This is a genomic window from Hydrogenophaga sp. T66 (assembly GCF_057219855.1).
Genome location: NZ_JBXVVX010000001.1, coordinates 212,505 through 323,000, shown reverse-complemented (window position 1 = coordinate 323,000; position 110,496 = coordinate 212,505). Strand labels below are relative to the sequence as shown.

Genomic DNA, 110,496 nt, shown 5'->3' with positions numbered 1-110,496 from the left:
GTCACGTACAGAGCGGTGCGCTTGGACAGGTCGTAGATGTAACCCACGGCGAACTTGCTCACCTGCGGATCCACCGCCAGGGCGGCCACGTCCACCTTGGTGCGGTTGTACGACACGCGGAAGCGGCCCGGGCCCACCGGCGCCACAGCGCCGATTTCGAAGTTGCTGACCTTGGCGATCGCAGCGCCGGTGGCCTGCACGCTGGCCTTCTCCTGGCCGAAGTTGGCCATCACGCGGGCCACGCCGAAGTTGTAGGACACACCGCCCACCACCGACTTGTGCTTGGCAGAGGTGGTCAGACCCAGCAGCGGGGTCGCGGCCACGGTAGCGCCACCGTCGGTGGTGCTGTAGGCCAGCTCGGCCATCAGCGGACCCTGGGTGTAGTTCAGGCGCAGGCCGGTGCTCTTGCCAGCGTCGTTGCCGACGGCGGCGACTTCGTCCAGAGCGTACTGGGCGTGGGCCTGGAAGCCCGAGATGCGCGGGGTGCTGTAGGTGATGGCGTTGTTGTTCCAGATCTGGTTGGTCTGGCCGGTGGCGCCGTGCGTGTTGGAACGCATGATGAAGCCATAGCCGTTGCCCACGCCGCCGGTGCCGAAGGGCGAGAACAGGAAGCCGGACCAGAAGCTCATGGTGTACTCACGGCCCAGACGGACTTCACCGAAGCCACCCTCGATGCCCACCCAAGCGCCACGATCGCCGATCGACGAAGCGGCCGGCGCGTCAGCGGCCAGGCTGGTTTCCACCTGGAACTTGGCCTTCAGACCGCCACCGAGGTCTTCGGTGCCGCGGAAGCCGAGGCGGTTGGTGGTCATGTTGCTGCTGGTCAGACCGGTGTTGTCGGTGCCAGTGCCGCTGTTGTTGACGCTGGTGTAGCCGACGTCCACCACACCGTAGATGGTGACGGACGACTGGGCCATGGCGGCGCCGGTGGCGGCCAGGGCTGCCAGGGCGATCAGGGTCTTTTTCATGAAAAGGTTCTCCAAGGGTTGAAAAAAGGCTGAAGGTCTGAAGCCTTCAGGCCAACCTCCGGCGAGGAAGCTCCGCGGATTGCATCAGAAAGCCACCCCGAAGGCCATGCTCGTATGCCCTTGAAGGGCCCATCGGTGGTGCGTTTGTTGCACCATTGCGACGCCCTCCGTATTAACCCTTAAGACCAAGGAATCCGGTTTCAGTTTTTGACGCTTGACCGAGGTCAAGCGCGGCGCGGCTCCTTGTGCCAGCATTCGTGCCATCTCTGCACCCCTATCCCTTGACCGATGCGCCCCACCTCCCCTGCCGATGCCTGGCTGACCGCCGCCGACGCGGCGCTTCGCACCTTGTTTGTGCGCCCGCGCGCCTCGCGCCCCTGTCCCACCGTGCCCGAACGCGACGAGACCGCGAACCTGAGCGACGCCGACCGCGCGCTGGCGGGAGCGCTGATGCGGGTGAATCACGTGGGCGAGGTGTGCGCGCAAGCGCTGTACACCGCGCAGGCGCTGGCCGCGCGGCAACCCGGACGGTCTCACGAAGCCGTGGCCCGGCAGCTCGAAGAGGCCGGTCGGGAAGAAACCGACCACCTGGCGTGGACGCAGGAGCGCCTGGACGCGCTGGGCGCTCGCCCCTCGTTGCTGAATCCGCTGTGGTACGCGGGGGCGTTCGGGCTGGGCTTGCTCGCCGGGCGGCTGGGGCCGGGCGTGAGCCTGGGTTTTGTGGTGGAAACCGAACGTCAGGTGGAAGCCCATCTGGCCAGCCACCTGGATCGTCTTCCGGCTCAGGATCACGCCTCGCGCGCGGTCGTGGCGCAGATGAAGGATGACGAAGCGCGTCATGCGCGCGAGGCGCAACACGCCGGTGCGAGCGAACTGCCGGCCCCGGTCAAGGGCCTCATGCGGGCGGCGGCCAAGGTGATGACCACGGTGGCGCACCGGATCTGACCACCGGCGCCCTGGCGGAAGGGACTTCAGGCTTCGACGAGATCGAAACCGGTGGTGATGTCGGCCGTTTTGGCCATCATGATGCTGGCCGAGCAGTATTTCTCGTGACTCATGGCGATGGCCCGCTCGACCGCCGCCGGGGGGATGCCTTTGCCGGTGACGGTGAACTGCATGTGGATGCGGGTGAACACCTTGGGGTCGGTTTCGGCACGCTCGGCGGTGAGCTTGACGCTGCAGCCGCGCACATCGTGGCGGCCGCGCTTCAAAATCAGCACCACGTCGTAGGCAGTGCAGCCACCCGTGCCGGCCAGCACGGTCTCCATGGGCCGTGGCGCGAGATTGGCGCCGCCGTTTTCCGGGCGGGCGGGATCGGGCGCGCCGTCCATGACCAACACGTGGCCGCTGCCGGTTTCGGCCACAAAGCCCATGGGGGACCGGGTGCCGGCAGCGCCGGTCCAGCTGACGGTGCATTCCATGTGGGGTTCCGTTCGTCTGCGCGGCCCCACCGCTGGGGAGGCCACTCTAAAAAAGGGAGCGGGATCCGGGCGCAGGGTTGTTGCAATGCAGCATGCGCTCGGTACAATCGCACCATTGTATTGACGGTTGTCTCCTCTACCCTCCACGGGTGGATTCAAGCCCGGACTGGAACCCCAGCCCGGGCTTTTTTTCGCCCCCCGATAATCGGGCGCATGACCGCCTCCGCCCGCCCCGCCCCGCGCCCGGCCAAGCGCGCCCCGTCCGCGCTGACGCCCGCCGACTACCTCAAAAAGATCCTGACCGCCCGGGTGTACGACGTGGCGGTGGAGTCGCCGCTGGAGCCGGCGCGCCAGCTCAGCCGCCGGTTGCACAACACGGTGCTGCTGAAACGGGAAGATCAGCAGCCGGTGTTCAGCTTCAAACTGCGTGGTGCCTACAACAAGATGGCCCATCTCAGCGCCGAGCAACTCCAGCGCGGCGTGATCTGCGCGTCGGCCGGCAACCACGCGCAAGGCGTGGCGCTGAGTGCGCGCAAGCTGGGCATCCGCGCCGTGATCGTGATGCCGACCACGACGCCGCAGGTGAAGATCGAGGCAGTGCGCGGCTTCGGCGGCGAGGTGGTGCTTCACGGCGACAGTTACTCGGACGCCCACGCCCACGCCCTGCAGTTGCAGAAAAAGCAAGGGCTGACTTTCGTGCATCCCTTCGACGATCCGGACGTCATCGCCGGCCAGGGCACGATCGCCATGGAGATGCTGCGCCAGCTGCAGAGCCTGGGCAGCGACCGTCTGGACGCGGTGTTCGTGGCCATCGGCGGCGGCGGGCTGGTCAGCGGGGTGGCCAACTACATCAAGGCGGTGCGGCCGGATATCCGGGTCATCGGTGTGCAGATGGCCGACTCGGACGCGATGATCCGTTCGGTCGCGCAAGGCGAGCGCGTCACGCTGGGCGACGTTGGCCTGTTTTCCGATGGCACCGCGGTGAAACTGGTGGGCGAGGAAACCTTCCGGGTGGCCAGCGGGCTGGTGGATGAGTTCGTGCGCGTCGACACCGACGCGGTGTGCGCCGCGATCAAGGACATCTTCGTGGACACCCGCAGCATCGTCGAGCCGGCCGGGGCGCTGGCGGTTGCCGCCATCAAGCAGTACGTGGCGCAACACAAGACCAAAGGCGAAACCTACGCGGCCATCTTGTGTGGCGCCAACATGAACTTCGACCGGCTGCGCTTCGTGGCCGAGCGCGCCGAGGTGGGCGAAGAGCGGGAGGCGCTGTTCGCGGTGACGATCCCCGAGGAGCGCGGCAGCTTCCGCCGCTTCTGCGAAACCATCGGGCAGCTGCCGGGCGGACCGCGCAACGTCACCGAGTTCAATTACCGCATCCACGATGGCAGCCAGGCGCATGTCTTCGTGGGCATCACCACGCACGGCAAAGGCGAGTCGGGCAAGATCGCCGCCAACCTCAGGCGCCACGGGTTTGAGACCCTGGACCTCACCCACGACGACCTGGCGCAGGAACACATCCGCCACATGGTCGGCGGCCACTCCCCGCTGGCGCAGGACGAACGGCTGCTGCGTTTCGTGTTCCCGGAACGGCCGGGCGCCCTGCTCAAGTTCCTGAGCCTGATGCGCCCGGGATGGAACATCAGCCTGTTCCACTACCGCAACCAGGGAGCCGATTACGGGCGGATCCTGGTGGGGCTGCAGGTGCCGGCCAAGGACGGCAAGGCCTTCGACAAGTTTCTCGACACGCTGGGCTACCCGTACGTCGAGGAAACGCAGAACCCGGTGTACCGGCTGTTCCTCAAGAGCTGAGATGGCGCTGGACCCGGCCCTGTTGCCGCTGCACCGCCGCGGCCACGCGCCCCCGCCGGGTCTGGCGGTGCCCGCCATCGCGCCCACGGCCGACACCCTGCTCGACCACCGGCTGGCGCAGCGGCTGGCCTGCGCGCCCGATGGGCAGCGCCAGTTCGGCCGCCTGCAGGACCTGGCGCTGCAGCTGGCGCGCGTCCAGAACGGACCCGATCACGCCTTTGACACGCTGACGCTGACCGCGCCCCAGCTGCTGGTGTTCGCCGCCGATCACGGCATCGCCGATCAGGTGCAGGGACCCGACGACCACCGGCGCACGCAGGCGCGTGTCCTGGCCTTGCTGGCTGGGGCAGCTCCAACCTCCGCGCTGGCGCGGCTGCACGGCGTGGCGGTGACGGTGGTCGACGCGGGTCTGGCCACGCCGGTGACGCCGCCGGCCCGCTCGCCGGTGGGCTGGCAGGCGCGCAAGATCGGGTTCGGCACGCGCAACCTGCTCCTCGGACCGGCGATGTCGGTGGCTCAAGCGTCGGCGGCGCTGCAGGCGGGCATGGACGTGGTGCGGCAGACACCAGGCAACGTGGTGGCGGTGGCCGGCGTGGGCGAGGCCAGCAGCGCCTGCGCCGGGCTGCTGTTGTCGCGGCTGTGCGGGGTGCCGGTGGCCGACGCCTGCGCCCGCGCGCCGCGCGAGGCGGCCGGGTTTGACGAGGCGGACGACACCGAGCGTCTCGACGCGCTCACGAACGCCGCCCTGCGCCACCGGGCGCTGCACAACGCCACCGATGTCCTGGCCGCGATGGGCGGGTTTGACCTCGCCATGATGGCCGGCGCCATGCTGCAGGCCGCCAGCGAGCGGCGCATCGTGCTGGTGGACGGATTTGCCGCGGGCGCGGCGGCGCTGGTGGCGCGCGCCCTCAGTCCGGCGGTGACGGACTACCTCGTGTTCAGCCACCGCGCGCCCGACCCGGGTCACCGGCTCATGCTGATCCACCTGCAGGCCGATCCGCTGCTGGACCTCGGCCTGACCGCGCACCAGGGCACGGGGGCTTTGCTCGCGTGGCCGCTGGTGCGCGCGGCGCAGGCGCTGCTCGACCTCTGAGCCGCTTCAGCGCGCGCCGAGCCAGCGCCGCTGGTCGGCCAGCCGCTGCACATCGCGCCAGCGCCGGCTCTGCGCGGCCACGCGCGGCCAGACCCGCAAAAGCAGCTCGCACTCGGCCAGCGTGTCGGCGGCGGCTTCGTGGCGGCGGGCGCAGGTGATGCCGAAATGGGCCATCCACTCGTCCAGCGAACGCGCGAGCACCCGCTCGTGGGTCACCGCGCAGAGGTGTTCGATGTCCACCCACGGGTTCGGCAGGTCCAGGCGCAGGTGCTGCTTCACATGGCGCTTGATGAGGGTTTCGTCAAAACCGCTGTGGAAAGCCAGCAGCGGCGCGCTGCCGATCCAGTCAAGAAACGCGCGCAGGGCCACCGCCGGCGCCACGCCGTCGCGCTGACTCTGCACGCCGATGCCATGGAGCAGGATGTTTTCGCGGCTCGTGGCCACTTCGTCCTGCCGCAGCACGATTTCGAAGCTGTCGCCCAGGCGAAGATCGAGCCGCCGCGTGGCCCAGTCGACCCGCAGGCCGATGGCGGCGATGGCCAGCAGGCAGTCGCGGTGCGGGTCAAGGCCGCTGGTTTCCACATCGAGCACCACCCAGCGCGCGGGTTCGTCGGCGTCCGCCGGGCCGTGGCCGGTGAGGCGCTGCCACCAGCTCACCGGCTGTAGTCCAGCTTGACGCGCTGCTGCAGCGAGCGCAGCACGCGCAGGGTTTCTTTCAGGATGCGGCGGTCGATGTCGTTGAGCGACGCGATCGCGATGCGGTTGGGGTTATCGTCGACCGTGGTGCCGTCGAGCTGGGCGCGCAGGCGCAGCATCTGCAGGAACTCGAAGCCGCCGATCCAGGCATCGCGCTCCCCATTGGGCACCCCCAGAAGCGGGCCGACGGCCTCGATGCGGGCGCGGGTGCCGGTGGCCGTGACGCCATGCGCCAGCGCATACAGGCGCGCGACGTCGACGAAGATCGCCGTGCCCTGCAGCTTCAGGTCGAGCGTGTCGCGGTCGTCGGTGTCGATGTTGCCCAGCCAGTTCAATGGGGCGGCCTGCTGCAGGCCATTGAGCGCCAGCTGTTGGAGGAAGCGCGGGGTGGTGCGCGCCATGCGGGTGACGCGCTCGCGCAGGCGGTGGGCCAGGGACTCGTCGCCGGCCAGCGGGCGAAAGTCGAACCAGATGCTGGCGTTGAGTAGGTCCTGGGGTGAGCCGTGCTCCACCCAGAGGGCGAATCGCGCTTCCCACTGCGGCAGGGTGCGGCAGCACTCGGGCTGGCCGGCCATGATGCCGCCCTTGCACAGCGGAAAACCGCAGTCGTCCAGCGCGGCGTTGACCGCGGCGCCGAAGGCCAGCGCCCGGCCGGTGTCCAGACCGTCGCCAACGATCAGCGCGTTGTCCTGGTCGGTGGCGATGGTCTGTTCGCTGCGCCCCTCGGAGCCCAGCGCGAGCCAGCAGAAACGATCCATCGGGATCGCATGCTCGGCGGCGAGGATTTCGACCAGCCGCGCGGTCAGCACGTCGTTGAGGTGGCTGATCAGCGCGGTGAGCTGCTGGGCCTGCACGCCCTGGCCCAGCAGGGTGCGGGCGAAACCGCGGATGTCGTGCGCCACCACGCGCAGCGTGGCCACGTCGGTGGCGTTGCGGATGCTGCTGCTGACGTGCTTGAGGCTCAGGCGCTGCAGCGCGAACAGATCGCGCTCGGACACGATCCCGCGCACGAGGCCGTCCTGCGTGACCGGCACGTGGCGAATGCCCTGGCTGGACATCATGAGGGCGGCATCCTGCGCGGTCTGGTCGGCGCGCAGGCTGTGCACCGGCGAGACCATGACGCGTTCAATGGGGGCGTCAAGGTCGGCGCCGGCGAGCGTCACGCGGACGAGCACGTCGGAGCGGGTGAGGATGCCAGCCAGCGCGCCGGCCGCATCGACCACCAGCATGGAGCCAATGCGGGCCTCGTGCATGCGCTGCAGCGCCGCGCGCAGCGGTGTGTCGGGCGTGCAGGTGATCACCGGGCGGTTGCCGACCAGGCGCGACAGCGGGGTCTCCAGGGACTGCTCGGCCAGCGCCTGCGAGGAATAGGCCACCTGCAGGGCGGCGCGCGACAGTTCCAGGAAACGCAGGATGCGGCGGTTGAGAAAGTCGCCAAACACCGCGCTTTGCTCCGCCAGCGCGCGCACCGCTGGTGCCGGCACGGCCAGCACAAAGGTGTCGCCGGTGGCGCTGTAGCGGGTGGTGGGGGCGCGCTGCGCCAGCACGGCGCTGATGGGGAAGAGATCGCCGGCCTCGTACTGGAACGCGCCGCCCGAGACATCAGACAGGCCGCGCTGCCCGGTGATGGCGCCGCGGCGGATGAAGAACAGCTCCTGCACCGGCCCGTCTTCGGGCGTGACGACCACCTCGCCCGGCGCAAAGTAGGCCTGCCGCGCCGCCGCCAGGAAGGCCCGCACGTGCGCCGGCTCCATCTCGTGGAAGGGCGGGTGTTTTTGAAGCTCCTCGGTCAGGTGACCGAGCAGGCTGCCGGAGGGCGTGGCGACGCTCGGATCGGGGGCGGGATCGGCGGCGGCGCGCGGCGGCATGGATCCCGGGCGAGGCTCAGAAGGCGCGCGGCGGCGCCGGCAGGTTAAGTTCGACCGCGGCCGGGCCGCCGGCCGGTCCGAGGCGCACCTGGCGCGCGGACACGCTTTGCAGCACGACGCCACCGTCCAGCGTGGCGCCCACGCGGAACGGCCGGGCGGGTTTGCCGTCCACCGCGATCAGCGCGGCGCCGCCGCCGTCGGTGCTGATCACCCCCAGCAGCACATAGCGCGACGCCGGAGCGGCCACCGGCGCGTCCGACGCCCCGGCGGGCGTGGCGCGCGCGCCGAGGGCCCGGGCCACGGCCGCCGGATCGGCCGCCGCGACCTCGGCCGGGGGCGGCGGCAGCGCGGTGGCCGGGGCGCGCCCGAGCGCGCCCATCAGCCAATACCCGGCGCTCAGGCCGGCCACGAGCCACAGGACAACCGCGGTGATCTGCGGCGTGCGGGTAGGCCGGGTGACCGGGGCGAACACGCCCGCCTCGGTGAGGAAACCGGAGTGTCCGAAGGTGGAAGCGCGTGCCATGCGGGGATTATGATCCAGCGACGCTGCGCCGGGCACCCCTTGTCCCGACGTGAAAGCCCCGGGAGAACCCCTTGAACCGCCCCCTTTTCCAGCCCTTGCGGGCCGCCGTGCAGCGCGGCTTCACCCTGATTGAATTGATGGTGGTGCTGGTGATCATCGGCCTGCTGGCCGCGCTGATCGTGCCCAACGTGCTGGACCGCGCCGACGACGCCCGCGTGACCGCCGCCCGCACCGACGTGAACAACCTGATGCAGGCGCTCAAGCTGTACCGGCTGGACAACCAGCGCTACCCCACGACCGAGCAGGGCCTGGGCTCGCTGGTCAACAAGCCCACCACCGGGCCGGTGCCTCCGGCGTGGCGTCGTTACCTCGACAAGCTGCCCAACGACCCCTGGGGCCGCCCCTACCAATACCTCAATCCCGGCCTGAAGGGCGAGGTGGACGTGCTGTCGCTGGGTGCCGACGGTCAGCCTGGCGGCGACGGCCAGAACGCCGACGTCGGCAGCTGGCAGTAAGCGCGCCCCGCGCCGGACGCCCCGCCGGCCCCGCCGCCATGACACCGCGACGCGCGCTCGGATTCACCCTGCTGGAGCTGCTGGTCGTGGTGGCGCTGTTCGCCCTGGCCAGCGCCGGCGTGTCGCTGGCCCTGCGCGACAGCGAGGCGCAGCGGCTGGAGCGCGAGGCTGCGCGTCTGGGCGCGCTGCTGGAACAGGCCCGGGCGCAATCGCGCACCAGCGGTCAGCCGATCGTCTGGCGCCCCACGCCGCAGGGCTTCGAATTCGTGGGCAAACCGGGCGATGTGGCGGCAGCGGCCAACGCGCCCCGCCGCGAGCCGTGGCTGCACCCGACCGTCGACGCGCGCATCGACCAGCCGCCCGGTGCTTCGCTGCTGGTGCTCGGCCCGGAACCGCTGATCCCGGCGCAGCGCGTGGCGCTGGCGCTGGGCAGCCACCGGCTGGTGCTGGCCACCGACGGGCTGGGGCCGTTCCGGGTGCAGACCGGACCGATGGAGCCGGGCCAATGAAACGCTTCACGCTGCCCACCGCCCGCGCCGTCCGCGGGGGCGGCTTCACGCTGATCGAGGTGCTGGTCGCGCTGGCGGTGGTGGCCATCACGCTGGCGGCCGGGTTGAAGGCCAGCGCCACCCTCACGCGCAGCGCCGAGCGGCAGTCGGACCAATGGCTGGCGCAGCTGTGTGCCGAGAACGAGCTGATCCGCCTGCGGCTGCAGCAGCAGCTGCCGGGCGTGGGCGACAGCGAGGTGGCGTGCGAGCAGGGCGGTCGGGCGATGCGGGTGCGGCTGTCGGTGCAACCCACGCCCAACCCCAATTTCCAGCGCATCGATGCCACGGTGGTCGGCCCGGTGGACGGCGTGGACGTGCGGCTGCTGTCGCTGTCCACCGTGATGGGGCGGTACTGACGATGGCGGCACGGCGCGTTCGGGGCTTCACGCTGGTCGAGGTGCTGGTGGCGCTGTCGGTGATGGCGCTGATCGCGATCCTGAGCGTCAACGCCATCGGTGGCATGAGCACCACGCAAAGCGTGACGCGCGATCGAAGCGAGCGCCTGCTTCGGCTGCAGGCAGCGCTGGGTCAGTGGAATGCCGACCTGGATGCGGTGGTCGACACGGGCGAGGTGGCGCCGCTGGACTTCAACGGGCAGGCACTGCGCCTGACCCGCCGGGACAGCGTGGACAACCCGCTGGAGAGCCGCGGCCTGCGGGTGGTGGCCTGGGCGCGGGTGGGCACCGGGGCCGACGCGGTGTGGATGCGCTGGCAGTCGGGCCCGGTGGTGCGGCGCGACGAGCTGGCCCGCGCCTGGCAACGCGCCGCCGACTGGGCGCGCGGCAGCCTGCTCACGCCCGGCGAGACGGCCGGCAATCCGGCCGCCGACAGCGCGATCCGCCTGGTGCCGGTGGCGGACTGGCAGGTGTTCTTCCACCGGGGCGACGGCTGGAGCAACCCCCAGTCCTCAGCCCCCCGCGGTCCGCTGCCCGGCCTGGTACTCGACAGCGGCAAGATGCCCAACGGCGTGCGCCTGGTGCTGGGCCTGCCGACGGCCGAGGGCCTGGGCGGCACGATCACGCGCGACTGGGTGCGCCCGTCGCTGGAGGCCGGCCTGTGAACGCGCGGCGCCAGCGCGGGGCCGCGCTGCTCATGGCGATGCTCACCGTCACGCTGGTGGCCACGCTGGCCGCCGCGGCGCAGTGGCAGCAATGGCGGGCGGCCGAGCTGGAGCGGGCCGAGCGCCTGCGGGCGCAGGCCGGCTGGATCCTCATCGGGGCCCTCGACTGGGCGCGGCTGATCCTGCGCGAAGACAGCCGCGGCAACCAGAACAGCGGCAATGCCGACCACCTGGGCGAGCCCTGGGCGCTGCCGCTGGAAGAGGCCCGGCTGGGCAGTTTCCTCGCCGCCGACCGCAACAACAGCGCCGACAGCCTGCTGCAGGCCTTCCTCTCCGGGCAGGTCACCGACGCCCAGTCGCGCCTGAACCTGGGCAACCTCGTGCGGGTCGAGGGGGGCGGCGCGAACGCCACGGTGCAGGTGTCCGAGGCGGACCTCGCGACCTTCCGCCGCCTCTTCGCCCAGCTTGGCCTGCCGCCGGGCGAACTGGACGTGATGGTGGCCGAACTGCTGCGCAGCACCCGCCTCGGCCTGAACGATCCCCAGCCCTCGGCCACGGCCCTGCTGCCACGCCGCTACGCCCACCTCGGCTGGGCCGGCCTGTCCACCGCCACGCTCAACGCCCTCGCGCCGCACGCCACCTGGCTGCCCGAACGCACCGCGCTGAACCTCAACACCGCCGGCGCGGTGGCGATCCAGGCGTCGGTGCCGGGGCTGGACGCGGCGCAGGCCCGGGCGCTGGTCACCGCCCGGGAACGCGCGCCGTTCCGCGATCTGTCGGCTGCGCGCAACATCCTGCCGCCCGCGCTGGGCGCGGCGCTGGTGGAAAGTTCGCACGATGTGCGCACCCGGTATTTCGAGGTCCGCGGCCGGCTGCGGCTCGATGAAGCGGTGATCGAGGAGCGCTCGCTGGTGGTGCGCAACAACCTCGACGTGCGGGTCGTGTGGCGCGAGCGGGCGGCCTGGCGGTGAGCGCCCCCGGCCACCCCCGGTGTCGCATGTCACCCGCCCTCTCTAGAATGGGGCGCTCATCCTTGCCCTGACCCACCCCCACCGTGCTCGTAGCCACCCCCACCGACTTTGCCTCTGGCGCCCCCCAAGGGCCGGCCAGCGAACTCGGCTGGGTGCTGACCGACGAGCGCGGCGCCATGATCGACCAGGGCTTGTGCGCCGCCTCGCTGCTGCCACGCGACGACGACACGGTGCTGGTGCTGCCGCCGCGGGCCGTGTCGTGGCACCGCATCGACCTGCCCCGGGTATCGGCCAACCGCCTGCGTGCCGCGCTCGAAGGCCTGCTCGAAGACCGGCTGCTCGGCGACATCGGCGAACTGCACTTTGCGCTCGAACCCGGCGGCCAATCGGGTCAGCGCGTGTGGGTCGGGGTGTGCGCGCTGGCGCCCCTGAAATCCTGGCTGCGCGCGCTGGAAGCCGCCGGTCGGCCGGTGGCCCGCGTCGTGCCTTCGCTGGCGCCCGCGCTGTCCAGCGCCGCCACCGGCGCGATCGCCGCGGGCCTGTCGCGCGCCTTTGAACTGGACACCCCGCCCACCCTGCACTGGGCTTTCCTCGAAGGCGACGACGCCTGGCTTGGCAGCGCCGGTCCCGGCGGCGTGACCTGCATCCCGCTGCGCGAAGGCACCACCGCCCTGGAGGCGACTGCGGCGCTCACACCCCCGCCGGCGATCGGCGAGAGCGACACCGAACTCGATGTCTGGCTGGCCGACCCGGGCGTGGCCGCGCTGGCCGAGCGCGCGCTGCGCCGGCGCGTGGACCTGCTGCCGCAAACCGACTGGCTGATCCGCTGCGGTCAGTCCGACTGGAACCTCGCCCAGTTTGAGCTCAGCCTGTCCCACGGCGCCCGACGGCGCCAGCGCTGGCGCCGCGCCTGGCGGCTGTTTTCCACCGCACCGGCGTGGCGCGGGGCGCGCTGGGGCGCCGCGGCGCTGGTCGGCATCCAGCTGCTGGGCCTGAACACCGCCGCCTGGCAGGAACGCCGCGCCCTGGAGCGCAAACAGGCGAGCATCGAACAAACCCTGCGCAGCGCCTTCCCGGCGGTCACGCTGGTGATCGACGCGCCGGTGCAGATGCAGCGCGAGGTCTCGCGCCTGCAGCAGGCCAGCGGCGCGCTGGCCCCGGGCGATCTCGAGAGCCTGCTGGCCGCGCTCGACCGCGCCGCGGGCGGTGACGCGCTCACCGCGACCCAGTGGAATTACGCCGCCGGCGAACTGCAGCTGGCCGGCTGGCGGCAAAGTGAAGACCAGGTCCGTGCCTTGCAGGTGGCGCTGGAACGCGCCGGCTGGCGCGCCCGCTTTGACGGCAGCCGCCTGAGCGTGCGCCCGCCGGAACCCTGACCCATGAAAACCGCCCTGCCCCCCGCTCTCACCCAAGCCCGCGCCCAGGCGCGGGCCGCCTGGGCACGCCTGTCCGGCCGCGAGCGCGCTGCCGTGGGGGCGGCCGTGGCGGTCACGGCGCTGGCCGCGGTGTGGTGGCTGTTGGTCGCCCCGGCCTGGAGCACGCTGCGGGCCGCCCCGGAACGGCACGAGCGGCTCGATGCCCAGCTCGGCCACATGCAACGCCTGGCCGCCCAGGCCGAGGGCCTGCGCGCAGAAGCCAGCGCCGCGCCCGGGCGCGACCAGACGCTCAAGACCCTGGAGGCCGCCACGCAAAGCCTCGGCGCACAGGCGCAGATCGCGGTGCTCGGCGACCGCGCCACGCTCACGCTGCGCGGCGCGCGGCCGGAGGGCGTGGCCGCGTGGCTGGTGCAGGTGCGCCAGAACGCGCGGCTGGTGCCGGTCGAGTCGCAGTTGACCCGCGACGCGGAAGGCGGCTGGAGCGGCACGGTCATCGTGGCCGGCCCTGGACTGGGGGGCGTCTGAGATGAGCGGACGGCTGCCGTGGATGGCGGGTTTGATCGGCGCTGTCGTGGCGCTCGTGGCCTTTGCGCCCGCCCGCTGGCTGGCCGAGCCGCTGGGCGCGGCCACACAAGGCCAGCTGCAACTCGTCAACGCGCAAGGCACCGTCTGGAACGGCCGGGCCGACGTGCTGGTCAGCGGCGGCGACGGCAGCCGCGACCGGGCGACGCTGCCCCAGGGCGTGCGCTGGCGGCTCGCACCCACGCTGGTGCGTGGCTGGCCGGCCGCCTCCCTCGCGGTAAGCCTGCCGTGCTGCAGCTCCGCGCCGGTCGCGATGCGGATCACGGCGCGGCCGGGCACCAGCGAACTGATCGTTGACCGCTTTTCGTCCCGCTGGCCGGCCGCCCTGCTGGCCGGTCTGGGCACGCCGTGGAACACGCTGCGCCTGGAAGGCGCGCTGGAACTGAATTCGCCCGGCTTCACCCTCAAGCGCGACAGCGGCCGCCTGCAGCTCGACGGCAGCGTGGTGGTCGACGCGGTGGACATGGCCTCGCGGCTGTCCACGCTGCGCCCCCTGGGCAGCTATCGCGCCACCCTCCAGGCCGCACCGGACGGCAACACCGCCACCCTCAACCTGCAGACCGTGCGGGGTGAATTGCTGCTGCAGGGCGAAGGCCTGTGGATCGGCGGGCGGCTGCGCTTCAGCGGTGACGCGCGCGCCGCCGCCGGGCGCGAGGAGCCGCTGTCGAACCTGCTCAACATCGTGGGCCGCCGCCAGGGCGACCGATCCATCATCACCCTGGGCTGACGCCAGCCGAACCCCGAGGATTCCGCCATGAACCGCCCCCAGCCCCTGCCCCCCGGCCGCCGAACGCGTCCTGCGCGGGCGGCGGCCGCCCTGCTGAGCCTGTCGCTGCTGGCCGCCCTGCCCGCGTGGGCCCAGGGCCGCGCCAGCGAGCCGGTGCAGCTCAATTTCGTGGGCGCCGAGATCGAAGCCGTGGCCCGGACGATGGCCACCATCACCGGCCGCAGCGTCGTCGTTGACCCGCGCGTCAAAGGCACGATCAACCTGGCCACCGAACGGCCCGTGCCGCCCGCGGCCGCGCTCAACCAGTTCGCCGCCGCGCTGCGGCTGCAAGGCTTCTCGCTGGTGGACACCGGCGGCCTGTACAAGATCGTGCCGGAGGCCGACGCGAAGCTGCAGGGCAACGTGGTGAGCGCCGGCAACGTGGCCGCGCTGCCGGCCACCAACACGGTGGTGACCCAGATCTTCCGGCTCAACCACGAGAACGCCAACAACCTGGTGCCCATCCTGCGGCCGTTGATCGGCGCCAACAACACGATCAACGTCAACCCGGGCAACAACTCGCTGATCATCACCGACTACGCCGACAACCTGCAGCGCATCGGCCGCATCATCGCCACGCTCGACGTCTCCGGCGCCACCGATGTGGAGATCATCCCGCTGCAGCACGCGGTGGCGACCGACATGGTGCCCATGATCACCCGCCTGATCGATCCGGCGGGGGCCAGCCCCGGCCAGGTGAGCGGCGAGGCGGGCTTTCGCACCACCATCGTCGCCGAGCCGCGCAGCAACGCGCTGGTGGTGCGCGCCGCCAATCCGGCGCGGCTGGCGCTCGTGCGCTCGCTGGTGGCGCGGCTGGACCAGCCGTCGGCCGCGGCGGTGAGCGGCAACATCCACGTCGTCTACCTCAAGAACGCCGACGCGGTCTCGCTGGCCACCACGCTGCGCGCCGCGATCGCCGGCGAGGGCGGTGGCGGCGGCGCCGCCCCGGCCACGGGGCGGACCACGACCGCCGCGGCGCCGGCCGGCGCGGCCGGCAGTTCCCCCGCCACCGCGCCGGTCACCCCCAGCGCCCAGCCCTCCACCGGCGGCCAGATCCAGGCCGACCCGGCGACCAATTCGCTCATCATCACCGCGCCCGAGCCGGTCTACCGCCAGCTGCGCACCGTGATCGACCGCCTCGACTCGCGCCGCGCGCAGGTCTATGTCGAAAGCCTCATCGCTGAGGTCAACGCCGACAAGGCCGCCGAGTTCGGCATCCAGTGGCAAGGCGCCTCGGGCAATTCCGGCGACCGCGTGATCGGCCTGCTCGGCACGAACTTCGGCAGCGGCGGCAGCAACATCCTGAACCTGTCGCAGGGCAACACGGTGCCGGACCCGGGCCTGAACCTCGGCCTGGCCCGGCGCACCAACGGCGTGTACGTGCTCGGCTTCCTGGCCCGCTTCCTCCAGCAGAACGGCCAGGGCAACATCCTCTCCACGCCCAACCTGCTGACGCTGGACAACGAAGAGGCCAAGATCGTGATTGGCCAGAACGTGCCCTTCGTCACCGGCCAGTTCACCAACACCGGCAGCAACAACGGCTCGGTCAACCCGTTCCAGACCATCGAGCGCAAAGACGTGGGCCTGACGCTGCGGGTGAAGCCGCAGATCAGCGAGAACGGCACCATCAAGATGACCATCTTCCAGGAGGTCAGCAGCGTGGCGCCGCAATCCGTCAACAGCGCCACCGGCCTGATCACCAACAAGCGCAGCATCGAAAGCACCGTGCTGGTGGAAGACGGCGCCATCGTCGTGCTCGGTGGCCTGTTGCAGGACGAATTCGCCGGCAACCAGGACAAGGTGCCTGGGCTGGGCGATGTGCCGGTGCTGGGCGGCCTGTTCCGCAGCGAGACACGCAGCCGCCGCAAGACCAACCTCATGGTGTTCCTGCGCCCGGTCGTGCTGCGCGATGGCCGCGAGAGCAGCAGCCTCGCACTCGACCGCTACGAGCAGATGCGCGCGGTGCAACAGGAGTCGCAACCCGCGACCAGCGGCGTGCTGCAGATCAACGAGAGCCCGGTGATGCCGGCCAACCCGGCGGCCGCGCCCCTGGGGAGCACACCCGCCCCGGCCCCGGCGCCCGCCGCCCCGACCCGCTGACCGCCGTGCGATACCCGCTCCCCTACGCCTTCGCGCGCGAACACCAGTGGCTGCTGGAGGACGACGGCCAGGCGTTGACCCTGGTCGGCTCCCGGCAGCCGGCGCCCGAGCCGGCCGCGCAATCGCAGCGCCTGTCGGCGCTGTCGGAAATCCTGCGCTGCCATGCGGTGCGCGAGATCGTGTGGGAAGCGCCCGAGGCACTGCGCCAGCGCATCAGCGCGGCCTACGCGCAGGGCGAGTCGAGCGCCGCGGCGGTGGTCAGCGAGGTGCAGGGCGAGGCCGACCTGAGCCGCATGATGCAGGAGCTGCCGGCGATCGAAGACCTGCTGGAAACCGCGGATGACGCGCCCATCATCCGCATGCTCAACGCGCTGCTCACCCAGGCCGCGCGCGACGGCGCCAGCGACATCCACATCGAGCCCTTCGAGCGCACCTCCAGCGTGCGCTTCCGCGTCGACGGCACGCTGCGCGAGGTGGTGCAACCCAACCGCGCGCTGCACGCCGCGCTGATCTCGCGCCTGAAAATCATGGCCGAGCTCGACATCGCCGAAAAGCGCCTGCCGCAGGATGGCCGCATCTCGCTGCGCATCGGCACCCGCGCGGTCGATGTGCGCGTGTCCACCCTGCCCGGCGCCCACGGCGAGCGCGCGGTGCTGCGCCTGCTCGACAAGAGCGAGAGCAAGCTCAACCTCGAGTCGGTGGGCATGCAGGGCGACGTGCTGTCGCGCTTTGAGCGCCTCGTCACCCAACCGCACGGGATCATCCTGGTCACGGGGCCGACCGGCTCGGGCAAGACGACCACGCTCTACGCCGCGCTGCAGCGCCTCGATGCGGGCACGCAGAACATCATGACGGTCGAAGACCCGATCGAGTACGAGCTGCCCGGGGTGGGCCAGACGCAGGTCAACCCGAAGATCGACCTGACCTTCGCCAAGGCCCTGCGCGCGATCCTGCGCCAGGACCCCGATGTGATCATGATCGGCGAGATCCGCGACCACGAAACGGCGCAGATCGCCATCCAGGCCTCCCTCACCGGCCACCTCGTGCTGGCCACGCTGCACACCAACGACGCGCCCAGCGCCGTCACCCGCCTCACCGACATGGGCGTCGAGCCGTTCCTGCTGTCGAGTTCGCTGCTGGGCGTGCTGGCGCAGCGGCTGGTGCGCAAGCTCTGCCCACATTGCCGGCGCCTGGACAGCCACGGCCAGTGGCACCCGGTGGGTTGTCCGCAATGCAACCACACCGGCTACCGCGGCCGCACCGGCATTTACGAGCTGATGGTGGCCGACGAAGGCGTGCGCACGCTGATCCACGAACGCGCGCCCGAGGCCGACCTGCGCGACGCGTCGCGCCGCGGCGGCATGCGGGCCATGCGCGAGGACGGCGAGCGGCTGGTGGCCGCCGGCATCACGTCGGCGCAGGAAGTGCTCAGCGCCACGCGCGACTAGGGCTTGACGTGCCGGCCTATACCTTTGAAGCCCTGGACGCGCAGGGTCAGGTCCAGAAAGGCCTGATCGACGCCGACACCGCCCGCGCCGCGCGCAGCCAGCTGCGCGCACGGGCGCTGGTGCCGCTGGTGGTGGAGCCGGCCGCGGCGTCGGTGCAGGACACGCCCGCCGGCGGTCTCAACCCCGTCCTGTGGCGCGCGCGGGTGTTCAGCGCGATCGCGCTGGCGGTGTGGACGCGCCAGCTCGCCGGGCTGGTGAGCGCGGGCATGCCGCTGGAGCGCGCGCTCAGCGCGCTGGCCGACGAAGCGGAGGCCGAGCGACCGCGCAACCTGGTCGCCACGCTGCGCGCGGAGGTCAACGCCGGTTCGCCCTTCGCCCGCGCCCTCAGCCAGTTCCCGCGCGAGTTTGCCGGCGATTACGTCGCCGTCGTTGCCGCGGGAGAGCAAAGCGGGCAGCTCGGCGCGGTGCTGGAACGGCTGGCCGACGACCTGGAAGCCCGGGAAGCGCTCAAGAACCGGCTCATCGCCGCCTCGCTGTACCCGGCGATCGTGACCGCGGTGGCGGTGGTCATCGTGGTGTTTCTGGTGGCCTATGTCGTCCCGCAGGTGGCCAGCGTGTTCGAGGGCAGCCAGCGCGCGCTGCCGCTGCTGACCGTGGTGATGCTCGCCGTCAGCGGTTTCGTGCGGGCGTGGGGCGTGGCGCTGCTGGCGCTGCTGGCGCTGGCGGTGGTCGCTCTGGTGTTCGCCCGGCGGCAGCCGGCCCTGCGGCTGCGCATGGACGCGCTGTGGCTCACGCTGCCGCTCGTGGGTCGTCTGGCCCGCGGCTACAACGCCGCCCGCTTCGGCGCCACGCTGGCCATGCTCGCCGGCGCCGGCGTGCCGATCCTGCGCGCCCTGCAGACCGCCGCCGACACGCTGAACAACCGCGCCCTGCGCAACGACGCGCTGGACGCGCTGGCGCTGGTGCGCGAAGGCGCGCCGCTGGCCAGCGCGCTGGCCCAGCAGCGCCGCTTCCCGCCGCTGCTGGCCATGTTCGCCCGGCTGGGCGAGCAGACCGGCCAGCTCCCGGCCATGCTGCAACGCGCCGCGCAACAGCTGAGCAACGACGTGCAGCGCCGCGCCATGCACCTGGCCACGGTGCTGGAACCGCTGCTGATCGTGGCCATGGGCCTGATCGTGATGCTGATCGTGCTGGCGGTGCTCATGCCCATCATCGAACTCAACCAACTGGTGACCTGACGGCCCATGGTTTCCCGCGCTCCTTCCGTCGCGACATCGCCGCCCCCCCGGGCGGCACACACCGCCCTGGCGGCGGCCCGGTGGAGGATCTGATGGCGGTCACCCTCGACGGCAAGCTGGTGGTCGCGATTTCCTCGCGCGCGCTGTTCGACTTTGAGGAAGAAAACCGCCTGTTCGATCAGGGCGACGACCAGGCCTACATGCGCCTCCAGCTCGACCGGCTGGAGGAGCCGGCGCACCCCGGCGTGGCGTTTTCGCTGGTGAAGAAGCTGCTGGCCTTCAACGACGCGCAGGCGCAGCGGGTCGAGGTGGTGATGCTGTCGCGCAACGACCCGGTCTCCGGCCTGCGCGTGTTCCGCTCGATCAAGCAGCACCAGCTGCGCGTCGAGCGCGGCGTGTTCACCCGCGGGCGCGATCCGTACCACTACCTCACGCCGCTGCGCGCCAACCTGTTCCTCTCCGCCAACGCGGCCGACGTGCGCAAGGCCCTGGAGCTGGGCTTCCCGGCTGCCACGGTGGCGACCCACGCCGCGCGGGCGACCAATGCCTTCCCCAATGAAGTGCGCATCGCCTTCGACGGCGACGCCGTGCTCTTCTCCGACGAGGCCGAGCAGGTGTACCAGCGCGACGGTCTGCCGGCCTTCCAGCACCACGAGGCCAGCAAACGCACCCAGCCGCTGCCCGCCGGGCCGTTCAAGCCGCTGCTCGAAGCCCTGCACCGCCTGCAGCGCGAAGGCACGCCCGCCATGCGCATCCGCACTGCGCTGGTGACCGCCCGCAGCGCGCCGGCCCACGAGCGCGCCATCCGCACGCTCATGGACTGGAACATCGAGGTCGACGAAGCCATGTTCCTGGGTGGCCTGGCCAAGGGCGAGTTCCTGCGCGCGTTCGAGCCCGACTTCTTCTTCGACGACCAGACCGGCCACATCGAGTCCGCCGCGCGCCACGTGCCCGCCGGGCATGTCGCCGCCGGCATCGCCAACCCCTGACCCAGCCTGGCGGCGGTCCGCCCGGCGCGGAACCGCCGCGGCCGTCGGGCCGTCGAAGTCGTGCTGTCCGCCGGCCCTGTCGTCCCAACACGATTGGCGCCACCGTCCCCGCCCTGCCACCCGCACCGACCGCGCATGAATCCACCGATGACCAAGCTGCAAGCCTTCCGCGCCTTCGCGGCGCAAGCCTGGCGCCTGTCCAGCCCCTACTTCCACTCCGAAGAGAAGTGGAAGGCGCGCGGGCTGCTCGCCGCCATCGTCGCGCTCAACCTCGGCGCGGTGTACATGCTGGTGCTGATCAACGACTGGAACCGCGTGTTCTACGACGCGCTGCAGAACAAGGACGCGCCCGTGTTCTGGCGCGAGCTGGGCCGGTTCACCTACCTCGCCTTCGGCTTCATCCTGATCGCCGTCTACCGCTTCTACCTCACCCAGCTGCTGGAGATGCGCTGGCGCGCGTGGATGACCCACCACTACCTCGACCGCTGGCTGGCCCACAAGGCCTTCTACCAGATGGAAATCGCGCGCTTCGCCCGCGGTGGCGACGCCCCGCCCGACAACCCCGACCAGCGCATCGCCGAGGACGCCAACCTGTTCACGAGCTACACGGTGAGCCTGTCCATGGGCCTGCTCAACGCGGTGGTCACCTTCGTCTCCTTTGTCGGCATCCTGTGGTCGCTCTCCGGCAGCTTCACCGTCCCCCTGGGCGGGCAGGACATCACCATCCCCGGCTTCATGGTGTGGATGGCGGTGGTGTACTGCGTGGTCGGCAGCGTGATCACGCACTACATCGGCCGCCGCCAGATCGGCCTGAACTTCCGCCAGCAACGGCTGGAGGCCGACTTCCGGCACCACCTCGTGCGCGTGCGCGAGTCCAGCGAATCCATCGCGCTCGACCGGGGCGAGGCCGTCGAGCGCCAGCAACTCGGCCTGCGCTTCGGCGATGCCCTGGCCAACTACTTCCGCCTGCTCACCGCGCAAAAGCAGCTCACCTGGTTCACGGTGGGCTTTGGCCAGGCCGCGGTGGTGTTTCCGTTCATCGTGGCCGCGCCGCGCTTCTTCAGCGGCGCCATCCAGCTCGGCGAGCTGATGCAGATTGCCTCCGCCTTCGCGCGGGTGCAGGACTCGCTGTCGTGGTTCGTCGACAACTACAGCAGCCTGGCCGCCTGGCGCGCCACCACCGACCGCCTGACCAGCTTCGAGGCCAGCTTCGCCGCCCTGCCCGCCGCCGGCGCCGACCAGCGCACCGGCGCCGCGCCCGACGCCGACACGCTGATCGTGGACGCCGTGCGCGCCGACCGGCCCGGCGGTGGCGTGCCACTGCTCGCCGCCGCCGGCCTGGCCCTCCAGGCGGGCGACACGGTGCTCATCAGCGGCCCGTCGGGCAGCGGCAAGTCCACCTTGCTGCGCCTGCTCGCCGGCATCTGGCCCTGGGGCCAGCGTCACCTGCGCCTGCCCGCCGCCTTCGAGGCCGACGCGATGTTCCTGCCGCAGCGCGCCTACTTCCCCACCGGCCGCCTGCGCGACGCCCTCGCCTACCCCGAGGCCGCCGACCGCCACACCGACGACGAACTCCGCCAGGCCCTGCGCGACGCGCTGCTGCCCGAGCTCGTGGACCGCCTGGACGAACAGGGCGCCTGGGGCCAGACCCTTTCCGGCGGCGAGCAACAACGGCTGGCGATCGCGCGCGCCCTGCTCAAGCGGCCCCGCTGGCTGTTCGCCGACGAAGCCACCAGCGCCCTCGACGAGGCGGCCGAGACCCAACTCGTGGAGCGCCTGCGCAATCTCGTGGCCCAGCGCCACGGCGCGCTCGTCTCCATCGCCCACCGCCCGGGCGTCGCGGCTTTCCACCGCAGCCGCTGGACGCTGGAGCCGGCCGGGGAGGAGGCGCGTTACCGGGTGGTGCCGGTGCCCGCCGGGACAACGTAACGCGCCCAGCCCGCCGCGCGCAGTTCACACGCCGGGCAACGGCCGCAGCCGTAGCCCCAGGGGTGGCGGTGGTCGCGGTCGCCGAGGTAGCAGGTGTGGCTGTGTTCGACGATCAGGTCGACCAGCGCGGCGCCGCCGAGGTCGCGGGCGAGCTGCCAGGTGGCGGCCTTGTCGATCCACATCAGGGGGGTGTCGATGAGGAAGCGGTGGTCCATGCCGAGCGACAGCGCCACCTGCAGCGCCTTCATGGTGTCGTCGCGGCAGTCGGGGTAACCGGAAAAGTCGGTCTCGCACACGCCCGTGACCAGCACGCTCAGGCCCCGCCGGTAGGCCAGCGCGGCGGCCAGCGTGAGGAACAGCAGGTTGCGGCCGGGCACGAAGGTGTTGGGCAGGCCGCTGGCCTCCATGCGGAAGGCCATGTCGCGGGTGAGCGAGGTCTCGCTCACCGCGCCGAGCACGGCCAGGTCGAGCACATGGTCCTCGCCCAGCCGCGCGGCCCAGTCCGGCCAGCCGGCGCGCAGCCCGTCAAGCACCGCCAGCCGCGCCTGGAGTTCGACGCGGTGGCGCTGGCCGTAGTCGAACCCCATGGTCTCGACATGGTCGTAGCGGGTCAGGGCGTGGGCCAGGCAGGTGGTGGAGTCCTGCCCGCCGGAGAACAGCACGAGGGCGCGGCGGTGGGTGGCGGTGGGGGCGGCGGTCATGGCGCGATTGTCGCGCCGGGCCGGCGGCGGCGCGTCAGATCCGCCGCATCACGTCAGGCGCTCGGAGCGGCGGCTGGTGTGGCTGTGGCTGGTGGCGAGCATGCGCAGCAAGGCGCGGTTGGCCTGCTCCAGCGGAATCTCGTGGCGGCGTGCGAGGGCGGGCAGGCGCTCCATGCCGGCGACATCGGCCAGCGCGCGGGCCATGTCCACCAGCGGGAAATATGGGCCGTCGCGGCGCAGCACGGCGTCAAACATGCGCCCGGGCAGCGGCAGCTTGGTGAGCAGCTCGCCCAGCGGCCGGTTGAGCAGGCGGTCGAGCTGCCCCAGCAGCGCGGTGGTGTAGACCTCCGAGCGCAGGCTGTCGTCGGAGCCGGTGGCCAGCAGGTGTTGCGCCAGCCGGGCGCGCATGACCATGGACAGGCGCACCGGGTGGAGATCGCCGTCGGGTTCGCCCTCGGGCAGCTGCTCGCGCAACCAGCGCCCCAGTTCGCGCAAGCCCAGCATCATGAGCGCGTGGCGCAGCGAGTCGATCTCGCGGCGCAGGCCATAGGCGGCGGAGTTCACCAGGAGCAGGATGCGATAGACCAGGACCGCGTCCTGGCGCACCACGCGCTCGAGGTGTTCGACCGAACACTCCTCGTCGTCGATGGCCTCCAGCACCTCGCGGATCACGCCCACGTCGTAGGCCACCGCGTGGTGTCGGTGGGAGGCCAGCACGTCGGCGTCCGGCCAGCCGACCAGGCCCCAGACACCGTGCTGCTCCAGGCAGGCGGCGGCCAGGGCCCGCGTGGTCACGCCCTGCATCAACAGGCCGGCCGGCATGCGCAGGCGCCGCTGGCCGGGCCGTTCGGGTTCGGCGAGCAGGGCGGCCTCGTCCTCGCTGGGCGTGGCCAGGCTGCGGGTGTCGATGGGCGGCATGGCCTCCGCGCGCAACGCGCCCAGGGGCGCCACGCGCAGGAGCTGGTGGCCGCGGCGCACGGCGTGAGCCAGGCGCGCCAGCGATTCCGCACCGCGGTACAAGTCGTTGGGCACCTCCAGCCAGGTGTTGCCCACCGGATCGCCCTGCAGCGCCCCATGCAACAGCCGCGGGTGCTCGATGGAGAGGATCAGCACCGGCGCGCTCGCCGGCCAGTCTTCACCGATCGCCTGCAACAGATGCCCCGCGTCCACCGCATCGATCAGCTGCGGCCGCACGTGCAGCCGCACCGCGGCGAGGCCGCGTTCGCGGTCGAACACCGGCTCGTAGGCCAGGCAGACGCTGTCGAGAACGCTTTGGGCCATGCCGCCAGTCTCCGTTCAACCGAGCGCCGAGAACAGCGACAGGCGCTGGATCTGGGCGTACGACTTGATGGCCGCCTCGAAGGCGGTCTGCTGTTTCTGAAAGTCGGAGATGCCCTCAACCATGTCGAGGTCCTCGTACGACGACTTCTCTTTCTTGAACGCCAGGTCGCGGTCGGTGAACAGCGATTCCAGCGAGTCGGCGCGGTTGAGCCATTCACCCACCCGGCCGCGCGCCAGCAGCACGCGGTCGTGCCCCGCGTCGATTTCGGCGATCGCGCGCTCCAGGCCGTGCCGGCGCACCGCCGTCTCGTTGCTGCCCTCGGACCGCAACACCTCGATCGCGCTCTGAACCACCGCGAAGATGTCGGTGGCCGGCGGGTTGGCGGTGATCTCCAGGGTGTCGCCGGTGGCTGGTGTGCCTTGCAGCTGCAACTGGATGCCCTCGAACTCGATCGTCATCTCGGGCGTGTAGGCCACGCCGTTGTGTCCCGCCACCGGCGCGGCCGGCACCGCGGTCGTGTCGATCACCGAGTAGGTCATGCCGCCCGGCGTCTGGGTGAATTCGATGCGGTAGTTGCTGCCGGTGAGCGCGGTGGCGTCGCTCACCTGCCCGAGGTTGGCGCTCGCGCCCCCGGTGTTGCCGGCGCCCAGCGACACGGCGAACGCGCCGTTGCCCTGCGGCACGCGCATCCAGATGGCGTCGCCGTCCAGGGCCGCGGGCAGCGCGTTGTCGCCCGGGGCGACCTGGCCGCGCTGGCCATCGAAACGCACGCCGGCGCCGGTGGCGGTGTAGAGGTCCACGAACGGGCGCGGCGAGCCGCCCAGGCCGCCGAACAGCGTGCGCCCGGCGTTGTCGGTGCGGTTGGCCACGGCGATCATCTGCTCGCGCAGGCCTTCGAGCTGCTTGGCGATGTCGGCGCGTTCGGCGTCGGTGAAGGTGCCGTTGCCGGCGGACACCAGCAGCTCGCGCACCCGCATGATCAGTTCGCCGGACTCCGCCAGCCCGCTCTCGGCCTGCTCCAGGCTGGTGCGCGAGGCGTCGAGCGCGCGCTGGTCGGCCTGCACGCGGGTGAGGCGGTTCTGCGCGGTTTCGGCCAGCGTGGCGGCGACCGGGTCGTCGCTGGCCTTGAGCACGCGCTTGCCGCTGGAGAGCCGCTCCTGCTGGCGCGCCATCTCGGTCTGGCGCTGCATGAGGTTGTCGACGGTGCGGTCGAAGGTGTTGGCGGTGGCGATGCGCATCATGGCGGTCTCCCGGTGGCTCAACGGCCGACGGTTTGCAGCAGGCTGTCGAAGGTGCTCTGCGCGATCTGCAGGAACTTGGCGGACGCCTGGTAGGCCTGCTGGTACTGCAGGAGCCGGGCGGCTTCCTCGTCGAGGTTGACGCCGGCCACATTGGCGCGGGCGGTTTCGGCGGTGGCGGCCACGTTGCCGGAGAAGCGCGCGGCGAACTGGGCGCTCTGCACCCGCGTGCCGACGTCGGAGAACAGGCTCACATAGCCGTCGGACAAGGGCACGCCCTCGAAGGTCTGCAGGTCACGCAGGGCGAGGATGCCGGCGGCGTTGCCGGCGTTCTGGGCGAGCGAGTTGCTGGGGGCGGCGCTGACGGTGAAGCGGTCGCCCGCCGTCGGGCTGCCGCGCAGCGTGAGGCTCCAGCCGTTGACCTCGATGGGCTGGCCAGGCGCGAAGGCCTGACTGGGCAGCGCGCCGTTGACGGTGTAGGTGCCGTCGGCGAGGAATTCGATGTCCACGCTGGGGATCGGGCTGCCGACCGGCCCGGTGGCGTACAGGCGCTCGATGCTCAAACCCCCGGCGTTGGTGGTCGCGGGGCTGACCATCACCGGGCTGGCCGCGGCGAGGCGGTCCGGCGCGCCGATGGCCACCGACAAGTTGCGCGCCACGGCCTCGAACGGGCGCAGGCGGTAGCGGTCGCCGGACGCGACGGCGCCGCTGTCGAGGGTGAAGCGCAGGCCGTCGATGTCGACCGGGAAAGCCGCCACCGACGTGCTCTGGTTGTCGGACAGGCGCACGATGCTGGTGCCCGTGGCGTCGGTGCGGATCTCGTAGTCGGAGGCGATCAGCGCGGTGGCGTCGATCACGGTGGCGGTGAACTGCCCGGTGCCGGCGTTGGACGGCGCGGCCAGCGAGGCCGCCGCGGCCGGTGGCACGAAGAAGTCGGCGCCGGGGGTGCCGGTCAGGTCCACGCCCAGGCGGTGCTGCTCATTGACCAGCGTGGCGGTGGCCAGGGCCAGACGCCCCACCTGCGCCTGCACCGAACCAAGGTCCTCGTTCAGGAAGGTCATCAGGCCGGCGAGTTCGCCGCCGCCCAGTGCGGCGGGGTCGATCGGCGTGCTGGCGCCGCCCTGCACGAAGTTGAGCGCAATGCGCGAGCTGTCCACCGGGTCGCGCCCCACCGCCAGGCGGCTGGGCTGCTGGCCCAGCACCAGCGGCTGGCTGCCCGCCACGAAGACGTTGACCGTGCCGCTCTCGCCCGGCACGGTGCTGATCTGGACGAACTGGCTCATCTGGCGCAGCAGCTGGTCGCGTTCGTCGAACAGGTCGTTGGGCGTGTGGGTGCCGCCGGCCGTTTCGATGATGCGCTGGTTGACCGCCGCCAGGTCCTGGGCGAGGCGGTTGATGTTGTCCACGGTGCCGCCGACCTGAAGTTCGGTGGCCTGCTTGATGGCGTCGAGCTGGCCGGCGGTGTTGCGCAGGCGGCTGGCGAACTCGTCGGCCCGGGTGAGCACCACCACGCGGGCGGTCAGGTTGCTCGGCGAGGTCGACACGTCGTTCCACGCGTTGAGCATGTCGTTCATCGCGGCGCCGAGGCCGCCGCTGCCCGTGGGGAACACGGCCTCCAGCTGGTTGAGGCGGTCCAGGCGCAGCTGGTCGGCCGCGGCAACCGAAGCGGTGGCCTGCGCTTCGCGGGTGAGGTAGGCGTTGTGGGCGCGCTCCACCGTGGCGAGCTCCACGCCCTTGCCGATGTAGCCGCTGCCGAAGGACTGGTAACCGGCCGAGCGCAGCTGCACGGTCTGGCGCGAGTAGCCCTCGGTGTTGACGTTGGCGATGTTGTGGCCGATGACCTGCAGCGCCGCCAGGTTGGTGTTGAGCGCGCGGGCGCCGATGTTCAGGGCTGACATGGCTGGGGCTCCAGGGTCGGACGGATCGGGTCAGGGTGGGTCATGCCTGGGCGCGCTGCAGGCTCAGCGTGGTGTTGATGGCGCGGCTGAGTTTGGCGGCGTACTGCGGGTCGGTGGCGTAGCCGGCGCGCTGCAGGCTCTGCGCAAAACCCTGCACCGAATGCAGCTGGTCCATGACCGCGTCGTAGCGCGGGCTGTTGCCAATCAGGCGGGCGTAGTCGCGGAAGGCGTCGTCGTAGCTGTCGTAGGCGCGGAAGCGCGCCGTGACCTTGCGCGGCTCGCCGTTGATGTATTCGGTGGTGATCACCTCGGCGGTCTTGCCCTTCCAGCCCGGCCCGGCCTTGATGCCGAACAGGTTGAAGGAGTTCGAGCCGTCGCGGTGGCGGATCTCGCTGCGGCCCCAGCCGGTCTCGTGGCCGGCCTGGCCGATCATGAAGCTGGCCGGGATGCCCGTCTCGCGCGACACAGCCGCGGCGGCGGCGCTGTGCTGCGCCACGAACGCGGCCTGGCGCGGGCCCGCGCCCACGCGCTCGACGGTGGACGTCACCGGCGGCGCCACGGGTGTGGCGGGCTGACCACTCATCTGGCGGGCCAGCTGGCGCTCAATGGCTTCGGCCAGGCCGCCGGGCATGCCGGCGAGGCTGACCGCGAGCTGCTGGTCGAGCAGGTCGGTGCCCAGGTTCTCGCCCGCGCTGTCGGTCAGGCCGCTCTTCTGGGTCGCCTCGCGCATGCTCTTGATCAGTTCGCGCATGAACAGCGACTCGAACTGGCGGGCCGCTTCTTTCAGCGCGGCGCGGTCGTTGCCGCCGGCCTTGAGCGCGCCCAGCGCCGACGGGTCGGCGGCGAGGCCGCGGGGCATGAGGGGAGAAGCGTTGAGCATCGGGGCGTCCTCCGGGGGTCCTCAGATGATCTCCAGCTCGGCGTTGAGCGCGCCGGCGGCCTTGATGGCCTGCAGGATGGCCAGCAGGTCCTGGGGCGTCGCGCCCAGCGCATTGAGCGCCTTGACGACGTCGGCGAGCTTGGGGGCGGTGTCGAGCTGGATCAGCGAGCCCTTGTCCTGGCTGATCTGGATGTTGGTGCGCTCGGTGACCACGGTCTCACCGCCCGACAGCGGGTTGGGCTGGCTGACCACCGGGGTCGAGCTGATGCTCACCGACAGGTTGCCATGCGCCACCGCGCAGGCACCCAGCGTGACGGCCTGGTTCATGACGATGGAGCCGGTGCGCGAATTGATGACCACGCGCGCGGCGGGCACCGCGGCGTCCAGCCGCACGTCCTCCACCCGCGCGAGGAACGCCACGCGGGCGTTGGGGTCGGCCGGCGCGCGCAGGCGCACCACGCGGCCGTCCACCGCCGCGGCGGTGCCCGGGCCGATGGCCTTGTTGATTGCCTCCGTGACGCGGCTGGCGGTGGCGAAGTCGTTGCTCTGCAGGCCGAGGTCGATGGTCTCGCCCAGGGCAAAGGGCGTGGCCACCGCGCGCTCGACCTGACCGCCGCCGGGGATGCGGCCGGCGCTCAGGTGGTTGATCTGCACCTTGCTGCCACCGGCCGAGGCGCCGGCGCCGCCGACCAGCAGGTTGCCTTGGGCGAGGGCGTAGATCTCGCCGTCGGCGCCTTTGAGCGGCGTGGTGATCAGGGTGCCGCCGCGCAGCGACTTGGCGTTGCCGATGGACGACACGGTGACATCGAAGGTCTGGCCGGGCTGGGCGAAAGCCGGCAGCTGGGCGGTGACGAGCACGGCCGCCACGTTCTTGAGCTGCGGGTTGACGCCCGGCGGCAGGCTCAACCCGAGCTGCTGGAGGTAGTTGGCCAGGCTCTGGCCGGTGTAGGGCATCTGGGTGGTCTGGTCGCCCGTGCCGTCCAGACCCACCACCAGGCCATAGCCGGTGAGCTGGTTGGTGCGCACGCCCTGCACCGCGGCGACTTCCTTCACCCGGATGCTTTGCGCCAGGGTCGGCAGCGCCGACGCGGCGAGGATCAGTGTGGCGAGGGCCATCCACACCCGGCGCAGCGCGCGGGCGGCAGAAGCGGGGGTGGCGCGGGTGTTCATGGGAGCGCAGGGGATGTGGCGGTTCATGGTGGCGGCCTTCAGAACGGCAGCACCGTCAAAAAGAAGCGGGCGAGCCAGCCCATCGACATGACCTCGCCCTGCTGGCCGCGGCTGCGCGACTCGATGCGGGCGTTGGCGACCTGGGTCGACGAGACCACGTTGCCCGGGCGGATGAAGCGCGGGTCGATGGTGCCGGAGAAGCGCAGCACGTCCACGTTGGCATTCACGCCGGTCTGCTTCTCACCCACCACGAGCAGGTGGCCGTTGGGCAGCACTTCCTGCACGGTGGCGGTGATGCTGCCGGAGAAGGTGTTGTTGCTCTGCGTGGCGCCGTCGCCGCTGAAGCTGTTGTCCGACTGGGCACCCGCGTTCAGGCGGCCCAGGGTGCCGGCGTTCAGGAAGGGGAAGGCCGAGATGCCGCTGGAGACTTCGCCGCTGCGCTCGATGGACGACGAGTTGGTCTGGCTGGCGGTCACGCGCTCGGTGATCTGGATGGTGACCGCGTCGCCGGGCAACCGGGCACGCGGGTCCTCGAAGCCGGGACGGTAGGTGGCGGCCTGGAACAGGCTGCCGGTGGGTGCGGCGGCGGGCGCGGCGGGCTGCACATAGCGCACCGGCTGGGCCGGCACCAGGTCGACCTGCGGCACGCGCTGCAGCGTCTCGCAGCCAGCCAGCAGAAACAGGGGCGCCAGCCAGAGGGCGGACAAACGCGGGCGGGAGGACATGGCGGTCTCGGTGGTGTTCGGGGCGGTGGATCGCTGCATCACAGCTGCGACAGGCGCTGCAGCATCTGGTCGGAGGTCTGGATGGCCTTGGAATTCATCTCGTAGGCGCGCTGCGTCTGGATCATGCTGACCAGCTCCTGCACCACGTTCACGTTGGACGCCTCGGTGTAGCCCTGCATCAGCGAGCCCATGCCGGTGGTGCCCGGCGCGCCGTTGATGGGGTTGCCGGAGGCCACGCTCTCGCGAAACAGGTTCTGGCCCATCGGCTCCAGGCCGGCCGGGTTGATGAAATTGGCCAGCTCGATCGAGCCCACCTGCTGCGGCGTGGTGTTGCCGGGCAGCTTGGCGGTCACGATGCCGTCGCTGGAGATGGTGATGCTGGTGGTCTCGGGCGGCAGGGTGATGCCGGCGGTCAGCGGGTAGCCGCTGGAGGTGACCATCTGGCCCTGGGCGTTGAGCTGAAAGCTGCCGTCGCGGGTGTAGGCGGTGGTGCCGTCGGGCATGGCGATCTGGAAAAAGCCCTGTCCGTTGATGGCCACGTCCAGCGCGTTGCCGGACTGCTGCACACTGCCCTGCGTGAACTGGCGGGCGGTGGCCACGGTGCGCACCCCCAGACCGACCTGCAGGCCGGTCGGCAGCTCGGCCTGCTGCGCAGCGTTGGCGCCGACCTGGCGCAGGTTCTGGTACATCAGGTCCTCGAACACCGCGCTGGAGCGCTTGAAGCCGTTGGTCGAGACGTTGGCCAGGTTGTTGGAGATGACGTCGAGCTGCGTCTGCTGCGCCGTCATGCCGGTCTTGGAAATCATCAGCGAGTTGATCATGGTCGCTCCTGGGGCCGGCCTCAGCCGTTGATGTTGAGCAGCTGGGCTGCGGTGCGGTCATTGGTTTCGCCGTTCTGCAGCATGCGCATCTGCACCTCGAACTGGCGTGCCACGGCGATCATGTCGACCATGGCGGAAATCGGGTTGACGTTGGAGCCTTCGAGCGCGCCGTCCTGCAGCCGCGCGGTCTCGCTGGCGGGCAGCGGGTCGCCGCCGGGACCGCGGAACAGGCCGTCGTCGCCGCGGCGCAGCGGGTTGTCGGCGTCGGGCTCGACCATCTTCAGCCGGCCCACCGCCTGCGCCGGCTCGTTGCCCACCCGGGCGCTGACGGTGCCGTCGGCGGCGATGTCCACGCGGGCGTTGGCCGGGATCGTGATCGGGCCGCCGTCGCCCAGCATCGGCAGGCCGTTGGCGCCGACCAGCGTCCCTTCGGTGTTGATCTGCAGGCCGCCCGCACGGGTGTAGGCCTCGGTGCCATCGAGCGCCTGCACCGCGAACCACGCGCTGCCCTGGGCGGCCACGTCGAGGTTGCGGCCGGTCGCCGTCACGCTGCCGGGCAGCTCCGAGTGACCCGCGGTGGCCTCGATGGCAAACACGCGCGTGCTGGCGCCGTCGCCGCGCACCGGCACCGCGCGAAACGCAGAGAGTTCGGCGCGGAAGCCGGGCGTAGACAGGTTGGCCAGGTTGTTGCTCAGCACCTGCTGGCGGTGCTGGGCGGCGCTGGCGCCGGTCATGGCGGTGTAGATGAGGCGGTCCATGCACAAATCCTTCCAAACGCCGGAGCCCCATCAGTCAGGCTGAGGGGACGGCGTGAACGGATTGTGGAAATTCTTAAGGGGGAACAAAGCCCTGAATAACGCGCAGCGGGTGGCGCTATTCACCGCTTCCCGGTGCAGACCGGGAGGGCTCGCGCATCAGTCCGGGGTGCGCCGCCGCCAGCGAAAGCCAGGCAAATGGATGCGCTCGTTGTCAGTGCCGCTCCAGACGGGCTGCAGCCCACGCTGCCGAAGCGCTTCGACCACACGCGTGCCAATGGCCACGTAGTCGTCGGCATCCTCGCTGTACAGATGCAGAAACGCCACTCTCAGGCCCTCGCCGTCAAAGGCGTGGTCCATATCCTGGGTGTGGAAGAAGCAGGCCCCTTCGAACTTCTCGACGTTCGGGTCCAGCTCGTCGGTGCGCTCATGCACCAGCTCGGCCCCTTCGTCCAGGCAGTCGCCTGCGTATTGCATGGCAAAAACGTCTCCTTCGGTCAGATCGGCAAACGCATCGTCGAGTCGGTCGTTGTCGGTCTCTTCAGGCCACGTGGCCTCGGCCGCGCGCTTCTTGGCGAGCACATGGGCTGCAAAGGCGTGAAGGACATCGGCATCGATGTCTTCATCTTCATCGGCGCGCTCTTTAATCAGCGCACCGATCTGTTCGGGCGAGTGGTAGCCGTACCAGATCCAGCGAACCACCTCGGCACGCAGATCGCTCTCGGCGCTGTCGACATCCTCGCTGTCTTCGTAGTCGCTCAACGGATTGGGTTCATGTTCCACGTATGCCTGACGACACAGGGCAGCGATGTCGTCTACCGGCCACGGCTTCGCAAAACGCTTGTCTCCATGTCGGCGCACACCCACCTGCCGCAAACGGGCATCGAAGCAGAGAAAGTGATCCCGGCCGTAGGGGTAGAGAAGCTGGTATTCCCGGTAATGGGAATCGGCGCTGGGCAGCCATTCGGCATCGAGGAACACATCAAACGAACTGTCGCGCGCCGCTGCGAAAGCGGCGCACTCGCGAAGGACTCGGTCCACTGTCTCGCTCGACGGCTTGACGCCTGCGAACCACACGGTGACAGAAAGGATGTGATCCGAGCGATTGAGAGTAGCGCTGACCCTGGCACCGACGGCGCGCGCTGGCAACCAGTCGTCAGAGAGGTTGTGGAAGGACCACGAATCATTGGCGGAAGACATGGGCGCGACATTCGGTCGGGTAAGAACCCAACGATGCTAAGAGCCCACCCCTCGCGCGCAATACTTCCACGGTGCTATTTGAGATCACGCCTCTTGACGGCTTCAACGCATGTTGAGCAGCGTGCTCATCACCTGGTCCTGGGTCTTGATGGTCTGTGCGCTGGCCTGGTAGGCGCGCTGCGCGGTCATCATGTTCACCAGCTCGGCGGTGATGTCCACGTTGGAATCTTCGAGCGCGCCGGAGCGCAGCGCGCCGAAGTTGCCGCTGCCGGGTTCGCCGCGCAGTGGCTCGCCGGAGGCGAAGCTGGCCTGCCAGTTGCCGCCGCCGGTGGGCACCAGGCCTTGCGCGTTGCGGAAGTTCACCAGCGCAATCTGGCCCGCGGCGCGGGACTGGCCGTTGGAGTACCGGCCGGTGACCACGCCGTTTTCGTCGATCTTCAGGCTGGTGAGTTCACCCGGGCGGTAACCGTCCTGGGTGAGGTTGGTCACGGCAAACGAGGTGCCGAACTGCGTGACCTGATCGAAATCCATGGTCGCAGTCCAGGTCAGCGTGGGGTCGTTGGGCGAGGCCAGTGTGATGGGGGGCACCACGGTCGCCGGGTCGAGGCTGCCGTCGGCGAGGAAGTTGACGGTGAACGGCGTGGAGGTGGCGGGATCGGCGCCGTTGACGCCGGTGTAGACCTCCCAGCTGTTGTTGGCGACCTTGCGGAAGGCCAGCGTGACCGGCACTTCCACGCCCTGCGCGTCGAACGCGACGAGCGAGGTGCCGTAGGTGGACAGCGGCACGTTGGGCGTGACGCTGTTCCATACCACGGCGCGGGCGTCCAAATTGAACTCCGCGGTGATGGCGCTGGTCTGCTGCGCGGGAATCGGCCCGCCGGTGGGCAGCACGAGGGGGCTGCTTTCGAAACTCAGCCGGTTGCCGGCGGGGTCGGTCGGGTAGCCCATCAGGCGGCTGCCGTCGTTGGTGGTGACGAAGCCGTCGCGGTCGAGCTTGAACATGCCGGCGCGGCTGTAGGCGGTGGAGCCGTTCGGCATGGTGAGCTCGAAGAAGCCGTTGCCGTTGATGGCCACATCGAGCTCGTTGCCGGTGACGGTGATGTTGCCCTGCGTGAAGTTCTGCGCGACGTTGGCCACCGTCACGCCGATGCCGGTGGCCACGCCGCCGGCGGCGTTGACCGAGCTGGCGTAGAGCTCGGCGAACTCGGCGCGCGAGCTCTTCATGCCCACGGTGTTGCTGTTGGCGATGTTGTGGCCGATGACGTCGAGGTTGCGGCTGGCGCTGTTCAGGCCAGAGAGTCCTTGTTGAAAGCCCATGGCGGTGTCCTGTGGTGAGAAAAGGGAGGGAGGGGCGTCACATGAAGGTGCTGACCTGGTCGTAGCCGAGCTGACGGCCGTCCTGCAGCTGCAGGTTCATGGCGCCGTTGGCAAAGCCCACGCCGGTGACGGTGAGGCGGGTGAACGGCGTGGCGGTGACGGGCGAGCCGCCGTTGGCCGCGCGCACGCGGAAGCCGGCCACCTGCGACGGGTCGGTGCCGCTGCCGTTCCAGTTGAAGGAATGCTGGCCGGCGGTCAGCGCGCCGAAGTCCAGCGTGTCGATCACGCCGCCGGCGCGGTCGAGGATGTCGACCTGCACCGAGCTGGCTGCGCCGCTCAGGCGCATCGCGCCCTTGCCGGTGGTGCCGTCGAAGCCGAGGGCGTTGCCCTGCACCAGCGCCTCGCGGCCGATCAGCGTGGTGCCCTGCAGCTGCTGCATGGCGCCGAACTGCCCGGCCATGCCCTTGAGCGTGCTGTTGAGCTGCTCGATGCCGCTGACCGTGTTGATCTGCGCCATCTGCGTGGTCATCTGCGCGTTGTCCATCGGGTTGAGCGGGTCCTGGTTGTTGAGCTGCGCGACGAGCAGCTTGAGGAACCGGTCCTGCGAGGCCTCGGAAGCACTGGTGGTGCGCCCGCCGTTGGCGGTGGTGCTGCCGGCGGTGGTGCCCAGGCCGGTGAGATCGAGCGGTTGGCTGAACATGGGGGCTGGCCTTTCACTGACCCATCTGCAGGGTCTTGAGCAGCAGCGTCTTGGCGGTGTTCATCACCTCGACGTTGTTCTGGTACGAACGGGAGGCGGAGATCATGTTGACCATCTCCTCCACCGGGTTCACGTTGGAGTGGGTGACATAGCCGTCGGCGTCGGCCATCGGGTGATTGGGGTTGTGCTCGCGGCGGCCGGGCTGCTGGTTTTCGGTGATGGTCTGGACCTTCACGCCGGCGTTGCCCGGCGCGCCCAGGGGCACGGTCTGGAACTGCACCTGGCGCGCCTTGTAGGCCTGACCGTCGGGGCCGGCCACGGCGTCGGCGTTGGCCAGGTTGCTGGCCACCACGTTGAGGCGCTGGGCCTGCGCGCTGACGGCGCTGCCCGAGACGTTGAAGATGTTGAACATCGACATGGGCGGACTCCTTCAGGCCGGCGGGCAGCGTTCGTGCGCGCTCACTGGCCGGTGATGGCGCTGAGCATGGTCTTCACATGCCCGTTGATGAAACGCAGCGTGGATTCGTAGCGCACGCTGTTGTCGACAAAGTTGGCCCGCTCGCGGTCGAGGTCGACCGTGTTGCGGTCCTGGCTGGGCTGGGTCTGCACCGCGTAGGCCAGCTCGCCGCTGCGCGGCAGGCCCGGACGCATCGGCAGGTGGCGCACATCGCTGACGGCCACACTGTCCCGCGCGGGCGCGGCCGTGACGTTTTTCAGCGCCTGGGCGAAGTCGAAATCGCGGGCCACGTAGCCCGGGGTGTCGGCGTTGGCGATGTTGCTGGCGAGCAGCTGCTGGCGCTGGGCGCGCAGGTTCAGCGACTGGCCGTGGAAATCCAGGCGGGCGGTCATTTGTTCCAGCATGTCGGCCTCGCGGAGGGTGGGGTGGGTGGACGGGATCGCCATGTCGGGCAAGTCCCGGGCATGGCAGGTGAAACGATTGTGGGAAAGCTTGAGGCGGGCAATGCGGCGAACAACGCGGTCGTGGCCCGGCATTTCGGCGCTTTGGGCTGGCGCGGGCGGGCCTAGAGTGCTGATCTGGAAGCCTGCCCCCTGTCCGTCGGGAGATCACCCATGCGCCTTGCCACCTCTGCCTGCCTGCTGGCCCTGTCTCTGGGGGCGGCGCCGGCGCGCGCCAACCCGGGGCTGGAGCAGCTCGCGCGCGACTGGCTGCAGCCCGCGGTCACGCAGGCCATGGCCACGCAGGAGCTGCCGTTGCGCGCGGAGGTGAGCGTGGGCTCGCTGGACAGCCGCCTGCGCCTGGCGCCCTGCGGCGCGATCGAACCCTACCTGCCGGCGAACACCCGCCTGTGGGGCCGCACCCAGATCGGCCTGCGCTGCGTCGACGGCATGGCCCGCTGGAACGTGTTTGTGCCGGTGACCGTGCGCGCGTTCGGCCCGGCCTGGGTGCTGAAGGCCCCGGTGCCGGCGGGCGAGACCCTCACTTCAGAACACGCTGAGCGCGCCGATATCGACTGGGCGGCCCATCCGTCGCCGGTGCTGGCGCTGCCGGATCGCTGGATCGGCCGGCAGGCGGCCTTCGCGTTGTCGCCGGGGCAACCCCTGCGCGAAAACATGGTCCGCGCGCCGCAGGCCTTCGAGGCCAACGCCCCGGTGAAGGTGCGCAGCGGTGGCGCCGGTTTTTCCGTCACGGTGGTCGGCCAGGCGCTGAGCGAGGGCCTGGTGGGCCAGCCGGCGCGGGTGCGCCTGCCCAGCGGGCGCGTGGTCACGGGCGTGGTCCGGGCCGACCAGACGGTGGAGCTGGCGCTGTGAACGGCGCGCCCGCCGGGAACACCGGGCGGTCGGCGCAGGTCGACAGCCGGTATGAAAAAAGAGGGTCGAAAGGCCTCAAGTTCGCCCCATCGATGTCGATAGTGCTTCCACAGTGCCCCGACTTCGGGGTTTGGAGCGTGACATGAAAGTCGAATCTTCACCGGACTCCTACATCGGATCCGTGGCCGGCGGACCGCAGAAAGCGGCCCAGAACCCGGTCGCGGGTGCCGCCGCGGCCGAGCCGGCCGCCGCCGCCGCGGGGCGTCCGGCCGCGGGTGTGCAGGTCACCCTGTCGGCGGCCACGCAGTCGGCCACGAGCGCCGGCGGTGGCGACGTGTTCAATGCTGAAAAGGTGGCGGCGATGAAGCTGGCCATCGACAACGGCACCTTCCAGGTCAACCCCGAAGCCATCGCCGACAAGCTGCTGGCCAACGCGGCCGAGATGCTGCAAAGCAGCAAAGGCTGATTCCCGGAGACAGCGCATGAACCGCCCGACCCCGACACCCGCCGATCGCCACCCCTGGCTCGCCGCGCTGTCGGACGGGCTCGACGCGCTCGAGCAGGCGCTGCTCGCCGGCGAGGCGCCCGCCGTCGCCGAGGCGAGCGCCGCGGTGCAGGCCGCCCTGGCCCAAGCCCCCACCACCCTGCGGCTGCGCGCCGGCGGGGATCCGCTGGCCCAGGCACTCGCCCACCAGGCCCAGCGCTTCGCGCGCCTGCGCCAGGGCGTGCTGCGCGCCAGCGCCCAGAACCAGCGCGCACTCGGCGTGCTGGTGCCCCAGGCCACCCCCGCCACCACCTACGGCCGCGCCGGCCAGGGTGCGGTGCGCGGCGCGGGCAGCGCCTACCTCGCCGCCTGAACGGCGCGCCCGGGCTGTCCGGGCTTTCTCACACCACCGGGCCACCGCCCACCACCGACCGCTCACCAGCCCAGCCGTCGGGACCCACCGCCCCTGGCAAAAAGCCGATGCGCCCGAGAGCGCACCGGCCTTGATGCGATCCACCCGCCACCGCGGGTCGCCAGGTGGTCAGTGCTCGCGCAGCTTGGCGCGCAGCCGGGCGATCGACTGGCTGTGCAGCTGGCAGATGCGCGACTCGGTCACGCCGAGCACCGCCGCGATCTCCTTCAGGTTCATGTCGTGCTCGTAGTACATGGACATGATCTGCTGCTCCCGCTCGGGCAGGACCTTGATGGCCTCCACCAGCGCCATGCGCATGCGCTGGTCCTGCAGCAGGCTGGACGGATCGACCTCGTGGTCGCCCATGTGGCGGTCGAGGAAGCTGTCCTCGTCGTCACCGCCGCCGCTGATGTCTTCGAGGTACACGAGCTGGGTGCCACGCACCTTGGCCAGCAGGTGCTGGTAGTCGGCCAGCGTCATGCCCAGCTCCTTGGCGATTTCGCTTTCCATCGGCGCGCGGTGCAGCTTCTGCTGCAGGCGGTGCACCGCCTGTTCGATGTCTTTCTGGCTCTTGCGCGAGCCGCGGCTCATCCAGTCGCCTTCGCGCAGCTCATCCAGCATGGCGCCGCGGATGCGCTGGCTGGCGAAGGTCTCGAACTGCACGCCCTGCGACGGCTCATAACGCGCGATCGCTTCGGTCAGGCCGATCATGCCGACCTGGATCAGGTCATCGAGCTCCACGCTGGGCGGCAGCTTGGCGATCATGTGATGCGCCAGCCGGCGCACCAGCGGGCTGTACTTGCGCAGCTGCTCGTCGCGGTTGAGCGTGCCTTTGGCGGTGTACATCGTCAACTCCACAGGGCGGGGGCGGCCGGCGCGGCGCTCGCGGCCGCGCTCCCCCAGGCTTGAATGTCGGGTCGGGTCAGGGCCGCGTCGGGCAGACGCGACGCCCAGGTCGCCGCCGGCCACACGGCCAGTTCGGCACCGAGGTGGCGGTGCGCGCAGTCCACGACGCTGGCCGTGGTCTGGGCCAGCGGCCCTTGCAGGGTGGCCGGCGCCAGCACCGGGCGCAGGCCATGCAGGTGCAGCAGCTTGGCGGTGGCGTAGGTGTCGATCGCGGCCTGCGGCTGGGCGATCACCGGCACCAGCGCGTGGGCCGGCAACCCGCCGAGCAGGCTCACCAGCGTGACCGGCGCGGCAAACAGCAACACCAGCACCCCGGCCGCAAACGGCGCGAGCAGGCGCGACAGCGCCGCCCCGGCGCCCGCCACGGCCGCGGTGGAAACCAGGCTGCCCAGCCCCTGCGCGCCGGGCATGACGAGCCACTCCGGGTGATCGGCGGGGTGACCCAGGTGGGCCACGGAAGCATCGTTGAGGGCGTGCAACAGGCCCAGCGGGGCGCCGGTCTCGGCGGCGGTGCCGTCGATCACGGCCACCGGCTGACCAGCCGCCTGCAGTTCGGCGGCCAGCGTGCACAGCCAGTCGAAGGCCTGCACCGGCTGCGCCGGGCTGGCCAGCGGCACCAGCGAGGCACCGCCGGCGGGCAGCGCGGCGCGCAGCCCGGCGGCCTGGGAGGCGCCCGGTTCAAACATGCGCGCCACCCAGCGAGATGCCGCGGCCGCTGGCCTGGGCGAAGTAGTAGGCCATGTCATCAGCCACCGGGTCGTGGGCGGCGCGGGTCTGCGCGCCCATGGAGAGTCGGACCAGCGCCGCGGCGTCGGGTGCCTGCCAGTCTTCGGGCACGCGCTGGCCGTTGGCCAGACCGCGCAACACGACCTGGTGGCGCACCAGCGCGTCCACGGCCGGCCCGAGCTTCACGGCTTCATCCACCTTGGACAGCACCACGCCGTGCAGCTGCTGCGCCTTGAACGAGGCCAGCACCTCGTCGAGCGTGTCGCCGTGGGCGCCGGCATTGAGCAGCAGCGTCTTTTTCACGGCCGGCAGGTCCAGCACATCGAGCATGTCCTGGATGCGCTGGTCGCGCTGGCCGAGGCCGGCGGTGTCGATCACCACCAGGCGTTTGCCGGCCAGCAGGTTGAGCAGGTCCTTGAGCGCGGCGCGGTCGTGGGCCAGGTGGGCCACCACGCCGAGCATGCGGCCGTAGGTGCGCAGCTGCTCGTAGCCCGAGACGCGGTAGGTGTCCAGCGTGATCAGCCCCACGCTCTGCGGGCCGTACTGCTTCACGCACTGGGCGGCGAGCTTGGCGGCGGTGGTCGTTTTGCCCACGCCGGTGGCACCGATCAGCGCCACCACGCCGCCCTCTTCCACCAGACCGGCGCCGGGCGCGGCCACCTTGAGGTTGCGGGTGATCACATCCATCAGCCAGCGCACCGCCTCGGCCGGGCCGGCCTCGGTGGGCACGCGCTCCAGCACCGCGCGCGCCATCGACGGCGAGTAGCCGGCGCGGATCATCTTGTGCATGAGCTGCGACTGGATCGGGTTCTGGCGCGACGAGCCGAGCCAGGCCAGGGTGTTGAACCGCTCCTCGATCATTTCGCGCAGCGCCGACAGCTCCACCGCCATGCGCTGGTTGTCGTCGCTGCCAAAGCGCACGGCCGGCTGCGAATCGGCCCAGGCGGGAGCGGCCTCGCGGGTGCGGATCGGCGCCGGCTCGGGCATGTTGAAGCGCTGCACCGGAATGCCGGCGGGCGCGCTGGGCGCCACCGGCGCAGACGGCGCCATGACCGGGGCCGGCTCCACGCGCGGGGCGGGGCGCTGCACCGGCGCAGCGATCGCCACCGCGGGCTGGGCGACGGGCGCCGACGGCGTGGCGGCCGGCACCGGGGCGGGCGCGCCCAGGGCCTCGCGGCGCTTGCGCAGCATGCGCTCGCGCACGTACTCCTGGAAGGACAGCGTGCTCATGGCCAGCTGCTCGGTGTCCTTTTCCACCGAGGCCTGCGCCACCGGAGCCGCTGCGGCAGCGGCGGCCGGGCGCGCCGGCGTGGCGGCGGGCGCGGCGGTCAGGCTGGCCAGGGTTTCCTCGGCGGTGGCCATGACTTCGAAGCCTTCGGCGGTGTTGCGCGTGGACAGGATCACCGCGCTGTCGCCCAGGGCGCGGCGCGCCTTGGCCATGGCTTCACGCGAGGTGGGGGCAATGAATCGCTGGATGTTCATGCGGGCTCTCCAAGGATGGGACCGATGCGGATCAGGTGGGTCTCAGGGATCTCGCCGTGGGCCAGCACCTGCAGGCGCGGGGCGCCGCGGCGCAGCAGGCGGGCGATGGCGGTGCGGATGGCGTCGGGCACCAGCAGGCAGGCGGGCACGCCCTTCTCCTCCTGGCGGTTGGCCACGTCGGCGGCCGAGCGGGTGAGCATGTCGGCCACGCCCGGGTCGAGCGCGCCCTGCCCGCCCAGGGCCTGCATCAGCAGGCGCTCCAGGCCAGGCTCGATGGCGATCACTTCCAGCTCCTTCACCGGACCGTAGATCTGCTGCACGATGGCCGGCGCCAGCGCCAGGCGCACGCGGCGGGCCAGTTCGGCCGCGTCGGTGGTGTGCGGTGCGTGCTCGGCGATGGCTTCGATGATGGTGCGGATGTCCCGCACGTGCACACCCTCTTCCAGCAGCAGCTGGAGGATCTTCTGGAAGGTGGCGACCGGGATCATCTTGGGCACGACTTCTTCAATCAGTTTCGGGGCCAGGCGGGTCACGTGTTCGACCAGGTCCTGGGTCTCCGTCCGGCTCAGCAGCTTGGCCGCCTGGACTTGCATCAAGTGTGAAAGATGGGTCGCCAGCACAGTCTCGGAATCAACCACGGTGAAACCGGCCATTTGCGCGTTTTCTTTCTGGCGCTCGTCGATCCAGTGCGCAGGCAGGCCGAAAGCGGGGTCGGTGGTCGGCGTGCCGATCAACGGGGTGCCCACGCCGCCCGGGTCGATGGCCAGCCACATGCCGGGGAACACCTCGCCCTCGCCCACCACCACACCGCGCAGCGTGATGCGGTAGCCGCTGGGCCGCAGCTCCAGGTTGTCGCGCACATGCACCGGCGGCGGCAGGAAACCCACGTCCTGCGCAAACTTCTTGCGCACGCCCTTGATGCGGGTCAGCAGGTCGCCCTGCCGGGTCTTGTCGACCATGGCGATCAGGCGGTAACCCAACTCCAGGCCGAGCAGGTCGACAGGCTGGAGATCGTCCCAGCTGGCTTCGCCGTCGCCCGCGGGCGCGGCGGCCGGCGCGGCCTCGGGCGGGCGCTTTTCCTGCTGCAGCCGCCACCAGCCCAGACCGCCCAGCAGGGCGGCGAAGGTCAGGAAGAACAGGTGGGGCATGCCGGGCACGATGCCCAGCACGAACAACACGCCGCCGGCGATGAACAGCACCTTCGACGACAGGAACATCTGCTGGATGACCTGGTCGCCGAGGTCTTCGTCCTTGCCCACGCGGGACACCACCATCGCCGCGGCCACCGAGATCAGCAGCGAGGGAATCTGCGCCACCAGCGCATCGCCCACCGCCAGCAGGATGTAGGTGTCGGCCGCCTGCCCGGCCGACAGGCCGTGCTGCACCATGCCGATCGTCAGACCGCCGATCATGGTGACGATCAGGATCAGGATGCCGGCGATGGCATCGCCGCGCACGAACTTGGACGCACCGTCCATGGAGCCGAAGAATTCCGCTTCCTCGCCGACCTCGGCGCGGCGGCGCTTGGCTTCCTTCTCGTCGATCAGGCCAGCGTTGAGGTCGGCGTCGATGGCCATCTGCTTGCCGGGCATGGCGTCCAGCGTGAAACGGGCCGACACCTCGGCGATCCGCTCAGAACCCTTGGTGATCACCACGAAGTTGATCACCACCAGGATGATGAACACGATGAAACCGACCGCGAAGTTGCCGCCGATGAGGAAATGGCCGAAGGCCTCGATCACCTGGCCGGCCGCGCCCGGGCCGGTGTGGCCCTCCAGCAGCACCACCCGGGTGGAAGCCACGTTGAGCGACAGGCGCAGCAGCGTGGTCAGCAGCAGCACCGCCGGGAAGACCGAGAAGTCCAGCGGCCGCTTCATGTAGGCCGCCACCATCATCACGATCAGCGACAGCGCGATGTTGAGGGTGAAGAAAGTGTCGAGCAGCCAGGTGGGCAGCGGCAGCACCATCATCGACAGGATGGTGATGACCAGCATCGGCGCGGCCAGACCGGCGGCCCAGCCAGCGTTTTTCTGCAGCCAGCGCTGCACGGGGAGCAAGGCGTTCATTCCGCGTCCTTGGCGACGGTGGAGGGCTTGAAGTGGGGATCGAGCTCGCGCGGGACCTGCGGCTGCGGCTCAGCGGGCATCGGCATCTCGCCGCGCAGCGCCGCCTTGAGCTGGTACACGTAGGCCAGCACCTGGGCGACCGCGGTGTACAGCGCCGACGGAATCTCCTGATCGATCTCGGCGTGGGCAAACAGCGCGCGCGCCAGCATGGGCGACTGCAGCACCGGCACCTGATGCGCCTTGGCCACGTCGCGGATCTTCAGCGCCAGCAGGTCGGCGCCCTTGGCGATCACGCGCGGTGCCGCCATGCTGGCCTCGTCGTAGCGCAGGGCCACGGCGTAGTGGGTCGGGTTCATCACCACCAGGTCGGCCTTGGGCACGGCGGTGATGCTCTGGCGCATGGCCAGTTCGCGCATGCGCGCGCGGCGGCGGCCCTTGATGTGCGGATCGCCCTCCATGTCCTTGTGTTCGCGGCGCACCTCGTCGTGCGACATGCGCAGGCGTCGCTTGTGGAGAAACACCTGCGTCGGGAAGTCGACCACCGCCACCACGCCCACCACCAGCAACAGCCACAGCAGGCCGTGCATCAGCCAGCGGCCCAGCTGGCCCAGGGCCGCCTCCAGCGGCTGCATCAGCAGGGTGGTGAAGGGTTGCAGGTGGGCGGAGAGAAACATCCAGCCCACCGCGCCGAGGATCACCGCCAGCACCGCCAGCTTGGCCGTCTCCACCAGCTGCTGCGCCGAAAACAGGTTGCCCAGCCCGCTGATCGGGTTGAGGCGGTTCAGGTCGGGGGTGATGGGTTTGCTGCTGAGCGTCCAGCTGCCGCTGGCGAAGGCCACCACCAGCACGATCGCCAGCAGCGCCAGTCCCAGCGGCAGGTAGAGCGCCAGCGCCTGCCACGAGGCGTTGACAAGCCCTTCCATCGCGAGCTGGGGGTTGTGCGCGGTGCGGTGGTCAAAGCGCAGCAGGCTGCGCATCGACTCGGTGAGCCGGGCTGCGGCCAGCGGCAGCAGCACCATCAGCGCCACCGTCCCGACCCCCAGCACCGCAAGGTGCGTGAGGTCCTTGGAGCGCGCCACCTGGCCATCGTCCCGCGCCTGTTTCAGGCGCCGGGGTGTGGCGGGCAGTGTCTTGTCTTGCGCGGAGGCGTCCATGCGTCAGGCTCGGTGGGATGAGCCTGATTGTGGAAAGCGGCGCGCGAAACTAAAGGGCGATAAGGCGTGGAGAACCGGGCTTATTCCGCCCGGCGCGGCTGGGATCGCGGGCGCTCAGAAGCCCAGGCTGGCCAGCAAGTCGTCGACGCCCTTCTGGTCGGTGACGACGTCGGTGCGGCCCTCGGCGTTGACCACCGGCCCCGCCAGTTCGAAGGCCTGGTCCTGACCCGGTTGGCCGGAGGGTGCGCTCTGCAGCAGCAGGCCCAGCAGTTGCTCTTCGATCGTGCCGGCGAGCTGCACCACGCGGGCAATCACCTGGCCGGTGAGGTCGTGGAAGTCCTGGGCCATCATGATGTCGGTCAGGCGGCTGTCGGTTTTCTCGCTCAGCGCCACCACATCCTCTGACCAGGCCAGCAGCTCCGGCATGGCGTGGCGCAGGCCGGGCACCGCACGGATCGTTTCGGCCAGCTGCCGGCCGCGCTCCGTCAGTTGGGCCTGCTCCTGCTTGGCGAGCTCCACCTCGTTCAACACCTTCTCGGCGGCTTCGCCGGTCAGGCGCGCGATGTAGGACAGGCGGCTTTGCGCGTCGGGCAGCTGGTCGACCGTGCCCTTGAGCTTGTCGGTGTAGCCCAGCTCTTTCAGGGCGTCGTGCAGCTGGCGCGTGATGGCGCCAAGCTGGCGGAACATGTCGGGGTTGCCGGTGCCGGTGCCGGCGCTGGGGTCTGTGGTCTGGCTCATGGGGCGCTCCTTCACAGACCGAGCTTCTTGAAGATGTTGGCGAGCTTCTCTTCCAGCGTGGCCTTGGTGAAGGGCTTGACGATGTAGCCCGCCGCGCCGTTTTGCGCCGCCATGACGATGTCTTCCTTGCGCGCTTCGGCCGTGACCATCAGCACCGGCAGGTGTTTGAGCTTTTCGTCCTGCTTGATCGCCGACAGCAGCTCAAAGCCGTTCATGTTGGGCATGTTGATGTCGGTGACGACGAAGTTGAACGCGCCGCTCTTGAGCTTGTTCAGCGCGATGGCGCCGTCCTCCGCCTCGTCGGCGTCCGAGTGACCGATCTCCTTGAGCAGGTTGCGCACGATGCGACGCATGGTGGAGAAGTCGTCAACGATCAGGAATTTCATCGGTGTGGCCATGGAGCCTCCGGGGGAGGGGTGGTCGTTGGCGGTTCAGCCGCCGCTGGGGGTTGATGGAGCTTTCGTCACTTCCGGACGATTCTGTAGGGCCGGTGCGGCCGTTCCCTGGGGATTTGTCGCGGCGGGCGCCGGGGCTGCCGCGCCGGGCGCGCCGGTGGCGTCGGGGGTCGCGGCGGGCGCGGGCATGGCGGCGGACGGCAGCATGCGGTCTTCGGCCTCCTTGGTCATCACCACGATGCTGATGCGGCGATTCGCAGGGTCGAACGGGCGGTCGGGGTAAAGCAGTCGGCTGGACGCCAGCCCCTCCACCCGCCGCAGCTTGTTGTCGGGCAGGCCGCCGGCCACCAGCTCGCGCCGCGACGCGTTGGCCCGGTCCACCGACAGCTCCCAGTTGCTGTAGCCGCGCTCGCCGCTGCCGTACGGCGTGGCGTCGGTGTGGCCGGTCAGCGCGAGATGGTTCTCGACGTCGCCCAGCGCCCGACCGATCTCCCGCAGGATGTCGCGCATGTAGGGTTTCACCAGCGCACTGCCGGTGTCAAACATCGGCCGGTTCTGGGCATCCAGGATCAGGATGTGCAGGCCATCGGGCGTCTTTTGCAGCAGGATCTGCTGGCCGTACTCCTCCAGCTTGGGGTTGGCCTCGATCGCCGCGCGGATCTTGGCCTCCAGCGCGTCGATGCGGGCCTGCTCCTGCTGACGCAGGGCTTCGGCGCGCGCCATCTGCGCGCCCATGAGCTTGGCGGCGCGCTCGGCGTCGCCCGCGTCCTGCTGGCCGAAGGCCTTGGACAGATCGCGCCCCCCGCCCGGCAGGATGCTGTCGCTGTTGCCCGTGCCCTGGCCCCCCATGAGGGACACCTTGACCGGGTTGGAAAAATAGCTGGCGATGCCTTCGAGCTCGCCCTTGGCCGTGGAGCCCAGCAGCCACATTAGCAGGAAGAAGGCCATCATGGCCGTCACAAAGTCGGCGTAGGCGATCTTCCACGCGCCACCGTGCGCGCCGTGACCGCCCTTCTTCACCCGCTTGATGATGATGGGCTGGAGCTTCTTGCCGTCACCGGCCATGACGACCTCCCCGTGGCAGCGATGTCAGCCGTGTCATTTCTTGCCCTTCACGTGGCTCTCCAGCTCGGAGAAGGACGGGCGCACGTCGCTGAACAACACCTTGCGGCCGAACTCGATCGCGGTGGAGGGGGCGTAGCCCTGCATGCTGGCGAGCAGCGTGGTCTTGATGCACTGGAACTCTTTGCTGCTCTCCTCCAGCTTCTGGTCCAAGACACCGGCCAGCGGCTCGGCGATGGCGTAGGCGAGAAAGATGCCGAGGAACGTGCCCACGAGCGCCGAACCGATCATGGCGCCCAGCACCGCCGGCGGCTGACCCACGGCGCCCATGGTCTTGATCACGCCCAGCACCGCCGCGACGATGCCGAAGGCCGGCAGGCCACCGGCCACCCGCGCGATCGCGGCCACGGGCGCGTGGCCCTCGTGATGGTGGGTCTCGATCTCGCTGTCCATCAGCGACTCGATCTCGTGGGCGTTGAGGTTGCCCGAGACCATCATGCGCAGGTAGTCGGTGATGAACTCCACCACGTGGTGGTCGGCCGCGATCAGCGGGTACTTCTTGAAGATCGGCGACTGGTCGGGGTTCTCCACGTCCTGCTCGATCGCCATCAGACCCTCCTTGCGGGCCTTCTGGAGCAGGTCGTACTGCAGCGCCATGAGCTGCATGTAGCGGTCCTTGGTGTGCTTGCTGCCCTTCAAGGCCGCCGGCACGGCCGCCAGCGTCGCCTTGAGCACCTTGGGCTGGTTGTTCACGATGAACGCGCCCAGCGCGCCACCGCCAATGATCATCATCTCGATCGGCAAGGCCTTCAGGATGACGATCATGTTGCCGCCCGCGATCATGTAGCCGCCAAAGATGCAGCCCAGGGCAACGACATAACCAATGATGACAAACATGGTGGTGGCTGGTGGTGGGCCGGTGTGTGGCGCCAGCCAGCACACCCGGGAGGGGTTTGAGTAGGTATCGGTGACTCTAGGACCCTTTGAAGCACCCCATGCACGCGAAAAGGGCCCGCTCAGGGGCCCTTTTCAGGTCTTGACGCCGGGAACCCGGCGGCGCAGGCGTTGGCTGTGGTGCTCAGTGCAGGCGCAGGCTGCCGGAGCTGCTGCCCTTGCCGGCGCGGGCCGGCGGCTGGCACAGGCCACACACGAAGTGGCGGGCGTTTTCGTACGGCTCGGTGACGAAATGGCCACCGCAGCAGGAGCACTTGGTCAGCGTCAGCATGCCGTTGTCCACAAACTTCACGAGGCGCCAGGCGCGGGTGATCGACAGCAGCGGCTCCACGGCGCTGGCCGTCATCTGCTCGCTGTACAGGCGGAAAGCCTTGATCACGGTGTCGATCTCTTCGAGTTCGCTGGTCTTGGACAGGTACTCGTGGATGTTCAGGAACAGCGAGGCGTGGATGTTGGGCTGCCAGGTCAGGAACCAGTCGGTCGAAAAGGGCAGCTGGCCTTTGGACGGGCTCTTGCCCGCCACTTCCTTGTACAAGCGCAACAGGCGCTCGTAGCTCAGGTTGGTTTCCGACTCCAGCACCTGCAGGCGCGCGCCGAGCTGGATGAGTGCCACCGCACGCTCGATGTCGCGGGACTCGTTGAGGATGCTTTTCGTGGCGGCCATGTCGGACTCCCGGGATGCGTGGTGTTCAGTGGGCGGCCATGCTCTCGGCGTACTTGCCGGCCATGAGGATGCTGGCGTGCAGCTGGGTGGTGGTGGTGTTGTCCACCTTCTTCACGTTGTGGCTGGTCAGCAGGTTCCACACCAGGTCGTCGTCCACGCGGAAGCGGCACAGCAGCATGTTGCTCGACGCGATCTTCAGCAACTGCGCCGTCGACAGCATGCCCAGCAGGTCGGCGGCTTCTTCGGTCAGGCCCAGGCGGAACAGCGCTTCAGCGCGGTCCTTGCGGATCAGGTTCTGCGCCAGCATCAGGTAGGTCAGGTTGGCTTCGCGGATCTCGGCCAGAAGTTGTTCGCTGTCCATGTGGTTCTCCTTGGTGGCGGTGGGTGACAGTGGGGGTCGGCGCGGCGGCGTTTGCTGTTGCATTTCTTGACCCGATGTGAGGAATTGTGTCGAGCGGTGAACAAACTTGAATCGGCAAATGGCTGTTCGACGTGTCGGGCGCTCCCTCACACCGTGTCATCCGTTCACCTACAACGGAGGTACACATTCCGGTCCGGCCTCTGGACACGCCAAACCGGTGGGGGGAGCGGATCCGGGCCCCCCTTGAACCCGCTCCACCGCCGCTGGTCAAGCGCTGGTGCGCCTTGGCGCCACCCGGGGCGTTTCCCCAGTCGACGCCGGAGAAAACACCGGGAATCCAGGCGTGATTCCAGCCCCTTGCACAAAAGAACAGCAGGCCAGCCCTAAAGATTCCGCGGGGGTCACCGAAATTCACCTCAACGAACTTCTGAAGGGGTTCGTCGTCCGGCTAGCAGAAACCAAAGCCCCTCTGTCAATCAGGCAGGTGGCGGCGGTCGAAGGCTCCGGTCAAGCCGTCAGAGCTATTTATTTGATAGCAATGACATCTTCGATTGGCAGCAATGCCGGATTACTTTGTCCATCTCTTTAGGAGTGAATCATGACCACCATCAACACCAACGTGATGTCGATGAATGCCCAGCGCAACCTGATCTCGTCGCAGGGCTCGCTGGCCACCTCGATGCAACGCCTCTCGTCCGGCCTGCGCGTCAACAGCGCCAAGGACGACGCCGCCGGCCTGGCCATCGCTGAGCGCATGAACGCCCAGGTGAAAGGCCTGAACGTCGCCGCCCGCAACGCCAACGACGGCATCTCCCTGGCGCAGACCGCCGAAGGCGCGCTGGGCAAGGTCGGCGACATGCTGCAGCGCATGCGTGAACTGGCCGTGCAGTCGGCCAATGCGACCAACAGCGAGGACGACCGCACGGCCCTGCAGGCCGAGGTCAAGCAGCTGACCGATGAAATCGACCGCGTGTCGCGCCAGACCTCGTTCAACGGCAAGAAGGTGCTCGACGGCTCTTTCACCGCCGCCAGCTTCCAGGTCGGTGCCAATGCCGGTGACAACATCACGGTCGGTTCGCTGACGAACACCACCGCCGCCAGCCTCAGCACCGTCGCCTATGCTCAGTCGACCACGGCCAACATCGCCGTGGGGAACGCGGTGATCACGGGGTACAACACCGAGATCGCCGACGGAACGCTGGACATCACGGTGGCCGGTACCACCTACGAGCTCGGTGAGATCGCTGCCGCAAGCTCCGGTCAAGAACGTCTGGGTCAGGTGGTTGAAGCCATCAACCGCAAAACCAGCGAATCGGGTGTGTCTGCCTTCCTGGTGGCCGAAGACGATGGCCAGTTCACCCTGGAACTCGTGTCGTCCCGACTGGATGCCAACGGCGCCGCAGTTGTCCCGACGCTGGCCGGCTTCACGGTGGCTAACTCCGGCTTCACGCCGCCCACCATGGCGGCCGCCACGGCCGAGCTGACTGGCATCGACTCGATCGATATCACCACCGAGAAGGGCGCCTACATTGCCATGAAGAAGATCGACGCTGCGCTGGACGACGTGAACAGCGCTCGCGCCAAGCTCGGTGCCGTTCAGAGCCGCTTCGAGAACGCCGTGGCCAACATCCAGATCGGTGTGGAGAACATCTCCGCCTCGCGCGGCCGGATCATGGACGCCGACTTCGCCAAGGAAACCGCCAACCTGTCGCGCGCCCAGATCCTGCAGCAGGCTGGCACCGCGATGGTGGCCCAGGCCAACCAGGTGCCGCAGGGCGTGCTGTCCCTGCTGCGCTGATCGGAACACGGATCGGGCCGCTCGCGCTGCAGGGCGCCGGGTCCGATCTGGTACCGCTCCACGGGGCGCCAGAGGGTTATTGCCCTCTGGCGCCTTCCTGCTTGATGGGGGTCAATGCACCGAACTGGTCGGCTGAAGCACCGCTTTTCCGGCGGCTGGGTTTTGGGGGGCGCTCAAGAATACGCCAAGGCTACCGAAATCCACCCCAATGGACGTCCTGGAACGCTTCCAACTCCGGCGGGAGAAAACGGCAAAGCCTTCACGACCCGGGCATTTTTCGGCAGGGAGCCATCCCGCCCCGAAGAACGGATGCCCGGTCAGCGTGCCGGTTTGCCATCCCTTCACCTCTAGGAGCACGTCATGACCACCATCAACACCAACGTGATGTCGTTGAACTCCCAGCGCAGCCTCGCGGCCTCGCAGGGCTCGCTGGCGACATCGATGCAGCGCCTGTCGTCCGGCCTGCGTGTCAACAGCGCCAAGGACGACGCCGCTGGCCTGGCCATTGCCGAGCGCATGAACGCCCAGGTCAAGGGCTTGACCGTCGCCGCCCGCAACGCCAACGACGGCATCTCCCTGGCGCAGACCGCCGAAGGCGCGCTGGGCAAGGTCGGCGACATGCTGCAGCGCATGCGCGAGCTGGCCGTGCAGTCGGCCAACGCCACCAACAGCGAGGACGACCGCACGGCCCTGCAAGCCGAGGTCAAGCAGCTGACCGATGAAATCGACCGCGTAGCCCGCCAGACCACGTTCAACGGCAAGAAGATGCTGGACGGTTCGTTCACCGCGGCCACGTTCCAGGTGGGCGCCAACGCCGGTGACAACATCACGATCGCGTCGCTGGCCGACACGACCGCGACCAATCTCAGCAGCATCGCTTACGGTGAATTCACGGTCGCTGCCCTGAACGCCAACACCACGATCACCAACTTCGACGCCGAAGTGACGACCGGCCTGACGATTCAGGTGGGCACCGCGACGGCTGTGGACCTGGGCGAGTTGCCTGCGGCGACCTCGTCGGTGGAACGACTGGGTCAGGTGGTGGAAGCCATCAACCGCAAATCCAGCGAAACCGGCGTGTCGGCTTACCTGGTGGACAACAACGACGGCACCTTCGATGTTGAGCTGCTCTCGTCCCGATTGAACGCGACGACCGGGGTGCCGGAAGCGATCACGTTCGGGGCGGGATTTGTGGCGGCAGACACGGGCCTGACCGTGGCCAACGGCGCCGCCATCGCAGCGGCCACCACCGACCTGACCGGCATCGACTCGATCGACGTCACGACCGAGAAGGGCGCCTACCTGGCCATGAAGAAGATCGACAGTGCCCTTGACCAGGTCAACGGCGCTCGCGCCACGCTGGGTGCCGTGCAAAGCCGTTTTGAGAACGCGGTATCCAACATCCAGATCGGCGTGGAAAACCTCTCCGCCTCCCGCAGCCGGATCATGGACGCCGATTTCGCGAAGGAAACCGCCAACCTGTCGCGCGCCCAGATCCTGCAGCAGGCCGGCACCGCGATGGTGGCCCAGGCCAACCAGGTGCCCCAGGGCGTGCTGTCGCTGCTGCGGTAAGCGACGCTCCCCAGGGCTGCGCGATCGGGCGCGGCCCGCCCCTCCCGGCGGCGGCAGCGGCTTTGATTGCCCTGCCGCTTCCGTGCTTGGGGGATGACCCCAGCGCATGACCGACGTGCGCTGGGGTCATCCTCAACAGGAAGGCAAACCATGGCCATCACCTCCCCGGGCCTCGCCAGCGGCATCGACATCCAGGGCATCGTGTCCAAGCTGGTCGCGCTGGAACGGCAGCCTTTGGTGCCGCTGCAGCAGCAGGCGGCCTCTTTCCAGAGCAAGTTGTCGGTCTTCGGCACCATCAACGGCATGGTCTCGGCCCTCGGCGATGCGGCCAGCAAACTGACCCAAGCGTCCGCCTGGACGGGGGTGCGCGGCACCACCACCTCCGACGCCGTCGGCATCAGCGCCCAGGCGGGCACCACGCCCACCTCCATGTCGGTCGAAGTCCAGGCGCTGGCCCGCGCGCAAACCACCGCGTCCGCGACGATTCCTTCCGGCACGGCGGTGGGCAGCGGCACGCTGACCATCCAGCTCGGCGGCTGGAGCGGCACCACCTTCACGCCCGGCACCGCCGCGGCGGTGAACGTGAGCGTGGTCGCCGGCGACACGCTGACCGACATCGCCCGCAAGATCAACGAAGGCCGGGCCGGGGTGAACGCCACGGTGCTGCGCGACGGCACGGGCGAGCGCCTGCTGGTCCGGGCGAACGACACCGGTGTCTCCCGGGCATTTCAGATCACCGCCACCGACGACGACGGAACCCCCCGCGATGCGAACGGCCTGTCGCGGCTGGCCTACGCCAGCAACGCCGGCACGATGCATGGCATGTCCCTGACGCAGGCCGCCGTCAACGCGCAGGCCACGGTGAACAACGTCCCGATCACCTCCGAGAGCAACTCGGTGAGCAACGCCCTGCCCGGGATCACGCTGACGCTGAACAAGCTGACCACCGCGCCGGTGGAAGTGGGTGTCCAGCAGGACCGGGACAACATCCGCAAAAACCTCCAGACGTTTGTCGACGCCTACAACGCGCTCAACAACATGCTGGCGACCTCCACCCGGTTTGATCCGGACACCAAGGTGGCCGGCTCGCTGCAGGGCGACTCGACTGCGGTGGGGCTGCAAAACGCGCTGCGCCGCATGATGGGGTCGGTCACGCCCGGCGGCGAGTTCGAGCGCCTGAGCGACATCGGCATCACGATGCAGCGCGGCGGCGCCCTGGCCATCGACAGCGCCAAGCTCGACCGCGCCATGGCCAACCCGGCGGCGCTGCAACGGCTGTTTGCCAATAGCAGCACCGTGGCGACCGAGCAGGGCTTTGGTCAAAAGGTGAAGGCGTTTGCCGACGGCATGATCAACAGCGGCGGCGCGGTCACCAGCCGCACCGAGTCGCTGCGCAACGCGATCTCGCGCAACGCCAAGGAACAGGACAAGCTCAACGAGCGGGTCTCGCGCGCCGAGGCCCGCTACCTGGCCCAGTACAACGCCATGGACGCTGCCGTGGGCCGCCTGAGCGGCCTCAACGCCTTCGTGAGCCAACAAGTCACGCTCTGGAACAACCAGAAGTGATGCACGGTCGCATGCCTACAGTTGGCCCGGGGGGTGCCGATACAACCAGGCATCAGCGCTCATCAGGAAGAGATGCCATGTACACCCCCATCAGCACCCGTGCCGCCACCACCTACCGCCGCGTGTCGGTCGAATCCGAGATCACCGGTGCCGACCCGCACCGTCTGGTCGACATGCTCTACGACGCGGTTCTGCAGCAGCTGCGGCTGGGCCACGCGGCCATGCAGCGCGGCGACATCGCCGGCAAATCCGACGCGATGGCCAAGGCGATGCGCATCATCGACGAAGGCCTCAAGGCGAGCCTTAACCCGGCCGGCGGCGAGCTGACCGTCCGGCTCAAGGCGGTGTACGAGTACAGCATCAAGCGCCTCACGCTGGCCAACCTGCGCAACGACGTCGCGGCGGTGAGCGAGGTGATCGACCTCATCGCCCCCCTGGCCGAGTCCTGGAAATCCATCCGCTCTGCCGCGGTCAAGGGAGCCTGAGATGGCCGACGGGCTGCTCGACTACTACAAAGCCATCGAGAAGACCAGCCGCCAGATGCTGGAGGCGGCCCAGCAGGAAGACTGGGACCAGGTGGTTCGTCTCGAAGGGGCCTGCGCGGTCTTGATCGCGCAGCTGCGCTACAAGTCGCGCAGCGCGGAACTGGGGCCGGAGGAGCGCAAGGAGAAGGTGGCGATCATGCAGCGCATCCTGCGCACGGATGCCGAGATTCGCTGCCTGGCCGAGCCGTGGCTCAACGACCTGGCGCAGCTGGTGGACCGCAACAACCCGGCGGCGGTCCACTGAGCGTTTACACGCTCATGTTCATGACATCGGTGTAGGCCTGAACCAGCCGGTTGCGCACATGCAGGGTGGCCTGGAAACCAATCTGGGCCTTCTGCATCGCCACCATGGTTTCCTCCAGGCTCACCTGGGGGTTGCCCAGCTGGACCTGGGTTTGCAGGCGGGAGGCTTCGTTCTGGGCCTGGCTGACGGACTTCAAGGTGTTCTTGAAGCTGTCGGCCAGACCGGCACCCCCCACGGGAGGGCGGCTGGCGGCGGGCTTCAGGCCACCGAGGCTCTGGCTGCTCAGCGGGGCAATACGAACGTCCATGGCGGACTCCTTGTCGGATAAGGCAATGTCCCGCACTGTAGGGAAGTGACGGGTTTCACGGGTGGGGAATAAGGGCCCAAAGGGCGGCCTTTTCCCCGCTATGGCGCGGACGGGCGCTGGCCATACTCGGTCGCATCGGGGGTGACTTCACCCCGGCGAACCGCTGTCACAGCCCTCATGAACACCACCGTTGCCGACGTCGAACTCCAGCCCGCGCGCCGCAGCGCGCTGGGCGACGGCTTTGCCCGCCTGGACACGGCCCAGAAGATCAAGCTGGGCGTGGGCGCACTGGCCTTGCTGGCCCTCGCCCTGGCCGCCTTTTTCATGAACCGCCAGCCCGACTGGCGCGTGCTCTACGCCAACCTCGGCGACAAGGACGGCGGCGCGATCGTGGCGCAGCTGTCGCAGATGAACGTGCCCTACAAACACGCCGAGGGCGGTGGCGCGATCCTGGTGCCGGCCAACCAGGTGCACGACGTGCGCCTGCGCCTGGCCTCGCAGGGTCTGCCCAAGGGTTCGGTGAGCGGCTTCGAGCTGATGGAGGCCAACCGCTTCGGCATGACCCAGTTCCAGGAGCGCCTGACGTTCCAGCGCGGCCTCGAAGGCGAGCTGACCCGCTCGATCCAGTCGCTGGCCTCGGTGCAGGCGGCCCGTGTGCACCTCGCCCTGCCCAACCAGAACGGCTTCTTCCGCGAGCAGCAGAAGCCCAGCGCGTCGGTGCTGCTCACCCTGCACCCCGGCCGCACGCTGGACCGCGCCCAGGTGGCCGGCATCGTGCACCTCGTGGCCAGCAGCGTGCCGGAGATGAACCCGAAGGCGGTGAGCGTGGTGGACGACGCGGGCAACCTGTTGTCGAACCCGCCGGACGGGCAGGCGCAGGGCGCCGATGTGCAGAAGCTGCAGTACGTGCAGCAGATCGAGCAGCTCTACACGCGCCGCATCATGGAGATGCTGGAGCCGCTGGTGGGCGCCGGCAACGTGAAGGCCCAGGTGACCGCCGATGTGGACTTCTCGCTGGTCGAATCCACCTCCGAACAGCACGCCCCCAATCAGGGCGGTGCGCCCAGCGCGGTGCGCAGCCAGCAACTGGTGGAGGACAGCGCAGCGGCCACCGCCCAACCGGCCGGCGTGCCGGGCGCGGTGAGCAACCAGCCGCCCGCGCCGGGCAGCGCACCGATCAACGGCCCGGCGGCGCCGGTGGGCGTGACCGCGCAGGGCGGTACCGACAAGCCCGGCCAGCTGCGCCGCGAGTCGGTGGTGAATTACGAGGTCGACAAGACGGTCAAGGTCGTGCGCGAGGCCACCGGGCAGGTGCGCCGCCTGAGCGCGGCGGTGGTGGTGAACCACCGGGGCGTGGCCGACAAGAGCGGCAAGGTCGTGCCGACGCCCATCCCGGCCGCGCAGCTGGAACAGATGACCGCGCTGGTGCGTGAGTCGATCGGCTTCAACCAGTCGCGCGGCGACTCGGTCAACCTGGTCAACGCCCCCTTCAACGAGGTCAAGACCGCCGAGTCGGCCGCGCTGCCGCTGTGGCAACGCGCCGATGTGCTGGACCTGGCCCGCAGCTTCGCCTGGCCGCTTGCGCTGCTGGGCACCGCGCTGCTGGTGATCTTTGGGCTCGTGCGTCCGGTGCTCAAGCTGATGAAGAACCCGGCCCCGCGGGTGGCGACGCTGCAACCCCAGGCGCTGGACGCCGTGCTCGACGACGCCCCCGAGCGCCCGGGCCTGCCGCAGCCCGTGGCCAATGGCGCCAGCGACGTGATCACGCCCGAGCAGCAGCGCCTGTCCGACGCCAAGCGCCTCGCGCTGGAAAACCCGGCGGCGGTGGCCAACATCGTCAAGGGCTGGGTCAACGGGGAGGCACCGGCATGAGCCTCCTGACCCGCCCCCATCACCCCTTGTTCTCGGAGCCCACCCATGGATGACGATGGCGTGCAGGACGCCGCGATCTTCCTCATGTCGCTCGGCGAGGAAGAGGCGGCCGAGGTGTTCAAGCACCTCAGCCCGAAAGAGGTGCAGAAGCTCGGCGAGACGATCGCCAAGACCCGCGCCGTCTCGCACGAACGGGTCGATCAGGTGATGCAGAAATTCACCAGCGCGGCCTCGTCGCAGAGCCTGCTGGTGAGCGACACCGACAACTACGTGCGCAGCGTGCTCAAGCGCGCGCTGGGCGACGACAAGGCGGCGCTGCTGATCGACCGCATCCTGCAGGGCGGCGATGTCTCGGGCATCGAGAGCCTGAAGTGGATGGACCCGCTGTCGATCGCGGAACTGCTGCGCAACGAACACCCGCAGATCGTCGCGGCCATCCTCGTTCACCTGGAAGCGGACCAGACCGCCGGCGTGCTGAAAAACTTCAGCGAGCGCACCCGCAACGAGGTGATGCTGCGCATCGCCACGCTCGAAGGCATCCAGCCCACGGCGCTGAAGGACTTGAACGAGGTGCTCTACAAGGTGCTGGCCGGTGGCGACAAGATCCGCAAGACCAGCATGGGCGGCGTGAAGACGGCCGCCGAGATCATCAACATGATGGGCACGCAGATCGAGAGCTCGGTGATCGAGTCGATCCGCGAGTTCGACTCCGAACTGGCCCAGAAGATCATGGACAAGATGTTCACCTTCGAGGATTTGCTCAAGCTCGACGGCAAGTCGGTGCAGCTGATCCTCAAGGAGGTGTCGACCGACCAGCTAGTGATTGCGCTGAAAGGCGCCAGCACCGAGCTGCGGGAACTGGTGTTGCAGAACATGTCCAGCCGCGCTGCCGAGGCGCTGCGCGAGGACCTCGAATCGCGCGGCCCGGTGCGGCTGTCCGAGGTCGAGTCCCAGCAGAAGGACATCCTGAAGGTCGTGCGCCGTCTGAGCGACGAGGGCCAGATCGTGCTGGGCGGCGGAGGCGACGATGAAGCCTTTGTCTAAGCTCGATCCCCGCCCGGTGCCCAAGCCGGCCTCCCCGCACTCGCGCTTCATCCCGCGCGAGGAGATTGGCGGCGTGGCGGCCTGGGAGTTCGCCGCGGTGGACGGCAGCGAAGCGGCCGCGCCGCGCCGCGGCAAGCCCGCCGCCGAATCGGTGAGCGCCGAGGTCCTTCAGGCCGCGCGCGAACAGGCCTACCACGAGGGCTTCGCCCACGGCCACGACGCCGGGTCGCAGGAGGTGCGCGACGCCCTGGAGGCCAGCCTGCGCCGCGCCGCCGAGGAAACCGCGGTGCGCCTGGGCCTGGTGCTGAACACCACGCGCGACCAGCTCAAGCGCAATGAAGACGCGATCTCTCGCCATATCCTTGATCTGGCCTGCGAGGTGGCGCGCCAGGTGGTGCGCCGCGAGCTGCAGGCCGACCCGCAGGTGCTGCTGCCGGTGGTGCAGGAGGCCCTGCGCGAGCTGGTCGACGACAGCCTGCCGGCCACGCTGCGGCTGCATCCGGACGATCTGGCGGTGATGAAGGGCGCCCTGCAGGAAACGCTGGGCGACGACGCGCCGGCGCTGGTGGCCGACACGTCGATCACGCCCGGCGGCTGCCGGGTCGAGAGCGCGGCCACCACGGTGGACGCCACGCTGGAGAAGCGCTGGCTGCGCGCGGTCGGCAACCTCGGGCTGGAAACGCCCTGGCACGCGGGAGACGAGGATGTCTGATTCGGTGTCGGGCGACAGCACCTTTGGCCCGGCGAGCCGCTGGGAACACTACATGGAAGACCTGCGTGACCGGGCGGCCACGCGCACCCGGCTGGAGGTGCAGGGCACGCTCACACGCCTGGCCGGGCTCGTGCTGGAAGCGGTGGGGCTGAAGGTGCCGGTGGGATCGCAGTGCCTCATCGAGAACGGCAACAAGCCGCCTGTGCTGGCCGAGGTGGTGGGCTTCTCGCAGGACCGCGCCTTTCTGATGCCGGCCGGCGACACCCACGGTCTGGCCAGCGGCGCGCGCGTCACGCCACTGCCCCCCTACCGCACCGTGCCCCGCCTGGGGCAGGTGAACCCGCCGCCCTCCCCCGACGACCGGGGCACGCTGCGCCTGCCGCTGGGGCGCGGACTGCTGGGCCGCGTGGTGGACGCCCACGGCCAGCCGCTGGACCACCAGGGTCCGATCCACGACGTCGACGTGGCACCGCTGGAGCGCGCGCCGCTCAATGCGATGGACCGTGACCCGGTGCGCGAACCGCTGGACACCGGCGTGCGCGCGATCAACGCGCTGCTCACCGTGGGTCGCGGGCAGCGCATCGGCCTGTTCGCCGGCTCGGGCGTGGGCAAGAGCGTGCTGCTGGGCATGATGGCCCGCTACACCAAAGCCGACGTGATCGTCGTCGGCCTCATCGGCGAGCGCGGCCGCGAGGTGAAGGAGTTCATCGAAGACATCCTCGGCACCGAGGGCCGCCGCCGCTCGGTGGTGGTGGCCGCGCCGGCCGACGCGCCGCCGCTGGTGCGCATGCAGGGCGCCGCCTACGCCACCGCCATCGCCGAGAAGTTCCGCGACGACGGGCTGCACGTGCTGCTGCTCATGGATTCGCTGACCCGCTACGCCATGGCCCAGCGCGAGATCGCGCTGGCCATCGGCGAACCCCCCGCCACCAAGGGCTACCCGCCGTCGTGCTTCGCCCGCCTGCCGCAGCTCGTGGAACGCAGCGGCAACGGCCTCAATGGCGTGGGCTCGATCACCGCCTTCTACACCGTGCTTTCCGAAGGCGATGACCAGCAGGACCCGATCGCCGACGCCGCGCGCGCCATCCTCGACGGCCACATCGTGCTCTCCCGCGCGCTGGCCGAATCGGGCCACTACCCCGCCATCGACATCGAGGCCTCCGCCTCGCGCGTGATGCACAACGTGGCCAGCCCGACCCACCTGGAGTGGGCGCGCCAGTTCCGCGCGGCCTATTCGCGCTACCAAAAGAGCCGCGACCTGATCCAGCTGGGCGCGTACGTGCCCGGCAGCGACCCGGAAACCGACCGTGCCATCGCGCTCCACCCGGCCCTGCAGCGCTTCCTGCAGCAGGGCATGCACGACGCCGCGCCCTTGGCCAGCAGCCTGCAGGCGCTGCAGGGCGCGCTGGCCGATCCCCGCGCCGCGCGCCAGGCCCGCCCGGCCCCTGACGGGGGCCTCGCATGAGTTCCCTCGCCACCCTGGGCAAGGTCATCGAGATCGCCACCCGGCGCCGCGACGAGGCCCTCGCCGCCCACGCCGCGCTGCAACGCGACCTCGCCGCCGCGCAGGCCCAGATGGACCAACTGCGCAGCTACGCCGACGAGTCGCTGGCCCGCTGGAGCCAGCGCGGGCAGCAAGGCGTGGACGCCGCCCTGCTCATGCACCACCGCCAGTTCATGGCCAAGCTGGACCACGCCATCGAATTCCAGACCGCGGTGCTGCGCGAGAAGCAGACCCGGCTGGACGACGCCCACGCCCGCGTCATCACCGCCGAGCGCGAGCTCGCCGGCCTGAGCAAGTACGTCGAGCGCCAGCAGCACGCGCTGGCCCAGCGCGAGAACCGCCTCGACCAGAAACGCAACGACGAAATGGCCCTGAACCTGCACCGCCTGGCGCAGGCACAGGCCAGCACCGCAGGATGGACCCCATGAGCAGCGTCAGCGCCAGCCCCTCGCCCACCCCACCCGCCACCCCGGCGTCCTCGGCGTCGTCCCACGCGGCGGGCACGTCCGCCAGCCCGGCGTCCGGAGCCAACGGCCAGCGCCGCCCACCCGCCGACCTCTTCGCCACCCTGCTCGCGCTGGTGGCCAGCGCCGACGCGCCGGTGGCGCCCGGCGCAGCCCTGAACCCCGGTGGCGACGCCGCTTCGCCCGACGATCCGGGCAGCGACCCGCTCCACACCACCGATCCCTCGCTTCCGCCCTGGGCCGGCTGGCTGACCATGCCCCTTCCCCGGGGCGACCGGGCAGGCGCGGACCTGGCCGGCCTCGCGGGCCGGGCCGGTGGCGCGAACGACACCGCCCTCCCCACCACCGCCACCACCGCGTCCGCCGCCGGTCCGGCGGGCACAGACCGCCCGGGCATCGACGTCAGTGGTCTCACCCCCACCAGCGACGCCGCCGCCCCCAAAGCACCGCCGGCGCTGGGCCGCGGGGGAATCGCCCCCGGGGCGGGCAGCCACCCGGGTCAGGCCCCAGCCCACGCGACGGCGAACGCCCACGGCCTGCGCTGGCAGCGCGCCGACGGCACCACCGGCCCCGCCGCCCACCAGCCCGGCCTGCCCGCCACCGCCGCGCCGCGCGCCACGGTGGCCCTGGACGAGCGCTTCGCCGCCCAGCAAGCCCGCGCCAGCGGCTGGCTGGCCGGTGAACGCGGCCCGGCCGCCGCCGACAGCCCCGTCGGCGAAGGCCCGCGCGGTGTGCGCGGCGGCCTGGAGCTGCCGGGCGGATCCATCGCCCCAGCCGCGGCCAGCGGCGACGCAGGCACCGCCGGCGCCGGTGCCGACACGCTGGCCGGCCGCGAGCCGACCGACGCGTCCACCCCAGACACCGCCAGCGCCGACGCCCCGCCCGGGGACGCGGCCGAGACGACCGAGGTGCAGCACTGGGGCGACGGCGCCCTGCGCCACGCCAGCCTGCACGTGGGCGACGGCGACGAGGCCAGCATCGACATCCGGCTGCGCGTGCAAGGCCAGGAGGTGCAGCTCGACTTCCGCACCGACGACGCCCAGGCGCGCGAGCAACTCATGCAGGACGCCGCGGCCGCGCTGGGCGAACGGCTCGCCCAGGCCGGCATCGACCTCGGGCAGGTGTCGGTGGGCAGCCACGGCGGATCGGCCGCCGGCGGCCAGGGCTTTGCCCGCGACGAACGGCCCACCGCCGCACGCGCGGAGGGCCGCCGCGCCGGGCCTGCGCCGGTGAACGGCGCCGAGCGTGAACCGACGCCGGTCGCCCGGCCGCCGGTCGGTGGCGCCCCGGGGCGCCTCGACCTCTACGCCTGACCTCCGGCCGGCGCCCTGCACCCGGCCCCGGCGGGGTGCCGATAAAGGCCCGGATTCCCCGGCTTTTCCGCGCAACGACCGTCCCCCCCGCCTCCCACAATCCTTCGCAACCCCCGCGCTTTTTGCGCGGTCCCGAGCCGAAGGATTGCCATGTCATCTGCCGCCACCGCCACCCCCGCCGACGGCGCTGCCCCGCCGAAGAAAAGCAAAAAGCTGCTGTTCATCATCGTCGGCGTGCTGGTGCTCGCCCTGGGCGGCGGCGCCGGCACCCTGTGGTTCATCAAGAAGCAGGCCGCGGCCGCCGAGGGCGAAGAAGAGGAAGAAGCGCCCAAGGCCAGCAAAGCTGCCGACCCGAAGGCGCCGCCCACCTTCCTGCCGATGGAAAACATGGTGGTCAACCTCGCCGATGCCGGCGGCAACCGCTTCATCCAGGTCGGCCTGACCCTGCAGCTGGAAGACGCCAAGACCGGCGAGGCGGTCAAGGCCTTCATGCCCAGCATCCGCAGCCAGGTGCTGATGCTCCTGTCGCAGCGCACCGCCGACCAGGTGTTGAGCAAGGACGGCAAGGACAAGCTGGCCCACGACATCACCGCGGCCATCAGCGACATCATGGGCTACGAAATGCCCGAGCCCGAGGAAGAGGGCGACGGCTCCAAGAAGAAGAAACGCAAGAAGGCGGTGCACAACCCGGTGCAGGCCGTGCTGTTCTCCAGCTTCATCGTGCAGTGACCCGACCCCCGGGAGACCGCCATGTCCGAATCCTTTCTGTCACAGGATGAAGTCGACGCCCTGCTGGAGGGCGTGACCGGCGAGAGCCAGAAACTGGAGAAGGAAGAAACGCCGACCGACGGCGTGCGCACCTACAACCTCTCCAGCCAGGAACGCATCGTCCGCGGGCGCATGCCCACGATGGAGATCGTCAACGAGCGCTTCTCGCGCAACCTGCGGCTGGGCCTGTTCAACTTCATCCGCCGCAGCCCCGAAATCTCCGTGGGCGCGGTGCAGGTGCAGAAATACAGCGCCTTCCTGCGCGAGCTGGTGGTGCCGACCAACTTCAACATCATGGCCATCCGCCCCCTGCGCGGCAACGGCCTGGTGGTGTGCGAGCCCACGCTGCTGTTTGGCGTGATCGACAGCCTGTTTGGCGGCAACGGCAAGTTCCACACGCGCATCGAGGGTCGTGACTTCTCGCCCACCGAGCAGCGTGTGATCAACCGCCTGGTCGAGGTCGTGGCCGAGGAATACAAGAAGGCATGGCGCGGCGTGTATCCGATCGAGCTGGCCTACCAGCGCTCGGAAATGCAGCCCCAGTTCGCCACGATTGCCACGCCCAGCGAGATCGTGGTGTCCACCAGCTTCACGCTGGAGATCGGCGACCTGACCGGCTCGCTGCACATCTGCATCCCCTACGCCACGCTGGAGCCGATCCGCGACGTGCTGTATTCCAGCGTGCAGGGCGACGCCATCGAGGTGGACCGCCGCTGGGTCAAGCTCCTGAGCCACGAGATCCAGGCGGCCGAGGTGACCATGGTCGCCGAGCTGGCGCAGACCGAAGCCACGGTCGAGCAGCTGCTGGCCATGCAGGTCGGTGACTTCATCGAGCTCGACCGCAAACCGTCGATCACGGCCCATGTGGACGGCGTGCCGATTTTCGAGTGCCAGTACGGCACCCACAAGGGCAAATACGCGCTGCGCGTGGAACGCAACCTGCGCGGCATCGACATGAACTGGCTGGGAGATTCCTATGTCAACTGACACCCCGAACCAGGACGCCATCGCCGACGAATGGGCTCAGGCCCTCGAAGAGCAGGCGGCCAGCACCCCGAGCGACGGCGCACCCGTGTTCGATGCCGCGCAGCAGGCGCCGATCACGTCGGAGGCCGCTGCCGCGAGCATGGCCGGCAACGCCATGAGCGACATCCAGCGGGTGCTCGACATTCCGATCCAGCTGTCGGTGGAGCTCGGCCGCACGCGCGTGCCAATCAAGTACATCCTGCAGCTCGCGCAGGGTTCCATCGTGGAGCTCGACGCGCTGGCCGGCGAGCCGATGGACGTGCTGGTCAACGGCTACCTGATCGCGCAGGGCGAGGTGGTGGTGGTGAACGACAAGTTCGGCATCCGCCTGACCGACATCGTCACGCCGTCCGAGCGCATGCGCCGCGTCAGCCGGACCTGACCCACCCTCCGGCGCCGCTCCCATGCTGCAAAACGCCCTGCCCGCCCTGCTGCTGCTGGCCCTGATGGTCGGCCTCGCGCTCGCCCTGAAATGGGCCCGCGGCCGCCTGCCCGGCCTGCCCACCCACGGCGGCCCGCCGCTGCGGGTGCTGTCCAGCCTGGCGCTGGGCCCGCAGCACCGCGTGGTGACGGTGCAGGTGGGCGAAGGCGAGAACGCGACCTGTCTGGTGCTGGGCGTGGCGCCCGGCGCGGTGCAGGCCCTGCACCAGATGCCGGTACCGGCCACCGCGACGCCGGTGGCGTCGCCGGCCGTGCCCGGGGGTGGTTTTGCCGCGCGCCTGGCCCAACTCACCCGCCCGCCGAAAGACACCGATGCGCCGCGCTGACCGTTTCGCCGCCGGCTTGCTGGCCGCCGCGCTGGCGCTGGGCGCCGGCGCCGTGTGGGCCCAGGGCGCACCCGCCGCCCCCACCGGACCCACCCTGCCGCTGATGGTCGGCCAGGGCCCCGGCGGCACAAGCTTCTCGGTGCCGATCCAGACGCTGCTGTTCTTCACCGCCCTGTCCTTCCTGCCGGCGGTGCTGCTGCTGATGACGGGCTTCACGCGGATCGTGATCGTGCTGTCGCTGCTGCGCCAGGCGCTGGGCACGCAGGCCTCGCCCCCCAACCAGGTCATCGTCGGTCTGTCGCTGTTCCTCACGTTCTTCGTGATGGGTCCCACGCTGGACAAGGTGTACGCCGACGCCTACGGCCCCTACTCGCGCAACGAGATCAGCTTCGAGCAGGCCATCGAGCGCGCGCAGGCCCCGATGCGCGCCTTCATGCTCAAACAAACCCGCCAGTCCGACTTCGAGCTGTTCGCCAAGCTGGGGAAATTGCCGTCGGACGTGACGGCGGAGACCGCGCCGTTCCGGGTGCTGGTGCCGGCCTTCGTGACCAGCGAACTCAAGACGGCCTTCCAGATCGGTTTCATGATCTTCATCCCCTTCCTGATCATCGACATGGTGGTCGCCAGCGTGCTGATGTCGCTGGGCATGATGATGCTGTCGCCGGTGCTGGTGGCGCTGCCCTTCAAGCTCATGCTGTTCGTGCTGGCCGACGGCTGGAACCTCCTGCTCGGTTCGCTCGCCGCCAGTTTCGCCACCTGACCCGGAGCCACCATGGACCCGCAAGCCGCCCTCACGATGTCGCAGAACGCGCTGTTTCTGCTGCTGCTGGTTGCCGCGCCGGTGCTGGGCGTGGTGCTGGTGGTGGGCCTGGTGGTGAGCCTGTTCCAGGCGATCACGCAGATCCACGAGGCGACGCTGTCGTTTGTGCCGAAACTGGTCGGGGCCATCGCCGTGTTCGCCATCGCCGGACCGTGGATGATGACCACACTCGTCGAATTCATCCGCAACACGATCCTGGCCATCCCGGGTCTGGCGGTCTGAGCTGCGGCCGCGCGCCGCTCCCCCCCCATGCCCACCTTCACCGAAGCCCAGATCATGGCCGCGGTGGCCCCGGTGTTCTGGCCGTTCCTGCGGGTGCTGGCGGTGTTCAGCAGCGCACCGATCTTCTCCGCCCGCTCAGTGCCGATGCGCGCCCGCGTCGGCCTGGCCTTTTTGGTGGCCATCTGCGCGCAACCCACGCTGGCCGACCAGCCCATGATTGGCCTGACCGACCCCGGCGCCGTGGGCGCGGTCGTGCACAACGTGGCGATCGGCCTGGCGATCGGCCTGGCGGTGCGGATCGTGTTCGCGGCCGTCGAGCTGGCCGGTGAAATCATCGGCCTGCAGATGGGTCTGAACTTCGCCGGCTTCTTCGACCCGGCCACCAACGCCCAGTCCAGCGCGGTCGGCCGCTTCTACGGCAACACCACCATGCTGCTCTTCGTCGTCATGGGCGGTCACCTGATGGTGCTGCAGGCGGTGGTCGCCAGCTTCGGCGCTTTCCCGGCCGACGGCAACGCGCTCGAAGCCATCAACCGCCTGCGCCTGCACGAGCTCGGCGCGGTGCTGTTCCGCTACGGCCTGTGGATTGCGCTGCCGATGGTGGCGATCCTGCTGTTCGTCAACGCGGTGCTGGGCGTCATCTCCCGCGTCGCCCCGCAGATGAACGCCTTCGCCATCGGCTTCCCGCTCACGCTCACCACCGGCCTCATCGGCATCGCCTTCACGCTGCCGATGATGGACGCTCCGGTGGCGGCGCTGCTGCGGCTGGCCACCGGGCTGTTCACCGGCGGCTGAGGCGCGCGGTCACACCAGTCCGTTGCGGATCGCGTAGACGGTGAGTTCGGCGTTGTTGGAGAGGTGCAGCTTCTCCAGCACCCGCGCGCGGTAGACGCTGACCGTCTTGGGGCTGAGCATCAGTTCTTCAGCGATGTCGCTGAGCTTCTTGCCCGAGGCGATCTTCTGCAGCGTCTGCAGCTCACGCTCGGACAGACTGGCGTGGAGCTGCTCGGTTTCGGGCGCGTTGAGGGTGTCCACCAGCATCTGCGCCACCTCCGGCGTCACGTACTTGCGGCCCTGCATCACGGTGCGGATGGCGCCCACCAGCTCGGCCGGCTCGCCCGCCTTGTTCACGTAGCCGCGGGCGCCGGCGCGCAGGCACCGGATCGCGTACTGGTCCTCGGGGTACATCGACACCACCAGGGTCTTGACCTCGGAGCCCTCCTCCTTGAGCGCGCCCAGCACCTCCAGCCCGCCGCGGCCGGGCATGTTGAGGTCCAGCACCAGCACGTCGCAGGGCGTGCGCCGCATCAGGTCGCGCAACTCGGGGTAGCTGCCGGCCTCGCCGACCACCTGGATGTCCACCGCCTCCGAAATCGTGTCGCGGATGCCGCGCCGCACCACGGCGTGGTCGTCGCACAGGATCACCTTGATCATGAATGCCCTTCTGATGCCGCCGGTGACGCCGCGTGCAGGGGCACCGACAGGATCACCGACGTTCCGCGGCCGGACGAACTCACGTCCAGCCAGCCGCCGACCTGCGCCGCGCGCTCGCGCAAGCCCAGCAGGCCGAATGATTTTTCCTTGCGCAGGGCATCGCCCGACAAGCCACGCCCGTTGTCGCTCACCTCCAGCGTGAGCACGCCCTCGCCGTCGCTGAGGTCGATGTCGACCGCGGAAGCGTGGGCGTGTTTGCTGACGTTGGTGAGGGCCTCCTGCGCCGTGCGGTAGGCGACCAGCTGCACATCCCTCGGCACGTCGATGGCGTCGGCCGAGCGGCGGACCGTGACGCGCAAGCCCGTGCGGCGCTCAAAGCCCGCCGCCAGCCACTGGACCGCCGCCACCAGCCCCTGGTCCAGGATCGGTGGGCGCAGGTTCATCATGATCCGCTGGCTGGCGCCGAGTGCGTGCTGCAGCATCTCCAGCGCGGTGGCGACGTGGCGCTGCATCTCCGGCTCGGTGGCGCGGCGGCTGACCCACGCGAGATCGAGCTTGACGGCGGCCAGCGCGCCGCCGATGTCGTCGTGGATTTCGCGGGCGATGTTGGCGCGTTCCTGCTCGATGCTCATTTGCAGGTGTTCGGCCAGCTCGGCGATGCGCTGTCGCGACTCGGCCAGTTCGCGGTCGGCGCGCTGTTTCGCGCGCCGGGTTTCACTCACCTCCAGCGCACGCTCGATCACGTGCGACAGGCGGTGCATGTTGTCCTTGAGCAGGTAATCGCTCACGCCCCGGTGCATCGCATCCACCGCGGCAGCTTCGCCGATGGCGCCGGACAGGATGATGAACGGGATGTCCACGCCGGTCTCGCGCACCACGTCCCAGGCGTCCAGGCCCGTGAAGCCGGGCAGGTGGTAATCGGCCAGCACGGCGGCATACCCCCCCTGGGTGACTTCGCGGCGGAAGTCGTCGAGCGTGTCCACCAGGGTGAGGTCGGCGCGGAACTGGCTGCGCTGCAGCGCGAACTTCACCAGGGCGTGGTCAACCCGGGAGTCTTCCAGGTGAAGCAATCGAACCGCGGAGGTGTCGTCGGTCACGGATGGCGGGCGATGGGTGGGTGTGGGCGCCGCCGGGTGGCAAAAAAGGCGCTGAATTCGGCGCGTTTTCGGCCGATACATCCCGGACCAGCTGTCCAAAATTGTAATACCCCTACCCCCAGAGCCGACCATGAATCACCCACCGACGATGCCCCCGACGCCATCCGTCAACCTGCCGGTGTCGCTCGTGGCGGAAGTCCAGGACGCGTTGCTGATGGTCATGACCGACCTGCAACGGCTCGAAGGCCTGCTCGACCACGCCACCGCCAACCTGCTGCAGCGCTTCGGCGAAGCCGACCGGGCCCTGGGCGCGCTGGAAGGCCAGCACGGTGCCGAACTCGCCCGCATCCGGCTCAACCTCAACCAGTCCGTGACGGAATTGCAGTTTCACGACATGGCCACGCAGCTGCTGGTGCACACCGGCAACATCCTCAAGGGCTGCGCGTGGCGACTGGCGGCCGAAGCGATCGCGCCCGACGAGGACGAAGAGCCCCTGAATCTCGACCCCATGCCGGGCCGCCCGAGCCCGGTCACGCAAAACGAAATGGACGCCGGCTCGATCGAGCTGTTCTGAACGAATGTCCCCCATTCAAGCCACAGCCCTTCCCGCCGATAACTGACGTAAACGGAGTACCCCATGCGATCGATTCTTGCCGTAGACGACTCGGCGTCCATGCGAAAAATGGTGTCGTTCACCCTGACCGGCGCGGGCTTCCACGTGGTGGAAGCGGTCGACGGGCAGGACGCCTATGAAAAGGCACAGACCCACAGCATCGACCTGGTGCTCACCGACCAGAACATGCCCAACCTCGACGGTCTGGGCCTGACGCGCAAGCTGCGCGATCACCCCAAGTTCAAGACCACGCCGATCCTGATCCTGACCACCGAGTCGAGCGACGCGATGAAGCAGGCCGGGCGCACCGCCGGTGCCACCGGCTGGCTGGTCAAGCCCTTCGATCCGGGTCGCCTGATCGAAGTGATCCAGAAAGTCATCCGCTGAACGCACCGAGGAACACGCCATGGCTGACATGACGACCGACACGGGGCGCGCCGGTGGTGACATCGACCTGACCCAGTTCTATCAAATCTTCTTCGAAGAGGCCGGCGAAAACCTCGACCAGATGGAGCAGATGCTGCTCGCGCTGGACGTGGAAAAGGCCGACGACGAAGAGCTCAATGCCATCTTCCGCTGCGCGCACTCCATCAAGGGCGGCGCGGCCACCTTCGGCTTTGCCGATGTGGCCGAGCTGACGCACCAGATGGAAAGCCTGCTGGACAAGCTGCGCCGCCACGAACTCAAGCCCACCACCGCGATGGTGGACGTGCTGCTGGAGTCGTCTGATGCGCTGCGCGGCCTGCTGGCCGTGCACCAGGGACGCGCCAGCGAGCCGCCGGCCACCCACGAGCTGGTTGCCCGCATTTACACGCTGGCCCACGGCGAGCCGATGGCCGCGCCCGAGGCTGCGCCGGTCGTGGCAGAGCCGGCGCCCGCGCCGGCGCCGGTGAGCGCGCCCGCGCCCCAGGCCACCGCCCCCGCGGCCCCGGCGGGCAAGACGACGCGCGCCATCGACATCCACATCGGCCCGCTGGACAACCCGGCCGCCGCCGACGGCATCGCCGAACTGTTCCGCGACATCCCGGGCCTCGGCTCGATCGAGACCATGCCCAGCGACGTGGCGGGCAAGCGGGTGTTCCGCGCCAGCACCAGCGCCAGCGACGCGGAGCTGCTGGACCTGTTCACCTTCCACGTGAGCCGGGAGCAGATCCAGATCCTGGACGCCACGCCGGCCGCACCCGCCGCCGCCCAGGTCAGCGCACCCAAGGCCACGGAGGGCACCGATTTCGGCTTCTTCGACGGCGCGCCCGGCGTGCCCGAGGCCGCACCGGCGCCGGCTGTCAGCGCCAGCGAAGCAGCGCGACCCGCCGCCGCCAAACCGGAGACCCGCGCCGCCGCGAGCACCGCCGCGGCCGGGGCCAGCGCCGCCGGACCCGAATCGACCACGCTGCGCGTGTCGGTCAGCAAGGTGGATCAGCTGATCAACCTCGTCGGTGAACTCGTTATAACCCAGGCCATGCTGGCGCAGAAGAGCCGTGAGCTCGACGCCAGCGCCAACCAGCCGCTGCTGGCCGGCCTGGCCGACCTCGACCGCAACACGCGCGACCTGCAGGAAGCGGTGATGTCGATCCGCATGATCCCAATGTCGGTCGTGTTCAACCGCTTCCCTCGCATGCTGCGCGACCTGGCCAGCAAGCTGGGCAAGAAAGTGGAACTGGTCACGTTCGGTGAAGCCACCGAGCTCGACAAGGGGCTGGTGGAGAAGATCACCGACCCGCTGACGCACCTGATCCGCAACAGCTGCGACCACGGCATCGAGATGCCGGACGAGCGCCGCGCCAAGGGCAAGAACGAGACCGGCACCATCACCCTCTCCGCCACCCACCAGGGCGGCAGCATCCTGATCGAGGTGCGCGACGACGGCAAGGGCCTGTCGCGCGAGAAGCTGCTGAAGAAGGCGCGGGAAAAGGGCATCGAGGCCCCGGACACGCTCACCGACGCCGAGGTCTGGAACCTGATCTTCGCGCCGGGCTTCTCCACCGCCGACCAGGTGACCGATGTGTCGGGACGCGGCGTGGGCATGGACGTGGTGAAGAAGAACATCACCGCGCTGGGCGGCACGGTCGAACTCGACTCCGCCGAGGGCTATGGCATGCGCGTGTCGGTGCGCCTGCCGCTGACGCTGGCCATCATGGACGGCATGTCGGTGCGCGTCAGCGAGGAGGTGTACATCCTGCCGCTGGCCAGCGTGATCGAATCCTTCCAGATCAAGCCCAGCGACATCAACACCGTGGCGCAGGGCGCCCAGGTGGTCAAGGTGCGCGATGAATACATGCCGGTGATCGAACTGGAGCAGGTGTTCCACGTGCCGCGGTTCGAGCACAACGGCAACAGCCCGATCATGGTGGTCATCGAAGCCGACGGGCAGCGCGTCGCCCTGATGGTGGACGAGCTGCTGGGCCAGCAACAGGTGGTCATCAAGAACCTGGAGAGCAACTACCGCAAGGTGCCCAACGTGTCGGGGGCCACCATCCTGGGCGATGGCAAGGTGGCGCTCATCCTCGACACCTCCGGCCTCGTGCGGCGCTCGCGCCACTGACACCGCCGCGCCCGGCGCGGCCCCCTCGACGATCACCTGGCCAGGACCACCCCATGCTCATGCAGACCCCTTCGACCCGGCGCTCCGCGGCCGCACCGGCCCGCCCCGCTGCGGCGGACGACGGCCCGCTCGCGGAGGGTCGCGAGTTCGTGTGGTCCGACGCGGACTTCAGCCGCATCAAGGCCTTGATCTACCAGAAGGCAGGCATCAGCCTGCACGACGGCAAACACGCCATGGTGTATAGCCGCGTCTCCCGCCGACTGCGCGAGACCGGCCACGGGAGCTTCAAAAGCTACCTCGACTGGCTGGAAAACCACGACGGTCCCGAGTGGCAGGAGTTCATCAACGCGCTGACCACCAACCTGACCGCGTTCTTCCGCGAGTCGCACCACTTCGACATCCTCGCGCAGCACCTGCGCAGCAAGCCGGGGCATGCGTGGCGGATCTGGTGCTCGGCGGCCTCCACCGGCGAAGAGCCGTACTCGATCGCGATGACCTGCGCCGAGGCCCTGGGCACCGGCGGCAACTTCGAGATCGTCAACAGCGACATCGACACCAAGGTGCTGGCCACGGCCCAGCGCGGCGTCTACAAGGCCGACGGCGCCAAAGGCCTGAGCGCCGAGCGGCTGCAGCGCTTCTTCATGCGCGGCAAGGGCGCCAACGCCGGCCTCATGCGCGTCAAGCCGGACCTGCAGCGCCACATGAGCTTCCAGGTGGTGAACCTGATCCGCGAACTGCCGCTGCGCGACAGCTTCGACATCGTGTTCTGCCGCAACGTGATGATCTATTTCGACGGACCGACGCAGCGCGCGGTGCTGGAGCGCATCCACCGGGTCATGAAACCGGGCGGCATGCTGTTCGTGGGGCACGCGGAGAACTTCAGCGACGCACGCAACCTGTTCGTGCTGCGCGGAAAGACGGTCTATGAGCGCCTCTGATGCTCTGGTGGCGCCCGCGCGCTCGGACCGCTCGCGGCTGGAGCGTCTGAAAGCCCGCACGCCCAAGGCGGGCGAGGCGTCGTTCTTCTATCACGACCACCATTTCAAGCAGGACGCGGTCAAGGTCCTGCCCGGTGAGTACTACGTGACTGCCGAAGACATCGTGATCATGACCGTGCTCGGATCGTGCATCGCCGCGTGCCTGTACGACCCGAAGGCGCGCGTGGGCGGAATGAACCACTTCATGCTGCCCGAGGGCGGCGCCGACGCCGGCGGCCGCTACGGCTCGTACGCGATGGAACTGCTGATCAACGAGCTGATGAAGCTCGGCGCGCGGCGCGAGTACCTGCAGGCCAAGATCTTCGGTGGCGGCCAGGTGATGCACACCTTCACCACCATGAACGTGGGCGAGCGCAACACCAAGTTCGTGCTGGACTATCTGCAGACCGAACGCATCGCGGTCGTGTCCAAAGACGTGCTGGACATCCATCCGCGCAAGGTCTGCTACTTCCCGGCCACCGGCAAGGCGATGGTCAAGCGCCTGGCGCACTCGCACCCCGAATCGCTGGAAACCCAGGAGCGCAAGGGCAGCGCGGCGGTGGTGGCCACCTCCACCGCCGGCGGCTCGATCGACCTGTTCTGACCAGCCCCCACCGCGTGCACCGGGTTCCGCCGAAACCGGGCGCCGCGCCTCAAGAGGACACAGCAAATGGCAAAGATACGTGTGGTGGTGGTGGACGACTCGGCCCTGGTGCGCAGCCTGCTGACCGAGATCATCAACCGCCAGTCCGACATGACCTGCGTGGGCGCGGCGGCCGACCCGCTGGTGGCGCGCGAGATGATCCGCGAGCTCAACCCCGACGTGATCACGCTGGATGTGGAGATGCCCCGGATGGACGGGCTGGAGTTTCTCTCCCGCCTCATGCGGCTGCGACCGATGCCGGTGGTCATGGTGTCCACGCTGACCGAACAAGGCGCGGAGATCACGATGCGCGCGCTGGAAATGGGCGCGGTGGACTTCGTGGCCAAACCGCGCATCGGCGTGACCAGCGGGCTCAACGAACTGGCCGGCGACATCGTCGACAAGATCCGCGTGGCCGCGGCGGCCCACGTGCGCCGTCTGCCGGCCGCCAGCGCACCGGCCGCCGGCACCCCGCCCGCGGGCGCGGCCGGGGCCGAGACCCCGCCCCCCGCTCGGACCCCCTTGCCACGGCTGTCCACCGAGAAGATCATCTGCATCGGCGCCTCCACCGGCGGCACGGAAGCCATCCGCGAGGTGCTCGTGCCGATGCCGCCCGACGCGCCGGCCATCGTCATCACACAACACATGCCCGCCGGCTTCACCACCAGCTTTGCCAACCGGCTCAACGGCCTGTGTCGCATCCGCGTGCAGGAGGCACGGGGCGGCGAGCGCATTCTCCCGGGACACGCCTACATCGCGCCGGGTGGGCGCCACCTGCGCATCGAGCGAAGCGGCTCGAATTACGTGGCCGTGGTGGAAGACACCGAACCCGTCAACCGGCACCGCCCCTCGGTGGAGGTGCTGTTCCGCTCGGCGGCCCAGGTCATCGGGCCCAACGCGATCGGCATCATGCTCACCGGCATGGGCGCCGACGGGGCCGCCGCGATGCGCGAGATGAAGGACGCCGGCAGCTACAACTACGTGCAGGACGAAGCCTCCTGCGTGGTGTTTGGCATGCCGCGCATGGCGATCCAGCACGGCGCCGCCCACGAGATACTCCCGCTCAACGACATCGCCCCCGCGGTACTGCAACGCCTGGCCAACGCACCGGCCGGGGTGAGGCACCGCATCTGACTTGCCCACCAGGAGATTGCCCATGTTCACGCCCCTGTCCCGCCGCCTGCTTATCGCCCTGATGGGCGCCGCCCTGCTGCCGCTGGCACACGCCCAGACGGCGCCCGCCCCCCAGGGGCGGGTGATCCTGACCATCTCCGGCAAGATCGGCGCCACCAACCAGGGCAACAAGATGGTCATGGACATGGCGATGCTCGAGGCCTTGCCGCAGCACAGCTTCACCACCCGCACGCCCTGGTACGACAAGCCGGTGAAATTCACCGGGCCGCTGCTGGCCGACGTGCTGGCCGCCGCCAAGGCCTCCGGCACCACCGTCAGCGCGGTGGCGATCAACGACTACGCCATCAAGATCCCGGCCGACGACGCACGCAAGTTCAAGGTCGTGGTCGCGCGCCTGATGGACGACAAGCCGATGCCCGTGCGTGACAAGGGACCGCTTTTCGTGGTCTATCCGTTCGACAGCAGCGCCGATCTGCGCACGTCGACGTACTATGAACGCTCCATCTGGCAGTTGAAGGCGCTCGACATCCAATGAACTCGGAATCGACCGGTCTGGCCCGCTGGCAGCCCCGACACTGGGCGGCCGCTGTCGGTGCTGCCCTGCTGGTCACGCTGACGCCGCTGACCTACATCCAGTGGGATCAGCTGCAGACGATGAAGAGCCTGAAGACCAACCAGGTCGATTCGATCCTGTGGGCGGCCTATCAGCTCGAACGCGAAGCCAGCCGGCTGAGCCACCTGCTTCACGAATCGGTCGGTCAGTCCACCAAATCGGTTCCTTCCGCCGACCTCTTTGAGCGGTATGAGGTATTCGCCAGCCGCCTTCCCCTCCTGACGGAGATTCCACGGCGCGATCTGGTGGAAAACGACGCCGCTTACATCAATGCCATCAACGCTGTCCGAGAGTTTCTGCTCAAGCACGACCCGTTGTTCGTCGACGCAGGCTCCCAGGAAGTCGGCGCGGAGGCTAGAGCCGTGCTGGCCCAAGACATTGAGGCTCTGGAACCATTCCTGAGGGAGCTCACCCGCGCGGCCAACCGCGCCACCAGCCGCTTCCTCGACGAGCGCAATGCGCAGCTGCAGGAGCAAAGCCTGCTGGTCGTGGGGCTGGCCGCGGTACAGACGGTGGTGCTGCTGGGCTTTTTGTGGCTGCTGGTGACCCACCTGCGGCGTCAGCTGGCCCAGACCGATCGGCTGCGCAAACTCAGCCGCGAGCTCGAGACCGCGCGCGACATCGCCGAAGCCGCCAACCACGGCAAGAGCGTGTTCCTGGCCAACATGAGCCACGAGATCCGCACGCCGTTCCAGGGCGTGCTGGGCATGCTCAACCTGCTGGAGGAGACCGGTCTGTCGGGGCAGCAGCGCGACTACGTGCAGACCGCGCGCGACTCGGCCCAGCACCTGCTGGGCGTGCTCAACGACATCCTCGACGTGTCCACCATGGAATCCGGCACGCTGCGCCTGTCGGTCGCGCCGGTGGAGCTGCGCCATGTGGCGCAGGACGTGGAGGGCCTGATGCGCGCCGCGGCCCGCGAAAAGGGGCTGGATCTCGCGGTCCACGTGGACCGCGCGCTGCCGTCGTGGGTGATGGCCGACGCCACCCGCGTGCGGCAGATCCTGTTCAACCTGCTGGGCAACGGCGTGAAGTTCACCACCGCGGGCCGCGTGCAGGCCCTGATCGAGCCGATCCCGTCGGTGCCGGACGGCGTGCGGATCACCGTGAGCGACACTGGCATGGGCATGGACGAGGCCACGGTGGGCCAGCTGTTCACCCGCTTCTACCAGGCCGACAACTCGCTGCGCCGGCGCATCGGTGGCACCGGCCTCGGCCTGGAAATCTCCCGCAACCTCGCGCGCATGATGGGCGGCGACATTGAGGTGCGCAGCGCCCTCGGCGAAGGCTCGACCTTCACCGTCACGCTGCGCCTGCCTGCGACCGAGGCGCCGGCCAACGCCGCCACGCTCACCGGCGACGCCCCGAAGCGCGCGGCGCGCCGCCTGAAGGTGCTGGTGGCCGAGGACCACCCGATCAACCTCAAGTACATGAACATCCTGCTCGAGCAGATGGGGCACGACGCGGTGTTCTGCGAGAACGGCCAGGAAGCGCTCCAGCTGCTGGAGACCCACCTCTTTGATGTGGTGCTGCTCGACTACCACATGCCCGTGCTCGATGGCCTGGCCGCGACGCAGGCGATCCGCGCGCTGCCGGGCCCGGCGGGCCAGATCAAGGTGATCCTGGTCACGGCCGACGTGGTGAACGACACCCGCAAGCGGGCGCGCGAGGTCGGTGTCGACGAATTTGCCAGCAAGCCGCTGCAGGCCGACGACCTGAAGCAGGCCTTGATGCGCTGCGGCTTGCTGCAGGGCGAGGACCCCACCGACACCGGCCACGCCGATCCGGGCATCACCGCCACCGACCTGCCCGGCGTGGCGCCGGTCTCCCTGGGCGGCGCGGGGGCGGACGTCGAGCCCCTGACCCCGTCGCAGTGGGACGCGCTGGTGCCGGCCCGTACCGCTGACGCCGGCATCCTGGTCGACAGCGAGTCCTACGTGGAGATCCTGGCGATGATGCCGGCCGACACGCACCAGGAGCTGCTGGGCACGCTGTTTGATCCGCCGGAGGGCACGGTGCACGCGCTGATGAAGGATCTGGCCGCGGGCGACGGGCCGCGCATCGCCTACAACGCGCACAAGCTCAAGGGCACCGCCATGCTGATGGGCTTCCGCGGCATCGTCCGCACGGCGCAGCAGATCGAGAAACTGGCCACCGACGGCCATGTGCGGGACGCCCAGGCGCTGGCCGACGAGCTGATGGACACCTCGCTGCGCACGCGGGAGGCGCTGCGGGATTTCGAAACGCCGGTGGCGCCGTGAACGCGGGGCGCTGCGCGCCCACGTCCCACCCCCAAGACAAAGGCCGCGATGCGGCCTTTGTCTTGGGGGGAGCCGACCAGGCGGCGGATCGACTGCGGATCGCTGGATGAGCGGCAGCCGGCCTCGGGTCGCTTCGTGGGGGCAGCCGGGCTAGGAGTCTGCGCGGCAGAAGGAGCATCGGCTGCAACACGCGATCAACCGGTCTCGTGGGGTACCACCTCCTGCGCCCAGGGATCCACCCTGGGCTTGTCGGTGGCACCCCACGATCCTCGGTTTTCGCGCGTTTCGCTTCGATGCCTTCTGCCGCGCAGACTCCTAGACGCGCCGGCTGACCAGCGTGCCGGCCTCGGGCACCGGCACGATGCCCTGCCCGCGCTCGTCGTACCCGGTGAGATCGTCCGCGGCGGGCGGCGGCGGGGCCGTCGCCTCGGCCGCCGCCTCGGCGTCATCGGCGCGCCGGCTCAGGGCCTGCTCGACGACGGCGGCGCCGGCCTCCCACACATTGGTCCACGACTCGCGCAAGCGCCGGATGGCCTCGCGGTCGCGCTCGGCGCGGGCGGCGGCGGCCTCCTGCTCGGCGCGGCGGTCTTCGTCCCGGCGCACGCCGCGCTCCTCGGCCGTGTCCGCCGTCGGGCGCGCACCGCCCTCGGCCCGCCGCTCCAGCGCGGTGCGCGCATCGCGGCCGGGGTTGAGGTCGGACTCGGGGTCGCGGGCGGTCGGCTGCACGGCGCGCACCGGCGCGGCCGCGGCCACCGGCGCCACGGCCGACGGAACGGTGGGAGGCGGCCAGGCGGCCGGTGTGGGTGCAGCGATCGGGATCATGGTGGTCCCCCAAAAGGGTCGACCCGGCGAAGGCTCTGCCGGGCGTCTGATTCCGGTTTCGGCGAACTGGACCGGAACTTGAGCGCTTTTTTCGCGACCGCGCCGGCCGGAAGTCAGTACGCGCGGGCGTTGAGCCCGCACCAGTAGCGCTCGATGTCGGCCGCCACCTCGATGAACTCGCTGAAGCTCACCGGCTTTTCGATGTAGGAGTTGGCGCCCAGGTCGTAAGCGGCCTGGAGGTCGCGGTCTTCGCGCGAGGAGGTGAGCATGACGACCGGAATCCGGCGAAAGCGCGGGTGGGCGCGCAGCTGCTGCAACACCTCCAGCCCGTTGACCCGTGGCATGTTGATGTCCAGCAGGATCACCGAGGGCAGCGCCTCGCCTTCTTCCCAGCGTTGCACAAAAGCGAGCGCTTCCTCACCGTCGCGGGCCACGGTGATCGGCAAGGCCGTGCCCCGCTTGCGGAACGCGCGCACGGTCAAATCCACGTCCATCGGGTTGTCGTCCACCAGCAGGATGGGTGGCAGGGGCGCGTTCATGACGGGAACTCCACAAAAAAGGTGGCGCCGTGGCCCGGCTGGCTTTGCGCCCAGACGCGGCCGCCCATGCGCTGCACCGCCTTGGCCACGAGCGCCAGGCCCACGCCCGTGCCAGCGACCTCTTCAGCCCGGTGCAGGCGCTGGAAGATGCCAAAGATGCGATCGTGGTATTTCATGTCAAAACCCACCCCGTTGTCACGTACCCAAAGGCGCTGACAGCCGTCCCCCCGATCGGCGCCGATCTCCACGCGCGGCGCCTGACCGCGGGCGCTGAATTTCAGCGCGTTGCCCACGAGGTTGCGCAGCACCACCGCCAGCCCCTCGCGGTCGGCCTGCAGCACGCAGTCGTCGGGGACATCGATTACCAGGGTGGCACCCGTGCGTTCGATGTCGGCCGAAAGCTCGTCGGCCACCCGCCGCAGCAAGGGCACCACCTCCAGGGTCTGGGCGTCCATCGATCGCCGCTCCATGCGGGAGTAGTCGAGCAGGTCGTTGATCAGCGAGGCCATCTGCTGCACGCCGCGCCGGATGCGGCCGAGGTAGCCGCGGCCGGCTTCGCCCAATTGCTCCCCGAAATCTTCGGCCAGCAACTGCGAGTACCCGTCGATGCCGCGCAGCGGCGCCTTCAGGTCGTGCGAGACGGTGTACGAAAAAGCCTCCAGCTCGCTGTTGAGGGCGCTCAGTTCGGCGGTGCGCTGGGCCACCCGCGCCTCCAGCTCGGCGTTGCTGCGTTCCAGCGCGTGCTGGGCCTCCTTCAGCGCGGTGATGTCGAGCACCGTGCCGGTGAAATAGAAGGGACCGTCGGGCCCGTTGCGGTGCGACTGCACGCTGGCGCGGAACCAGCGCAGCGGGCCCAGGTCCGGGTGGCGCCGGTATTCCAGGTGGGGCGGCGCCCCGCGACCGGGGTGGGCGCGCATGAACGCGGCCACCGCGGCCTGGTCGTCCGGGTGCAAGAGCGCCACGAAGTCGTCGAGCCGCGGCGGCGGGCCGAGGGCCGGGTCGCGGTCGAAGTTGCGGAACAGCTGGTCAGACCACCAGATGGCCTGGGTGCCGAGGTCGAACCGCCAGCTGCCCAGGCCGGCCATCGACTCGGCGCGCACGAGCTGGTCGCGCTGATCGCGCAGCGCCTCGCTGGCGCGCCGCCGCTCGGTCACGTCCTGCACCGTCGACAACAGGCGCAGCAGTTCTCCACCGGGCCCGCGCACGGCCCGCACGTCGATCTCCGTGTCCACCAGTTCCCCGTCTTTGCGCACAAAGCGTTTTTGCATCTGGTAGTGGTCGCGCTCGCCCACGCGCACCTGCTCCAACAAGCTCAGGTTGAGCGCGAGGTCGGGCGATGGGGTCATCTCCGACCAGGTCTTGCCCAGCAGCTCGTCGCGCGGGTAGCCGAGGATCTCGCACAGGCGGTCGTTGACCTGCAGCCAGCGGCGCGAGTGGGGGTCGGAGATCGCCATGCCGATGAAGGGCAGGTCGTAGAACCGCTCCAGCAGCTCGGCCTGCTCTCGCTGCGCCAGCAGGGCCTCTTTCTGCGCGGTGATGTCCAGCAGGATGCCGCTGATCGTGAGCACCTCGCCGGCGGCATCCCGGTCCAGGCTGGTGCGGTCGTCCACCCAGACCCAGCGCCCGTCGGCGGTGCGCAGGCGGTATTCCTGCCGGTAGTCGTTCGTGCCATCGGCAAAGAAGCGGCTGACCTCGCCCTCCACGCGCGCCAGGTCGTCCGGGTGGATGAGGTCGCTGAAGGGCACGCGCCCCTGCAGCAGGGCGGCCGGCTCCAGGCCCCATTGGCGGACCGACTCGCTGACGTAGACCACCGGCCAGCCCGGGGCGTTGCGCCACTGGATGACCACCAGCGGTGAGCGGTCCACCACCGCCTGCAGCCGCCGCAGCTCGGCCTGCTGGGCCTGCAGCCGCCCGACCATGCGATCGGCCTCGGCAGCGACCTGACCGATTTCGTCGCGCCCGCCCAGCCCGGTGCGGGCGGTCAGATCGCCCTCGCCCACGCGCGCCAGCGTGCGCTGCAGGTGCTGCGCGCGCCGGAACCACACGCCGTGGGCGATCAGCGCCATGACGCCGACCAGCGCCAGCAGGATCAGGCTCTCGCGCACCACCTCCTCCACCAGACCCGCGCGCCGCTGGGCCACGGCGAACTCCAGGTCGGTGACCGCCACCAGGCGGCGACCGCTCGCGAACGGCACCACGCCCACGAGGCGCGCGCCGGCGGCGGCCGGGCGAACGGTGATGGCCATCTCCCCGGGGCCGCCGGGGGGCAGGCGCAGCAGATCCCCGGCCAGATCATCCTGGCCGCCGGCCACCGTGTCCCACGCGCGGCCGATGTCGGCGCGCACCAGCGAGGCGGTGACCAGCCCGTCCGGGCGGAGCAGCCAGACCGACTCCATGCCCGAAACCAGGGCCAGGCTGCTGACAATGCGCCGGACCTGCTGGGGCTGCTGACCCTCGGTGAGAAAACTCAGGCGGCTTTGCTCCACCGCCAGTCGCTCACGCAGGCGCTGCGACTCGAGGTCCAGCACCTCGGCGTGCAAAGCGCGCAGCTGCACACCGTAGTTCAAGGCGCTGGTGGCCAGCGCAAACACCGCCAGCATCAGCGGCGCGAGCCAGCGCCCGGGCAGCCAGGCCACGCGATCCAACGCGGACGTGCTCATGGCGCACCGCCCGCCGCGAGGAGGCGCTCCGCCGGCGCCGGGTCGAGCAGTCGCGCCCAGTCGGGGGCCCGGGCCAGCAGGCCCATGCGCTTCAGGGCCCCGACCACGGCCTCCCCCCCGGCCGGCGCCGGCCCCGGCTGCGGTCGCAGCCAGGCGAGCGACTCACGCAGGTCGAGAAACCGCAGGCCACCGAGCACGGCGAGGTAATCGTCGGGCCGCAGGTCGGTGCCCGGCGCGAGCAGCTGGGCGGCACCGGCCGGGTCGCGCTGCAGGCCCGACAGGCCGCCATACCACCCGCGCAGCAGGGCATCCACCGCGTCGGGACGCTCCTGCGCCACGCTGGCCCGCACCGCCAGCACATCGACGATCTCGCCCGGGATCTGGCGGCTGTCGAACAGGGGCCGAAAACCGGCCACGGCCAGCTCGGTGGCCAGCGGGGCGTAGCTGACCGCGGCCGCCACCTCGCCGGCCTGCAGGGCCGCGAGGTGCAGGGTGGCTTCCAGGTTGACCACCTTCACCGCGGTGCGGTCCAGGCTGGCGCTCTCCAGCATGCGCTGCAACAACAGCGCGCCCACCGACGAATCTTCCACCGCCACGAAGGCCCCGGCCAGGTCGCGCACCGCCCGGATGGTCGGCGCGGCCATGACCACGTCGCTGCCCTCGGAGGTGTCGCACACCGCGACGATGCGCAGGTCCAGGCCCCCATCGGCCAGCCGCAGCGCCTCGTCCAGCGTGAGCCCGGCGGCGTCGAGGAGGCCGTTGCGCAGGTGGCGCTGGGTGTCGGCCGCGGTCGGCAGCTCGATCACCTTGACCGCCGCCGGCTCGAGCAGCCGGCGATCACGCGCCAGCACCAGCGGGTCGTAGCCGACCCACGCGTTGAAGCCCACGGTCAGGGGCGGGCGCGGCGCGGGCACGCAGCCGCTGGCCGCCAGCGCGCTCAGACCGAGCCACCCCAGGCACGCGCGCCGGCGTAGGCCCACCGGCGCGGCCGGTATCGCGGTATCGGCGATATCGGCGGGATCGACGAGACGGGCGGGAGGGGCGTGACGACGGAGCGAGTCGGCCGTGAACATGCCAAACATTTTGTCACCGGGATGGGCCAGGAAACCGCCGGTGCGCGACACGCCGGCCCCCCCAGGCTGCGCCAGATCAAGAAGTGGTCGTGCCCGCCGCCCCCGCCTCGGCCAGCGGCAGGGTCACGGTGAACGTCGCCCCCTGCCCGGGCAGGCTGTCCACGCCGATCGAGCCGCCGTGGGCCTCGGCGATCTGGCGCGCCAGCGCCAGGCCCAGGCCAGTGCCCTCGTATTCGTTGCGCCGGTGCAGGCGCTGAAAGGGCTGGAAGAGCAGCGGCCGGTGCTCAGGCGCAATGCCGATGCCGTTGTCGCTCACGCTGATGCGCGCCACCCCCGGGGCCAGCTGGGCATGGACCAGCACCTCGGGGCGGCGGTCGGCGGGGTGGAACTTCAGCGCGTTGGCCAGCAGGTTCTGGAACAGCAGGGACAAGAGGCTGGGGTGACCGCGCACCACCGGCATCGGCCCGATGGTGAGCGTGCCGCCCGTGTCGGCCAGCCGCCCGGCCAGCGCATCGCGCAGCTCCGCCATCACCCGGTCCAGCGGCACCGCCTCGGGCGCCTCCACCTCGCCGTTCTGCAGGCGGGCGTAGCGCACCACGTCGTCGAGCAGGGTGCGCATGCGCGCGCCCGCGCGCAGCACCAGCTGCAGGTAGTGGCGGGCGTCTTCGGGCAGCTGCGCGCCGTGGTCTTCGTCCACCAGACCGACGAACTGCACCACGGTGTTCAGGGGCTCGCGCAGGTCGTGGGAGGCGATGCGCACAAACTGCAGCAGGCCTTCGTTGGCGACCCGCAGGTCTTCGGCAGTCACCTGCAGGCGCTGGTGGCTCTCGCGCAGCTCGGCCAGCGCGGCCGCCAGGTTGAGGCGGTCGTTGGCCGACATCTGCTTGAGCTTGTCGTTCGCCTGCTTCAGTCGCAGCTGCGTGCGCACGCGCGCGGTGACCACATCGGGGCGGATCGGCTTGGCGATGAAGTCGGCCGCGCCCTTCTCCAGCCCGATGCGCTCGAAGTCCTCCTCGCTGTGGCTGGTGACCATGATGACCGGCAGGTCGGCCAGCGCCGGCTCGCGGCGGATCGCGTCGAGCACCTCAAAACCGGACAGGCCGGGCATCTGGGCGTCCAGCAGCACGATGTCGTCGGGCCGCTCGCGCAGGCGGGCCAGCGCGTCGCGGCCGTTGGTGGCAAAGCGCAGCCGCCCCAGCGGGCGCAGGGTCTTGGCCAGCGCCTGCACCATGGCCGGGTCGTCGTCCACGATCAGGATGCGGGGCTGCTCGTCGGCCTCGTCGGGCCAGGCCAGGGGTTCGGTGTCGGCGAAGGCGGTCATGCGGGGGCGATCTCGGCCAGCAGCGCGGCGGCCGCCGGGAAGTCCAGATCATGCAGGCAACGGCCGAGTTCGCGCATCGTGGCATCCCCGAAGCGGGCGCGCAGGCCGGCGGCGTGGGCGTCGAACCAGGCCAGCGCGTCGAGGTCGCTGTGGGCCAGCAAGGACTGCAGGCGCGCCACGACGGCCGGATCGCAGGGGGCGGCGGCGGCGCCGTCGTGCCAGTCGTCGCCGTCGAGCCAGGGCGCGGCGCCTTGCGCGAGGCGCGCCAGCGCGGTCTGCAGCACGCCCCAGCGCCGGGCCAGCGCGTCCTCCGCGTCCCGCTCGTGCCAGGCGGTCTCCAGGGCCTGCGCCGCCTGCACCACCGCGTGGGCCGAGACGGTGCCCGCCGCGCCGCGCAGCTTGTGCAGGCGCGCAGCGAGCGCGTCGCGATCGACCGCGGCCCAGGCTTCACCGGCCATCGGCCCAAACTCGGCCACCACGCGACGCAGCGCGCGGCGCAACAGGGCACGGTCGTGCCCGAGGCGGTGGGCCGCCTGGCGCAGGTCCACCCCTTCGATCAGCGGCCAGTCCGCGGGGACGTCGCCGGGTGCCTCGATCGCCTCGGGCGGCTCCCAGACCGGGGCCGCGCGGCCGGTGGCGTGCCCGACGGCCTGCCGCACGGCGGCCACCAGCGCCGCCGGCTCCAGCGGCTTGGTGAGGAAATCGTTCATGCCGGCCTCCAGCGCGCGGCGCCGTTCCTCGGCCAGGGCGCCGGCGGTCAGGGCCAACACCGGCAGGCCGGCCAGCGCCGGCTGCGCGCGCAGCGCGCGGGTGGCGGCGAGTCCGTCCATGTCGGGCATCTGCACGTCCATCAGCACCGCATCGACCAGCGCGGGTTCGGCGCTCAGGCGCGCCACAGCTTCACGACCGCTGGAGGCCAGCAAGACCGTGGCGCCTTCGCGGGCGAGCAGGTGCTCGGCGATCTCGCGGTTGGTGTCGCTGTCGTCCACCACAAGCACCCGCAGCCCGGCCAGCGCGCGGCGCGATGCCGCGGCCTCGGCACCGCCGGGCGCGCGAACCAGCCGGTTGGCATGCCCCTGCCGGCGGACGACGGCGTGGGTCACCGCGTTGAACAGCGTCGACGCCCCGGCTGGCCAGCCCAGCACCGCATCGGCCAGCAGCTCGGCCGCGGGCAGCAGGTCGCCCAGCGACTCCGGCGGCGCCACCAGCACCAGCCCGGTGGGGTGCGCGGGATGGCGGGCGTCGGTCAGGGTCTTCAGGTCGGCCAGCGGCGCCGCGCCGGGCCAGCGCTCGGCCACCAGCACCGCGTCCGGCGGCTGCGGCCCGCCCATCTGGGCCACCACGGCCGCCGGATCGGCCGCGGCGCTGGCCACCCAGCCAAAGGCGCGCAGGCGCTCCATCAGCTCGCGGGCCTGGGCCGGGTCGGGGTGGGCGATGAGCGCGTGCAGGGCACCCGGCGCTGCCGCCACCGCTGGGGGCGGCAACGCGTCCGGCCCCGCGCCGCGCAGCGGCACGTCAAACCAGAACACGCTGCCCTGGCCCGGCGCGCTGTCGAGGCCCACGTCGCCGCCCATCAGCGTGACCAGGTGGTGCACGATGGACAGACCCAGACCCGTGCCGCCGTGGCGCCGCGTGGTGGAGGCATCGGCCTGCGAGAACGGCGTGAACAGGCGCATCTGCACGTCCTGCGCGATGCCCACGCCGGTGTCGCGCACTTCCGCGTGCAGGCGCACGGTGCCGGCCGGGTCGTCCGGCCGCGCCGCACCGCGCCGCAGTGCCACCGACACGCTGCCGGCGGGCGTGAACTTCAGCGCGTTGGCCACCAGGTTGGTCAGCACCTGGCGCAGGCGCAGCGCGTCGCCGAGCAAGACCTCGGGCAGGTCGGGCGCGCGCTGCACGCGCAGCGCCAGACCCCGCGCTTCCGCCTGCTGACCGAACAGCGCCTCCATCTGGCTCAGCAGGTCGGTGACGGCCAGCGGCTCGGTCTCCAGCGGCATCTTGCCGGCCTCGATCTTGGCCAGGTCGAGCACGTCGTTGACGATGGCCAGCAGGGACTGGCTGGCCGCCTGCGACTTGGCCACGATCTGCTGCTGCCGATCGCTCAAGGGGGTGTCGGCGAGCAGGTGGGTCAGGCCGATCAGCGCATGCAGCGGGGTCCGGATTTCGTGGCTCATGTTGGCCAGGAACTCGCCCTTCGCCCGTGCGGCGGCTTCGGCCGACTCGCTGGCGCGCACGAGGTCGGTGATGTCGAAGCGGAAGCCCACGGTGTGGCCGTCGGGCAGGCGCCGCTCGGTCACGCGCACCACGCGGCCATCGCCGAGGTGCTGGATCAGCGTCGAGCTGTCGGCCCGGTGGCGCTCCATACGCTGGGCGATGAAGTCTTCTTCATGGCCGATGGCCTGGGCGAGCATGCCGCGCTCCACCCCGGCACGCACCAGCGCTTCAAACGACACCCCGGGCTCGATCAGGTCGCGGATGCCGTCGTAGATGGCCAGGTAGTGCTCATTGCAGAACACCAGCCGGTCCTGCGGGTCGTACAGCACGAAGGCCTCGCCCACCGCGTTGATGGCCGCCCGCAGCAGGGCGGCGTTGCGCTCGCTGGTCTGCTCGGCGCGCTTGCGGACGCTGATGTCGGTATACGTGGTGACGAAGCCCCCTTCGGGCATCGGGGTGCCGCGCACCTCGATGGTCACGCCGTTGGGTCGCACGCGCTCAAACTGGTGGGCGACCACGTCCCGCGCCTTGGCCGTCATCTCGGCCACGTGGGCCTCGACATCCACGTCGCCGTACTCGCCCCGCTGGGCGTTGAACCGCATGATGTCTTCAAAGGTCGGGACGCCACGCTCAAACAGGGCTTCGAAGCCCAGCAGGTCCACGAACTCCTGGTTCCAGGCCACGAGGCGCAGGTCGGCGTCGAAGGCGCTGAGGCCGCAGGGCAGGTTGTCCAGGATGCTTTGCTGCAGCGCATTGATGCGGCGCAGCTCCTCCTCCATGGTGTGGCGCGCGGTGATGTCCATCAGCGCGCCGACGATGCGCACCACGCGTCCGTCATCGCCAAACACCGGCTCGCCCAGGAGCCGGACGTGGCGGCGGTTGCCGCGCGCGGTCACGAAGGGCAGCTCGACATCGAAGGCCTGGCCCTCGCGCAAGGGGCGCATCGTGGCGGCGATCATGGCGTCGCGGGCGGCACCCGGGAAGAAATCGGCGACGTTGCGCGGTGAGGGTTCAAACGACTCGTCGGCTTCGTGGAGGCTGCGGATCATGGCCGACCAGGTGACGCGCCGGTCGGCCACCTCGTACTGCCAGCCGCCCACGCCGGCGAGCCGCCCGGTGCGGTCCAGCAAGGCCTCGCTCTCGGCCAGGCGTTGTGCGGCCTCCCGGGCGGCGGTGATGTCCTGGTGGGTGCCGAACATCCACTCGGGCCGTCCATCGTCGGTCCAGGTGATCACCCGACCGCGGTCCAGCACCCAGACCCAGCGCCCGTCGCGGTGGCGCATGCGGGCCTCGCATTCGTACTGGTCGGTGCGGCCTTGGAAATGGTCGTCGAGCAGCGCGCCCGACCGGGCGAGGTCGTCGGGGTGCGCGAAGCGCGTCCAGGTGTCGATGGACACGGGCTGCAACTCCTCCAGCCGGTGGCCCACGATTTCCGCCCAGCGTTCGTTGAAACGGGTTTCGCCGGTCTGGACGTTCCACTCCCAGGTGCCGGCGTTGGTGCCGCGCAGGATGTTGTCGAGCCGTTCGCGCTCGGCGGCGAGCAGCGCGGTGCGTTCGCGCACCTGAGCCTCCAGCCGCTCGTTGGCCTGCGCCACGGCGCGCTGGGCTTCCCGTTCGGCCGTGACGTCGCGGGCGATGAGCGACGCACCGATGAGCCGCCGGCTGGGGTCAAGCAAGGGCGAGAGCGTGAGCGTGACCTGCACGTCGTGGCCGTCGCGGTGGCGGCGCCAGAGGTCCAGCGGGGCTGGTTGCTCGTCGGGCTGCAAGGCGTCCAGCACGCGCTGTTCGTCGCTGACGCCCTCCGCCGGACCGATCAGGGCCTGCAGCGGCTGGCCGACCGCGCGGGTGGCGGCGTGGCCAAACACGCGCTCCGCCCCGCGGTTCCAGGAGAGCACCCGCCCCTGCCGGTCCAGCCCGATGATCGCGTCGCCGGACTGGTCCACCAGCGCGGCCAGCCGGGCGCGCTGGCTTAAAGCGTCGAGCCGGCGCTGGCCGGCGACCCACATCAGGTACAGCATCACACCACCGACCACGCCCACCCACAGCGCGTGAGGCAGGCGGTCCCGCGTGAGGTGCCAGGCCGCGGCGCGCAGGCGCGACTCGGGCAGCACCGCGAGGTAACGGATCTGGCCAAAGGGGGTGTCGGGGTTGCCCACGACGGTGGCCATCGCGCCCACGCTGGGGCCGGCCGGGCCGAGCCAGCGCTCCCGCCCGTTGAAGCGGTCGGGTTCCTGGCGGGTGTATTCGTCGCTCCAGCGCAGCGGAGCCCCGGTCTCGAAGCGGAAGGTGCGGGACGGATCGGGGTGGACCAGCAGGTCGCCGGCGCCGTTGGTCACCAACACGTCCGCGCCCAGCGCGCGCTCGCTGCGCAGCATGTCGGTGATCTGCAGCGAAGGCGGCTGTCCGACCGTGGCCACCAGCAAGGCCACCGCGCGGCCGGTGTCATCGATCAGCGGTGTGGCCAGGTGCAGCACCGGGCGCCGCGGTTCGACGATCACGCCGCCGCGCCGGTCAAGCACGGTGTCGGACAGCACCACCTCGCCCACCCCGGCGCGCAGGGCCGCGTCCAGGAAGCCGTCGGACGGGGCGTCCAGCGGTGCGCCGGTGCCGGTGTCGTCGAAGCCGCCGTTGCGCCGGGCGAGGGCAATCCAGGTGGCGCGGGGGTTGTCCACCCCGACCACGGCGATCCGGTCCAGCGCGGGCTCCGACTCCAGCAGCGCGCGCAGCAGCGCCTGCAGCCGCTGCTCGACCGCCCGCCGGCTCGAGCCGTCCACCGGATCGGCCCCCACCCCGGCGCGCGCGCGCAGCAGCGCGGCCATGTCGGGCGCGGATGCGAGGAAGCGCAGCGTGGTGCGCTTGGCCTCGCGGGATCGCTCGACGCGGGCGACCTGCTCGTCCACGGCGTCGTCCAGCGACCGCTGGGTCTCGCGCCACGATTGGTCGAGCACGATCTGGAAATGCACCACCGCCACCGCCAGCACCGCCAGCCCGTAGGCCAGCGCGGCGCCCCGGGCAAGCCGGCTGCGCAGAAAAACGCCCACGCCGGTGGGCAGGCCGCGCAGCCCGGCGTCGCCCGTGCCCGGCCCCAGGCTCGCGCGCGGCGGGCCGCCTGGCCCGGGCCGTGGCCGCAGCGCGAGGTAGAGCAGCAGCGCCAGCACGCTGGAGCCGGCGACGCCGCCCACGGCCACCAGCGCAGGCGGCGTGGGGGCCAGGGCCTGGCGCAGCGCCGGCAGGGCGTCGACCTGCATCGTCCACTGGCGTCCGCCGACCTGCAGCAGGCGCCGGGTCGACAGCCCCGCCAACGGTTCGGCCTCCGCCGGCTGCCGGGTGAAGAAGGGTTCGGGGTCGGTGCCGTCGGTCAGCGTGATGCGGATTTCCTGGGCGCTGGGGCCCAGGTCGCCGATCACCTCGTCAACCACCAGCGGGGCGTAGGACCAGCCGATCGTGGACGCGACGCGGGCCACCTCGGTGCCCAGCGGCGCACCCGCGCGGTAGGTCGGCAACAGCATCAGCAGGCCCTGGCGCGTCTGGCCGGAGGCCTGCACCAGCGTGATCGGCGCGGTGACCCGGACCTGCCCGGTGCGCATGGCGGACTCGGCGGCCGCGCGCCGGTTGCTTTCGGACGCGACGTCCAGCCCGGTGGCGCCCGCGTTGACGCCCAGCGGGTAGATGTACTGGATGACGTAGCGCTCGCCGGTATGGGGCTCGATCTCGCGGATGCGGAAATCGGCCGGCCCTTCGGCGCGCGCGCTGGCCAGGAAGTCGGCCTCGGCCTCGCGCGGTACCCGGCGGATGAAGCCGAAGCCGCGTGCGCCGGGGAACTCGCGCGCGAAATCGCGGCTGTCGGCATAGAGCTCAAACTGGCGGCGGCCCACGGCGGCACCGCCGGCGGCCAGCACCGCACCGCGCGTGCCGCGCAGGCCTTGCTCGTACAGCGTGAAGCGCTCGTGGATGCGCTGGCGCGTCTCGTCGGCCAGCGATTGCAGACGCGCGGCCTCGCGGTCGGCGTTCGAGCGCGTGATCGTGGTGGTGCCCCACACCGTGAAGAGCAGCCCCGCCACCCACGCCGTCAGGGCCAGCCGCCCCGCCATGTTCAACCGCCCAACCACCACGTCGACGTCTCCTCCGGGGCGCACACCGCGGCCCTTGGCGCCCGGCGCTTGCTGACGCGCAGCGGGTCGCGGGCCATGCTAGCACCGCGCGATGGGCGCAAGCGGGGGAACTCCCCGGGGTGTGTGGCGTATTTCCGGCGCCGGGGCGATGCGCGGCCCGCGGCGGGGGTGTCAGCGGTCGGCGATCCAGGCGCCCAGGGACGTAGCGGTGGCGCGGTCGATGGGCTTGGTGAGGTAACCGCGCACCGCCGGGTAGGTCGCGGCGCGGGCGCGGTCGGCCGGATCGGCCGAGGAGGAAAGCATCACCACCGCCAGGCCCTCCACATGGGCGGGCGGCAGCTGGCCGACGGCGTCGAGAAAGCCAAAGCCGTCCATCAGCGGCATGTTGATGTCCAGCAGGATGAGCGAGACGCCGTGGTCCGGCCCGCGGGCCAGGGCGTCCAGGGCGTCGTGCGCGCGTTCGTGGCAGCGGATGTCGTCGGCCACGCCGGCGCGCTGCAACATCAGGCGGGTGAACAGCAGGTCGTTGTCGTTGTCGTCGATGAGCACGACGCGGCGGGTCATGGCAGCTCCGGGGCGTGAATACCCCGGACTGTAAGGCCTGCCGCGCTCAGCCGCCCAGCACCCGCGTCGCCACCGTGGTGTAGAGCGGGATGCCCACCAGCAGATTGAACGGGAAGGTGATGCCCAGCGACAGCCCGAAGTACAGCGACGGGTTCGCCTCGGGGATCGCGTAACGCAGCACCGCCGGCACCACGATGTACGACGCGCTGGCCGCCAGCACCATCAGCAGCGCGGTGTCGGGCGCGCTCAGACCGAGCAGCCAGCCCATCGCCAGGGCGATGCCGGCGTGGACCACCGGGCCGACCACGGCGTAGACCATGAGCAGCGGCGACTGCTGCCGCGCCTCGCCGAAGCGCCGCGCCACCATCAGGCCCATGTCCAGCAGGAAGAAGGCCAGCATGCCCTTGAACAGGTCGCCCGAGAAGGGCTTCATGACCGCCTGACCGGCCTCGCCGCTGAGATAACCCACCGCCATGGCGCCGAGCAGCAGCAGGTGGGCACCGTCGGTGAACGACTCGTGCAGGATCTTGCCGATCGACGGGCCGGCCGGCGCGGCGGGCGCGCCCAGCACCAGCGCGCCGCCGCTCACCCCCACCGGGGCGCTGGACGCGGCGTGCCGCAGGCGGCTGGCGAGCAGGACGGCCATGATGATCGCCGGCGACTCCATCAGCACCATGGCCACCGCCATGTGCCCGCCGACCGCGAGTTGCTGCGACTCCAGGTACTGCATGGCCGCCACGAAAGTGACCGCGCTGACCGAGCCGTAGGACGCGGCCACCGCGGCGGCATCGAACTTCGGCACCCGGTGGCGCAGCACCGCGTAACCCAGCGCCGGCACGATGAAGGCCAGCGCCACCGCCGCGCCCAGCGCGCTGAGCACCGAGGTGCTCAGGCCGGAGGCGGCGAGCGCGAAGCCGCCCTTCAGGCCGAGCGCCATGAGCAGGTACAGCGACAGGAACTTGGCAATCGCCGGGGGGATTTCCAGGTTGGATCGCAACGCGCCGGCGAGCACGCCAAAGACAAAAAACAGGATCGCGGGGTCGAGCAGGTTGTTCATGGGGTTCTCCTGGGGGCGCGATCCTAGGAAAAATGCTGCATTGCGTAAAATCGATTCTTCAAGTCATATACATCAGTAAAAGCCGATGAACATCACGTTTCGCCAGCTGCGGCTTTTTCTGGCGCTGGCCGAGACCGGCAGCGTGGGCGGTGCGGCGCGCGCGCTGCACGTGACCCAGCCCACGGCCTCGATGGCGCTGCGCGAGGTGGCGCAGGCCGTGGGCCTGCCGCTGTACGAGCTGGTGTCGCGCCGGGTGCACCTCACCGAAGCGGGCGAGGAGCTGGCGCGCACCGCGCGCCGGGTGGTCGACGAATGGGAGGCGTTCGAGCAGCGGGTTGACGCCATGAAAGGCCTGACCCGCGGGCGGCTGAAGGTGGCGGTGGTGAGCACCGCCAAGTACTTCGTGCCCCGGCTGCTGGGCGGCTTTTGCCAGCAGCACCCGGAAATCGACATCGCGCTGGAGATCCTCAACCGCGACGGCGTGGTCGCGCGGCTGCGCGAGAACCGCGACGACCTCTACATCATGTCCATGCCGCCGGACGACCTCGATCTGGAGGCCCGGGTGTTCATGCCCAACCCGCTGGTGGTGATCGCGCCGGCCGATCACCCGCTGGCCGGGCAGCGCGCCATCGACCCGCGGCGACTGCGCGAGGAGCGCTTCATCCTGCGCGAAAAAGGCTCGGGCACGCGCATGGCGGTCGATGCCCACTGGCGCCGGCTGCGCGCCGCGCCGCCGGTGCGGCTGGAACTGGGCAGCAACGAAGCGGTCAAGGAGGCGGTGGCGGGCCACCTCGGCCTGTCCGTCGTGTCGGTGCACGCGCTGGGCGAGCGCTGGGCCGACCAGGGCCTGTGCGTGCTCGACGTGCAGGGGTTTCCGATCCGCTCGCAGTGGCACGTGGTGCGCCTGCGGCAAAAGCGCCCGTCGCCGATCGCGCGGGTGTTTGAGCAGCACCTGGCGGCGCAGGCGCGCGACTGGTCGCCGCCGGCGGGTCTGGGCGACGACACGGGCTGAAGCGTCCCGGAATGACGGCGTCGGGGACCGACTTGGGAGACGGTCTCGGGGGTGGCTTCAGGCGGTGGCCACCAGCCAGCCCGCGGCCAGCAGCTGCAGCGCGTTGATCGCCACGCTCAGCCGGTGGCGCCGCTCGAAGGCCACGCCGGCCGCCGCGTCGCCGGCGAGCTGGCGGTCGCGCAAGGCGTTGATCGACGGCATGAGGCGCCAGCGCGTCCAGGCCGCCGACAGCGCCACCGCCACCGCCAGCCCGATGGCCTGCGCGCCACGGGCGTCCACCGCCAGGCCCGCGGCCGCCAGCGCCGCGAACCCGGCCACCCACAGGTAGTACCAGGGAAACACCGCCCGGATGAAGCGCCCCGCCACCTCGGCCGGCAGCTGGGTGAACACGAGCGGCGCAAGCAGCGCGCTGAACAACAGCATGCCGCCCAGCAGGGCGGCCAGCAGCAGGGCGATGAGGGCGGACAGCATGGGCGGCGATTGTGGCGAGGCCCCGGCCGGCGCGCCGCCGCCACCGCCGATGCCCCGGCGGCGGCGTCGACAAACGCACACCCGGCGCCGCCCGACGGCAGTTACCCGCCGATAGCGTGACGAAAGTCGTCTGCCTTGTCCTTCAGTTTGGGGACAGGAGGCCGACAACCAGAGCACTCCCCAACCTGTTGGCTATTGATTCCTGGAAGGTGATCCCCATGAGCCCGCCCCTGAGTTTGAGCACCCGTCTAACCCTGGGTACTGGCGCCATGCTGGCGGTTCTGGTGGGCACGGCCGTCATGGTCTGGTTTCTGATGGACCGGTTTGGCCACGAAACACGGCGAATCAACGACATCAACGTTCCGCAGCTGCAACGCATCGCCGACATCGAACTCAACGTGACGCGGATCTCGCTGCTGGTGAGACATGCCATGTTGGCCCGTACGCCGTCTGAGATGGAGGCGGCCCTGGCTGAAATCGGTGAGCGCAAGCGCCTCCTCGACACCCGCTTGAAAGAGTACGTCGACGTCGCTCGCGGCGCGAGCAACCCGGCGGTCGTGACCGAGCTGCCCGGCCTGATGGACGCCTTCTGGGCAGCCGGCGCGGCCAACGTGGGGTTGATCCGCGCCGGCAACAAGGACGCGGCGTTTCAACATCTCCTTGACGTCACCATCCCCGCCCGCAACGCGCTGCTGACACCGCTCGGCACCGAAAAGACCAGGCAAGGCGATGAGCTGTCACAGCGAATCACCGACTCGGAGGCCTTCGAAGCGGACGTGCAGCTCATCGTGGTCGGTGCCGTGCTGCTGGTCTCTGCCGGCATGCTGGGACTTCTCCTCTACCTGCGCCGCGTGACCGCGCAGCTTGGCGCGGACCCCCACGAACTCAAGCGGGTGGCCGATGCGGTGGCCGACGGGGACCTGACCGTGGCGATCCGCACCGACGCCGGCGACACGCGCAGCGTGATGGCGGCGCTGCGCACCATGACGCAGCGCCTGGCCGGCACGGTGCAGGGGGTGCGCGCGAGCGCCGAATCCGTGTCCAGCGCCAGCGCGCAGATCTCCTCCGGCAACGCCGACCTCTCCAGCCGCACCGAGCAGCAGGCCAGCGCGCTGGAGGAGACCTCCGCCTCGATGGAGGAGCTGGGCACCACCGTGCGCCAGAATGCCGACCACGCCCGCACCGCGCTGGAACTCGCGCGGACCGCCGCCACGCTGGCCCAGCGCGGTGGCGAGACGGTGGAGGGTGTCGTGCACACCATGCGCGGCATCCACGACAGCAGCCAGCAGATCGCCGACATCATCGCGGTGATTGACGGCATCGCCTTCCAGACCAACATCCTCGCGCTCAACGCCGCGGTGGAAGCCGCCCGCGCCGGCGAGCAGGGACGCGGCTTCGCGGTGGTGGCTGGCGAGGTGCGCAGCCTCGCCCAGCGCAGTGCCCAGGCGGCCAAGGAAATCAAACAGCTCATCACCACCAGCGGCGACCGCGTGGAACAAGGCAGCGCCCAGGTCAACGCGGCCGGCGCGGTGATGCGCGAGATCGTCGCGTCGGTGCAGCGCGTCAGCACGCTGATGGACGAGATCAGCCACGCCAGCGCCGAGCAGAGTGCGGGCGTGGGCCAGGTGGGCGAGGCGGTGCAGCAGATGGACCAGGCCACCCAGCAGAACGCGGCGCTGGTGGAGGAAATGGCCGCCGCCGCGCAAGCGCTGCGCCAGCAGGCCGCGGCGATGGTGGACTCGGTGGCGGTGTTCCGCCTGCGAGCGGCCTGACCTGGGCCTGACCCGCGCGACAGCGCGGCGGGCCGGGCCGGGCGGCGCCAGAATGCGGCGTCCATCCCCAAGGAGACCGCATGCACGCCGCCTGGTACGAACGCAATGGCAGCGCCCGCGAGGTGCTGCAGCTCGGCACCCTGCCGACGCCGGAACCCGCCGCCGGTGAGGTGCGGGTGCGGCTGCACGCCTCCGGGGTGAACCCCTCCGACGTGAAGTCGCGCACTCGCCGGCCGCTGGCCGGGCCGCGCGTGATTCCCCACAGCGACGGCGCGGGGGTGATCGAGGCGGTGGGTCCGGGCGTCGCGGCCGACCGCGTGGGCGAGCGGGTGTGGGTGTGGAACGGCCAGTGGCAGCGCCCCCACGGCACCGCGGCGACCCACATTGCCCTGCCGGCCGGTCAGGCCGTGGCGCTGCCGGCGGCGGTGTCGTTCGACGAGGGTGCCTGCCTCGGCATCCCGGCCCTCACGGCACTGCAGGCGGTGCGCCTGGCGGCGCTGCAGCCGGGCGACACGGTGCTGGTCACCGGCGCGGGCAACGCGGTGGGCCATTACGTGACGCAGCTCGCCGCGCGGGCCGGGGCACGGGTGATCGGGACGGCGGGTGCCGCAGCGCGGCAGGCCGCCGCCCGAGAGGCCGGGGCCCACGCGGTGATCGACCGGCGCAGCGACGTGGCCGCGGCCGTGAAGGACCTCACCGGCGGGCGCGGCGCGGACGCGGTGATCGACATGGATTTCAGCGGCACCGCGCCGCTGCTGGCGCACGGTGTGCTGCGCGCCCACGGCCGGCTGATCGGTTACGGCTCGAACGAGCCGGGCACGGTGGGCGTGGACTTCCGCACCCTGCTCTTCCAGAGCCTCACGCTGCGGTTCTTTGTGGTGTACGAACTCACCCCGGCCGACCGGGGGGCGGTGATCGGCGCGCTGCAGGACCTGCTGGCGGCGGGCGCGCTGCGCCACCGGGTGGGCGCGGTGATGCCGCTGGCCGACATCGCGGCCGCGCACGAGGCGGTCGAGTCCAGCGCGGTGGTGGGGCAGGTGGTGTTGCGGCCCTGAGCCGCGGCGATCGCCGCCCCATTACCGCACGCTTCGGGGCACGCCTCACGGGACCAGGGCGACCGACTTCACCTGCGCCCACACGGCCGCGCCGGGGCCGATCTCGAGCTGGTGCAGGGCACGGCGCGTCACCCGCGCCAGCAGCGCCGGGCCGGCGGCGTCGTGGCCGGGGACCTCCTGCCGTGGTGTCTGCAATCGCAGCCGCACCAGGGCCTGCGCGGGGTGGGCGTCGTCGCCCACCGCCTCGACCACCGCGGGCAGGCTGTTCTGGATGCTGCTGTCGTGCGGCCGCTGCCGCGCGAGGCTGACGTCGCGCGCCAGCACGCGCAGCCGCACCGCGCGACCCAGTGGCACGGCCGGGCCCGGATCGCGCAGCCAGACGGTGTGTTCGCCCACGGCCACCTGGGCCAGATGCCAGCGGGGGTCGCGGCCGGCGAGCGCACCGTGCAGCAACACGCCGGCGTCCTCGCCCACCACCACCGGCGTCTGCACCGACGCCAACACCTCGGCCACCGGGCCGCTGGCGCGCACCGCGCCGTCGCCCAGCACCACGAGGTGGCTGGCCAGCCGGGCCAGCTCGTCGGCCGAGTGGGTGACGTAGAGCATGGGCAGGCGCAGCTCGTCGCGCAGGCGCTCCAGCCACGGCAGGATGTCCTGGCGGCGGGCGTGGTCGAGTGCGGCCAGCGGCTCGTCGAGCAGCAGCAGGCGCGGCCGCGTGGCCAGCGCGCGGGCGATCGCCACGCGCTGCCGTTCGCCGCCGGACAGCGCGGCCGGTCGCCGCGCGAGCAGGTGGCCGATGCCCAAGAGCTCGATGGCCTGCTCCAGCGCGGCCTCGCCGCCGGGCGCCTTCACCCGGCGCAGGCCATAGCGCAGGTTGCCCGCCACGCTGAGGTGGTCAAACAGGCTCGCCTCCTGGAACACATAGCCCAGCGGCCGCTGCCAGGTGGGCACGAACACACCGCGGGCATCGTCCTGCCACACGGCGTCGCCCAGCGCGATGCGCGCCCCGGGCACGCGCTCCAGCCCGGCGACCGCGCGCAGCAGCGTGGTCTTGCCCGAGCCGGACGGTCCGAACAGCACGGTGATGCCGGCGCCGGGCAGCGCCAAGTCCGCGCGCAGCCGGAACGCGCCACGCGGCCAGTCGAGCGCCACACGGATCGGCGCGTCGGCGGCACCGGCCTGCGTCATGGCAGCACCCGCTCGCTGCGCCGGCGCAGCCGCGCGAGCAGCAACAGCACGGTGAAGGCCAGCACCACCATGCCCGCGGCCAGCGTGTGGGCGGCGCCGTACTCCATGGCTTCCACGTGGCCGTAGATCTGGGTGGAGACCACGCGCGTCTCGCCCGGGATGTTGCCGCCCACCATCAACACCACGCCGAACTCGCCCAGCGTGTGGGCAAAGGTCAGCACGGCGGCGGTGAGCAGACCGGGCCAGGCTTGCGGCAGCGCGACGGTGAAGAACGCGTCCAGCGGCCGGGCGCGCAGCGTGGCGGCCACCTCCAGCGGGCGCCGACCCAGCGACTCAAAGGCGTGCTGGATGGGCTGCACGGCGAACGGCAGCGAGGCGATGACCGAGGCCACCAGCAGGCCACTGAAATGAAAGGTCAGCGTGCCCCAGCCCAGCGCTTCGGTGACCTGCCCGACCCAGCCGCGCGGCCCCATGACCACCAGCAGGTAAAAGCCCAGTACCGTGGGCGGCAACACGAGCGGCAGCGTGACCAGCGCGTTCACCGGCGCCCGCCAGCGCGAGGCCGTCTGCGACAGCCACCAGGCCAGCGGCGTAGCCAGCAGCAGGAGCACCGCCGTGGTGGCCAGCGCGAGTTGCAGCGACAGCGCGATGGCGGCGGCGGCGGACGGATCGAGGGCGGGCATGGCAGGTGCGGCTCAGCGGTCGTAGCCCGCGGCATCGATGATGGCCCGGGCGGCGGGACCGCGCAGGTAGTCCAGCAGCGCGATCGCCGCCGGCTGGCCGGCGCCGGCCTTGAGCAGCACCGCGTCCTGCTTCAGCGGGGTGTGCAGCTCGGCCGGGACGAGCCAGCCCGAGCCGCTGGCGATGCGACCCTCGCGCGCCACCTGGGCCCAGGCCACAAAACCCATCACCGCGTTACCCGAGGCCACAAACTGGTGCGCCTGCGCGATGTTTTCGCCCATCACCAGCCGCGGGGCCAGCGCCGCGCGCACGCCCAGCCGCTCCATCACCTCCAGCGCCGCCGCCCCGTAGGGCGCGAGCTTGGGTTCGGCGATCGCCACCCGGCCCGGCGGAGGCGCCTGCAAGACCGCGCCGCGCGCGTCGACCAGGCCGGGCGCGGCGCTCCACAGCGCCAGCCGGCCCAGCGCGTAGGTGAAGCGGGTGCCCGCGACCGCCAGGCCCTCGCGCTCCAGCCGGGCGGGCGTTTCGTCGTCGGCCGAGAGGAACACCTGAAACGGCGCGCCGTGGGCAATCTGCGCGTAGAAGCGACCGGTCGACCCCACCGCCACCACCGCCCGGTGGCCGGTGTCCCGCTCGAAAGCGGCCGCGATCTGCTGCATGGGCGCCGCGAAATTCGCCGCCACCGCCACCCGGACCCCCGCCGGCTGGGCGAACGCGGGGGCGACCGGCGCGACCAGCGTGGCCGCCGCCCGCGCGAGCCACCGGCGGCGCGTCGCCACGCCCGCCGCGGGGAACAGTCCAAAGAAGGGGTTCATCCAGCGCTATTCAAGAACAGAATAGCGAGTGTAGCAACCGACCCCGAGCCGCCGCGCCATGAACCAACCCGCCCTGCCCCCCGCCCTGGCCGACGCGCTGGGCCACGCCGCCAGCGACCGCCGCCTTGAGGTGCTGCGCCGCCTCGCCGCCTGCGGCTCCATCTCCCAGGCCGCGCGCGACGGAGGCATCAGCTACAAGGCCGCGTGGCAGGCGATCGACACGCTGGGCAACCTCGCCGGCACGCCGGTGGTGACCACCGCCGTGGGTGGCAGCGGGGGCGGCGGCGCGCGGCTCACGCCGGCCGGCGAACGGCTGCTGGCCGCGGCCGACGCGCTGGCGCGGGCGCGGGGAGATGTGCTGGCGCGGCTCGGCGCCGGCGCGGCCATGGCCACGACCGGGCTGCGCACCAGCCTGCGCAACCAGTTGCCCGCCAAGGTGGTGGCGTGGCGCCGCACCAGCGGCTTCGTCACGGTGACGCTGGCGCTGGGGGGCGGGCAGGCGCTGACGGCGCGCATCACCCGCGAGAGCACCGAACTGCTCGGGCTCGCCCCGGGCCGGTCGGTGCTGGCGCTGTTCAAGGCCACCGCGGTGCGGATCGAGCCGGCCACGGCCGGCACCGGGTCGCTCGCGTCCGGACCGGACGCCAACCGCCTGAGCGGCGCCGTCGTGCGGGCCTCGCGCGCGGCCGGTGGCGGGGAGTGCAGCCTGGCGTTGCCCGGCGGGTTGCGGGTGGTCGGCTTCGCCCCAGCGGGCCACGGGCTGCGGGCTGGCGCGGCCGCGCGGGCGGTGGTGGACGAGGCTGCCGTGGTGGTGGGTCTGGCGGACTGAGCCACCCGGCTCAGCGGAACACGCCGATCGCCTCGGCCAGCCGCTCCGCGCGCTGGCTCAGCGACGCCGACGCGGCGGTGGACTGCTCCACCAGCGCCGCGTTCTGCTGCGTCATCTGATCGAGCTGGGTGACTGCGGCGTTGACCTGGCCGATGCCGGTGGTCTGCTCGCCGGTGGCGCGGCTGATCTCCTGGATCATGTGCGAAACCGCCTGCGTCTCGCGCAGGATGGACTCCATCGCCGCGCCGGCCCGCTGGGCCAGCGCCGCACCGCTGTCCACCCGGTCGGTGCTCTCGGTGATGAGCTGTTTGATTTCCTTGGCCGCCTGCGCGCTGCGCTGCGCCAAGTTGCGCACCTCGCCGGCCACCACCGCAAAGCCGCGGCCCTGTTCGCCGGCGCGCGCGGCTTCCACCGCGGCGTTGAGCGCCAGGATGTTGGTCTGGAAGGCAATCCCGTCGATCACGCCGATGATGTCGGTGATGCGGCGGGCGCTGGCGCTGATCTCGCCCATCGTGCCCACCACGTCGGTCACCACGCGGCCGCCCTCTCCCGCGGCCTGGCTGGCCGACGCGGCCATGCGCGCGGCCTCCGCGGCCGTCTGGCTGGTGCTGTTGACGGTGCTGGTCATTTCTTCCATGGAAGCCGCGGTCTCTTGCAGGTTCGAGGCGGCCTGCTCGGTGCGGCCGCTGAGGTCCTGGTTGCCGGCGGCGATCTCGCGGCTGGCGGCGGTCACGCCACCCACCTGCGCCGCCACATCGTCGAGCAGGGCCCGCAGGTTCAGGCCGGCCTGGTTGATCGTGCGCTGCAACAGGCCGATCTCATCCACGCGATCGAGCGCGCTGGCGCGGTTGGGCTGGCCGGCCGCCACGGCCTGCGCCTGCGCCAGCACCCGTTCCAGCGGCCGCACCAGCTCCCACTCAATCCAGCCGGCCAGCAGCGCCAGCAGGGCACCCATCGGCGCGCCCAGCATCCACAGATCGGCCCACCCGTGCAGCGTCACCCCCAGACCCACCGTGAGCAGCCCGAGCAAGGCCATCGGCACGTACAGGCGGGTGCGTAGCGACGCGACCTGGCCCCAAGAGCGCCACGACATCAGCCCGCGGCGCACGATCAGGCCCTTGTGGAAAGCGAGGTTGCCCTGGGTGCCGGCGACAAAGCGGGCGTACAGGGCTTCGGCGGCCTGCACCTCGTCGCGCTCGGGCTTGGTCCGCACCGACATGTAGCCGGCCAGCTGGCCGTTGCGCACGATCGGGGTGGCGTTGGCGCGGACCCAGTAGTGGTCGCCGTCCTTGCGGCGGTTTTTCACCAGCGCGGTCCAGCTCTGACCGGCCTTGAGGGTGGCCCACATGTCGGCAAACGCGTCGCGCGGCATGTCGGGGTGACGCACCAGGTTGTGCGGCTGCCCCATGAGCTCGTCGCGGGTGAAGCCGCTGACCGCGAGGAAGGACTCGTTCGCGTAGCGCACGTGGCTTTGCGCGTCGGTGGTGGACAACAGCGTGGCGTCGTCCGGGAAGTGGAATTCGCGCTGGGTGACGGGCAGGTTCTGACGCATGGCGGCCTCCGGGGAGCTGTGAGCGCAGGATCGGCCCGCTGATCTTTGTCTTGAACAGAAATCGACAAAAGGCGGAAAAGCACCACATTCACCCACCACAGGGGCGATACGTCATGGACAAATGGCCGCCTCAGCAGGCACCGCTGCCGGGACGGGGCGCGGGGTCGCCGCGACGGGCGCACCAGCCCGGCTCGCTCGGGTGTGGCAGCGGCAGGCCTTCGCGGTCGAGCAACACCGGGTGCACCCGCCAGGCGCGCACGCCGTCGCGGTCAAGCTCGAGCCGGAGCAGCCAGCCGGTGTTGTGCACCGGGTCGGTGAAGCCGTCGAACACGAAGTTGCCCAGGCTGTAAAAGATGGGCCGGCCGCGGTGGATTTCGATGTCCTGCGTGACGTGGGGATGACCGCCGACCACCGCGTCGGCGCCGGCCTCGATCAGGCGCCGGGCCAGCGCGCGCTGCCCGGGCCGCGCGACGGTTTCATATTCCCAGCCCCAGTGCAGCACCGGGATCACCAGATCGGCGCGGTGCTGCTCGCGCGCGCGGCGGATATCGCGCCGCAGGTCGGGCTCGTCGATCCAGGCGATGCCGGGGCGGTCCACGTCGGCCTGGAACGAGCGGGGGAAGAAGTCGTTGTACGCGAGCAGCGCCAGCCGCAGGCCGCGGCGCTCGACGATCAGCGGCTCGTGGGCCTCGGCCAGCGTGCGGCCGGCGCCGAAGCGGCCGATGCGGTGGCGGTCGAGCAGGTCCAGCGTTTGCGCCAGCGCCGCCGGGCCGTAGTCGCCGGCGTGGTTGTTGGCCAGGCCCACCGCGTCGATGTGGCGCCGCAGCACCGGCAGCACCCGCGGGTGCGCGCGGAAGGTGTAGGGCTTGTCGGGCAGCGGCGCGCCGGTGGTGGCGACGATGGATTCGAGGTTGGCCACCCGCAGGTCGGCGTCGCGCAGCCAGTGGGCCACGCGGGCGAACGGGTCGCGGCCCTGCCGGACCACGCGCCCGGGCGTGTCGTCGAGCATCACGTCGCCCACGAACACCACCGACACCGGCGGCGCGGCGGCATCCGGCGCCGGGCCCTGCGCGTGGACCGCGGCCGCGCCGGCGAGCCACAGCGCCACCAGCCAGACCGTGGCGCGCGGCGTCATGGCGCTACCTCCAGCAGCCGGCACTCATAGGCGAAGCGCCGCTCGCGCACGGGCGAATACAGCCACTGCAGCCCGGTGAGCGACGGCGCGTCCGCCGGCGCGGGCCGGGCGGCGCGGTAGCTCGCCTGCTGCAGCGGCACGGGCCCGGTCTCACCCACCCACTGCACCAGCACCCGCGCGACCACCGCGCCGGGCGCGTCGTCGTCGGACACCAGCCAGGCCCTGAAGCGGAAATGCCGGTTCACGGCAACCGGCGCCACGCGATAAGGGTCATCGGTGAGTCGGGCCTCGACCACGCGGTGCTCACCCGTGCTCTCGATGTCGCAGCGCAGCAGCGGCGCGGCCTGGGCGGGCGACAGCCCGAGCGCGAGCCCGGCCAGCGCCGCGGCGCACACCCCCCGGCTCATGCGGCCTGCCCCGCCTCGGCGGCCGGGCGCCATCGATTGACCAGGGCCACCAAAGACAGCATGACCGGCACCTCCACGAGCACCCCCACGACCGTCGCCAGCGCGGCCCCCGAGTGCAGACCAAACAGGGAAATCGCCACCGCCACCGCCAACTCGAAGAAATTGGACGTGCCGATCAGGCACGCCGGGCCCGCCACCGCGTGGGGCAAGCGAAGCCAGCGGGCGGCCCACCAGCCGAGAAAAAAGATGCCGTAGGTCTGGATCAGCAGCGGCACCGCGATCATGGCCATGGCCGCCGGTTGCGCGATGAGGGCGTCGGCCTGCAAGCCGAACAACAGCACGACCGTCCCCAGCAGGCCCAGCACCGACCAGGGCTTGACCCGGTCCAGCCACGCGCGCAGGGCGGTCTCGCCGCGGCGCAGCAGCCAGCGCCGGGTCAGCACACCGGCCACCAGCGGCAACACCACATACAACACCGTCGACAGCAGCAGCGTGTTCCAGGGCACGACCACGTCGGTGACGCCGAGCAGGAAAGCCGCGAGGGGCGCAAACGCGACCACCATCACCAGGTCGTTGACCGAGACCTGCACCAGGGTGTAGTTGGGGTCGCCGCGGACGAGCTGGCTCCACACAAACACCATGGCAGTACAAGGCGCCACGCCGAGCAGGATCATCCCCGCGATGTATTCGCGGGCGGTCTGTGGGTCCAGCCAGGGCGCGAAGAGGTGCTCGAAAAAGAGCACGCCCAGCGCGGCCATGGTGAACGGCTTGACGAGCCAGTTGATCACCAGCGTGAGCGCGAGGCCGCGGGGTCGCCGCCCGACGTCGCGCACCGCCGCCCAGTCGATCTGCACCATCATGGGATAGATCATTACCCAGATGAGCACCGCCACCAGCAGGTTCACGTGGGCCCATTCCCAGGCAGCCACCACGCCGAACGCCGCCGGCACCTGCCGGCCCAGCAGCACGCCGGCGGCCATCGCCAGACCGACCCACAGGCTGAGCCAGCGCTCGAAGCGGCCCATCAGGCGTCCGCGCCCGCGGCGCGCGCCCGGCCGATGCGGCGCAGTTCGTCCTGCAGCGCCAGACGGTCGAGCTTGTCCAGCGGCAAGGCAAGGAACAGGGCCACGCGCCGGCTCAACACCAGCATCGCCTCCTGGAAGGCCTGTCGACGCTGGTCTTCGTCGCCCTGGGCCGCCGCCGGGTCTTCGACACCCCAGTGCGCCGCGATGGGCTGGCCCGGCCAGACAGGGCACACCTCGCCGGCCGCCTTGTCGCACACGGTCAGCACGAAATCCATCACCGGCGCCTGCGGCCCGGCGAACTCATCCCAGCGCTTGCTGCGCAGGCCGCTGGTGTCGTAGCGGTGACGGGCCAGGAGCTCCAGCGTCAACGGGTGCGGCGCGCCCGCGGGGTGGCTCCCCGCGCTGAAGGCGCGAAAACGGGGACGACCGAGGTGGTTCATCAGCGCCTCGGCCATGAGGCTGCGCGCGGAATTGCCGGTGCAGATGAACAGGACGTTGTAGGTGCGGGGAGTCATGGGGTCTCCGGTGGGATCAACAGGTCTGGCACACGGCCGGCAGGCTGACCGGCTCGCCACAGGGCTGGCCGCCACAGCAGTGTTCGGTGAGATAGCCCAGCAGGGCATTCATGCGCGCAAAGTCGGCCCGGTAGATCAGGTGCCGACCGTCGCGCTGCTGCGTCAGCAGGCCGGCGTGGCAGAGCGTGCGCAGGTGAAATGACAGGGTGTTCGGGGCCGCCCCCACCCGCTCGCCCAGCGATCCGGCGGTCAGACCGTCAGGCCCGGCCTGCACAAGGGCGCGAAAGATGCGCAGCCGGGTGTCCTGCGCGAGCGCGCCCAGCGCCGCCACCGCGTCCATCTCGTTCATGGCCGGCTCCCGGCGACGGGCAGGGCCGCCGGGCCGTCGGTGTCGCGCACGGTCGGCAGCCGCCAGGTGATGACCCAGCACAGGGCCAGCATCAAGGCCGATCCACCCAGCACCGCCACCAGCCCGCCCGCCTGATACAGCAGCCCGGAGAGCAGCGTGCCCAGGAAGCGGCCCAGCGCGTTGGCCGCGTAATAGAAGCCCACGTCCTCCGCCGCCTTTTCGCTGCCGGCGTAGGCCAGCACCAGGTAGGAGTGGACCGAGGAATTCACCGCGAAGGCCACGCCAAACACCGCCAGACCTCCCACCACCACCCACGGCAGGTGCGGCACACCGGCCAGCACCGCCGCCGCCAGCGCCGCCGGCACGAGCGCCAGGGCGGCCGACCAGGCGCGCGCGGCCGGCACCTCGCGGCTCAGGCCGTCGTCGCTGCGCCGCACGATCTGCGGCGCGAGCGCCTGCAACGCGCCGTAGCCGATGGTCCACGCGGCCAGAAAGCCGCCGACCATGGTGAAGGTCCAGCCCTGGGCGTACAGAAACACCGGCACGCCGACCACAAACCACACATCGCGCGCCCCGAACAGCGCCACCCGGGCCGCGGCCAGCGCGTTGATGCCGGCGTTCTTGGCAAACAGTTCCTTCGCCGAGGACGACGCCTTGCTCTTGCCCATCAGCCGCGGCAGCGCCGCGACCACGCCCAGCAACACCACGCCCAGCAAGGCCGCCATCAGCCACAGCGCGCCGCGAAAGCCCAGCGTCTGCAGCAGCACACCGCCCAGAAAGAAGCCGACGCCCTTCATGGCGTTTTTGCTGCCGGTGAACCAGGCCACCCACTGGAAGAGCTGGCTGCCGGCCGCGCCGTCCTCGCGCGCCTGCGCGGCGGTGACCTTGATCGCCGATTTGCTGGCGGTCTTGGTCAGATCCTTCGCCACGCCACACACGCCCTGCGCCACCACCACCCAGGCCACGGCCGCCGCCGCTGTCCAGCCCGGGTCGAGGAAAGACAGCAGCGTGAAGCCGGCGATCTGCGTGACCAGGCCCACGGTGAGCATGCGGGTGATGCCGTGGCGCGTGGCGAGCCAGCCCCCCACGAGGTTGGCCACGATGCCGGCCGCCTCGTACAGCAGGAAAAGGAAGGCGAGCGTGAAGGGCGAATAACCCAGCTGGTGGAAATGCAGCAGCACCAGCATGCGCAGCGCGCCGTCGGTGAGCGTGAAGCCCCAGTAAGCGGCCGTGACGATGGCGTAGTGGCGGACAGCGGCGTTCATGACAGCAGCATGCAGGAAGCGGCGGGCGCGTCAGATGCCGACGGCGTTGAGGTGGCAGGCCAGATCGACCATGCGGCAGGCGTAACCCATCTCGTTGTCGTACCAGGCGTACACCTTGAGCAGCGTGCCATCGGTCACCAGCGTGGAAGGCGCGTCCACGATGCTCGACCGGGTGTCGCGGGCGTAGTCGGCGCTCACCAGCGGGCGGGTCTCAAATCCCAGGATGCCCTGCAGCGGCCCGGCCTTCGCAGCCGCTTCGAACAGCGCATTCACCTCCTCGGCGGTGGTGGCGCGCTGCAACTCGAACACGCAGTCGGTGAGCGAGGCGTTGAGCACCGGGGCGCGCACGGCGTGGCCGTTGAGCTTGCCCTTGAGCTCCGGGTAGATCAGCGCGATGGCGGTGGCGCTGCCGGTGGTCGTGGGCGCCAGGCTGGCCATGGCGCTGCGGGCGCGGCGCAGGTCCTTGTGCGGGGCGTCGACCACCACGTTCGTGTTGGTCGGGTCGTGGATCGTGGTGATCTGGCCGTGGCGGATGCCGATCGACTCGTGCACCACCTTCACCACCGGCGCCAGGCAGTTGGTGGTGCAGCTCGCGGCGGTGACGATGCGGTCGCGCGCCGGGTCGTAGCGGTCGTGGTTCACGCCGACCACCACGTTCAGCACCCCCCCGGTCTTCACGGGCGCGGCCACGATCACGCGCTTCGCGCCACGGTCGAGGTGCCCCTGCAAGGTCTCGGGCGTGAGGAACTTGCCGGTGCACTCCAGCACCACATCCACCCCCAGTTCGCCCCACGGAATGTCGCCCGGCGCCGCGTGGGCGGAGAAGCCCAGGCGCTGGTCATTGATGCGCAGCGCGGTCTCGCCATCGGCGCCAATGTCCGCACGCCAGCGACCCTGCACCGTGTCAAAGGCCAGCAAGTGCGCCGTGGCCGCCACGCCACCCTTGATCTCGTTGACGTGGACCACCCGCAGCCGGTTGCCCGCCCGCGGATCGTCCGCCGGCCGCTCCGCCGCCCCCAGGGCCGCCCGCAGCGCCAGCCGCCCGATGCGTCCCATGCCGTTGATGCCGATGTTCATGCGATTCTCCAAAGCCTTGTTGTTTTCAGACACGTCCTGCTGGGGCGCTCGAAAAACTTCCACATTTCGACAATTATGGAAATGTATGTGACAAGGACGTGAAACGGGCTGACCCCTCCCGGCGGTCGGATGAAACACGGCCGGCCCGTCGGGCCGACAACGCCCGACGCCCAGCGCCCCACGATCAACTTGACTCACAGCCCGGAGATGCTCGCCGTGCTCATGCGGTCCGCATCGCCTTGAGCAGCTCTTGCGCCACCAGGTGCGACGACTGCGGGTTCTGCCCGGTGATCAACTGGCCGTCGCGGATCGCAAAGGCTTGCCAGTTGCCCGTGCCCTCGAAGCGCCCACCCAGTTCGCGCAGGCGCGTCTCCAGCATGAAGGGAACCACCTTCTCCAGGCCCACGGCCACTTCCTCGGCGTCGGTGAACGAGTTGACGCGCAGGTCCTTCACGATGGATTGGCCATCAGGACGCTTTGCCGTGACGAGGCCCGCCGCACCATGGCAAACCGCAGCGATCAGCTTCTTCGCCTCGAAGGCACGCTCGACGGCACGGGTCACGCCAGCGTCGACAGGCAGGTCCCACATCGTGCCGTGGCCACCCGGGAAGAACACGGCGTCGAACTCGGCGCCATCGAACTCCGAGGCCTTGGGCGTTGCGGCAATGCGCGCTTGCAGCGCGGTATCGGCCAGGAATCGCTCGACCACCAGGTCGTTCTGGCCAACCGGCTTGACGCTGCCCGGGTCGATGGGGGCGGGGCCGCCGGCCGGCGAAGCCAGCGTCACCTCGACGCCGGCATCGGCCAGCGCGTAGTACGGCACCGCCAATTCTTCAGCCCACAGGCCAGTGGGCTTGCCGGTGTCACCCATGCGGGCGTTGGAGGTGACGATCATCAGGATGCGGGAAGTCATGAGGTTTCCTTTGGGAGTTGCCGCGCCACCGTGGCGCGATGGGAAGGACTGTATTGATTCGATCGAATCTCATAAACTGAACCCGAAGAACTTCATTAATTACAGTGATGAACAAATGACGCGGACCTTCGACCCCGTGCAACTGGGCAGCATCGAATTGTTCTGCAAGGCCGCCGAACTGGGCAGCTTCACCGGTGCTGCCGAGTCGCTTGGCCTGACGCCAGCGTCGGTGAGCCGCTCGATCAGCCGCTTGGAAACGCGCCTGGGGGTGCGTCTGTTCAACCGCACCACACGCAGCGTGCGGCTCACGCCGGGAGGCGAGCTTTACCACGCGCAGTGCCAGCAGGCACTCGAGCAGATCGCCGAGGCCGAACGCGCGCTGACCGGACAGCAGGCCGAGCCCAAGGGGCTGGTGCGTGTAAGCGTAGGCACGGTGTACGGCCACCACCGCGTGGTGCCGATGCTGCCCGGCTTCATGGCCGCGTACCCCGGCGTGGAGGTCGAGCTCAATGTCTCCAATCGCAACGTCGACTTCGTCGAGGACGGGTACGACCTGGCCATCCGCCTGGGCGAGCCACGGGACTCGCGTCTGGTATCCCGCAAGCTGGAGGAGGCCACCGTAGGCATCTTCGGCTCACCGGCGTACCTGCGCCGGCGCGGCAAACCCAGGACACTGGACGAGTTGCGCCAGCACGACCTGATCCAGTTCGTGGTGCCCAGCTCGGGCCGGCCGATGCCCTGGATCCTGCGCACCCCCGAGGGCGAGGACATCGACTTCGGCTTCAAGAGCCGACAGCGCGTGCACGAGGACGTGCTGGCCGGCGTGGGCTGGGCGGCCGCGGGCGGCGGGCTGTTCCAGATCTACCACTTCGTCGCCCGCGAGGCGGTGAAGGCCGGCCACCTGGTCGAGGTGATGCAGGGCCACAGTGGCCGATCCCGGCCCTTTCATGTGCTCTACCCCCAGAACCGGCACCTGTCGGCACGGGTGCGTGCCTTTGTGCAGCATCTGGCCGAGACCGTTGCCGTCGGGGAGGACGGCTTGTGGCCGAGTCGAGCCAAGAACACCGGCAGATTGGGCGCCTGAAACCGGCCAGTCGCAGGCGCTTCTCGACGAGAACTGAGAGCGCATCATGAAAGACCGGTTGTCGCTGAAAGCTGCCCGCCAAGGTCTCAGCACCGAACACCCGCAAGTTCTGCAGAGTTGCCTTCCAAGCGCCGTACCGACTCAGCAATCAGTTGGAGCAGTTCCGCTCTGTGGGATCTGGAAGCATCTGGCAAGTCTTGGAGGAAACGTAACCTGTCGGTAGCGACTGATTGCAGTTTTTGGTGGAGTTTCCGGCAGCGCTGTTTTCTTCCGACGGACCTCACTTTTCAGGTTCACCGAGGCGAAGGAAGGCGCCGCCTCACTCCACCGTCACGCTCTTGGCCAGGTTGCGCGGCTTGTCCACGTCGGTGCCTTTGGCCAGCGCGGTGTGGTACGCCAGCAGCTGCAGCGGCACCACGTGGAGCAGCGGGCTGAGGGCGCCGTAGTGCTCCGGCATGCGGATGACGTGAATGCCGTCGCCGCTGGCGATGCGGGTGTCGGCGTCGGCGAGCACGTAGAGCACGCCGCCGCGGGCGCGCACTTCCTGCATGTTGCTCTTGAGCTTTTCCAGCAGCGCATCGTTCGGCGCCACCGTGACCACGGGCATCGCACTGGTCACCAGCGCGAGCGGGCCGTGCTTGAGTTCGCCGGCCGGGTAGGCCTCGGCGTGGATGTAGCTGATTTCCTTCAGCTTGAGCGCGCCTTCCAGCGCGATCGGGTAGTGCAGACCACGGCCGAGGAAGAGCGCGTTGTCCATGCGGGCGAAATCGTCGGCCCAGCCGATGACCTGCGGCTCCAGCGCGAGCACGGCCTGCAGCGCGGCGGGCAGGTGGCGCATCGCCTTGAGGTGGGCGGCCTCGTCGGCCTCGCTGAGATGACCGCGCACCTGGGCCAGCGCCAGCGTGAGCAGGAACAGGCCGGCGAGCTGGGTGGTGAATGCCTTGGTGGAGGCCACACCGATTTCCACGCCCGCGCGGGTGATGTAGGCGAGCTTGCACTCGCGCACCATGGCGCTGGTGGCCACGTTGCAGATGGTCAGGGTCTCGTGCATGCCCAGGCTTTGGGCGTGGCGCAGGGCGGCCAGGGTGTCGGCGGTTTCGCCGCTCTGGCTGATGGTGACGACCAGCGTGCGCGGGTCCGGCACGCTGGTGCGGTAGCGGTATTCGCTGGCCACCTCGACCTGCGTGGGAATGCGGGCGATGGATTCGAGCCAGTACTTGGCGGCGCAGCCGCTGTAGTAGCTGGTGCCGCAGGCCAGGATGAGCACGCGGTCGATGGCCTTGAAGCTGCGGTAGGCGCCGTCGCCGAACAGTTCGGGCGTGATGCCGGCGATGCCTTCGAGGGTGTCGGCGATGGCGCGCGGCTGCTCGAAGATTTCCTTCTGCATGTAGTGGCGGTAGGGCCCCAGCTCGGCCGCGCCGCTGTGGGCATGCACCGTGCGCACGGGGCGGTCGGTGGCCTCCAGCGTGCGGCCATCCCGGCCCGCCACCCAGTAGCGCCCGGGCTGCAGGTCCACGAGGTCGCCCTCCTCCAGGTACACGATCTGGTCGGTCACGCCCGCCAGCGCCATGGCATCGCTGGCCAGGAAATGCTCGGCGCCGCCGGCGCCCACGCCCAGCACCAGCGGCGAGCCGGCGCGCGCACCGACCACGCGGTGCGGCTCGTCGCGGTGGAACACGGCCAGCGCGTAGGCGCCGTGCAGCTGGGCCACCGCAGCGCGCAGCGCCTGGAACACGTCGCCGTCGTACAGGGAGTCGATCAGGTGGGCGATGACCTCGGTGTCGGTCTGGCTCTCAAACACGTAGCCGCGCGCGGTGAGGTCGGCCCGCAGTTCGTCGTGGTTTTCGATGATGCCGTTGTGCACCAGCGCCACGCGGCCGGCCGCGCCCGGCGCGGCCTTCGGACCCGCGCTGAAATGGGGGTGGGCGTTGTGCACGGCGGGCGCACCGTGGGTGGCCCAGCGGGTGTGCGCGATGCCGGTGCCGCTGGCGATCGCCTCCGTCTGCACCTGCGTCGCCAGTTCAGCCACCCGCGCGGTGCTGCGCGCGCGCCGCAACCCGCCGGCGTGGACCGCCACGCCGCAGGAGTCGTAGCCCCGGTATTCCAGCCGCTGCAAGCCCTGCACCAGCACCGGCACGATGTCGCGCCCCGCCACGCCCGCCACGATTCCGCACATGTCCGCCTCCGTTGGATTGAATCGGCCGCATCGTAGGCAGGACCCGGCGAATTTATCGGTCGACTTTCAATGACTTTCAACTGAAAATTTCATCTCTCTGAATTGATAATCTAAAAAATCAAAGTGCGCAGCTTTATGGAATCTTTTGTCATTGACGACGCCGACCGACGCCTGCTCGACTTGCTGCAAACCGACGCCGCCCGCAGCAACCAGGCGCTGGCCGAGGCCGCGCACCTCTCGCCACCGACCTGCCTGCGCCGCGTGAAGCGGCTGCGTGCGCTGGGCCTGATCGAGCGGGAGGTGGCGCTGCTGTCGCCCGAGCGGCTCGCGCAGGCGACCGGCCATGGATTGACCGCGCTGGTGGAGGTGACGCTGGAGCGCCAGGGGGCGGAGGCGCTGGAGGCGTTCGAGGCGCGCGTGGTGCCCGAGGCGGCGGTGCAGCAGTGCTGGCGCGTCAGCCCGGGGCCGGATTTCGTGCTGGTGGTGCACGTGAGCGACATGCCGGCCTACCTCGCGCTGACGCAGCGGCTCTTCACGGCGGACGCCAACGTGCGAAACCTGAAGGCATTTTTCAGCACCAAGCGAAGCAAGTTCGAGCCACGCCTGCCGGTGCGCTGAGCACCCATCGGTACTCATCCACCCCCGCCGGTTGATACAAACCACACAGCGCGGCGCGTTTTCTGCATACCCGGGTGTTCCCTTGGGCCACGCGCCGGGGAGGCCTCTCTACAATCCGGTGTCAGACAAAAGCAACAACGCGTATCAGGAGGTTACCAATGAACATGATGTGGGTCGGCATCGGCATCGCGGTGGTGCTGGTGGTGCTGTGTGTGCTGCTGTTTCAGCGGTACGTGCGCCGGCAGGACGACGGCCGCGACGACCGCTACGCCCCCGAGCGCATCCTCTCCGCCCAGCAGGTGAGCATGCTCGACTACCTGCACGACACCTTCCCCGGTCAGGTCGTGCTGCCCAACGTGGGGCTGCGGCAGATGCTGTCGGTGCGCCGCGCCGTGGACAAAAAGACCGCCAAGGAGCGTCTGGCCGACCTGTCGGTGGACTTCGTGGTCTGCGCACCGGACGGGCGCCCCACCTTCGCCTTCGACATCGAGCGCCACCACCTGGCCAACGCCGAGGCCCGCACCGATGCGGTCAAGCGCAAGAACCGCATGCTGCGCACCGCGGGCGTGCGTT

General features: G+C 70.3%; 107 protein-coding genes (2 of these 107 running past the window's edge). 52 read left to right on the top strand and 55 right to left on the bottom strand.

The features are described 5' to 3' along the window. Positions 1 to 968 carry the 5' portion of a porin gene (locus tag AC2D80_RS01495; protein WP_484631209.1) on the bottom strand. The gene continues 118 nt to the left of window position 1, outside the view, so only the first 968 of its 1,086 coding nucleotides appear in the window; it begins with the start codon at positions 966 to 968; the stop codon falls past the left edge of the window. Positions 969 to 1,256: 288 nt separating this feature from the next. On the opposite strand from AC2D80_RS01495, the gene coq7 reads away from it, so the two are divergent. Further along, positions 1,257 to 1,913 carry a 2-polyprenyl-3-methyl-6-methoxy-1,4-benzoquinone monooxygenase gene (gene coq7, locus AC2D80_RS01490; RefSeq protein WP_484631208.1) on the top strand — a complete coding sequence of 219 codons (657 nt, stop codon included), beginning with the start codon at positions 1,257 to 1,259 and terminating at the stop codon, positions 1,911 to 1,913. Between the two features lie 26 nt (positions 1,914 to 1,939). Here coq7 and AC2D80_RS01485 read toward each other — a convergent pair whose 3' ends face one another. After that, a complete protein-coding gene (locus tag AC2D80_RS01485) occupies positions 1,940 to 2,389 on the bottom strand; it encodes an OsmC family protein (RefSeq protein ID WP_484631207.1) in 450 nt (149 codons plus the stop codon). 213 nt (positions 2,390 to 2,602) lie between these two features. Here AC2D80_RS01485 and ilvA point away from each other — a divergent pair, with 213 nt between their 5' ends. Together ilvA and AC2D80_RS01475 are read left to right on the top strand one after the other, a co-directional pair. Further along, positions 2,603 to 4,201, top strand: a complete 1,599-nt coding sequence (gene ilvA, locus AC2D80_RS01480; RefSeq protein WP_484631206.1) for a threonine ammonia-lyase, biosynthetic — start codon at positions 2,603 to 2,605, stop codon at positions 4,199 to 4,201. A 1-nt stretch (position 4,202) separates the two neighbouring features. Continuing rightward, complete coding sequence (locus AC2D80_RS01475; protein ID WP_484631205.1) at positions 4,203 to 5,294, top strand: nicotinate-nucleotide--dimethylbenzimidazole phosphoribosyltransferase; 1,092 nt, start codon at positions 4,203 to 4,205, stop codon at positions 5,292 to 5,294. 6 nt (positions 5,295 to 5,300) lie between these two features. Here the strand turns inward: AC2D80_RS01475 and AC2D80_RS01470 are convergent, their stop codons facing one another. From AC2D80_RS01470 to AC2D80_RS01460, 3 genes are read right to left on the bottom strand one after another with little or no spacing between them, the layout of a single operon-like run. After that, on the bottom strand, positions 5,301 to 5,951 hold the full coding sequence (locus tag AC2D80_RS01470; RefSeq protein ID WP_484631204.1) for an exonuclease domain-containing protein: 651 nt from the start codon (positions 5,949 to 5,951) through the stop codon (positions 5,301 to 5,303). Further along, positions 5,948 to 7,858 carry a DUF294 nucleotidyltransferase-like domain-containing protein gene (locus AC2D80_RS01465; protein WP_484631203.1) on the bottom strand — a complete coding sequence of 637 codons (1,911 nt, stop codon included), beginning with the start codon at positions 7,856 to 7,858 and terminating at the stop codon, positions 5,948 to 5,950. Before AC2D80_RS01465 ends, AC2D80_RS01470 begins: the two co-directional genes overlap by 4 nt. A 16-nt stretch (positions 7,859 to 7,874) precedes the next feature. Further along, positions 7,875 to 8,381 carry a type II secretion system protein N gene (locus tag AC2D80_RS01460; protein ID WP_484631202.1) on the bottom strand — a complete coding sequence of 169 codons (507 nt, stop codon included), beginning with the start codon at positions 8,379 to 8,381 and terminating at the stop codon, positions 7,875 to 7,877. A gap of 71 nt (positions 8,382 to 8,452) precedes the next feature. Here AC2D80_RS01460 and gspG point away from each other — a divergent pair, with 71 nt between their 5' ends. The 13 genes from gspG (at position 8,453) to AC2D80_RS01395 (ending at position 21,903) form a co-directional block, all read left to right on the top strand. Next, positions 8,453 to 8,896: a type II secretion system major pseudopilin GspG gene (gene gspG / locus AC2D80_RS01455; protein WP_484631201.1), complete on the top strand. Its 444-nt coding sequence runs from the start codon at positions 8,453 to 8,455 to the stop codon at positions 8,894 to 8,896. Positions 8,897 to 8,934: 38 nt separating this feature from the next. Continuing rightward, positions 8,935 to 9,405, top strand: a complete 471-nt coding sequence (locus tag AC2D80_RS01450) for a prepilin-type N-terminal cleavage/methylation domain-containing protein (RefSeq protein ID WP_484631200.1) — start codon at positions 8,935 to 8,937, stop codon at positions 9,403 to 9,405. Continuing rightward, entirely contained in the window at positions 9,402 to 9,800 is a 399-nt protein-coding gene (gene gspI / locus AC2D80_RS01445; protein WP_484631199.1) for a type II secretion system minor pseudopilin GspI, read from the top strand. The genes AC2D80_RS01450 and gspI overlap by 4 nt, the downstream gene beginning before the upstream one ends. 2 nt (positions 9,801 to 9,802) lie before the next feature. Further along, complete coding sequence (locus tag AC2D80_RS01440; protein WP_484631198.1) at positions 9,803 to 10,504, top strand: PulJ/GspJ family protein; 702 nt, start codon at positions 9,803 to 9,805, stop codon at positions 10,502 to 10,504. Next, on the top strand, positions 10,501 to 11,475 hold the full coding sequence (gene gspK / locus AC2D80_RS01435) for a type II secretion system minor pseudopilin GspK (RefSeq protein ID WP_484631197.1): 975 nt from the start codon (positions 10,501 to 10,503) through the stop codon (positions 11,473 to 11,475). Before AC2D80_RS01440 ends, gspK begins: the two co-directional genes overlap by 4 nt. An 83-nt stretch (positions 11,476 to 11,558) precedes the next feature. Then, a complete protein-coding gene (gene gspL, locus AC2D80_RS01430; protein WP_484631196.1) occupies positions 11,559 to 12,851 on the top strand; it encodes a type II secretion system protein GspL in 1,293 nt (430 codons plus the stop codon). Between the two features lie 3 nt (positions 12,852 to 12,854). Beyond that, positions 12,855 to 13,376: a type II secretion system protein GspM gene (gene gspM / locus AC2D80_RS01425; RefSeq protein WP_484631195.1), complete on the top strand. Its 522-nt coding sequence runs from the start codon at positions 12,855 to 12,857 to the stop codon at positions 13,374 to 13,376. A gap of 1 nt (position 13,377) precedes the next feature. Next, positions 13,378 to 14,160: a type II secretion system protein N gene (gspN, locus tag AC2D80_RS01420; RefSeq protein ID WP_484631194.1), complete on the top strand. Its 783-nt coding sequence runs from the start codon at positions 13,378 to 13,380 to the stop codon at positions 14,158 to 14,160. Between the two features lie 27 nt (positions 14,161 to 14,187). Further along, positions 14,188 to 16,299, top strand: a complete 2,112-nt coding sequence (gene gspD / locus AC2D80_RS01415) for a type II secretion system secretin GspD (protein WP_484631193.1) — start codon at positions 14,188 to 14,190, stop codon at positions 16,297 to 16,299. Between the two features lie 5 nt (positions 16,300 to 16,304). Beyond that, a complete protein-coding gene (gene gspE / locus AC2D80_RS01410) occupies positions 16,305 to 17,747 on the top strand; it encodes a type II secretion system ATPase GspE (RefSeq protein WP_484631192.1) in 1,443 nt (480 codons plus the stop codon). An 8-nt stretch (positions 17,748 to 17,755) separates the two neighbouring features. Beyond that, entirely contained in the window at positions 17,756 to 18,985 is a 1,230-nt protein-coding gene (gspF, locus tag AC2D80_RS01405) for a type II secretion system inner membrane protein GspF (protein ID WP_484631191.1), read from the top strand. 92 nt (positions 18,986 to 19,077) lie between these two features. Continuing rightward, positions 19,078 to 19,974 (top strand): 5'-nucleotidase, encoded by an 897-nt coding sequence (locus tag AC2D80_RS01400; RefSeq protein WP_484631190.1) that lies wholly within the window; start codon positions 19,078 to 19,080, stop codon positions 19,972 to 19,974. Positions 19,975 to 20,121: 147 nt separating this feature from the next. Continuing rightward, complete coding sequence (locus AC2D80_RS01395) at positions 20,122 to 21,903, top strand: ABC transporter ATP-binding protein/permease (protein WP_484631189.1); 1,782 nt, start codon at positions 20,122 to 20,124, stop codon at positions 21,901 to 21,903. Here AC2D80_RS01395 and queC read toward each other — a convergent pair. The 14 genes from queC to flgB form a co-directional block, all read right to left on the bottom strand. Further along, positions 21,867 to 22,604, bottom strand: a complete 738-nt coding sequence (queC, locus tag AC2D80_RS01390; RefSeq protein WP_484631188.1) for a 7-cyano-7-deazaguanine synthase QueC — start codon at positions 22,602 to 22,604, stop codon at positions 21,867 to 21,869. The genes AC2D80_RS01395 and queC overlap by 37 nt on opposite strands. Positions 22,605 to 22,652: 48 nt before the next feature. Next, entirely contained in the window at positions 22,653 to 23,885 is a 1,233-nt protein-coding gene (locus tag AC2D80_RS01385; RefSeq protein ID WP_484631187.1) for an HDOD domain-containing protein, read from the bottom strand. Positions 23,886 to 23,900: 15 nt separating this feature from the next. Beyond that, a complete protein-coding gene (gene flgL, locus AC2D80_RS01380) occupies positions 23,901 to 25,127 on the bottom strand; it encodes a flagellar hook-associated protein FlgL (RefSeq protein ID WP_484631186.1) in 1,227 nt (408 codons plus the stop codon). 17 nt (positions 25,128 to 25,144) lie between these two features. Next, complete coding sequence (gene flgK / locus AC2D80_RS01375; protein ID WP_484631185.1) at positions 25,145 to 27,022, bottom strand: flagellar hook-associated protein FlgK; 1,878 nt, start codon at positions 27,020 to 27,022, stop codon at positions 25,145 to 25,147. A gap of 40 nt (positions 27,023 to 27,062) precedes the next feature. Continuing rightward, on the bottom strand, positions 27,063 to 27,902 hold the full coding sequence (gene flgJ, locus AC2D80_RS01370; protein ID WP_484631184.1) for a flagellar assembly peptidoglycan hydrolase FlgJ: 840 nt from the start codon (positions 27,900 to 27,902) through the stop codon (positions 27,063 to 27,065). A gap of 21 nt (positions 27,903 to 27,923) precedes the next feature. Beyond that, positions 27,924 to 29,099 carry a flagellar basal body P-ring protein FlgI gene (locus AC2D80_RS01365; RefSeq protein WP_484631183.1) on the bottom strand — a complete coding sequence of 392 codons (1,176 nt, stop codon included), beginning with the start codon at positions 29,097 to 29,099 and terminating at the stop codon, positions 27,924 to 27,926. Between the two features lie 11 nt (positions 29,100 to 29,110). After that, a complete protein-coding gene (locus AC2D80_RS01360; protein WP_484631182.1) occupies positions 29,111 to 29,797 on the bottom strand; it encodes a flagellar basal body L-ring protein FlgH in 687 nt (228 codons plus the stop codon). A gap of 38 nt (positions 29,798 to 29,835) precedes the next feature. Beyond that, positions 29,836 to 30,618, bottom strand: coding sequence for a flagellar basal-body rod protein FlgG (gene flgG, locus AC2D80_RS01355; protein WP_484631181.1), 783 nt, complete (start codon positions 30,616 to 30,618; stop codon positions 29,836 to 29,838). Between the two features lie 20 nt (positions 30,619 to 30,638). Then, the gene (flgF, locus tag AC2D80_RS01350) at positions 30,639 to 31,376 is read right to left on the bottom strand and encodes a flagellar basal-body rod protein FlgF (protein WP_484631180.1); all 738 of its coding nucleotides are present in this window, start codon (positions 31,374 to 31,376) and stop codon (positions 30,639 to 30,641) included. A gap of 156 nt (positions 31,377 to 31,532) precedes the next feature. Beyond that, on the bottom strand, positions 31,533 to 32,573 hold the full coding sequence (locus tag AC2D80_RS01345) for a DUF6891 domain-containing protein (protein WP_484631179.1): 1,041 nt from the start codon (positions 32,571 to 32,573) through the stop codon (positions 31,533 to 31,535). 102 nt (positions 32,574 to 32,675) lie between these two features. Continuing rightward, positions 32,676 to 33,890 carry a flagellar hook protein FlgE gene (gene flgE, locus AC2D80_RS01340; RefSeq protein WP_484631178.1) on the bottom strand — a complete coding sequence of 405 codons (1,215 nt, stop codon included), beginning with the start codon at positions 33,888 to 33,890 and terminating at the stop codon, positions 32,676 to 32,678. Positions 33,891 to 33,927: 37 nt separating this feature from the next. Beyond that, positions 33,928 to 34,590 carry a flagellar hook assembly protein FlgD gene (locus AC2D80_RS01335; protein ID WP_484631177.1) on the bottom strand — a complete coding sequence of 221 codons (663 nt, stop codon included), beginning with the start codon at positions 34,588 to 34,590 and terminating at the stop codon, positions 33,928 to 33,930. A gap of 13 nt (positions 34,591 to 34,603) precedes the next feature. Further along, the gene (gene flgC / locus AC2D80_RS01330; RefSeq protein WP_484631176.1) at positions 34,604 to 35,008 is read right to left on the bottom strand and encodes a flagellar basal body rod protein FlgC; all 405 of its coding nucleotides are present in this window, start codon (positions 35,006 to 35,008) and stop codon (positions 34,604 to 34,606) included. Between the two features lie 41 nt (positions 35,009 to 35,049). Then, positions 35,050 to 35,451 carry a flagellar basal body rod protein FlgB gene (flgB, locus tag AC2D80_RS01325; protein WP_484632624.1) on the bottom strand — a complete coding sequence of 134 codons (402 nt, stop codon included), beginning with the start codon at positions 35,449 to 35,451 and terminating at the stop codon, positions 35,050 to 35,052. Positions 35,452 to 35,661: 210 nt separating this feature from the next. Here flgB and flgA point away from each other — a divergent pair, with 210 nt between their 5' ends. From flgA to AC2D80_RS01310, 3 genes are all read left to right on the top strand, one after another. Beyond that, entirely contained in the window at positions 35,662 to 36,360 is a 699-nt protein-coding gene (gene flgA, locus AC2D80_RS01320) for a flagellar basal body P-ring formation chaperone FlgA (RefSeq protein WP_484631175.1), read from the top strand. A gap of 142 nt (positions 36,361 to 36,502) precedes the next feature. Next, a complete protein-coding gene (flgM, locus tag AC2D80_RS01315) occupies positions 36,503 to 36,826 on the top strand; it encodes a flagellar biosynthesis anti-sigma factor FlgM (protein ID WP_484631174.1) in 324 nt (107 codons plus the stop codon). Positions 36,827 to 36,842: 16 nt separating this feature from the next. Then, positions 36,843 to 37,217, top strand: a complete 375-nt coding sequence (locus AC2D80_RS01310) for a hypothetical protein (protein ID WP_484631173.1) — start codon at positions 36,843 to 36,845, stop codon at positions 37,215 to 37,217. A gap of 168 nt (positions 37,218 to 37,385) precedes the next feature. Here AC2D80_RS01310 and AC2D80_RS01305 read toward each other — a convergent pair whose 3' ends face one another. The 11 genes from AC2D80_RS01305 to flhD form a co-directional block, all read right to left on the bottom strand. Beyond that, positions 37,386 to 38,102, bottom strand: a complete 717-nt coding sequence (locus AC2D80_RS01305; protein WP_484631172.1) for an RNA polymerase sigma factor FliA — start codon at positions 38,100 to 38,102, stop codon at positions 37,386 to 37,388. 2 nt (positions 38,103 to 38,104) lie between these two features. Beyond that, on the bottom strand, positions 38,105 to 38,848 hold the full coding sequence (locus AC2D80_RS01300; RefSeq protein WP_484631171.1) for a hypothetical protein: 744 nt from the start codon (positions 38,846 to 38,848) through the stop codon (positions 38,105 to 38,107). Then, positions 38,841 to 40,370 carry a flagellar biosynthesis GTPase FlhF gene (flhF, locus tag AC2D80_RS01295; RefSeq protein ID WP_484631170.1) on the bottom strand — a complete coding sequence of 510 codons (1,530 nt, stop codon included), beginning with the start codon at positions 40,368 to 40,370 and terminating at the stop codon, positions 38,841 to 38,843. Before flhF ends, AC2D80_RS01300 begins: the two co-directional genes overlap by 8 nt. After that, positions 40,367 to 42,436 (bottom strand): flagellar biosynthesis protein FlhA, encoded by a 2,070-nt coding sequence (gene flhA, locus AC2D80_RS01290; protein WP_484631169.1) that lies wholly within the window; start codon positions 42,434 to 42,436, stop codon positions 40,367 to 40,369. Before flhA ends, flhF begins: the two co-directional genes overlap by 4 nt. Further along, positions 42,433 to 43,590 (bottom strand): flagellar biosynthesis protein FlhB, encoded by a 1,158-nt coding sequence (flhB, locus tag AC2D80_RS01285; protein ID WP_484631168.1) that lies wholly within the window; start codon positions 43,588 to 43,590, stop codon positions 42,433 to 42,435. The genes flhA and flhB overlap by 4 nt, the downstream gene beginning before the upstream one ends. Before the next feature lie 114 nt (positions 43,591 to 43,704). Next, positions 43,705 to 44,328: a protein phosphatase CheZ gene (locus AC2D80_RS01280; RefSeq protein ID WP_484631167.1), complete on the bottom strand. Its 624-nt coding sequence runs from the start codon at positions 44,326 to 44,328 to the stop codon at positions 43,705 to 43,707. Between the two features lie 11 nt (positions 44,329 to 44,339). Next, positions 44,340 to 44,726, bottom strand: coding sequence for a chemotaxis response regulator CheY (cheY, locus tag AC2D80_RS01275; RefSeq protein ID WP_484631166.1), 387 nt, complete (start codon positions 44,724 to 44,726; stop codon positions 44,340 to 44,342). A gap of 33 nt (positions 44,727 to 44,759) precedes the next feature. Beyond that, positions 44,760 to 45,788, bottom strand: a complete 1,029-nt coding sequence (gene motB / locus AC2D80_RS01270) for a flagellar motor protein MotB (protein WP_484631165.1) — start codon at positions 45,786 to 45,788, stop codon at positions 44,760 to 44,762. Between the two features lie 33 nt (positions 45,789 to 45,821). Continuing rightward, positions 45,822 to 46,682: a flagellar motor stator protein MotA gene (motA, locus tag AC2D80_RS01265; protein WP_484631164.1), complete on the bottom strand. Its 861-nt coding sequence runs from the start codon at positions 46,680 to 46,682 to the stop codon at positions 45,822 to 45,824. Between the two features lie 181 nt (positions 46,683 to 46,863). Then, positions 46,864 to 47,403 carry a flagellar transcriptional regulator FlhC gene (gene flhC, locus AC2D80_RS01260; protein ID WP_484631163.1) on the bottom strand — a complete coding sequence of 180 codons (540 nt, stop codon included), beginning with the start codon at positions 47,401 to 47,403 and terminating at the stop codon, positions 46,864 to 46,866. A gap of 25 nt (positions 47,404 to 47,428) precedes the next feature. Further along, entirely contained in the window at positions 47,429 to 47,764 is a 336-nt protein-coding gene (flhD, locus tag AC2D80_RS01255) for a flagellar transcriptional regulator FlhD (RefSeq protein WP_484631162.1), read from the bottom strand. Between the two features lie 598 nt (positions 47,765 to 48,362). Here flhD and AC2D80_RS01250 point away from each other — a divergent pair. The 5 genes from AC2D80_RS01250 (at position 48,363) to AC2D80_RS01230 (ending at position 53,489) form a co-directional block, all read left to right on the top strand. After that, positions 48,363 to 49,562: a flagellin gene (locus AC2D80_RS01250; protein WP_484631161.1), complete on the top strand. Its 1,200-nt coding sequence runs from the start codon at positions 48,363 to 48,365 to the stop codon at positions 49,560 to 49,562. A gap of 360 nt (positions 49,563 to 49,922) precedes the next feature. Then, complete coding sequence (locus AC2D80_RS01245; protein WP_484631160.1) at positions 49,923 to 51,134, top strand: flagellin; 1,212 nt, start codon at positions 49,923 to 49,925, stop codon at positions 51,132 to 51,134. 150 nt (positions 51,135 to 51,284) lie between these two features. Beyond that, positions 51,285 to 52,700 carry a flagellar filament capping protein FliD gene (fliD, locus tag AC2D80_RS01240; protein WP_484631159.1) on the top strand — a complete coding sequence of 472 codons (1,416 nt, stop codon included), beginning with the start codon at positions 51,285 to 51,287 and terminating at the stop codon, positions 52,698 to 52,700. Positions 52,701 to 52,777: 77 nt separating this feature from the next. Beyond that, positions 52,778 to 53,185 carry a flagellar export chaperone FliS gene (gene fliS / locus AC2D80_RS01235; RefSeq protein WP_484631158.1) on the top strand — a complete coding sequence of 136 codons (408 nt, stop codon included), beginning with the start codon at positions 52,778 to 52,780 and terminating at the stop codon, positions 53,183 to 53,185. A gap of 1 nt (position 53,186) precedes the next feature. Next, positions 53,187 to 53,489, top strand: coding sequence for a flagellar protein FliT (locus AC2D80_RS01230; RefSeq protein ID WP_484631157.1), 303 nt, complete (start codon positions 53,187 to 53,189; stop codon positions 53,487 to 53,489). Positions 53,490 to 53,493: 4 nt separating this feature from the next. Here AC2D80_RS01230 and fliE read toward each other — a convergent pair whose 3' ends face one another. Continuing rightward, the gene (gene fliE, locus AC2D80_RS01225; RefSeq protein WP_484631156.1) at positions 53,494 to 53,796 is read right to left on the bottom strand and encodes a flagellar hook-basal body complex protein FliE; all 303 of its coding nucleotides are present in this window, start codon (positions 53,794 to 53,796) and stop codon (positions 53,494 to 53,496) included. A 177-nt stretch (positions 53,797 to 53,973) separates the two neighbouring features. Between fliE and fliF the strand changes: the two genes are divergently transcribed. From fliF to fliR, 13 genes are all read left to right on the top strand, one after another. Next, positions 53,974 to 55,668 carry a flagellar basal-body MS-ring/collar protein FliF gene (gene fliF, locus AC2D80_RS01220; protein WP_484631155.1) on the top strand — a complete coding sequence of 565 codons (1,695 nt, stop codon included), beginning with the start codon at positions 53,974 to 53,976 and terminating at the stop codon, positions 55,666 to 55,668. 45 nt (positions 55,669 to 55,713) lie between these two features. After that, on the top strand, positions 55,714 to 56,712 hold the full coding sequence (gene fliG / locus AC2D80_RS01215; protein ID WP_484631154.1) for a flagellar motor switch protein FliG: 999 nt from the start codon (positions 55,714 to 55,716) through the stop codon (positions 56,710 to 56,712). Beyond that, complete coding sequence (locus AC2D80_RS01210; protein ID WP_484631153.1) at positions 56,696 to 57,424, top strand: FliH/SctL family protein; 729 nt, start codon at positions 56,696 to 56,698, stop codon at positions 57,422 to 57,424. The genes fliG and AC2D80_RS01210 overlap by 17 nt, the downstream gene beginning before the upstream one ends. Continuing rightward, the gene (gene fliI, locus AC2D80_RS01205) at positions 57,417 to 58,889 is read left to right on the top strand and encodes a flagellar protein export ATPase FliI (protein WP_484631152.1); all 1,473 of its coding nucleotides are present in this window, start codon (positions 57,417 to 57,419) and stop codon (positions 58,887 to 58,889) included. The genes AC2D80_RS01210 and fliI overlap by 8 nt, the downstream gene beginning before the upstream one ends. Beyond that, positions 58,886 to 59,356: a flagellar export protein FliJ gene (gene fliJ / locus AC2D80_RS01200; RefSeq protein WP_484631151.1), complete on the top strand. Its 471-nt coding sequence runs from the start codon at positions 58,886 to 58,888 to the stop codon at positions 59,354 to 59,356. The genes fliI and fliJ overlap by 4 nt, the downstream gene beginning before the upstream one ends. Then, the gene (locus tag AC2D80_RS01195) at positions 59,353 to 60,705 is read left to right on the top strand and encodes a flagellar hook-length control protein FliK (RefSeq protein ID WP_484631150.1); all 1,353 of its coding nucleotides are present in this window, start codon (positions 59,353 to 59,355) and stop codon (positions 60,703 to 60,705) included. Before fliJ ends, AC2D80_RS01195 begins: the two co-directional genes overlap by 4 nt. 150 nt (positions 60,706 to 60,855) lie before the next feature. Then, the gene (locus AC2D80_RS01190) at positions 60,856 to 61,434 is read left to right on the top strand and encodes a flagellar basal body-associated FliL family protein (protein WP_484631149.1); all 579 of its coding nucleotides are present in this window, start codon (positions 60,856 to 60,858) and stop codon (positions 61,432 to 61,434) included. Positions 61,435 to 61,455: 21 nt separating this feature from the next. Beyond that, positions 61,456 to 62,460 carry a flagellar motor switch protein FliM gene (gene fliM, locus AC2D80_RS01185; RefSeq protein ID WP_484631148.1) on the top strand — a complete coding sequence of 335 codons (1,005 nt, stop codon included), beginning with the start codon at positions 61,456 to 61,458 and terminating at the stop codon, positions 62,458 to 62,460. Beyond that, a complete protein-coding gene (gene fliN / locus AC2D80_RS01180) occupies positions 62,450 to 62,881 on the top strand; it encodes a flagellar motor switch protein FliN (RefSeq protein ID WP_484631147.1) in 432 nt (143 codons plus the stop codon). The genes fliM and fliN overlap by 11 nt, the downstream gene beginning before the upstream one ends. A 22-nt stretch (positions 62,882 to 62,903) precedes the next feature. Next, entirely contained in the window at positions 62,904 to 63,266 is a 363-nt protein-coding gene (locus tag AC2D80_RS01175; RefSeq protein ID WP_484631146.1) for a FliO/MopB family protein, read from the top strand. Next, entirely contained in the window at positions 63,253 to 64,026 is a 774-nt protein-coding gene (gene fliP, locus AC2D80_RS01170; RefSeq protein WP_484631145.1) for a flagellar type III secretion system pore protein FliP, read from the top strand. The genes AC2D80_RS01175 and fliP overlap by 14 nt, the downstream gene beginning before the upstream one ends. Before the next feature lie 12 nt (positions 64,027 to 64,038). Then, positions 64,039 to 64,308 carry a flagellar biosynthesis protein FliQ gene (fliQ, locus tag AC2D80_RS01165; RefSeq protein WP_484631144.1) on the top strand — a complete coding sequence of 90 codons (270 nt, stop codon included), beginning with the start codon at positions 64,039 to 64,041 and terminating at the stop codon, positions 64,306 to 64,308. A 27-nt stretch (positions 64,309 to 64,335) separates the two neighbouring features. Next, positions 64,336 to 65,103, top strand: a complete 768-nt coding sequence (gene fliR, locus AC2D80_RS01160; RefSeq protein WP_484631143.1) for a flagellar biosynthetic protein FliR — start codon at positions 64,336 to 64,338, stop codon at positions 65,101 to 65,103. A 9-nt stretch (positions 65,104 to 65,112) separates the two neighbouring features. Here fliR and AC2D80_RS01155 read toward each other — a convergent pair whose 3' ends face one another. Together AC2D80_RS01155 and AC2D80_RS01150 are read right to left on the bottom strand one after the other, a co-directional pair. Then, positions 65,113 to 65,742, bottom strand: a complete 630-nt coding sequence (locus AC2D80_RS01155) for a response regulator (RefSeq protein WP_484631142.1) — start codon at positions 65,740 to 65,742, stop codon at positions 65,113 to 65,115. Beyond that, complete coding sequence (locus AC2D80_RS01150) at positions 65,739 to 66,839, bottom strand: sensor histidine kinase (RefSeq protein WP_484631141.1); 1,101 nt, start codon at positions 66,837 to 66,839, stop codon at positions 65,739 to 65,741. The genes AC2D80_RS01155 and AC2D80_RS01150 overlap by 4 nt, the downstream gene beginning before the upstream one ends. Positions 66,840 to 66,969: 130 nt before the next feature. Here AC2D80_RS01150 and AC2D80_RS01145 point away from each other — a divergent pair, with 130 nt between their 5' ends. The 8 genes from AC2D80_RS01145 (at position 66,970) to AC2D80_RS01110 (ending at position 75,622) form a co-directional block, all read left to right on the top strand. Continuing rightward, a complete protein-coding gene (locus AC2D80_RS01145; protein WP_484631140.1) occupies positions 66,970 to 67,413 on the top strand; it encodes a hypothetical protein in 444 nt (147 codons plus the stop codon). Positions 67,414 to 67,476: 63 nt separating this feature from the next. After that, on the top strand, positions 67,477 to 67,839 hold the full coding sequence (locus AC2D80_RS01140) for a response regulator (RefSeq protein WP_484631139.1): 363 nt from the start codon (positions 67,477 to 67,479) through the stop codon (positions 67,837 to 67,839). A gap of 19 nt (positions 67,840 to 67,858) precedes the next feature. Continuing rightward, entirely contained in the window at positions 67,859 to 69,994 is a 2,136-nt protein-coding gene (locus AC2D80_RS01135) for a chemotaxis protein CheA (RefSeq protein ID WP_484631138.1), read from the top strand. A 53-nt stretch (positions 69,995 to 70,047) separates the two neighbouring features. Further along, positions 70,048 to 70,932 carry a CheR family methyltransferase gene (locus AC2D80_RS01130; RefSeq protein ID WP_484631137.1) on the top strand — a complete coding sequence of 295 codons (885 nt, stop codon included), beginning with the start codon at positions 70,048 to 70,050 and terminating at the stop codon, positions 70,930 to 70,932. Continuing rightward, positions 70,919 to 71,575: a chemoreceptor glutamine deamidase CheD gene (gene cheD / locus AC2D80_RS01125; protein ID WP_484631136.1), complete on the top strand. Its 657-nt coding sequence runs from the start codon at positions 70,919 to 70,921 to the stop codon at positions 71,573 to 71,575. The genes AC2D80_RS01130 and cheD overlap by 14 nt, the downstream gene beginning before the upstream one ends. A gap of 66 nt (positions 71,576 to 71,641) precedes the next feature. Beyond that, positions 71,642 to 72,748, top strand: a complete 1,107-nt coding sequence (locus AC2D80_RS01120; protein ID WP_484631135.1) for a protein-glutamate methylesterase/protein-glutamine glutaminase — start codon at positions 71,642 to 71,644, stop codon at positions 72,746 to 72,748. Positions 72,749 to 72,770: 22 nt separating this feature from the next. Continuing rightward, positions 72,771 to 73,283, top strand: coding sequence for a putative pterin-binding protein (locus tag AC2D80_RS01115; RefSeq protein WP_484631134.1), 513 nt, complete (start codon positions 72,771 to 72,773; stop codon positions 73,281 to 73,283). Continuing rightward, the gene (locus AC2D80_RS01110) at positions 73,280 to 75,622 is read left to right on the top strand and encodes an ATP-binding protein (RefSeq protein WP_484631133.1); all 2,343 of its coding nucleotides are present in this window, start codon (positions 73,280 to 73,282) and stop codon (positions 75,620 to 75,622) included. The genes AC2D80_RS01115 and AC2D80_RS01110 overlap by 4 nt, the downstream gene beginning before the upstream one ends. A gap of 315 nt (positions 75,623 to 75,937) precedes the next feature. Here the strand turns inward: AC2D80_RS01110 and AC2D80_RS01105 are convergent, their stop codons facing one another. From AC2D80_RS01105 to AC2D80_RS01070, 8 genes are all read right to left on the bottom strand, one after another. Further along, complete coding sequence (locus tag AC2D80_RS01105; protein WP_484631132.1) at positions 75,938 to 76,444, bottom strand: hypothetical protein; 507 nt, start codon at positions 76,442 to 76,444, stop codon at positions 75,938 to 75,940. 113 nt (positions 76,445 to 76,557) lie between these two features. Beyond that, on the bottom strand, positions 76,558 to 76,983 hold the full coding sequence (locus tag AC2D80_RS01100) for a response regulator (RefSeq protein ID WP_484631131.1): 426 nt from the start codon (positions 76,981 to 76,983) through the stop codon (positions 76,558 to 76,560). Further along, complete coding sequence (locus AC2D80_RS01095) at positions 76,980 to 79,643, bottom strand: PAS domain S-box protein (RefSeq protein ID WP_484631130.1); 2,664 nt, start codon at positions 79,641 to 79,643, stop codon at positions 76,980 to 76,982. The genes AC2D80_RS01100 and AC2D80_RS01095 overlap by 4 nt, the downstream gene beginning before the upstream one ends. Then, positions 79,640 to 80,725: an ABC transporter substrate-binding protein gene (locus tag AC2D80_RS01090; RefSeq protein ID WP_484631129.1), complete on the bottom strand. Its 1,086-nt coding sequence runs from the start codon at positions 80,723 to 80,725 to the stop codon at positions 79,640 to 79,642. Before AC2D80_RS01090 ends, AC2D80_RS01095 begins: the two co-directional genes overlap by 4 nt. Before the next feature lie 67 nt (positions 80,726 to 80,792). Further along, entirely contained in the window at positions 80,793 to 82,037 is a 1,245-nt protein-coding gene (locus AC2D80_RS01085; RefSeq protein WP_484631128.1) for a sensor histidine kinase, read from the bottom strand. After that, positions 82,034 to 88,387, bottom strand: a complete 6,354-nt coding sequence (locus AC2D80_RS01080; protein ID WP_484631127.1) for a PAS-domain containing protein — start codon at positions 88,385 to 88,387, stop codon at positions 82,034 to 82,036. The genes AC2D80_RS01085 and AC2D80_RS01080 overlap by 4 nt, the downstream gene beginning before the upstream one ends. Before the next feature lie 147 nt (positions 88,388 to 88,534). Then, positions 88,535 to 88,927: a response regulator gene (locus AC2D80_RS01075; RefSeq protein WP_484631126.1), complete on the bottom strand. Its 393-nt coding sequence runs from the start codon at positions 88,925 to 88,927 to the stop codon at positions 88,535 to 88,537. 46 nt (positions 88,928 to 88,973) lie between these two features. Then, positions 88,974 to 89,984 (bottom strand): sodium-dependent bicarbonate transport family permease, encoded by a 1,011-nt coding sequence (locus tag AC2D80_RS01070; RefSeq protein ID WP_484631125.1) that lies wholly within the window; start codon positions 89,982 to 89,984, stop codon positions 88,974 to 88,976. Between the two features lie 85 nt (positions 89,985 to 90,069). On the opposite strand from AC2D80_RS01070, the gene AC2D80_RS01065 reads away from it, so the two are divergent. Then, the gene (locus AC2D80_RS01065) at positions 90,070 to 90,996 is read left to right on the top strand and encodes a LysR family transcriptional regulator (protein WP_484631124.1); all 927 of its coding nucleotides are present in this window, start codon (positions 90,070 to 90,072) and stop codon (positions 90,994 to 90,996) included. Between the two features lie 57 nt (positions 90,997 to 91,053). Here the strand turns inward: AC2D80_RS01065 and AC2D80_RS01060 are convergent, their stop codons facing one another. Continuing rightward, positions 91,054 to 91,467 carry a DUF4149 domain-containing protein gene (locus tag AC2D80_RS01060; RefSeq protein WP_484631123.1) on the bottom strand — a complete coding sequence of 138 codons (414 nt, stop codon included), beginning with the start codon at positions 91,465 to 91,467 and terminating at the stop codon, positions 91,054 to 91,056. A 218-nt stretch (positions 91,468 to 91,685) separates the two neighbouring features. Between AC2D80_RS01060 and AC2D80_RS01055 the strand changes: the two genes are divergently transcribed. Beyond that, positions 91,686 to 93,239, top strand: coding sequence for a methyl-accepting chemotaxis protein (locus AC2D80_RS01055; protein ID WP_484631122.1), 1,554 nt, complete (start codon positions 91,686 to 91,688; stop codon positions 93,237 to 93,239). A gap of 80 nt (positions 93,240 to 93,319) precedes the next feature. Then, the gene (locus tag AC2D80_RS01050; RefSeq protein ID WP_484631121.1) at positions 93,320 to 94,294 is read left to right on the top strand and encodes an NADPH:quinone reductase; all 975 of its coding nucleotides are present in this window, start codon (positions 93,320 to 93,322) and stop codon (positions 94,292 to 94,294) included. A gap of 45 nt (positions 94,295 to 94,339) precedes the next feature. Here the strand turns inward: AC2D80_RS01050 and modC are convergent, their stop codons facing one another. The 3 genes from modC to modA are packed head-to-tail and all read right to left on the bottom strand — an operon-like array spanning position 94,340 to position 96,978. After that, on the bottom strand, positions 94,340 to 95,482 hold the full coding sequence (gene modC / locus AC2D80_RS01045; RefSeq protein WP_484631120.1) for a molybdenum ABC transporter ATP-binding protein: 1,143 nt from the start codon (positions 95,480 to 95,482) through the stop codon (positions 94,340 to 94,342). Continuing rightward, positions 95,479 to 96,165 (bottom strand): molybdate ABC transporter permease subunit, encoded by a 687-nt coding sequence (gene modB / locus AC2D80_RS01040; protein WP_484631119.1) that lies wholly within the window; start codon positions 96,163 to 96,165, stop codon positions 95,479 to 95,481. Before modB ends, modC begins: the two co-directional genes overlap by 4 nt. A gap of 12 nt (positions 96,166 to 96,177) precedes the next feature. Continuing rightward, positions 96,178 to 96,978 (bottom strand): molybdate ABC transporter substrate-binding protein, encoded by an 801-nt coding sequence (modA, locus tag AC2D80_RS01035; protein ID WP_484631118.1) that lies wholly within the window; start codon positions 96,976 to 96,978, stop codon positions 96,178 to 96,180. Between the two features lie 58 nt (positions 96,979 to 97,036). Here modA and AC2D80_RS01030 point away from each other — a divergent pair, with 58 nt between their 5' ends. After that, positions 97,037 to 97,807: a TOBE domain-containing protein gene (locus tag AC2D80_RS01030; RefSeq protein ID WP_484631117.1), complete on the top strand. Its 771-nt coding sequence runs from the start codon at positions 97,037 to 97,039 to the stop codon at positions 97,805 to 97,807. Between the two features lie 10 nt (positions 97,808 to 97,817). Here the strand turns inward: AC2D80_RS01030 and AC2D80_RS01025 are convergent, their stop codons facing one another. The 9 genes from AC2D80_RS01025 to AC2D80_RS00985 form a co-directional block, all read right to left on the bottom strand. Further along, positions 97,818 to 99,359, bottom strand: a complete 1,542-nt coding sequence (locus tag AC2D80_RS01025; RefSeq protein ID WP_484631116.1) for a methyl-accepting chemotaxis protein — start codon at positions 99,357 to 99,359, stop codon at positions 97,818 to 97,820. A 130-nt stretch (positions 99,360 to 99,489) separates the two neighbouring features. Further along, positions 99,490 to 100,494: a CapA family protein gene (locus AC2D80_RS01020; protein ID WP_484631115.1), complete on the bottom strand. Its 1,005-nt coding sequence runs from the start codon at positions 100,492 to 100,494 to the stop codon at positions 99,490 to 99,492. Beyond that, positions 100,491 to 100,901, bottom strand: coding sequence for a hypothetical protein (locus AC2D80_RS01015; RefSeq protein ID WP_484631114.1), 411 nt, complete (start codon positions 100,899 to 100,901; stop codon positions 100,491 to 100,493). Before AC2D80_RS01015 ends, AC2D80_RS01020 begins: the two co-directional genes overlap by 4 nt. Continuing rightward, positions 100,898 to 101,926 (bottom strand): ACR3 family arsenite efflux transporter, encoded by a 1,029-nt coding sequence (arsB, locus tag AC2D80_RS01010; RefSeq protein ID WP_484631113.1) that lies wholly within the window; start codon positions 101,924 to 101,926, stop codon positions 100,898 to 100,900. Before arsB ends, AC2D80_RS01015 begins: the two co-directional genes overlap by 4 nt. Then, positions 101,926 to 102,441 carry an arsenate reductase ArsC gene (locus AC2D80_RS01005; RefSeq protein ID WP_484631112.1) on the bottom strand — a complete coding sequence of 172 codons (516 nt, stop codon included), beginning with the start codon at positions 102,439 to 102,441 and terminating at the stop codon, positions 101,926 to 101,928. The genes arsB and AC2D80_RS01005 overlap by 1 nt, the downstream gene beginning before the upstream one ends. A gap of 16 nt (positions 102,442 to 102,457) precedes the next feature. Beyond that, positions 102,458 to 102,790: an ArsR/SmtB family transcription factor gene (locus AC2D80_RS01000; protein ID WP_484631111.1), complete on the bottom strand. Its 333-nt coding sequence runs from the start codon at positions 102,788 to 102,790 to the stop codon at positions 102,458 to 102,460. Further along, complete coding sequence (gene arsJ, locus AC2D80_RS00995) at positions 102,787 to 104,055, bottom strand: organoarsenical effux MFS transporter ArsJ (RefSeq protein ID WP_484631110.1); 1,269 nt, start codon at positions 104,053 to 104,055, stop codon at positions 102,787 to 102,789. Before arsJ ends, AC2D80_RS01000 begins: the two co-directional genes overlap by 4 nt. Before the next feature lie 30 nt (positions 104,056 to 104,085). Then, positions 104,086 to 105,132, bottom strand: coding sequence for an ArsJ-associated glyceraldehyde-3-phosphate dehydrogenase (locus AC2D80_RS00990; protein WP_484631109.1), 1,047 nt, complete (start codon positions 105,130 to 105,132; stop codon positions 104,086 to 104,088). Positions 105,133 to 105,352: 220 nt separating this feature from the next. After that, positions 105,353 to 106,045, bottom strand: coding sequence for a type 1 glutamine amidotransferase domain-containing protein (locus AC2D80_RS00985; protein WP_484631108.1), 693 nt, complete (start codon positions 106,043 to 106,045; stop codon positions 105,353 to 105,355). Between the two features lie 115 nt (positions 106,046 to 106,160). Between AC2D80_RS00985 and AC2D80_RS00980 the strand changes: the two genes are divergently transcribed. Further along, positions 106,161 to 107,129, top strand: coding sequence for a LysR family transcriptional regulator (locus AC2D80_RS00980; protein WP_484631107.1), 969 nt, complete (start codon positions 106,161 to 106,163; stop codon positions 107,127 to 107,129). Positions 107,130 to 107,448: 319 nt separating this feature from the next. Here AC2D80_RS00980 and glmS read toward each other — a convergent pair whose 3' ends face one another. Beyond that, a complete protein-coding gene (glmS, locus tag AC2D80_RS00975) occupies positions 107,449 to 109,305 on the bottom strand; it encodes a glutamine--fructose-6-phosphate transaminase (isomerizing) (RefSeq protein WP_484631106.1) in 1,857 nt (618 codons plus the stop codon). Positions 109,306 to 109,440: 135 nt separating this feature from the next. On the opposite strand from glmS, the gene AC2D80_RS00970 reads away from it, so the two are divergent. Further along, positions 109,441 to 109,923: an Lrp/AsnC family transcriptional regulator gene (locus AC2D80_RS00970; protein ID WP_484631105.1), complete on the top strand. Its 483-nt coding sequence runs from the start codon at positions 109,441 to 109,443 to the stop codon at positions 109,921 to 109,923. A gap of 158 nt (positions 109,924 to 110,081) precedes the next feature. After that, positions 110,082 to 110,496, top strand: partial view of a DUF2726 domain-containing protein gene (locus AC2D80_RS00965; RefSeq protein ID WP_484631104.1) — the 5' portion only. 308 nt of this gene lie beyond the right edge of the window; only the first 415 of its 723 coding nucleotides appear in the window; the start codon lies at positions 110,082 to 110,084; its stop codon lies off the right edge, out of view.

What these genes read in the sequence shown, in the direction of transcription:
- fliP (WP_484631145.1), top strand. Translation starts at nt 63,253, where the DNA reads ATGCGCCGCGCTGACCGTTTCGCCGCCGGCTTGCTGGCCGCCGCGCTG.
- AC2D80_RS01190 (WP_484631149.1), top strand. Translation starts at nt 60,856, where the DNA reads ATGTCATCTGCCGCCACCGCCACCCCCGCCGACGGCGCTGCCCCGCCG.
- fliD (WP_484631159.1), top strand. Translation starts at nt 51,285, where the DNA reads ATGGCCATCACCTCCCCGGGCCTCGCCAGCGGCATCGACATCCAGGGC.
- AC2D80_RS01075 (WP_484631126.1), bottom strand. Translation starts at nt 88,927, where the DNA reads ATGACCCGCCGCGTCGTGCTCATCGACGACAACGACAACGACCTGCTG.
- cheD (WP_484631136.1), top strand. Translation starts at nt 70,919, where the DNA reads ATGAGCGCCTCTGATGCTCTGGTGGCGCCCGCGCGCTCGGACCGCTCG.
- AC2D80_RS01245 (WP_484631160.1), top strand. Translation starts at nt 49,923, where the DNA reads ATGACCACCATCAACACCAACGTGATGTCGTTGAACTCCCAGCGCAGC.
- flhB (WP_484631168.1), bottom strand. Translation starts at nt 43,590, where the DNA reads ATGGACGCCTCCGCGCAAGACAAGACACTGCCCGCCACACCCCGGCGC.
- arsJ (WP_484631110.1), bottom strand. Translation starts at nt 104,055, where the DNA reads ATGAACGCCGCTGTCCGCCACTACGCCATCGTCACGGCCGCTTACTGG.
- AC2D80_RS01365 (WP_484631183.1), bottom strand. Translation starts at nt 29,099, where the DNA reads ATGAACCGCCACATCCCCTGCGCTCCCATGAACACCCGCGCCACCCCC.
- AC2D80_RS01460 (WP_484631202.1), bottom strand. Translation starts at nt 8,381, where the DNA reads ATGGCACGCGCTTCCACCTTCGGACACTCCGGTTTCCTCACCGAGGCG.
- AC2D80_RS01145 (WP_484631140.1), top strand. Translation starts at nt 66,970, where the DNA reads ATGAATCACCCACCGACGATGCCCCCGACGCCATCCGTCAACCTGCCG.
- AC2D80_RS01095 (WP_484631130.1), bottom strand. Translation starts at nt 79,643, where the DNA reads ATGAGCACGTCCGCGTTGGATCGCGTGGCCTGGCTGCCCGGGCGCTGG.
- AC2D80_RS01005 (WP_484631112.1), bottom strand. Translation starts at nt 102,441, where the DNA reads ATGACTCCCCGCACCTACAACGTCCTGTTCATCTGCACCGGCAATTCC.
- flgB (WP_484632624.1), bottom strand. Translation starts at nt 35,451, where the DNA reads ATGCTGGAACAAATGACCGCCCGCCTGGATTTCCACGGCCAGTCGCTG.
- flgG (WP_484631181.1), bottom strand. Translation starts at nt 30,618, where the DNA reads ATGATCAACTCGCTGATGATTTCCAAGACCGGCATGACGGCGCAGCAG.
- ilvA (WP_484631206.1), top strand. Translation starts at nt 2,603, where the DNA reads ATGACCGCCTCCGCCCGCCCCGCCCCGCGCCCGGCCAAGCGCGCCCCG.
- AC2D80_RS01450 (WP_484631200.1), top strand. Translation starts at nt 8,935, where the DNA reads ATGACACCGCGACGCGCGCTCGGATTCACCCTGCTGGAGCTGCTGGTC.
- fliG (WP_484631154.1), top strand. Translation starts at nt 55,714, where the DNA reads ATGGATGACGATGGCGTGCAGGACGCCGCGATCTTCCTCATGTCGCTC.
- flhA (WP_484631169.1), bottom strand. Translation starts at nt 42,436, where the DNA reads ATGAACGCCTTGCTCCCCGTGCAGCGCTGGCTGCAGAAAAACGCTGGC.
- AC2D80_RS01130 (WP_484631137.1), top strand. Translation starts at nt 70,048, where the DNA reads ATGCTCATGCAGACCCCTTCGACCCGGCGCTCCGCGGCCGCACCGGCC.
- queC (WP_484631188.1), bottom strand. Translation starts at nt 22,604, where the DNA reads ATGACCGCCGCCCCCACCGCCACCCACCGCCGCGCCCTCGTGCTGTTC.
- modB (WP_484631119.1), bottom strand. Translation starts at nt 96,165, where the DNA reads ATGCCCGCCCTCGATCCGTCCGCCGCCGCCGCCATCGCGCTGTCGCTG.
- AC2D80_RS01050 (WP_484631121.1), top strand. Translation starts at nt 93,320, where the DNA reads ATGCACGCCGCCTGGTACGAACGCAATGGCAGCGCCCGCGAGGTGCTG.
- flhF (WP_484631170.1), bottom strand. Translation starts at nt 40,370, where the DNA reads ATGAACATCCAGCGATTCATTGCCCCCACCTCGCGTGAAGCCATGGCC.
- AC2D80_RS01055 (WP_484631122.1), top strand. Translation starts at nt 91,686, where the DNA reads ATGAGCCCGCCCCTGAGTTTGAGCACCCGTCTAACCCTGGGTACTGGC.
- AC2D80_RS01155 (WP_484631142.1), bottom strand. Translation starts at nt 65,742, where the DNA reads ATGATCAAGGTGATCCTGTGCGACGACCACGCCGTGGTGCGGCGCGGC.
- AC2D80_RS01015 (WP_484631114.1), bottom strand. Translation starts at nt 100,901, where the DNA reads ATGAGCCGGGGGGTGTGCGCCGCGGCGCTGGCCGGGCTCGCGCTCGGG.
- fliJ (WP_484631151.1), top strand. Translation starts at nt 58,886, where the DNA reads ATGAGTTCCCTCGCCACCCTGGGCAAGGTCATCGAGATCGCCACCCGG.
- modA (WP_484631118.1), bottom strand. Translation starts at nt 96,978, where the DNA reads ATGAACCCCTTCTTTGGACTGTTCCCCGCGGCGGGCGTGGCGACGCGC.
- AC2D80_RS01140 (WP_484631139.1), top strand. Translation starts at nt 67,477, where the DNA reads ATGCGATCGATTCTTGCCGTAGACGACTCGGCGTCCATGCGAAAAATG.
- AC2D80_RS01120 (WP_484631135.1), top strand. Translation starts at nt 71,642, where the DNA reads ATGGCAAAGATACGTGTGGTGGTGGTGGACGACTCGGCCCTGGTGCGC.
- gspD (WP_484631193.1), top strand. Translation starts at nt 14,188, where the DNA reads ATGAACCGCCCCCAGCCCCTGCCCCCCGGCCGCCGAACGCGTCCTGCG.
- cheY (WP_484631166.1), bottom strand. Translation starts at nt 44,726, where the DNA reads ATGGCCACACCGATGAAATTCCTGATCGTTGACGACTTCTCCACCATG.
- gspN (WP_484631194.1), top strand. Translation starts at nt 13,378, where the DNA reads ATGAGCGGACGGCTGCCGTGGATGGCGGGTTTGATCGGCGCTGTCGTG.
- flgF (WP_484631180.1), bottom strand. Translation starts at nt 31,376, where the DNA reads ATGGACCGCCTCATCTACACCGCCATGACCGGCGCCAGCGCCGCCCAG.
- flgJ (WP_484631184.1), bottom strand. Translation starts at nt 27,902, where the DNA reads ATGCTCAACGCTTCTCCCCTCATGCCCCGCGGCCTCGCCGCCGACCCG.
- AC2D80_RS01440 (WP_484631198.1), top strand. Translation starts at nt 9,803, where the DNA reads ATGGCGGCACGGCGCGTTCGGGGCTTCACGCTGGTCGAGGTGCTGGTG.
- AC2D80_RS01250 (WP_484631161.1), top strand. Translation starts at nt 48,363, where the DNA reads ATGACCACCATCAACACCAACGTGATGTCGATGAATGCCCAGCGCAAC.
- modC (WP_484631120.1), bottom strand. Translation starts at nt 95,482, where the DNA reads ATGACGCAGGCCGGTGCCGCCGACGCGCCGATCCGTGTGGCGCTCGAC.
- gspI (WP_484631199.1), top strand. Translation starts at nt 9,402, where the DNA reads ATGAAACGCTTCACGCTGCCCACCGCCCGCGCCGTCCGCGGGGGCGGC.
- fliS (WP_484631158.1), top strand. Translation starts at nt 52,778, where the DNA reads ATGTACACCCCCATCAGCACCCGTGCCGCCACCACCTACCGCCGCGTG.
- flgA (WP_484631175.1), top strand. Translation starts at nt 35,662, where the DNA reads ATGCGCCTTGCCACCTCTGCCTGCCTGCTGGCCCTGTCTCTGGGGGCG.
- AC2D80_RS01135 (WP_484631138.1), top strand. Translation starts at nt 67,859, where the DNA reads ATGGCTGACATGACGACCGACACGGGGCGCGCCGGTGGTGACATCGAC.
- motA (WP_484631164.1), bottom strand. Translation starts at nt 46,682, where the DNA reads ATGTTTGTCATCATTGGTTATGTCGTTGCCCTGGGCTGCATCTTTGGC.
- AC2D80_RS01070 (WP_484631125.1), bottom strand. Translation starts at nt 89,984, where the DNA reads ATGAACAACCTGCTCGACCCCGCGATCCTGTTTTTTGTCTTTGGCGTG.
- AC2D80_RS00985 (WP_484631108.1), bottom strand. Translation starts at nt 106,045, where the DNA reads ATGACTTCCCGCATCCTGATGATCGTCACCTCCAACGCCCGCATGGGT.
- AC2D80_RS01305 (WP_484631172.1), bottom strand. Translation starts at nt 38,102, where the DNA reads ATGTACACCGCCAAAGGCACGCTCAACCGCGACGAGCAGCTGCGCAAG.
- fliI (WP_484631152.1), top strand. Translation starts at nt 57,417, where the DNA reads ATGTCTGATTCGGTGTCGGGCGACAGCACCTTTGGCCCGGCGAGCCGC.
- AC2D80_RS01400 (WP_484631190.1), top strand. Translation starts at nt 19,078, where the DNA reads ATGGCGGTCACCCTCGACGGCAAGCTGGTGGTCGCGATTTCCTCGCGC.
- flgC (WP_484631176.1), bottom strand. Translation starts at nt 35,008, where the DNA reads ATGTCGATGTTCAACATCTTCAACGTCTCGGGCAGCGCCGTCAGCGCG.
- fliQ (WP_484631144.1), top strand. Translation starts at nt 64,039, where the DNA reads ATGGACCCGCAAGCCGCCCTCACGATGTCGCAGAACGCGCTGTTTCTG.
- AC2D80_RS00970 (WP_484631105.1), top strand. Translation starts at nt 109,441, where the DNA reads ATGGAATCTTTTGTCATTGACGACGCCGACCGACGCCTGCTCGACTTG.
- motB (WP_484631165.1), bottom strand. Translation starts at nt 45,788, where the DNA reads ATGGCCGGTGACGGCAAGAAGCTCCAGCCCATCATCATCAAGCGGGTG.
- glmS (WP_484631106.1), bottom strand. Translation starts at nt 109,305, where the DNA reads ATGTGCGGAATCGTGGCGGGCGTGGCGGGGCGCGACATCGTGCCGGTG.
- AC2D80_RS01210 (WP_484631153.1), top strand. Translation starts at nt 56,696, where the DNA reads ATGAAGCCTTTGTCTAAGCTCGATCCCCGCCCGGTGCCCAAGCCGGCC.
- flgK (WP_484631185.1), bottom strand. Translation starts at nt 27,022, where the DNA reads ATGTCAGCCCTGAACATCGGCGCCCGCGCGCTCAACACCAACCTGGCG.
- AC2D80_RS01085 (WP_484631128.1), bottom strand. Translation starts at nt 82,037, where the DNA reads ATGACCGCCTTCGCCGACACCGAACCCCTGGCCTGGCCCGACGAGGCC.
- flgE (WP_484631178.1), bottom strand. Translation starts at nt 33,890, where the DNA reads ATGGGCTTTCAACAAGGACTCTCTGGCCTGAACAGCGCCAGCCGCAAC.
- AC2D80_RS01485 (WP_484631207.1), bottom strand. Translation starts at nt 2,389, where the DNA reads ATGGAATGCACCGTCAGCTGGACCGGCGCTGCCGGCACCCGGTCCCCC.
- AC2D80_RS01475 (WP_484631205.1), top strand. Translation starts at nt 4,203, where the DNA reads ATGGCGCTGGACCCGGCCCTGTTGCCGCTGCACCGCCGCGGCCACGCG.
- fliM (WP_484631148.1), top strand. Translation starts at nt 61,456, where the DNA reads ATGTCCGAATCCTTTCTGTCACAGGATGAAGTCGACGCCCTGCTGGAG.
- AC2D80_RS01065 (WP_484631124.1), top strand. Translation starts at nt 90,070, where the DNA reads ATGAACATCACGTTTCGCCAGCTGCGGCTTTTTCTGGCGCTGGCCGAG.
- AC2D80_RS01195 (WP_484631150.1), top strand. Translation starts at nt 59,353, where the DNA reads ATGAGCAGCGTCAGCGCCAGCCCCTCGCCCACCCCACCCGCCACCCCG.
- fliR (WP_484631143.1), top strand. Translation starts at nt 64,336, where the DNA reads ATGCCCACCTTCACCGAAGCCCAGATCATGGCCGCGGTGGCCCCGGTG.
- flgL (WP_484631186.1), bottom strand. Translation starts at nt 25,127, where the DNA reads ATGATGCGCATCGCCACCGCCAACACCTTCGACCGCACCGTCGACAAC.
- AC2D80_RS01020 (WP_484631115.1), bottom strand. Translation starts at nt 100,494, where the DNA reads ATGACGCCGCGCGCCACGGTCTGGCTGGTGGCGCTGTGGCTCGCCGGC.
- fliN (WP_484631147.1), top strand. Translation starts at nt 62,450, where the DNA reads ATGTCAACTGACACCCCGAACCAGGACGCCATCGCCGACGAATGGGCT.
- AC2D80_RS01030 (WP_484631117.1), top strand. Translation starts at nt 97,037, where the DNA reads ATGAACCAACCCGCCCTGCCCCCCGCCCTGGCCGACGCGCTGGGCCAC.
- AC2D80_RS01110 (WP_484631133.1), top strand. Translation starts at nt 73,280, where the DNA reads ATGAACTCGGAATCGACCGGTCTGGCCCGCTGGCAGCCCCGACACTGG.
- AC2D80_RS01105 (WP_484631132.1), bottom strand. Translation starts at nt 76,444, where the DNA reads ATGATCCCGATCGCTGCACCCACACCGGCCGCCTGGCCGCCTCCCACC.
- fliE (WP_484631156.1), bottom strand. Translation starts at nt 53,796, where the DNA reads ATGGACGTTCGTATTGCCCCGCTGAGCAGCCAGAGCCTCGGTGGCCTG.
- AC2D80_RS01385 (WP_484631187.1), bottom strand. Translation starts at nt 23,885, where the DNA reads ATGGCCCAAAGCGTTCTCGACAGCGTCTGCCTGGCCTACGAGCCGGTG.
- AC2D80_RS01100 (WP_484631131.1), bottom strand. Translation starts at nt 76,983, where the DNA reads ATGAACGCGCCCCTGCCACCCATCCTGCTGGTGGACGACAACCCGATG.
- AC2D80_RS01090 (WP_484631129.1), bottom strand. Translation starts at nt 80,725, where the DNA reads ATGTTTGGCATGTTCACGGCCGACTCGCTCCGTCGTCACGCCCCTCCC.
- AC2D80_RS01230 (WP_484631157.1), top strand. Translation starts at nt 53,187, where the DNA reads ATGGCCGACGGGCTGCTCGACTACTACAAAGCCATCGAGAAGACCAGC.
- AC2D80_RS01300 (WP_484631171.1), bottom strand. Translation starts at nt 38,848, where the DNA reads ATGTTTGAACCGGGCGCCTCCCAGGCCGCCGGGCTGCGCGCCGCGCTG.
- flgM (WP_484631174.1), top strand. Translation starts at nt 36,503, where the DNA reads ATGAAAGTCGAATCTTCACCGGACTCCTACATCGGATCCGTGGCCGGC.
- fliF (WP_484631155.1), top strand. Translation starts at nt 53,974, where the DNA reads ATGAACACCACCGTTGCCGACGTCGAACTCCAGCCCGCGCGCCGCAGC.
- AC2D80_RS00990 (WP_484631109.1), bottom strand. Translation starts at nt 105,132, where the DNA reads ATGAACATCGGCATCAACGGCATGGGACGCATCGGGCGGCTGGCGCTG.
- AC2D80_RS01335 (WP_484631177.1), bottom strand. Translation starts at nt 34,590, where the DNA reads ATGTTCAGCCAACCGCTCGATCTCACCGGCCTGGGCACCACCGCCGGC.
- AC2D80_RS01360 (WP_484631182.1), bottom strand. Translation starts at nt 29,797, where the DNA reads ATGTCCTCCCGCCCGCGTTTGTCCGCCCTCTGGCTGGCGCCCCTGTTT.
- AC2D80_RS01465 (WP_484631203.1), bottom strand. Translation starts at nt 7,858, where the DNA reads ATGCCGCCGCGCGCCGCCGCCGATCCCGCCCCCGATCCGAGCGTCGCC.
- AC2D80_RS00980 (WP_484631107.1), top strand. Translation starts at nt 106,161, where the DNA reads ATGACGCGGACCTTCGACCCCGTGCAACTGGGCAGCATCGAATTGTTC.
- gspM (WP_484631195.1), top strand. Translation starts at nt 12,855, where the DNA reads ATGAAAACCGCCCTGCCCCCCGCTCTCACCCAAGCCCGCGCCCAGGCG.
- AC2D80_RS01175 (WP_484631146.1), top strand. Translation starts at nt 62,904, where the DNA reads ATGCTGCAAAACGCCCTGCCCGCCCTGCTGCTGCTGGCCCTGATGGTC.
- AC2D80_RS01115 (WP_484631134.1), top strand. Translation starts at nt 72,771, where the DNA reads ATGTTCACGCCCCTGTCCCGCCGCCTGCTTATCGCCCTGATGGGCGCC.
- flhC (WP_484631163.1), bottom strand. Translation starts at nt 47,403, where the DNA reads ATGGCCGCCACGAAAAGCATCCTCAACGAGTCCCGCGACATCGAGCGT.
- AC2D80_RS01025 (WP_484631116.1), bottom strand. Translation starts at nt 99,359, where the DNA reads ATGCGTCAGAACCTGCCCGTCACCCAGCGCGAATTCCACTTCCCGGAC.
- AC2D80_RS01345 (WP_484631179.1), bottom strand. Translation starts at nt 32,573, where the DNA reads ATGTCTTCCGCCAATGATTCGTGGTCCTTCCACAACCTCTCTGACGAC.
- arsB (WP_484631113.1), bottom strand. Translation starts at nt 101,926, where the DNA reads ATGGGCCGCTTCGAGCGCTGGCTCAGCCTGTGGGTCGGTCTGGCGATG.
- AC2D80_RS01060 (WP_484631123.1), bottom strand. Translation starts at nt 91,467, where the DNA reads ATGCTGTCCGCCCTCATCGCCCTGCTGCTGGCCGCCCTGCTGGGCGGC.
- AC2D80_RS01395 (WP_484631189.1), top strand. Translation starts at nt 20,122, where the DNA reads ATGACCAAGCTGCAAGCCTTCCGCGCCTTCGCGGCGCAAGCCTGGCGC.
- AC2D80_RS01280 (WP_484631167.1), bottom strand. Translation starts at nt 44,328, where the DNA reads ATGAGCCAGACCACAGACCCCAGCGCCGGCACCGGCACCGGCAACCCC.
- AC2D80_RS01000 (WP_484631111.1), bottom strand. Translation starts at nt 102,790, where the DNA reads ATGAACGAGATGGACGCGGTGGCGGCGCTGGGCGCGCTCGCGCAGGAC.
- coq7 (WP_484631208.1), top strand. Translation starts at nt 1,257, where the DNA reads ATGCGCCCCACCTCCCCTGCCGATGCCTGGCTGACCGCCGCCGACGCG.
- flhD (WP_484631162.1), bottom strand. Translation starts at nt 47,764, where the DNA reads ATGGACAGCGAACAACTTCTGGCCGAGATCCGCGAAGCCAACCTGACC.
- AC2D80_RS01310 (WP_484631173.1), top strand. Translation starts at nt 36,843, where the DNA reads ATGAACCGCCCGACCCCGACACCCGCCGATCGCCACCCCTGGCTCGCC.